Source organism: Cupriavidus sp. GW822-FHT03E04 (assembly GCF_058801495.1).
In genome coordinates this window covers 222,368-335,679 of sequence record NZ_JBXANI010000007.1, presented here as the reverse complement: position 1 = coordinate 335,679, position 113,312 = coordinate 222,368, and the positions used below count along the sequence as shown (strand labels likewise).

General features: G+C 65.7%; 100 protein-coding genes and 2 tRNA genes (2 of these 102 running past the window's edge). 50 read left to right on the top strand and 52 right to left on the bottom strand.

Annotation, left to right across the window (positions count from 1 at the left end; all coding sequences use genetic code 11):
* From AC1RQC_RS12500 to AC1RQC_RS12485, 4 genes are all read right to left on the bottom strand, one after another.
* A protein-coding gene (locus AC1RQC_RS12500; protein WP_492376014.1) for an MFS transporter crosses the window boundary here: on the bottom strand, nt 1-761 show its 5' portion. The gene continues 550 nt to the left of window position 1, outside the view; the window shows 761 of its 1,311 coding nt (coding positions 1-761); the start codon lies at nt 759-761; its stop codon lies beyond the left edge, outside the window.
* A 415-nt stretch (nt 762-1,176) separates the two neighbouring features.
* Nucleotides 1,177-4,200 (bottom strand): c-type cytochrome, encoded by a 3,024-nt coding sequence (locus AC1RQC_RS12495; protein WP_492883498.1) that lies wholly within the window; start codon nt 4,198-4,200, stop codon nt 1,177-1,179.
* Complete coding sequence (locus tag AC1RQC_RS12490; protein WP_492376017.1) at nt 4,197-4,703, bottom strand: (2Fe-2S)-binding protein; 507 nt, start codon at nt 4,701-4,703, stop codon at nt 4,197-4,199. The genes AC1RQC_RS12495 and AC1RQC_RS12490 overlap by 4 nt, the downstream gene beginning before the upstream one ends.
* A gap of 83 nt (nt 4,704-4,786) precedes the next feature.
* Nucleotides 4,787-5,941 carry an FAD-dependent monooxygenase gene (locus tag AC1RQC_RS12485; RefSeq protein ID WP_492808396.1) on the bottom strand — a complete coding sequence of 385 codons (1,155 nt, stop codon included), beginning with the start codon at nt 5,939-5,941 and terminating at the stop codon, nt 4,787-4,789.
* 381 nt (nt 5,942-6,322) lie between these two features.
* On the opposite strand from AC1RQC_RS12485, the gene AC1RQC_RS12480 reads away from it, so the two are divergent.
* From AC1RQC_RS12480 to AC1RQC_RS12465, 4 genes are read left to right on the top strand one after another with little or no spacing between them, the layout of a single operon-like run.
* Nucleotides 6,323-7,075: a maleate cis-trans isomerase family protein gene (locus AC1RQC_RS12480; RefSeq protein ID WP_043352885.1), complete on the top strand. Its 753-nt coding sequence runs from the start codon at nt 6,323-6,325 to the stop codon at nt 7,073-7,075.
* Nucleotides 7,076-7,103: 28 nt separating this feature from the next.
* Nucleotides 7,104-7,946, top strand: coding sequence for an alpha/beta fold hydrolase (locus AC1RQC_RS12475; RefSeq protein ID WP_492825970.1), 843 nt, complete (start codon nt 7,104-7,106; stop codon nt 7,944-7,946).
* Nucleotides 7,947-7,975: 29 nt separating this feature from the next.
* A complete protein-coding gene (locus AC1RQC_RS12470) occupies nt 7,976-9,034 on the top strand; it encodes a 2,5-dihydroxypyridine 5,6-dioxygenase NicX family protein (RefSeq protein WP_492374790.1) in 1,059 nt (352 codons plus the stop codon).
* Nucleotides 9,027-9,674: an N-carbamoylsarcosine amidohydrolase gene (locus AC1RQC_RS12465; RefSeq protein ID WP_492883496.1), complete on the top strand. Its 648-nt coding sequence runs from the start codon at nt 9,027-9,029 to the stop codon at nt 9,672-9,674. The genes AC1RQC_RS12470 and AC1RQC_RS12465 overlap by 8 nt, the downstream gene beginning before the upstream one ends.
* A gap of 44 nt (nt 9,675-9,718) precedes the next feature.
* On the opposite strand, the gene AC1RQC_RS12460 is transcribed toward AC1RQC_RS12465, so the two are convergent.
* Nucleotides 9,719-10,471 (bottom strand): TetR/AcrR family transcriptional regulator, encoded by a 753-nt coding sequence (locus AC1RQC_RS12460; protein ID WP_183033307.1) that lies wholly within the window; start codon nt 10,469-10,471, stop codon nt 9,719-9,721.
* Nucleotides 10,472-10,633: 162 nt separating this feature from the next.
* Here AC1RQC_RS12460 and AC1RQC_RS12455 point away from each other — a divergent pair, with 162 nt between their 5' ends.
* Entirely contained in the window at nt 10,634-12,898 is a 2,265-nt protein-coding gene (locus AC1RQC_RS12455) for a xanthine dehydrogenase family protein molybdopterin-binding subunit (protein WP_492883494.1), read from the top strand.
* Between the two features lie 7 nt (nt 12,899-12,905).
* Here the strand turns inward: AC1RQC_RS12455 and AC1RQC_RS12450 are convergent, their stop codons facing one another.
* The 7 genes from AC1RQC_RS12450 to AC1RQC_RS12420 form a co-directional block, all read right to left on the bottom strand.
* Nucleotides 12,906-13,418, bottom strand: a complete 513-nt coding sequence (locus tag AC1RQC_RS12450; protein WP_477109347.1) for a MarR family winged helix-turn-helix transcriptional regulator — start codon at nt 13,416-13,418, stop codon at nt 12,906-12,908.
* Nucleotides 13,419-13,567: 149 nt separating this feature from the next.
* A complete protein-coding gene (locus AC1RQC_RS12445; RefSeq protein ID WP_492374792.1) occupies nt 13,568-13,930 on the bottom strand; it encodes a hypothetical protein in 363 nt (120 codons plus the stop codon).
* A gap of 143 nt (nt 13,931-14,073) precedes the next feature.
* Nucleotides 14,074-15,363 carry a CDF family Co(II)/Ni(II) efflux transporter DmeF gene (gene dmeF / locus AC1RQC_RS12440; protein WP_492883528.1) on the bottom strand — a complete coding sequence of 430 codons (1,290 nt, stop codon included), beginning with the start codon at nt 15,361-15,363 and terminating at the stop codon, nt 14,074-14,076.
* A gap of 7 nt (nt 15,364-15,370) precedes the next feature.
* Nucleotides 15,371-15,649 carry a metal/formaldehyde-sensitive transcriptional repressor gene (locus AC1RQC_RS12435; protein WP_492374793.1) on the bottom strand — a complete coding sequence of 93 codons (279 nt, stop codon included), beginning with the start codon at nt 15,647-15,649 and terminating at the stop codon, nt 15,371-15,373.
* A gap of 111 nt (nt 15,650-15,760) precedes the next feature.
* Nucleotides 15,761-18,865: an efflux RND transporter permease subunit gene (locus AC1RQC_RS12430; RefSeq protein WP_492883492.1), complete on the bottom strand. Its 3,105-nt coding sequence runs from the start codon at nt 18,863-18,865 to the stop codon at nt 15,761-15,763.
* A gap of 6 nt (nt 18,866-18,871) precedes the next feature.
* Nucleotides 18,872-19,933, bottom strand: coding sequence for a metal transporter (locus AC1RQC_RS12425; protein ID WP_492883490.1), 1,062 nt, complete (start codon nt 19,931-19,933; stop codon nt 18,872-18,874).
* 2 nt (nt 19,934-19,935) lie between these two features.
* Nucleotides 19,936-21,393, bottom strand: coding sequence for a TolC family protein (locus AC1RQC_RS12420; RefSeq protein WP_492883488.1), 1,458 nt, complete (start codon nt 21,391-21,393; stop codon nt 19,936-19,938).
* A 243-nt stretch (nt 21,394-21,636) separates the two neighbouring features.
* Between AC1RQC_RS12420 and AC1RQC_RS12415 the strand changes: the two genes are divergently transcribed.
* From AC1RQC_RS12415 to AC1RQC_RS12395, 5 genes are all read left to right on the top strand, one after another.
* Entirely contained in the window at nt 21,637-22,299 is a 663-nt protein-coding gene (locus tag AC1RQC_RS12415) for a response regulator transcription factor (RefSeq protein ID WP_492374825.1), read from the top strand.
* Nucleotides 22,275-23,627 carry a sensor histidine kinase gene (locus AC1RQC_RS12410; protein WP_492374797.1) on the top strand — a complete coding sequence of 451 codons (1,353 nt, stop codon included), beginning with the start codon at nt 22,275-22,277 and terminating at the stop codon, nt 23,625-23,627. The genes AC1RQC_RS12415 and AC1RQC_RS12410 overlap by 25 nt, the downstream gene beginning before the upstream one ends.
* A 643-nt stretch (nt 23,628-24,270) precedes the next feature.
* On the top strand, nt 24,271-24,648 hold the full coding sequence (locus AC1RQC_RS12405; protein WP_492374798.1) for a copper resistance CopC family protein: 378 nt from the start codon (nt 24,271-24,273) through the stop codon (nt 24,646-24,648).
* Nucleotides 24,645-25,589, top strand: a complete 945-nt coding sequence (locus AC1RQC_RS12400; protein WP_492883486.1) for a CopD family protein — start codon at nt 24,645-24,647, stop codon at nt 25,587-25,589. Before AC1RQC_RS12405 ends, AC1RQC_RS12400 begins: the two co-directional genes overlap by 4 nt.
* Before the next feature lie 197 nt (nt 25,590-25,786).
* Nucleotides 25,787-26,230, top strand: coding sequence for a YbaN family protein (locus AC1RQC_RS12395; protein ID WP_492374800.1), 444 nt, complete (start codon nt 25,787-25,789; stop codon nt 26,228-26,230).
* Nucleotides 26,231-26,245: 15 nt separating this feature from the next.
* On the opposite strand, the gene AC1RQC_RS12390 is transcribed toward AC1RQC_RS12395, so the two are convergent.
* On the bottom strand, nt 26,246-26,905 hold the full coding sequence (locus AC1RQC_RS12390) for a TetR/AcrR family transcriptional regulator (protein ID WP_492808383.1): 660 nt from the start codon (nt 26,903-26,905) through the stop codon (nt 26,246-26,248).
* 81 nt (nt 26,906-26,986) lie between these two features.
* Here AC1RQC_RS12390 and AC1RQC_RS12385 point away from each other — a divergent pair, with 81 nt between their 5' ends.
* Nucleotides 26,987-28,003 (top strand): LLM class flavin-dependent oxidoreductase, encoded by a 1,017-nt coding sequence (locus AC1RQC_RS12385; protein ID WP_492374802.1) that lies wholly within the window; start codon nt 26,987-26,989, stop codon nt 28,001-28,003.
* A 31-nt stretch (nt 28,004-28,034) separates the two neighbouring features.
* Here the strand turns inward: AC1RQC_RS12385 and AC1RQC_RS12380 are convergent, their stop codons facing one another.
* The 3 genes from AC1RQC_RS12380 to AC1RQC_RS12370 all read right to left on the bottom strand — a co-directional run bounded on the left by AC1RQC_RS12380 (nt 28,035) and on the right by AC1RQC_RS12370 (nt 30,251).
* Nucleotides 28,035-28,571: a GNAT family N-acetyltransferase gene (locus AC1RQC_RS12380; RefSeq protein WP_492883526.1), complete on the bottom strand. Its 537-nt coding sequence runs from the start codon at nt 28,569-28,571 to the stop codon at nt 28,035-28,037.
* A 5-nt stretch (nt 28,572-28,576) separates the two neighbouring features.
* Complete coding sequence (locus AC1RQC_RS12375) at nt 28,577-29,164, bottom strand: helix-turn-helix domain-containing protein (RefSeq protein ID WP_492374803.1); 588 nt, start codon at nt 29,162-29,164, stop codon at nt 28,577-28,579.
* Between the two features lie 166 nt (nt 29,165-29,330).
* Nucleotides 29,331-30,251, bottom strand: a complete 921-nt coding sequence (locus AC1RQC_RS12370; protein ID WP_492883484.1) for an EamA family transporter — start codon at nt 30,249-30,251, stop codon at nt 29,331-29,333.
* A 115-nt stretch (nt 30,252-30,366) separates the two neighbouring features.
* On the opposite strand from AC1RQC_RS12370, the gene AC1RQC_RS12365 reads away from it, so the two are divergent.
* From AC1RQC_RS12365 to AC1RQC_RS12350, 4 genes are all read left to right on the top strand, one after another.
* Nucleotides 30,367-31,149, top strand: coding sequence for an AraC family transcriptional regulator (locus AC1RQC_RS12365; RefSeq protein ID WP_492883482.1), 783 nt, complete (start codon nt 30,367-30,369; stop codon nt 31,147-31,149).
* A gap of 319 nt (nt 31,150-31,468) precedes the next feature.
* Nucleotides 31,469-31,972: a helix-turn-helix transcriptional regulator gene (locus AC1RQC_RS12360; RefSeq protein ID WP_492374806.1), complete on the top strand. Its 504-nt coding sequence runs from the start codon at nt 31,469-31,471 to the stop codon at nt 31,970-31,972.
* A complete protein-coding gene (locus tag AC1RQC_RS12355; RefSeq protein ID WP_492374807.1) occupies nt 31,969-32,565 on the top strand; it encodes a nucleotidyl transferase AbiEii/AbiGii toxin family protein in 597 nt (198 codons plus the stop codon). Before AC1RQC_RS12360 ends, AC1RQC_RS12355 begins: the two co-directional genes overlap by 4 nt.
* A gap of 689 nt (nt 32,566-33,254) precedes the next feature.
* Nucleotides 33,255-34,088 (top strand): IclR family transcriptional regulator, encoded by an 834-nt coding sequence (locus tag AC1RQC_RS12350; protein ID WP_492883479.1) that lies wholly within the window; start codon nt 33,255-33,257, stop codon nt 34,086-34,088.
* 37 nt (nt 34,089-34,125) lie between these two features.
* Here AC1RQC_RS12350 and AC1RQC_RS12345 read toward each other — a convergent pair whose 3' ends face one another.
* Nucleotides 34,126-35,040 (bottom strand): 3-hydroxyacyl-CoA dehydrogenase family protein, encoded by a 915-nt coding sequence (locus tag AC1RQC_RS12345; protein ID WP_492883477.1) that lies wholly within the window; start codon nt 35,038-35,040, stop codon nt 34,126-34,128.
* A gap of 289 nt (nt 35,041-35,329) precedes the next feature.
* On the opposite strand from AC1RQC_RS12345, the gene kce reads away from it, so the two are divergent.
* The 11 genes from kce to AC1RQC_RS12290 all read left to right on the top strand — a co-directional run bounded on the left by kce (nt 35,330) and on the right by AC1RQC_RS12290 (nt 45,016).
* On the top strand, nt 35,330-36,262 hold the full coding sequence (kce, locus tag AC1RQC_RS12340; RefSeq protein ID WP_492374810.1) for a 3,5-dioxohexanoate:acetyl-CoA acetone transferase: 933 nt from the start codon (nt 35,330-35,332) through the stop codon (nt 36,260-36,262).
* A 41-nt stretch (nt 36,263-36,303) separates the two neighbouring features.
* Nucleotides 36,304-37,125 (top strand): cyclase family protein, encoded by an 822-nt coding sequence (locus AC1RQC_RS12335; protein WP_492374811.1) that lies wholly within the window; start codon nt 36,304-36,306, stop codon nt 37,123-37,125.
* A gap of 11 nt (nt 37,126-37,136) precedes the next feature.
* A complete protein-coding gene (locus AC1RQC_RS12330) occupies nt 37,137-37,511 on the top strand; it encodes a cupin domain-containing protein (protein ID WP_416051174.1) in 375 nt (124 codons plus the stop codon).
* Complete coding sequence (locus AC1RQC_RS12325) at nt 37,504-38,292, top strand: SDR family NAD(P)-dependent oxidoreductase (RefSeq protein ID WP_492808375.1); 789 nt, start codon at nt 37,504-37,506, stop codon at nt 38,290-38,292. The genes AC1RQC_RS12330 and AC1RQC_RS12325 overlap by 8 nt, the downstream gene beginning before the upstream one ends.
* Nucleotides 38,293-38,443: 151 nt before the next feature.
* Nucleotides 38,444-39,694, top strand: a complete 1,251-nt coding sequence (locus AC1RQC_RS12320) for an ABC transporter substrate-binding protein (RefSeq protein ID WP_492883475.1) — start codon at nt 38,444-38,446, stop codon at nt 39,692-39,694.
* An 8-nt stretch (nt 39,695-39,702) separates the two neighbouring features.
* Nucleotides 39,703-40,440 carry an ABC transporter ATP-binding protein gene (locus tag AC1RQC_RS12315; RefSeq protein ID WP_492808372.1) on the top strand — a complete coding sequence of 246 codons (738 nt, stop codon included), beginning with the start codon at nt 39,703-39,705 and terminating at the stop codon, nt 40,438-40,440.
* Nucleotides 40,433-41,131: an ABC transporter ATP-binding protein gene (locus tag AC1RQC_RS12310; RefSeq protein WP_492808370.1), complete on the top strand. Its 699-nt coding sequence runs from the start codon at nt 40,433-40,435 to the stop codon at nt 41,129-41,131. Before AC1RQC_RS12315 ends, AC1RQC_RS12310 begins: the two co-directional genes overlap by 8 nt.
* Nucleotides 41,128-42,000, top strand: a complete 873-nt coding sequence (locus AC1RQC_RS12305; RefSeq protein WP_492808368.1) for a branched-chain amino acid ABC transporter permease — start codon at nt 41,128-41,130, stop codon at nt 41,998-42,000. Before AC1RQC_RS12310 ends, AC1RQC_RS12305 begins: the two co-directional genes overlap by 4 nt.
* A complete protein-coding gene (locus AC1RQC_RS12300) occupies nt 41,997-43,079 on the top strand; it encodes a branched-chain amino acid ABC transporter permease (RefSeq protein ID WP_492374818.1) in 1,083 nt (360 codons plus the stop codon). Before AC1RQC_RS12305 ends, AC1RQC_RS12300 begins: the two co-directional genes overlap by 4 nt.
* 90 nt (nt 43,080-43,169) lie before the next feature.
* Nucleotides 43,170-44,288, top strand: a complete 1,119-nt coding sequence (locus AC1RQC_RS12295) for a porin (protein ID WP_492808366.1) — start codon at nt 43,170-43,172, stop codon at nt 44,286-44,288.
* A 41-nt stretch (nt 44,289-44,329) separates the two neighbouring features.
* Complete coding sequence (locus AC1RQC_RS12290; protein WP_458766764.1) at nt 44,330-45,016, top strand: DAPG hydrolase family protein; 687 nt, start codon at nt 44,330-44,332, stop codon at nt 45,014-45,016.
* Nucleotides 45,017-45,396: 380 nt separating this feature from the next.
* On the opposite strand, the gene AC1RQC_RS12285 is transcribed toward AC1RQC_RS12290, so the two are convergent.
* Nucleotides 45,397-46,968: a methyl-accepting chemotaxis protein gene (locus AC1RQC_RS12285; protein WP_492883473.1), complete on the bottom strand. Its 1,572-nt coding sequence runs from the start codon at nt 46,966-46,968 to the stop codon at nt 45,397-45,399.
* Nucleotides 46,969-47,252: 284 nt separating this feature from the next.
* Here AC1RQC_RS12285 and AC1RQC_RS12280 point away from each other — a divergent pair, with 284 nt between their 5' ends.
* The 10 genes from AC1RQC_RS12280 (at nt 47,253) to AC1RQC_RS12235 (ending at nt 58,911) form a co-directional block, all read left to right on the top strand.
* The gene (locus AC1RQC_RS12280; RefSeq protein ID WP_492883471.1) at nt 47,253-48,218 is read left to right on the top strand and encodes an aldo/keto reductase; all 966 of its coding nucleotides are present in this window, start codon (nt 47,253-47,255) and stop codon (nt 48,216-48,218) included.
* Between the two features lie 27 nt (nt 48,219-48,245).
* Nucleotides 48,246-49,007: a haloacid dehalogenase type II gene (locus AC1RQC_RS12275; RefSeq protein WP_492883469.1), complete on the top strand. Its 762-nt coding sequence runs from the start codon at nt 48,246-48,248 to the stop codon at nt 49,005-49,007.
* Nucleotides 49,008-49,270: 263 nt separating this feature from the next.
* Entirely contained in the window at nt 49,271-51,295 is a 2,025-nt protein-coding gene (locus tag AC1RQC_RS12270) for a sigma-54-dependent Fis family transcriptional regulator (protein WP_492374821.1), read from the top strand.
* 260 nt (nt 51,296-51,555) lie between these two features.
* A complete protein-coding gene (locus AC1RQC_RS12265) occupies nt 51,556-52,680 on the top strand; it encodes an ATP-NAD kinase family protein (protein ID WP_492826001.1) in 1,125 nt (374 codons plus the stop codon).
* A gap of 11 nt (nt 52,681-52,691) precedes the next feature.
* Nucleotides 52,692-53,696 (top strand): thiamine pyrophosphate-dependent dehydrogenase E1 component subunit alpha, encoded by a 1,005-nt coding sequence (locus tag AC1RQC_RS12260; RefSeq protein ID WP_492808355.1) that lies wholly within the window; start codon nt 52,692-52,694, stop codon nt 53,694-53,696.
* A 60-nt stretch (nt 53,697-53,756) separates the two neighbouring features.
* Nucleotides 53,757-54,773, top strand: a complete 1,017-nt coding sequence (locus AC1RQC_RS12255; RefSeq protein ID WP_006157630.1) for an alpha-ketoacid dehydrogenase subunit beta — start codon at nt 53,757-53,759, stop codon at nt 54,771-54,773.
* Nucleotides 54,773-55,885 carry an acetoin dehydrogenase dihydrolipoyllysine-residue acetyltransferase subunit gene (locus AC1RQC_RS12250; RefSeq protein WP_253932168.1) on the top strand — a complete coding sequence of 371 codons (1,113 nt, stop codon included), beginning with the start codon at nt 54,773-54,775 and terminating at the stop codon, nt 55,883-55,885. The genes AC1RQC_RS12255 and AC1RQC_RS12250 overlap by 1 nt, the downstream gene beginning before the upstream one ends.
* Before the next feature lie 133 nt (nt 55,886-56,018).
* Nucleotides 56,019-56,795, top strand: a complete 777-nt coding sequence (locus AC1RQC_RS12245; RefSeq protein WP_492376761.1) for an SDR family NAD(P)-dependent oxidoreductase — start codon at nt 56,019-56,021, stop codon at nt 56,793-56,795.
* 77 nt (nt 56,796-56,872) lie between these two features.
* Nucleotides 56,873-57,628 (top strand): lipoyl protein ligase domain-containing protein, encoded by a 756-nt coding sequence (locus AC1RQC_RS12240; RefSeq protein WP_492376762.1) that lies wholly within the window; start codon nt 56,873-56,875, stop codon nt 57,626-57,628.
* A 125-nt stretch (nt 57,629-57,753) separates the two neighbouring features.
* Nucleotides 57,754-58,911: a CaiB/BaiF CoA transferase family protein gene (locus tag AC1RQC_RS12235; RefSeq protein ID WP_492387146.1), complete on the top strand. Its 1,158-nt coding sequence runs from the start codon at nt 57,754-57,756 to the stop codon at nt 58,909-58,911.
* Nucleotides 58,912-59,304: 393 nt separating this feature from the next.
* Here the strand turns inward: AC1RQC_RS12235 and AC1RQC_RS12230 are convergent, their stop codons facing one another.
* The 13 genes from AC1RQC_RS12230 to AC1RQC_RS12170 form a co-directional block, all read right to left on the bottom strand.
* Nucleotides 59,305-60,141 carry a shikimate dehydrogenase family protein gene (locus AC1RQC_RS12230; RefSeq protein WP_492883467.1) on the bottom strand — a complete coding sequence of 279 codons (837 nt, stop codon included), beginning with the start codon at nt 60,139-60,141 and terminating at the stop codon, nt 59,305-59,307.
* A gap of 88 nt (nt 60,142-60,229) precedes the next feature.
* The gene (gene gabD / locus AC1RQC_RS12225) at nt 60,230-61,678 is read right to left on the bottom strand and encodes an NADP-dependent succinate-semialdehyde dehydrogenase (protein WP_492808349.1); all 1,449 of its coding nucleotides are present in this window, start codon (nt 61,676-61,678) and stop codon (nt 60,230-60,232) included.
* 127 nt (nt 61,679-61,805) lie between these two features.
* The gene (locus AC1RQC_RS12220; RefSeq protein WP_492370589.1) at nt 61,806-62,546 is read right to left on the bottom strand and encodes an SDR family NAD(P)-dependent oxidoreductase; all 741 of its coding nucleotides are present in this window, start codon (nt 62,544-62,546) and stop codon (nt 61,806-61,808) included.
* A gap of 14 nt (nt 62,547-62,560) precedes the next feature.
* Entirely contained in the window at nt 62,561-63,961 is a 1,401-nt protein-coding gene (lpdA, locus tag AC1RQC_RS12215) for a dihydrolipoyl dehydrogenase (RefSeq protein WP_492370588.1), read from the bottom strand.
* A gap of 10 nt (nt 63,962-63,971) precedes the next feature.
* Nucleotides 63,972-65,204 (bottom strand): pyruvate dehydrogenase complex dihydrolipoamide acetyltransferase, encoded by a 1,233-nt coding sequence (locus AC1RQC_RS12210; RefSeq protein WP_492370587.1) that lies wholly within the window; start codon nt 65,202-65,204, stop codon nt 63,972-63,974.
* Between the two features lies 1 nt (nt 65,205).
* Nucleotides 65,206-65,694: a VOC family protein gene (locus AC1RQC_RS12205; protein WP_492370586.1), complete on the bottom strand. Its 489-nt coding sequence runs from the start codon at nt 65,692-65,694 to the stop codon at nt 65,206-65,208.
* A gap of 45 nt (nt 65,695-65,739) precedes the next feature.
* Nucleotides 65,740-67,929 (bottom strand): alpha-ketoacid dehydrogenase subunit alpha/beta, encoded by a 2,190-nt coding sequence (locus tag AC1RQC_RS12200; RefSeq protein WP_492883465.1) that lies wholly within the window; start codon nt 67,927-67,929, stop codon nt 65,740-65,742.
* Nucleotides 67,930-67,987: 58 nt separating this feature from the next.
* Nucleotides 67,988-68,812 (bottom strand): SDR family NAD(P)-dependent oxidoreductase, encoded by an 825-nt coding sequence (locus tag AC1RQC_RS12195; protein WP_492826011.1) that lies wholly within the window; start codon nt 68,810-68,812, stop codon nt 67,988-67,990.
* A complete protein-coding gene (locus AC1RQC_RS12190) occupies nt 68,809-69,543 on the bottom strand; it encodes an ABC transporter ATP-binding protein (protein WP_492826013.1) in 735 nt (244 codons plus the stop codon). Before AC1RQC_RS12190 ends, AC1RQC_RS12195 begins: the two co-directional genes overlap by 4 nt.
* On the bottom strand, nt 69,540-70,298 hold the full coding sequence (locus tag AC1RQC_RS12185; protein WP_492370582.1) for an ABC transporter ATP-binding protein: 759 nt from the start codon (nt 70,296-70,298) through the stop codon (nt 69,540-69,542). The genes AC1RQC_RS12190 and AC1RQC_RS12185 overlap by 4 nt, the downstream gene beginning before the upstream one ends.
* Nucleotides 70,295-71,590, bottom strand: coding sequence for a branched-chain amino acid ABC transporter permease (locus tag AC1RQC_RS12180; RefSeq protein ID WP_492883463.1), 1,296 nt, complete (start codon nt 71,588-71,590; stop codon nt 70,295-70,297). The genes AC1RQC_RS12185 and AC1RQC_RS12180 overlap by 4 nt, the downstream gene beginning before the upstream one ends.
* Before the next feature lie 2 nt (nt 71,591-71,592).
* Entirely contained in the window at nt 71,593-72,534 is a 942-nt protein-coding gene (locus AC1RQC_RS12175; protein WP_150984437.1) for a branched-chain amino acid ABC transporter permease, read from the bottom strand.
* Between the two features lie 116 nt (nt 72,535-72,650).
* Nucleotides 72,651-73,898, bottom strand: a complete 1,248-nt coding sequence (locus AC1RQC_RS12170; protein ID WP_492370580.1) for a branched-chain amino acid ABC transporter substrate-binding protein — start codon at nt 73,896-73,898, stop codon at nt 72,651-72,653.
* A gap of 426 nt (nt 73,899-74,324) precedes the next feature.
* On the opposite strand from AC1RQC_RS12170, the gene AC1RQC_RS12165 reads away from it, so the two are divergent.
* Complete coding sequence (locus AC1RQC_RS12165; RefSeq protein WP_492808422.1) at nt 74,325-75,029, top strand: FadR/GntR family transcriptional regulator; 705 nt, start codon at nt 74,325-74,327, stop codon at nt 75,027-75,029.
* Nucleotides 75,030-75,105: 76 nt separating this feature from the next.
* On the opposite strand, the gene AC1RQC_RS12160 is transcribed toward AC1RQC_RS12165, so the two are convergent.
* Together AC1RQC_RS12160 and AC1RQC_RS12155 are read right to left on the bottom strand one after the other, a co-directional pair.
* Nucleotides 75,106-75,663: a hypothetical protein gene (locus AC1RQC_RS12160; RefSeq protein WP_492370579.1), complete on the bottom strand. Its 558-nt coding sequence runs from the start codon at nt 75,661-75,663 to the stop codon at nt 75,106-75,108.
* A gap of 106 nt (nt 75,664-75,769) precedes the next feature.
* Complete coding sequence (locus AC1RQC_RS12155) at nt 75,770-76,666, bottom strand: LysR family transcriptional regulator (protein WP_174423471.1); 897 nt, start codon at nt 76,664-76,666, stop codon at nt 75,770-75,772.
* Nucleotides 76,667-76,782: 116 nt separating this feature from the next.
* Between AC1RQC_RS12155 and AC1RQC_RS12150 the strand changes: the two genes are divergently transcribed.
* The 4 genes from AC1RQC_RS12150 (at nt 76,783) to pcaD (ending at nt 80,092) form a co-directional block, all read left to right on the top strand.
* A complete protein-coding gene (locus AC1RQC_RS12150) occupies nt 76,783-77,904 on the top strand; it encodes a muconate/chloromuconate family cycloisomerase (protein WP_043352961.1) in 1,122 nt (373 codons plus the stop codon).
* A gap of 36 nt (nt 77,905-77,940) precedes the next feature.
* A complete protein-coding gene (gene catC, locus AC1RQC_RS12145) occupies nt 77,941-78,219 on the top strand; it encodes a muconolactone Delta-isomerase (protein ID WP_150984433.1) in 279 nt (92 codons plus the stop codon).
* 90 nt (nt 78,220-78,309) lie between these two features.
* Nucleotides 78,310-79,296, top strand: coding sequence for a tripartite tricarboxylate transporter substrate binding protein (locus tag AC1RQC_RS12140; protein ID WP_492370577.1), 987 nt, complete (start codon nt 78,310-78,312; stop codon nt 79,294-79,296).
* A 7-nt stretch (nt 79,297-79,303) separates the two neighbouring features.
* Entirely contained in the window at nt 79,304-80,092 is a 789-nt protein-coding gene (pcaD, locus tag AC1RQC_RS12135; protein WP_309404841.1) for a 3-oxoadipate enol-lactonase, read from the top strand.
* Nucleotides 80,093-80,210: 118 nt separating this feature from the next.
* On the opposite strand, the gene AC1RQC_RS12130 is transcribed toward pcaD, so the two are convergent.
* On the bottom strand, nt 80,211-81,041 hold the full coding sequence (locus tag AC1RQC_RS12130; RefSeq protein WP_492883460.1) for a DUF3047 domain-containing protein: 831 nt from the start codon (nt 81,039-81,041) through the stop codon (nt 80,211-80,213).
* A 123-nt stretch (nt 81,042-81,164) separates the two neighbouring features.
* On the bottom strand, nt 81,165-81,908 hold the full coding sequence (locus AC1RQC_RS12125) for an SDR family oxidoreductase (protein ID WP_492883458.1): 744 nt from the start codon (nt 81,906-81,908) through the stop codon (nt 81,165-81,167).
* Nucleotides 81,909-82,065: 157 nt separating this feature from the next.
* Here AC1RQC_RS12125 and AC1RQC_RS12120 point away from each other — a divergent pair, with 157 nt between their 5' ends.
* Nucleotides 82,066-82,971: a LysR family transcriptional regulator gene (locus tag AC1RQC_RS12120; protein ID WP_492826021.1), complete on the top strand. Its 906-nt coding sequence runs from the start codon at nt 82,066-82,068 to the stop codon at nt 82,969-82,971.
* Nucleotides 82,972-83,002: 31 nt separating this feature from the next.
* Here the strand turns inward: AC1RQC_RS12120 and AC1RQC_RS12115 are convergent, their stop codons facing one another.
* The 6 genes from AC1RQC_RS12115 to AC1RQC_RS12090 all read right to left on the bottom strand — a co-directional run bounded on the left by AC1RQC_RS12115 (nt 83,003) and on the right by AC1RQC_RS12090 (nt 90,912).
* Nucleotides 83,003-83,185 (bottom strand): hypothetical protein, encoded by a 183-nt coding sequence (locus AC1RQC_RS12115; protein ID WP_174423480.1) that lies wholly within the window; start codon nt 83,183-83,185, stop codon nt 83,003-83,005.
* Nucleotides 83,186-83,264: 79 nt separating this feature from the next.
* Entirely contained in the window at nt 83,265-86,360 is a 3,096-nt protein-coding gene (locus AC1RQC_RS12110) for an efflux RND transporter permease subunit (protein WP_492370572.1), read from the bottom strand.
* Between the two features lies 1 nt (nt 86,361).
* Nucleotides 86,362-87,543 carry an efflux RND transporter periplasmic adaptor subunit gene (locus AC1RQC_RS12105; RefSeq protein ID WP_492370571.1) on the bottom strand — a complete coding sequence of 394 codons (1,182 nt, stop codon included), beginning with the start codon at nt 87,541-87,543 and terminating at the stop codon, nt 86,362-86,364.
* A 21-nt stretch (nt 87,544-87,564) separates the two neighbouring features.
* Nucleotides 87,565-88,815 (bottom strand): TolC family protein, encoded by a 1,251-nt coding sequence (locus tag AC1RQC_RS12100; protein ID WP_492370570.1) that lies wholly within the window; start codon nt 88,813-88,815, stop codon nt 87,565-87,567.
* A 625-nt stretch (nt 88,816-89,440) separates the two neighbouring features.
* Complete coding sequence (locus tag AC1RQC_RS12095; RefSeq protein WP_492370569.1) at nt 89,441-90,133, bottom strand: DUF746 domain-containing protein; 693 nt, start codon at nt 90,131-90,133, stop codon at nt 89,441-89,443.
* A gap of 173 nt (nt 90,134-90,306) precedes the next feature.
* Entirely contained in the window at nt 90,307-90,912 is a 606-nt protein-coding gene (locus AC1RQC_RS12090) for a response regulator transcription factor (protein WP_492370568.1), read from the bottom strand.
* 80 nt (nt 90,913-90,992) lie between these two features.
* On the opposite strand from AC1RQC_RS12090, the gene AC1RQC_RS12085 reads away from it, so the two are divergent.
* Complete coding sequence (locus tag AC1RQC_RS12085; RefSeq protein ID WP_492370567.1) at nt 90,993-92,630, top strand: sensor histidine kinase; 1,638 nt, start codon at nt 90,993-90,995, stop codon at nt 92,628-92,630.
* A 54-nt stretch (nt 92,631-92,684) separates the two neighbouring features.
* Here the strand turns inward: AC1RQC_RS12085 and AC1RQC_RS12080 are convergent, their stop codons facing one another.
* On the bottom strand, nt 92,685-94,025 hold the full coding sequence (locus AC1RQC_RS12080; protein WP_492808321.1) for an MFS transporter: 1,341 nt from the start codon (nt 94,023-94,025) through the stop codon (nt 92,685-92,687).
* Nucleotides 94,026-94,142: 117 nt separating this feature from the next.
* On the opposite strand from AC1RQC_RS12080, the gene AC1RQC_RS12075 reads away from it, so the two are divergent.
* Both AC1RQC_RS12075 and AC1RQC_RS12070 read left to right on the top strand, forming a co-directional pair.
* Complete coding sequence (locus AC1RQC_RS12075) at nt 94,143-95,171, top strand: asparaginase (RefSeq protein WP_492883455.1); 1,029 nt, start codon at nt 94,143-94,145, stop codon at nt 95,169-95,171.
* Nucleotides 95,168-95,875: a GntR family transcriptional regulator gene (locus AC1RQC_RS12070; protein WP_492370564.1), complete on the top strand. Its 708-nt coding sequence runs from the start codon at nt 95,168-95,170 to the stop codon at nt 95,873-95,875. Before AC1RQC_RS12075 ends, AC1RQC_RS12070 begins: the two co-directional genes overlap by 4 nt.
* Nucleotides 95,876-96,023: 148 nt before the next feature.
* Here the strand turns inward: AC1RQC_RS12070 and AC1RQC_RS12065 are convergent.
* Both AC1RQC_RS12065 and AC1RQC_RS12060 read right to left on the bottom strand, forming a co-directional pair.
* Nucleotides 96,024-96,100 (bottom strand) — tRNA-Asp (locus tag AC1RQC_RS12065).
* A gap of 78 nt (nt 96,101-96,178) precedes the next feature.
* Nucleotides 96,179-96,254, bottom strand: a tRNA-Glu gene (locus AC1RQC_RS12060).
* Between the two features lie 158 nt (nt 96,255-96,412).
* Between AC1RQC_RS12060 and AC1RQC_RS12055 the strand changes: the two genes are divergently transcribed.
* Complete coding sequence (locus tag AC1RQC_RS12055; RefSeq protein ID WP_492370563.1) at nt 96,413-97,423, top strand: DMT family transporter; 1,011 nt, start codon at nt 96,413-96,415, stop codon at nt 97,421-97,423.
* 12 nt (nt 97,424-97,435) lie between these two features.
* On the opposite strand, the gene AC1RQC_RS12050 is transcribed toward AC1RQC_RS12055, so the two are convergent.
* Nucleotides 97,436-97,837 carry a hypothetical protein gene (locus tag AC1RQC_RS12050; protein WP_183037134.1) on the bottom strand — a complete coding sequence of 134 codons (402 nt, stop codon included), beginning with the start codon at nt 97,835-97,837 and terminating at the stop codon, nt 97,436-97,438.
* 161 nt (nt 97,838-97,998) lie between these two features.
* On the opposite strand from AC1RQC_RS12050, the gene AC1RQC_RS12045 reads away from it, so the two are divergent.
* The gene (locus AC1RQC_RS12045) at nt 97,999-98,526 is read left to right on the top strand and encodes a metal-dependent hydrolase (RefSeq protein WP_492370562.1); all 528 of its coding nucleotides are present in this window, start codon (nt 97,999-98,001) and stop codon (nt 98,524-98,526) included.
* A gap of 176 nt (nt 98,527-98,702) precedes the next feature.
* Here AC1RQC_RS12045 and AC1RQC_RS12040 read toward each other — a convergent pair whose 3' ends face one another.
* The 4 genes from AC1RQC_RS12040 to AC1RQC_RS12025 all read right to left on the bottom strand — a co-directional run bounded on the left by AC1RQC_RS12040 (nt 98,703) and on the right by AC1RQC_RS12025 (nt 103,055).
* Nucleotides 98,703-99,533: a hypothetical protein gene (locus AC1RQC_RS12040; RefSeq protein ID WP_492370561.1), complete on the bottom strand. Its 831-nt coding sequence runs from the start codon at nt 99,531-99,533 to the stop codon at nt 98,703-98,705.
* Between the two features lie 265 nt (nt 99,534-99,798).
* The gene (locus AC1RQC_RS12035; RefSeq protein ID WP_492826029.1) at nt 99,799-101,205 is read right to left on the bottom strand and encodes an MFS transporter; all 1,407 of its coding nucleotides are present in this window, start codon (nt 101,203-101,205) and stop codon (nt 99,799-99,801) included.
* Between the two features lie 100 nt (nt 101,206-101,305).
* Nucleotides 101,306-102,475, bottom strand: coding sequence for a 4-hydroxybenzoate 3-monooxygenase (pobA, locus tag AC1RQC_RS12030; protein WP_492808316.1), 1,170 nt, complete (start codon nt 102,473-102,475; stop codon nt 101,306-101,308).
* 289 nt (nt 102,476-102,764) lie between these two features.
* Nucleotides 102,765-103,055, bottom strand: coding sequence for a hypothetical protein (locus AC1RQC_RS12025; RefSeq protein WP_492370558.1), 291 nt, complete (start codon nt 103,053-103,055; stop codon nt 102,765-102,767).
* Between the two features lie 616 nt (nt 103,056-103,671).
* On the opposite strand from AC1RQC_RS12025, the gene AC1RQC_RS12020 reads away from it, so the two are divergent.
* On the top strand, nt 103,672-105,405 hold the full coding sequence (locus tag AC1RQC_RS12020) for a M14 family metallopeptidase (RefSeq protein WP_492370557.1): 1,734 nt from the start codon (nt 103,672-103,674) through the stop codon (nt 105,403-105,405).
* A 19-nt stretch (nt 105,406-105,424) separates the two neighbouring features.
* Here the strand turns inward: AC1RQC_RS12020 and AC1RQC_RS12015 are convergent, their stop codons facing one another.
* From AC1RQC_RS12015 to AC1RQC_RS12005, 3 genes are all read right to left on the bottom strand, one after another.
* Nucleotides 105,425-105,625 (bottom strand): hypothetical protein, encoded by a 201-nt coding sequence (locus AC1RQC_RS12015; RefSeq protein WP_492370556.1) that lies wholly within the window; start codon nt 105,623-105,625, stop codon nt 105,425-105,427.
* A gap of 195 nt (nt 105,626-105,820) precedes the next feature.
* Entirely contained in the window at nt 105,821-106,738 is a 918-nt protein-coding gene (gene cysK, locus AC1RQC_RS12010) for a cysteine synthase A (RefSeq protein WP_441636112.1), read from the bottom strand.
* A 126-nt stretch (nt 106,739-106,864) separates the two neighbouring features.
* Complete coding sequence (locus AC1RQC_RS12005) at nt 106,865-108,082, bottom strand: GGDEF domain-containing protein (protein WP_492370555.1); 1,218 nt, start codon at nt 108,080-108,082, stop codon at nt 106,865-106,867.
* Between the two features lie 927 nt (nt 108,083-109,009).
* Here AC1RQC_RS12005 and AC1RQC_RS12000 point away from each other — a divergent pair.
* Together AC1RQC_RS12000 and AC1RQC_RS11995 are read left to right on the top strand one after the other, a co-directional pair.
* Nucleotides 109,010-111,877: a bifunctional glycoside hydrolase/polysaccharide deacetylase family protein gene (locus AC1RQC_RS12000; RefSeq protein WP_492370554.1), complete on the top strand. Its 2,868-nt coding sequence runs from the start codon at nt 109,010-109,012 to the stop codon at nt 111,875-111,877.
* Nucleotides 111,840-113,312: the 5' end (the start) of a tetratricopeptide repeat protein gene (locus AC1RQC_RS11995; protein ID WP_492883453.1), read on the top strand. 2,754 nt of this gene lie beyond the right edge of the window; only the first 1,473 of its 4,227 coding nucleotides appear in the window; the start codon lies at nt 111,840-111,842; its stop codon lies off the right edge, out of view. Before AC1RQC_RS12000 ends, AC1RQC_RS11995 begins: the two co-directional genes overlap by 38 nt.

The window sequence follows — 113,312 nt, the reverse complement described above, 5'->3', positions numbered from 1 at the left end:
CACACGCGGCGATCGGCGAAGGCGGCCATCAGCGAGTGGTTGTTTTCCACCAGCACGTCCGTATCCAGATTGCGCTGCAACGTGCGCTTTTCGTCAGCCTGCAGCCACTTGGCATCCTTGATGCCGTTGGGCAGGTAGAAGAACACCATCACGCCCAGCAGCACCGAGGGAATGGCCTCCAGGAAGAACAGCCACTGCCAGCCGGCCCAGCCGTGCATGCCGGCGAAAGCGGTCATGATCCAGCCGGACAGCGGGCTGCCGATCATGCTGGCAAGCGGCAGGCCCATCATGAACAGCGCGATGATCTTGCTGCGCTTGTGGGTGGGGAACCAGTAGGTCAGGTACAGCAGCACGCCGGGCAGGAAGCCGGCCTCGGCCGCGCCCAGCAGGAAGCGCAGCACGTAGAACTGCGTTGGCGTGTTGACGAACATGGTTGCGCCGGACAGCAGGCCCCACGTCACCATGATGCGGGCGATCCAGAGGCGCGCGCCCACCTTTTGCAGCACCAGGTTGCTGGGCACCTCGAACAGGATGTAGCCCACGAAGAACAGGCCCGCGCCCAGTCCGTAGATTGTCTCGCTGAAGTGCAGGTCGTCCAGCATCTGCAGCTTGGCCAGCCCGACGTTGATGCGGTCGAGATAGGCGGCGAGATAGCAGGCGCAGAAGAACGGGATCAGGCGCCAGGTCACCTTGCGGTAGATGTCTGGCTCGGCCGCCGCGGGTAGTACGCCCGCCGCGCCGTCTTGATACTGATACGACATGTTCACTCCTTTACTGTTTACCGTTGTCTACCGTGTGTGTGTCTTTGCCACCGCTGAGAGCGGCTGGCTTGTGCTGTTTGCTATGCAAGCAGCGGGCCAGGCCTGTTCAGTGATGGATGGGCTGTTTTTTTATGGTTTCCTGCGGGCTGGCCGGGGTGTTGCGCGCCGTCCTTGTGCAGGGGGGGCACCGCTTTCCTTCATCCGGCACTCATGTAGTGCCCGCTACATGATCGTTCAGCGTAAGCTACATAAAACAAGCTAGCAAGAGCGTGGTGGTGGTTTTCTCCTCGGGGTTTTCCCCCTGCCGCGCGGCGTATGCACCGGGTACGCGCGGCAGGGGGCGGCGGCAAGGCGGCTTGCCGGAAAAATGGCGGACTGATGGCTTCAGGCCGGCCTGGCGTTGTTCATTGCCTGCTTAATGAGTGAGTTGGTGGGTGGGCGTCGCGCGCAGCCGCGCGAGCGTATCGTCCACGTTGTCCCAGGCGGGTTTGTCGGGGGCGAAGCGCTTGCGCAGGTAGTGCACCAGTTGCGTCAGCTGACGGTCGTCCAGGCTCTCGCCAAAGGCTGGCATATAGCCCAGATCGCTTGTCCCCGGCGTGGGAATGCCATCCAGCAGCACGCGGATCAGGTTGTCCGGCTTGTCGCCGTGCAGGTTGGTATTGAGCGCGAGCGACGGCTTGATGCCGAATTGCCTGATGCCCTGGTCGCTCTGGTGGCAGACCGCGCAGGCATTCTGGTACAGGCGCGCGGCGGGTCCGCCAAGCGTGCGCGCGGCATCGGCGCTGCGTTGCTCAAGCTGCTGCGCCTGTGCGCTGGCCGCCGCCGCATCGGGCTGCGCGTCGCCGAACGATGCCACATAGTGCGCGATGGCGCGCACATCATCCTCGGGCAGCAGCGCCAGCTCTTCGATTACCGGCGCCATCGGCCCGGCCGCCGCGCCATGATGCGGGGCGTAGCCGGTGCGCAGGTAGGAGAACAACGATTGCTCCGTCCACGGCACCGGTGCGTGCGACAGCTTGCCCAGCGCGGGCGCTTCCCAGCCTTCGGCCTCGCCGCCGCCAAGATAGCGCCGCCCGCCTTGCTCGGCGCCCAGCGCGTTGCGCGGCGAATGGCAGGCGCTGCAGTGGCCCAGCCCTTCGGCCAGGTACGCGCCGCGGTTCCACTGTGCCGAGCGGGCCGGATTGGCCTCGAAGGGCTTGGGGCTGTGGAACAGCAGGTTCCATCCGGCCATCAGCGGGCGCAGGTTGTAGGGGAAGGCCAGCGCGGTCTCGGGCGCCTTGGCGCGCACCGGCTCGGCGGCCATCAGGTAAGCGTAGAGCGCCTGCAGATCGCCATCGCTGGTCTTGGCAAAGGCGGTGTAGGGGAACGCCGGGTATAGATGCCGGCCATCGCGATGAATGCCCTGGCGCATGGCGCGCTCGAACGCCGCGTAGGACCAGTTGCCGATGCCGGTCTCGACATCGGGTGTGATGTTGGTGCTGTAGATGGTGCCGAACGGCGTGTCCAGCGCCAGCCCGCCCGCATTGCGCGCGCCGTTGGGTGCCGTATGGCAGACCGCGCAATCCCCGGCCGCCGCTACCAGCCCGCCGCGCTCGATGGTGGCGGCCGAGTAGAAGCCGGGTTCGGGCGGGGCCACGGGCGCAATGGGCGCACGCCATGGCATTGCCGTGGCGAACAAGCCGGCCGCCGCGGTGGCGCCGGCCAGCAGCCAGTTGCGCCTGCGGGCGGCGCCGCGCTTGGGCGTGCCTTCGGGATTGGCCTGCGCGGCCAGCGCAAGCCGGATGCGTTCGCCGCTGAAGGGCGGCTCGCGCAGGCGTACCCCGGTGGCGTCGTAGATGGCGTTGGCCACGGCCGGCGCGGCGGGCAGGGTGGCGGCCGCGCTCGTGCCGAGCGTGGCGCTGGCGGGGGTCAGCGCGCCGGCAACGCGCACTTCCGGCAATTGCGGCAAGTGCGTGGTGGCAAGCGCCGGCAGGCTGGCATGGTGTACCGCGGGCAGGTTGGCGGCGGGCCAGCTATCGAAGCGGCTGCCGTCGACGGTGAGTTGCTGTGCGGCGCGCGCGGCTTCCTGCTGCAAGGCCACGGCATTGGCCCCGCCCTGTTCGCCCGCATCGCTGTCGTGTCCTAGCGTGACGCCGGTGACGCTGACCTCGCCGGTGGTGGCATCCACTTCGACTTCCGCCACCCAGGCCGACCAGCTGTGCACGGGCTGGCCGCCATCGGCCTGCCCGGCTTCGATGGTGCTGGCGTACGCGAAGCCGCGTCCGCGCCGTACGTTCTGTTGCGCTTGCGGGCGTTCGCCGCGTGGCTGCCAGTTGGCCTGCGCCGCGACCCGGCGCACGAGGCCAGCACCGCGCGCGTCGTCGAGATGGCGCAGCCGCAAGGCCACGGGATCCTGCGCACTAGCTGCCGCCACTTCGTCCAGGTGCGACTCATGCGCGAACACGTGGGCGCGCGCTGCCTGCGCCGGCGTGCTTGCCGCGCGGGGCTGTCCTGGCAGGTCGGCCTGCGCGACGCTCAGGCTGTCAAAGCGGTAGGGTGGCAGGATGGCATCGTCGCCCGCGTCGTGCGGGGCGGATGCTTGCGGCTCGATCTCGCTGACCGGCGCTGGCGTGCGCGTTAGCCACAGCGCCAACGGCGGCGCGTGCATGACCGCCGCGCTGCCGCGCGCATCCACGGCTGAGTTGACGGCATAGGCGGCAATTTCGCCATCGCGCGTCCAGGCGCTTTCGATATGGGTGTTGACCACTGCCTGCATGGCGCCAAGTTCATGGGCCTCCACGCGCACGCGCACCGCACGCCGGGCCGAATGCGCCAGCAGGGCGGCATCGGCGGCGGCGTGGTGGGCGTACAGGGGATCTTCGTCGTTGCCTGGAGCCTGCCAGCAGATCAAGGTAATGCGGTCTTCGCCGATGCCGAGCAGGGCGGCGAGTTCGGCCCGCAACGCGCCGGGGCGGCGGCTGGGCAGCCACACGCGCAGCGCGCTTTCGCGCCAGTCCGCAATCGCGGTGCAGCCAGCGGCTTGCAGGCCGGCGAGTGGCCATTGATAGTCCTGCGCGCTGCGGCCAGCGGCATCCGCCATGGCCTGCGCGGCGTCGCCGTGTTCGGCAACGATGCGGCGGGCGAGCGGCAAGCCCGAGGCTGCCGCTTTCGGCGGGGCTTGCCAGTGGGCGCGTAGCGCGTGGGCGGCTTGCAGCGCCTGTGGCGCGGTATCGGCAGCGATGCCGAGAAAGTCGCCCCGGCGCAGTACCGTGGCAACACCGGGCACCGCGCGCGCGGCCGCATCGTCGCAATCGATCAGGCGGGCGCTGAGCAGCGTGCCGGTTTGCCATGCCAGCACGGGCGGGCGGATGACGTGCCCGGCCAGCCACTCCCGCTCGGGCGGCGGCTGCCATGCGCCGGGGCCGGCCTGCGCCATGACGAGGTCGTCGCGCCCGCTCATGCCGCGCCATCCCGGCCTGCGGCCTGGCGCAGCAACACGGCAGCGCGTTGCACCGCGCGCAGGATCTCCACGTGCGTGCCGCAGCGGCACAGGTTGAAGCGCAGCGCCTCGCGGATCTGCGCCTCGCTGGGGTCGGGGTTTTCCGCCAGGAGTGCCTTGGCGGTCATGATCATGCCGTTCAGGCAATAGCCGCACTGCGCGGCTTGCTCATCGATAAAGGCTTGCTGCACCGGATCGGGCTGCCCGCCGGTGGCCAGCCCGTCGAGCGTGGTGATGGCGCGTTGCGCCACCGCTTTCACGGGAATTACGCAGGAGCGCGCCGCCATCCCGTCCACCAGCACCGTGCATGCGCCGCACTGGCCCAGCCCGCAGCCGTACTTTGGCCCGTTGCAGGCGAGGTCATTGCGCAGGACGTAGAGCAGCGGCGTGTCGGGATCGACCTCGGCATCGAGCTGGTACGTGGTCCGGTTGACCCGGAGGCACAGGGGGCGGGGCGTGTTCATCGGGGGGCTGGGGGCGTTTTAGAACATCACTCGCTCGGGGCCGGGGCCCGGGAAGGCACCCGGCGGTCTGGCTGGGGCGTGGCTCAGGCTGCGGCGGCCACGCGCCCGGCTTCCACCAGCGGCTCGTTGAACACATCGTAACCGAAGCACCAGTCCGGGTTCTCGTTGGTGCGCAGCCACGTGTTGTTGTGTGAAACCAGTTGCACCTTGCCGGCACGCTCGGCGCGGTTGGCTTCGTACAGCGAGAACGCGGCGCTGAAGTCCGACAGCCCGGTTTGCTGCAGGCAGCGGGTCAGCATGGCCGCGTCTTCGATGGCCATGGCCGCGCCCTGCGCCATATGCGGCTTCATCGGGTGGCAGGCGTCTCCCAGCAGCACCAGGCGGCCGCGGCTCCATACCGGCAGCGGATCGCGCTCCAGCAGCGGCCACTTGGTCACTTCCACGGTGCCTTCAATCAGCGATTGCACGCCTTCGTGCCAGCCGTCGAACGCAGCGCGCATTTCCTCGATGCTGCTGGGCAGCCAGCTCTTGGTCATGTCCCAGGTGGGCTCGGGCACACCGGTGACGTAGTAGATCTCGTCAAGCTTGCTGGTGTCGAAGTACACCATCATATGGCGATCGTCGGACCACCACTTGGTGCAGCGGTCATGGGTGAAGCCCTTGACACGCGCGATCGGGAACACGGCGCGGTGCGCCACGTAGCCGGTGTACTTGGGCGGCTCAGCGCCCAGCAGTGTCTCGCGGATGCGGGAGTTCACGCCGTCCGCGCCGATCACGATGTCGGCTTCGTCCACCGTGCCGTCGGCAAACGTCAGGCGCACCACATGGCCCAGGTCTTCCACACCGGCCAGTTTCTTGTCGAACAGCAGCGTGCCGGGGGCCACCGCCTCGGTCAGCAGGGCGTGGAAATCGCCACGGTGCACGGTCAGGTAGCTGGCGCCGTAATGCGACAGCGCGTAGCGCCCAAGCGGGATCTGGGCGATCACTTCGCCGCTTTGCCAGTCGCGGCTGTACCAGTAGTCCGGGTGGCAGCCCATGTCGTTGAGCGCATCTTCGAGGCCGATCCTGCGCATGACCTTCATCACATTGGGCCCGACGTGGATGCCGGCGCCCAGGCGCGAGAACGCCGGAGCCTGCTCATACAGCTTGACTTGGAATCCGGCGCGCTGCAGCAGGGCGGCCGCGACCGTCCCCCCCAGTCCGGCGCCAATCACTGCGATCCGTGGTTTGCCTTGCACGATATTTCTCCTGGCGGTGTGATGTGGGTCTGAAGTGGCCGTCTGGCCAATCGGTAAATCGAGTGTACACACGAGAAATTTGCTTGTAAAGAAATGACATGCCACCCCTATGGAAAACCCTTATGCCAAAGTGACTTCCCCGCGTTAATGCCCATATACCGTGAAATCAAGCACCATATGAGGGGTTGATTCATGAAGTGGGCACTGAAATCGTGCGCCGTGCCCGGTCTAACGTCTTGTTGTGAAAATATCGTGTGTACACTACAATCGTTCGCAGGACACGGAGACCGATGAAGGCTCCGGTCCGGCCGTGCAGGGCGCTTCTCCGCCAGGACGGGCGCCAGGGCGGGTGGACAGAACAAACAGATGACGGAGTCGACAGTGCAGAAAATTTTCCGTATCGGCCAGATCGTGCCGAGCTCGAACACCACCATGGAAACCGAGATCCCGGCGATGCTGACGTTGCGCCAGCAGGTGCGCCCCGAACGCTTCACCTTCCATTCCAGCCGCATGCGCATGAAGAAAGTGGTCAAGGAAGAGCTGGCGGCCATGGACGCCGAGTCCGACCGCTGCGCGCTGGAACTGAGCGACGCCCGCGTCGACGTGCTGGGCTACGCCTGCCTGGTGGCCATCATGGCGATGGGCCACGGCTACCATCGCGTCTCTGAAAAGCGCCTGCAGGCCCATACCGCCGCCAACGGCGCTGACGCGCCCGTGATCACCAGCGCCGGCGCGCTGATCGACGCGCTCAAGGTCATCGGCGCCAAGCGCATCGCCGTGGTTGCGCCGTACATGAAGCCGCTGACCGAGCTGGTGGTGGACTACATCCGCAACGAAGGCTATGAAGTGGTGGACTGGCGCGCGCTGGAAATCCCCGACAACCTCGAAGTGGGCCGCCACGACCCCGCCAGGCTGCCTGGCATCGTCGCGCAGATGAACACCAAGGATGTGGATGCCATCGTGCTGTCTGCCTGCGTGCAGATGCCGTCCCTGCCGGCGGTGGCCAAGGTGGAAGCCATGACCGGCAAGCCGGTCATCACCGCGGCCATTGCCACCACCTACGCCATCCTCAAGCAGCTCGACCTGGAGCCGGTCGTGCCCGGCGCGGGTGCGCTGCTGTCAGGTGCCTATTGATCACGTCTTCGGTAAAGGAAGCCCAGCAATGAGCGAGTTTCTCCACGGCGGCAACGTGTTCGCCAATGGCATCCGCCAGCATTACCTGCGCTACGGCGGCAGCACCGGCGCGCGCGCGCAACGCGATGCCATGGTGATCGTGCCCGGCATCACCAGCCCGGCGGTCACCTGGGGCTTTGTCGGCGAGCAGTTCGGCAAGCACTTCGATACCTATATCCTGGATGTGCGTGGACGTGGCCTGTCCGAGACCGGCGATGCGCTGGACTACGGCCTGGACGCGCAGGCGGCGGATGTGGTCGCCTTTGCGCACGCGCTCGGCCTGGCGCGCTATGCCATCGTTGGCCATTCCATGGGCGCGCGCATCGGCATTCGCGCCGCGCGCGGCAATCCGGCCGGGCTGACCCGGCTGGTGATGGTGGACCCGCCCGTCTCCGGCCCGGGACGGCGCGCCTATCCCTCGCAGCTGCCGTGGTACGTGGATTCCATCCGCCTGGCGCGCCAGGGCATCGATGCCGAAGGCATGCGCCGCTTCTGCCCGACCTGGACAGATGAGCAGTTGCGCCTGCGCGCCGAGTGGCTGCACACCTGCGACGAGCGCGCCATCGTCACGAGCTTCGAGGACTTCCACCGCGATGACGTGCATGCCGACATGCCGTCGGTACGGGTTCCCACGCTGCTGATGGTGGCCGGCCGCGGCGACGTGATCCGCGCCGAAGACATCGAGGAAATTCGCGGTTTGCTGCCTGCCGTGCAGCTTGCGCGCGTGGCGGATGCCGGCCACATGATCCCGTGGGACGACGAGGCGGGTTTCTACCGCGCCTTCGGCGATTTCCTCGGTGCGCCGCTGCTGCAGGACCAGGCTGCCGCCTGAGCTGCCTGCTTCACCAGAAAGGAGAACACATGCCAGTAAGCGATCACGACCTGACCCAGGCATGGCGCCAGGTGCTCATCCTGTCAAAACTGAAGCCGGGCCAGACGGTCACGGTGCTGACAGGCGCCGCCACGCATCCGCAAACGCTGCGCACGGCGCAGATGGCGGCCACCGCGATGGGCGCCATCGTCAACCGGCTGGACCTGCCGCCCGTCAACGCAGACAAGGCGCTCAGCCGCGACGCGCTGGCTTATCTCGGCACTACGCCGCTGACCGGCAACCCGGCCGCCATCGCCGCGCTCAAGGCCAGCGACCTGGTGCTGGACCTGATGACGCTGCTGTTCTCGCCCGAGCAGCACGAGATCCTCTCCGGCGGCACCAAGATCCTGCTGGCCGTGGAGCCGCCCGAGGTGCTGGTGCGGCTGGTGCCCACCGAAGGGGACCGCACCCGCGTGAAAGCCGCCACCGCGCGGCTGGCGCGCGCGCGGGAGATGCACATCACGTCGGATGCCGGCACCGACCTGCGCTGCGCGCTGGGCGAGTTTCCCGCCATCAGCGAGTACGGCTTTGTCGATGAGCCGGGCCGCTGGGACCACTGGCCAAGCGGCTTCGTGCTGACCTGGCCGGACGAGGGCGGCACCAATGGGCGCATCGTGCTCGATCGCGGCGATATCCTGCTGCCGATGAAATCCTATGTGCAGGAGCCGATCGACATCACGGTGGAGAAGGGCTACGTCACCCGCATCGAAGGCGGCCTGGATGCCGAACTGCTGAGCGATTACATGGCCTCGTTCAACGACCCCGAGGCCTACGCCATGTCGCATATCGGCTGGGGCCTGCAGCCGCGCGCGCGCTGGTCCACGCTCGCCATGTATGACCGCGAGGCCACCATCGGCATGGATGCGCGCGCATTCGAAGGCAATTTCCTGTGCTCCTTCGGCCCGAACAACGAAGCCGGCGGCAGCCGTACCACGGCCTGCCATATCGATATCCCCGTGCGCCATTGCACGGTGCGGCTTGACGGCGAGGCGGTGGTAGAACAAGGCAAGGTGCTGGATCACGAATCCAAGGGAGCCATCCATGCATGATGAAGTGAAGACCTACCAGCGTCAGGGCTTCGGCGCCGCGCTGGAACCCAAGGCACCCTACGGCCTGCTGATCATCGATTTCGTCAACGGCTTCGCCGACCCGGCTGTCTTTGGCGGCGGCAATATCCCCCAGGCCATCGCCAGCACCGTGCCGCTGCTGGCCACGGCGCGCGAGCAGGGCTGGCCGGTGGCGCACAGCCGCATCGTGTTTGCCGACGACGACAGCGACCACAACATCTTCACGCAGAAGGTGCCCGGCCTGCTGGCCCTGAAGGAAGACAGCCACAACAGCGCCATCGTCGGGCAACTGGCGCCGCGCCCGGGTGAACTGGTGGTGCGCAAGACCGTGCCATCCGCCTTTTTCGGCACCTCGCTGGCCGCGTGGCTGAACCAGCGCGGCGTGCAGACGCTGCTGGTGGCGGGCTGCGTGACCAGCGGCTGCGTGCGCGCCAGCGTGGTCGATGCCATGTCGTACGGCTTCCGCCCGCTGGTGCTGTCCGATTGCGTGGGCGACCGCGCCATCGGGCCGCACGACGCCAACCTGTTCGACATGGCGCAGAAGAACGCGACGGTGATGCCGCGCGACGAAGCGCTGGCGATGCTGGCGCGGGCTACGGCGGCGGCTACGGCTACGGCTTAAGGGGAAGGCATCCGGCGCTGCGCGATGACCGCCGGATGCGAGGCTCAGGCGCGCTTGGCGCGTGCCGGCTTCTTGCGGGCGGCGGGTGCCGCCGCTTCGGCTTCGGCAGGGGCCTGCCCAGCCGGGGCGATGCCAGTGCCCGGCACGCAAACCGTGCTCAGCACCGTACGCTGGATCACATCGCGCCAGTGCTCCAGCGCGGGCTTGCTCATCATGGGCTCGCCCAGGAATGCGCTGAGCGTATGATGATTCGAGTTGTAGAAGTAGCCCAGCGACGCGATCACCAGGTAGATGTCGCGGGCGAGCACATCGGGTTGGAACAGCCCGGCAGCCTTGCCGCGCGCCAGGATGCCGTCCAGCACTGACAAGGCGTAGCTGGAGATCTCCCTGAGCCGGCTCGACTTCTTGGCGTGCTTGCCCTGGCTCATGTTCTCGCTGGACAGGATGGCGACGAACTCGGGATGATCGAGGTAGTAGCCCCAGACGAAGTCGATCAACTGGGTCAGCGCGCGCACCGGATCCTCGGGGTCGAGCTTGAGCGCCTGCTCGGCCTCGTTGAGCTGGATGTAGATGGTTTCGAGCACTTCGACGAACAGCTTTTCCTTGCTGCCGAAGTAGTAATAGATCATCCGGTCGTAGGTCTTGGCCAGCGAGGAGATCTTCTCCACGCGCCCGCCTTCATAGCCGCGCAAGGCGAAGACCTTGATGGCGGCCTTGAGGATCTTGGCTCGGGTGTCCTGAGCTTGCCGGGCCCGGGTTCCGGCTGCCGCGCTTTTCTTAGCGGTCGGGGTGCTCATATGTTTGATACGTATTGCTTGTTCGAGGCTGGCAGTATAACGGCCAGGGCGGGCGGCGCCGGAATCCGGCAGTCCGCCAGCGTGCCTACCTGAGACATGGAACGAATGGAAACGACACCCGGCTCCGGACCCCGGTCCGCCTCTCTTCCCGCATCGGCGCCGATGTCCCCGGGCGCGCAGCGCGACGCCCTGCTGCAGGCGCGCGGTGTGCTGCTGGTGACGCGCGCGCCGCAAGCCGCGCCGCGGCCCGCGCCCGGCCAGCCCGGCGCGGCATCCGACTACATCGCCGCGCAGCCCGACATCTTCGTGGCGGTGCGCGACACCGGCGAGATCCTGGCCTTCAACGGGCACGTTGACCTGGGCACCGGCATCCGTACCTCGCTCGCGCAGATCGTGGCCGAGGAGCTGGAGGTGCCGGCGGCGCGCGTGGCGATGACGCTGGGCCATACCGAAGCAACGCCCAACCAGGGCCCTACCATTGCCAGCGCCACCATCCAGATCTCGGCGCTGCCGCTGCGCCGCGCGGCGGCGCAGGCCATGGCCTGGCTGCGCGAGCGCGCGGCGCAGCGTCTTGGCGTGGCGCCCGAAGCGCTGATCGCCGAAGATGGCCGCCTGCGCTTGCGCGGCGAAGGCAATGAGAACGCCGAAGGCCTGGCCTACGGCGACCTGCTGGCCGGCGAGCATATCGAGCTGCCGCTGGCCGACGCCATTGCCACCAAGCCGGTCAGCGCATACCGCGTGGTCGGGCGTGCCGCGCCGCGCGTGGACATTCCCGCCAAGGCCACGGCGCAGCTCACCTTCGTGCACGATGTGCGCGTGCCCGGCATGCTGCACGGCCGCGTGGTGCGCCCGCCCTACGCCGGGCGCGATAGCGGCGGCTTTGTCGGCACCAGCTTGCGCAGCGTCGATCGTGCGTCGATCCGCGATGTGCGCGGTGTCATTGACGTGGTGGTGCAGGGCGATTTCATCGGCGTGGTGGCGCAGCGCGAGGAGCAGGCCATGCAGGCGGCGCGCCGCCTGTGCGTGGACTGGAAGCCGGCGCCGCCGTTGCCCCCGCTCAGCGAGCCGGAAGACACCGAGGCCGCGCTGCGTGCCAATCCCGCGACACGCCGCACGCTGGTGGAAGAGGGCGATGCCCAAGGTGCCTTCGACTCCGCCGACCGGATACTGTCGCGCGGCTACACGTGGCCCTACCAGATGCACGGCTCCATCGGCCCGTCCTGCGCCGTGGCGGACTACCGCGAAGATGGCCTCACGGTCTGGTCCGGCACGCAAAACCCGCATGTGTTGCGCATCGACCTGGCGCGCCTGACCGGCCTGGACGAAGGCCGCATCGAGATCGTGCGGATGGAAGCCGCCGGCTGCTATGGCCGCAACTGCGCCGACGACGTTTGCGCCGATGCGGTGCTGCTGTCGCGCGCGGTGGGGCGCCCGGTGCGGGTGCAGCTCAGCCGCGAGCAAGAACATCTCTGGGAGCCAAAGGGGGCGGCGCAGCTGATGGACGTGCGCGGCGCCATCGGCCCCGGCGGCGAGTTGCTGGCCTACGATTTTGTCAGCCGCTATCCGTCCAACGACGCGCCCACGCTGGCGCTGTTGCTGACCGGCGTGGTCGACAACGCGCCGCGCATGCTGCAGATGGGCGACCGCACCGCGGTGCCGCCTTACCAGTACGCCGCCACGCGCATCGGTTGCGACGACACGCCAGCCATCTTGCGCGCCTCCTGGCTGCGCGGCGTGTCCGCGCTGCCAAACGTGTTCGCGCACGAGTCCTTTATCGACGAGCTCGCGCATGAGGCCGGCGCCGATCCGCTGGCGTACCGCCTGCGCCACCTGCCTGATGCGCGCGCCACCGACCTGCTGCGCGCGCTGGCGGCGCATGCCGGCTGGCGCGAAGGCGCGCGCGGCACGCGTGGCCAGCCGGACGCGGATGGGCTGCTGCGTGGGCGCGGCGTGGCCTATGCCCGCTATATCCACAGCAAATTCCCGGGCTTTGGCGCCGCCTGGGCTGCCTGGGTGGTGGACCTGGCGGTCGCGCCCGATACCGGCCAGATCGTGGTGGAGCGGCTGGTGGTGGCGCAGGACACCGGCATGATGGTCAACCCCGACGGCGTGCGCCACCAGGTGCAGGGCAATGTGGTGCAGGCGCTTGGCCGCGTGCTCAAGGAACAGGTGCGCTTTGACGCCAACGGCGTGGCCAGCCGCGAATGGGGCAGCTATCCGCTGCTGACCTTTCCCGAGCTGCCGCCCATCGAAGTGCTGCTGATGCCGCGCCAGGAGGAAGCGCCGATGGGCGCGGGCGAATCCGCGTCGCTGCCGGGCGCGCCGGCCATTGCCAATGCGCTGTTCGATGCCACGGGGGTGCGGCTGCGGCGCGCGCCCTTCACGCCGGAGGCGGTGCTCGCGGCGCTGGCCGGCCAGCCCGCCTGAGGCGGGCTTACTCCGGCTCGCCGTCCGGTGCGTTGCCGCGCTCGTCGCGGTCGTCGAACTCGCTCATCTTGCGCAACAGGTAGGTGATCGCCACCCGCTCGGCGGGATTGAGGTCGCCGAAAGTCTGCTCGGAGATCTTGTGCGCGAATGGCACGGTTTCCTCGATCAGTGCATGGCCGGCCGGGGTCACCGTGACCACCACCTTGCGGCGGTCGTTGGTGTCGTGCGAGACGGCCACCAGCTCGCGCGCCTTGAGGCGCTCGATGATGCCGCGCACGGTGGCCTGGTCGATGGCGGTGGCTCGCACGATTTCGCTGAGCGAGCACGAGCCGCGCTCGTTGACCGCGCACATCACCACGAACTGTGCCGCGGTCAGCTGCGAGTCGGCGATGGTCTGCTGGAAGATCGCCACATGGCGCTGGTAGGCGCGCCGCAGCAGGTGCCCGACTTGCTCGGTGAAATCGTAGTCTGCGGCGGCGGGTTTTTGCGCGGCGGTCTTGCGCGCGGAGGAGTTGGGCACGATGGGCGGTCTGCAGGCATGAGATAAATGTGCCTCAGAGTATACCGAGTGGGGCCGCGCGCGGCGGGTTTTTTGCGCGCGCGGCTTCGCTCGGGTTTTGCCTCCACGCAGTGTGCGTCCCTTGGCCTGTCGCCACGGGCCGCTCGTGCTCAGGTAGCTTCGGCGTCCTCAACCTGCCGTTCACCACCACAATATGGGGCGCAGTCCTTCGGCCGGGCCGCTGCCAGCGCCTTGGGGATGGTCGCGGCCACCTGGCCAGCAACCGCCGATGCGTCGTTGCTAGCCTCGGTAAGAGGGGATCGCCGGCTCGTGGCCATATGGGCCCCGTCGGCGCACCCGTCAGGCTTGTGCATGCCTGCACAGATGGAACCTGCATGTGCCTGGATTTGCCCAAGCCTGGCGCCATCCGTGTATGGGTCAACCGGCCGCACCCCCGCGTTTGCAATGCCTGCGGCGGCACCAAGCGCCGCAAACGATGCAACGGATACGAATGCCTTCTTCAACGGTTTCATATCGTTCTCCTGCATTCAACCCACGAGAACCCCCTCCTCAGCAGGAAGTATAGGGTGCGGATGCACGCATAAGAGCTGGCCCGTCATACGAAATTGTCATGCATGCTTTCGCGGTATCGAACGCAGCACGTGAGCGCGTTTCATCATGCAGTACGCGAAGCGTGCACTTCGACGGTTACGTGCGACAGGCTCTTGAATTGCCTTAGGCGTGAGTGGTAATACTGCGGCCCGCGTTGGGGCGCATTGGTGACCACGGAGACCACGGCACTCAGGTGGCCCGGGCCAACCCGCCAGACGTGCAGGTCGACCAGCTTGTCGCCATCGGCCTCGATTGCCGCCTTGAGCTTGCCCGCCATGCGCTGGTCGGGGTTGCGATCGACCAGGATGCCGCCGGTGTCACGGATAAGGCCATACGACCAGTTGGCAATCACCAACGCGCCCACGACACCGGCAAGCGGGTCCATCCAGAGCCAGCCAAACGTCTTGGCCAGCAGCAGACCGATGATAGCCAGAACGGAGACGGCTGCATCGGCGACAACGTGGATGTAGGCGGCCCGCATGTTGTGGTCACGGTGATGCGCGCCGTGCCCATCCGCGTGGCCGTGGTCGTGCTCTTCGAATTTCACGGTGTGCTTACCGCCGGCAAGGTCGACCACCGCAGTGAAGGCATGCGGCTCGGGAATCTCGATCGCGGACTCCAGGCAGTCGGCCTTGCGCAATAACGTGAATTCCTGCCGGCTGTCGTCTGGCCGAATGGTGGTCACGGTCACTGCGTCGACCGGCAATGCCGCGTTTGTCGTTTCTGCTGTGAGGCGAAAAACCGGTGGCACGCCATCTTCGAAGATGGATAGCGAGAAGTCGCCTGCTGGCGTGGAAATATGCTGGACCTCCTCGTCGTGGTCATGCTCGTCGCCGTTCGCGTGTCCATGACCAGGGCCATGGCCATGGCCATGGCTGTGCCCATGATGGTCGCCGCCGCTCAACAGCCAGGCACTCGCGATGTTCACCAGCAATCCGACCACTGCAATGGGAATGGCTTCGTCAAAGTGAATCGGAACGGGTGAGAAGAATCGTGCGACCGCTTCATAGGCAATCAGCAAGGCAATCATGGCCAGGATGATGGCGCTGGTGAAGCCGGCGAGGTCGCCCAGCTTGCCGGTGCCAAAGACGAAACGGGGGTCGCTGGCGTGCCGGCGCGCGTAGGTGTATGCAAGCGCGGCAATCAGCATGGCACCGGCATGCGTCGACATATGCAGCCCGTCCGCAACCAGGGCCAGTGAACCGAACACGCTGCCACCGACGATTTCGACAATCATCATCAGGGCGCAGAGGACAATCACGGCCCAGGTCTTGCGCTCGTTCTTCTCGTGCCCGGCGCCCAGGAACACGTGGTCATGGCCTGCCCCAAACGGGGCGTCATAGAAGTTGCTCATTGCTGGCTCACTTGAAGTAGCTATGCACGATTTCGATGAGTTGCTCCTTGGCGTCACCTTCGGATTCACCGTGGGCAGGTTCGGCTTCGACAAGGTGCGTGCGGATGTGGTCTTCCAGTACCACCGCCAAGAGGCCGTTCATGGCCCCGCGGCAACTCGTGATCTGCTGCAGCACGTCCACGCAACCTTGCTCCTCCTCGAGCGCGCGTTCGATGGCATCGATCTGACCCCGGATGCGGCGCACCCGGTTCAGCAACTTCTGTTTCTCGCGGATTGTGTGGCTCACGGCTTCACCTCGAATATAGTATGGGGGAGTATATATTCTTTGCCAGGCAAGATGCCAAGACCTTGCAAGCGGCCGGGTCTTGCCGGCATCGGTGAAGTGATTTCGGAATCATCAGCCGGCCACCTCGCTTGCGCCGCGGTCAAATCTGCCGAAGCGAAGCGCGAGGGTTGGTAGTACCAGCAGGTTCAGCACGGTCGAGGTGACGAGGCCGCCCAGAATGACGATCGCCATGGGCCCCTCGACCTCGTTGCCCGGCTCGCCGGACTGGAGCGCCAGTGGTAACAGGCCAAGCCCGGTGACGAGCGCTGTCATCACAATGGGTGTCAGCCGCTCAGTCGCTCCCAGCGTTGCCGTTTCCAAATTCCACGCGTGGCCCTCGACCTGCACCAGGTGCTGGTAGTGGGAGATGAGCATGATTGCGTTGCGCAGCGTAATGCCGAACAGCGTGACGAAGCCGACCATCGACCCTAGCGACAGCAGTCCGCCCGTGGCAAATACCATCAGCGCACCACCCACCAGCGCGAATGGCAGATTTACCATGACCAGGGCCAGGCTGCGCCAGCTGCGCAGTGCCAGATAGACAAGGAGGCCGATACCCGCGGCGGCAATGGAGAAATAGACCAGCAAGTCCCGCTGTGCTTGCGCCCGGGCCTTCGCCTCGCCCGATAGGGCGAAGTAATAGCCCTTCGGAAACTTCACGTCGGCGGCAATGCGTCGCTGGGCCTCACTGACAAACTGGCCGAGCGACGGACCATTGAGATGCGCGGTCACGGTCTGCAACCGTTGGCCCCCATCGTGCAGGATGAGGTAGCGGCCTGTCGTCTGCGCGATGTCCGCAAGGCGGCTTAGCGGCACCATGACGCCGTCGCCATTCCGCAGCGGCAACTCACCAACCTGAGCCGGACTGCGACGCGATGCGCTGCCGAGCACCACCGTCACATTGAACACAGCGTTCGCCTCATAGACCTGGGCGACTTCGGCGCTCTGGTAGGCGGTCTGGATGGCCTCCATGACGTCCAGGGGTGCGAAGCCCCAGCGGGTCAACTGGTCCTGCCGCAGACGGATGGTTAGCTGGGGGATTGCAGGTGGCGACTGCACCGTCACTCCAGTTGCGCCCGGAACGGCGCCGAGCGTGCGGGACACCTGCCGCGCCAGGCCGTCCAGGATATCGAGGTCGCTGCCGAACACGTTGACGATGACCGGTGCCGTGTACCCGGAAATGGTTTCCTGGACCCGTTCGGTCAGGAAGGTTTCGGTGGCGAAGGTTACGCCGGGAAAGCCCGCCATTTTGGCCCGCAAATCGCCCAGCGTCTGTTCCTGCGCCTCCGCATCCAGGCCAGGCTTGAGGTCAATTTCGAACTCGCTATATTGCGGGCCGAAGACATCGATGCCGCGCGCGGTCCGGCCAACCCGTTGCGCCACGCTCCGTATGTTCGGCACCTCCAGTAGCGCGTGGCTGACGCGCTCCCCAATACGCAGAGATTCTTGCAACGATGTGCCCGGTGCCGCCTGCATGTGGGCGATGAAATGCCCTTCGCGCAGCTCCGGCAGGAACGCCGTGCTAAAGAAGGGCAGCGTTGCCAGGGTCGCCAGCACCAGGCCGCAAAATGCCACGATGACGGCAATCCAGTGCTGCTCAACATGGGTGAGGATGGCTGCGTAACGGCTCTTGAGCCACTGGTAGACGCGGGGCTCCTCTGCGTCGCTGGTACGGTTGGCCAGCAGTGCGTAGCACAGCGCCGGGGTCAGCGTGAGTGCGACCACCAGCGACGACATAATGGCCAGGATATAGGCTATCCCGAGTGGCGCGAATAGTTTGCCGGCAACGCCGGACAAGCTCAGCACCGGCAGAAAGATGGTGGCGACGGTAAATGTTGCGTATATCACCGCGCTTCGCACCTCGGTGGATGCGTTGACGACAACCGTGATGGCGGGCAGCGGCGTCGCCAAGTGGCGGTTTTCGCGCAGGCGACGGTAAATGTTCTCGACGTCGATGATGGCATCGTCCACCACCTCGCCAAGCGCGATGGCCAGTCCTCCCAGCGTCATCGTATTCAGCGCGACGCCGAAGTGATGCAGTACCACGACGGCGGCGAGCAGCGAGAGCGGGATGGCAGTGGCTGAGATGAAGGCGGTGCGTACGTTGAAGAGGAAGAGGAATAGGACGATGACCACGAGCCCCGCCCCCACGACGAGCGCCGTGCGCAGGTGGTCGGTTGAAGCGACGATGAAGTTGGCGGGTCTGAATATGTCAGCGTGCAACTGGATGCCGTTGGCCGCCAGCACTGGTTGTAAGGCCGCGAGCGCCACTTCGACGTTCTTGGTCACCGACACGGTATCTGCCCCATACTGGTTGCTGACCATCAGCACAACGCCCGACTGGCCCTGGACGTTGGCGCCGCTGACCGGCAATTCCTGGCCAAGTACGACCTTGCCGACATCCGCGAGCCGGACCATGGCGCCGTTCTTCTGCAGCAGGACAACCTGGCCCAACTGCTCAGCGGTCGTGGTCTGACCGACGGTATTGAGCACGATGCGCTGGTTCGGGGTTTCAAGCACGCCTGCGCCACGGATGCCTGTCGCGCGTTGCGTCGCGCTGACCACGTCATGCAGGGATAGGCCAAGCCGAACCAGCTTTTGCGGGTCGACCTGTACCTGGTATTGCTTGATTTCGCCGCCATAGATGCTCACGTCCGAGACCCCGGCACGGCTCAGCAGCCGGGGTTTAAGCGTCCATTCGGCGAAAGTGCGCAGCGCCATCGGCGAACGCGTGTCCGACGTCAGCCCTATGCCAAGCACAACGCTGGTCGCCGAGCTCAGCGGGGTCATTTTCGGCGCACGTACTCCCGCCGGCAGCTCGCCCGCGAGGGTCGCCAACTGCTCTGCCACCAACTGCCGGGCGCGGCGAATATCGGTCTTGCCATTGAACGTCAGGGTAACGACCGATACGCCCTGTATCGATTGGGACCGCATGGATTCGAGCCCGATCGAGCCGCCCAAGGCATTCTCAACGCGCTGTGTGACCAGCAGTTCGACCTGTTCGGCGGAGAGCCCGGGGGCTTCCGTCTGGACGGTAACGAGCGGTGGCGTGAATTCCGGAAAGACGTCGAGCTTGCTCTGGAACAAGGCATAGGTGCCGTAGCCGAGGAGCAGGCAGGCGAGCGCAACGATGACGCCGCGAAGGCGGACGGACAAGTCGACAATGGAAGTCAGCATATCGGGTCAGCGTGCGTCGTTACCTTGCTGGCTGGCCAGCTGCGCTCGGGATTCTTCGGAGAGCAATAGCTGTGCGCCCCGCACCACGACCCGGTCGGCGGGCTTGAATCCTTCGGTGACGACAAAATCCCCATCTTGAGGCGAGCGCGGGTCGACCGGGCGGCGCTGGAAGTGCGTGTTGTCGGACTGGACGTAGGCCCAGGGTTGACCTCCATACCAGACGATGGCGCCGGCGGGCACCAGCAGGCCGCTATCTTGTCCCGACGGCACACCGAGGTGGGCGGTTACGCGCATGCCCGTAGCCAGGGGTACAGCGGCGCGATAGAAGTAGGCTTGTCCCTGGATGCCGGGGTCGACCTGGGGCGACGGTGAAATCAAGAGAGCGTCGAACGCGGGGATACCATCCGTCGTCACGTTCAAGACGGCGGGCGCTGTTGCGGATGGCCCGGTCGGCAACACGACCCGCAACAACACTTCGCGGCGTGCCACAAAGGGGACTAGCTCCGGAGATTCCGGCGTCGACGCCCAGGCCGATAGAGCCGGTCCGAACTGTTGCCTGGCCGCGCTGGCAATGGCGGCGACACCCACCCGTGCCGCATTGACTTTTGCCGTCGCCGAAGCAAACACTGCGCGCGCTGCTTGCACCGTCTTGAGCGACACATTGCCTGCATCCGCGTTGAGCGCCTGGAGCCGCTCATAGTCTGCGCGCGACGCGTCGAGCGAAGCTTGGGCGGCGTTCAGGTCCGCAGCGCCTGAGGCATGGCGGCTCGCCATTTCCACGAGGGGTTGCAAGTCGAGAACGATGCCATAGGCAGCGGGTCCGGTCATTGCGCTGGCGGGCGCCAGCGTATCCACCTGGAAGCCGCTGCGTGCTTGCATCGTGGCGTCGACCATCAGCGTAGTGAATCCATCCGCCACCGTGATGCGGACCGAGCTCGGGACCGGCGCCTCGCGTTCGGCTTCCTTGTCCTGCTCACCCTTGCTCAGCAAGAACCCGCCTAGCACAAGCGCGGCCAAAATCGCAGGCGACAAGAGCAGAATGCCCTTGAGTATCGTTTTTCTTGTCATGGTCATTCGACCCAGTTGTTCGGATTGGCGAGCGCATCGCGGTCCGAGAGTGGACGCTGGATGGCATCTTCCAGCCGGCCGATGGCCTGCTGCATCTGGAGTTCGGCATCTTGCAGCGCCAGTCGCGCCGCAAGCTCGGTCTGTTCGGCAAGCGTCAACGCCATCCGGTCGGTTTGCCCCATTTCGAAGGAACGTCGTGCCGCGCTGAATTGGAGGCCTTGCACACGGACCTGCTCTTCATTCCGTGTCACGATGCTCTGCGTGGCTTGATAGGCAGTGATGGCGCCATCGGCTTCACCCAGGGCCTGTGCTTCGAGCCGCTTGACCTGGGCTTGCGCTGCCAGCCGCCGAGCCCGCGCCTGCGCGATGGGCCCCTCGTTGCGATTGAATATGGGCAGCACGAGATTGGTGAAGTCGAAGCCAAGCTTGTGCAGGCCCTGGTCAAAGGTATAGCCCGGGCCGAGATGAATGTCCGGATATTGCTTGGCCACCTCCAGTTGCAACGCGGCCTGGCTGGCTTCATATTGCGCTAGTCCCGACAGCACATCGGCCCGGTTCAACAAGGCCTGCAGCTGGATTTCCGGGGCGGGAATCGCGGCATACGGTCGTCCGAAATCCTCCAGGTCGATATCCAGGCCATCGAGCGCGGCTGACCGCAGACCAAGCACGTTGGCCACCTGGACCCTGGCGGCGGCGGCCTGCCGCCGCGCATTGAGCAGATCCGCCTGGACCTGGATGAGAGCCACGCGCTGCTGGTTCAGCTGCCACGCCGAGGCGTCGCCAAGGCGGACCCGTTTCTCCAGCATCGCGTCCAGGCGCTGGTCCAGCTCCAGCTGCTGCTCGAGGAGCTTCGCCCGCGAATTCGCCGACCAGAGATTCAGGAGCTGAGTCCGTAGCTGGCTTCGCACGCTCCAGGCAGTAGCCGCGACCTCCAGGCGCGCCGCAGTGGCGAAGTGGGCAGCCTGGTCGATGCGGTAGCCGCGCTTGCCGGCAGTCTGGATCGGGATGTCCAGCGTAATGCCGAGCGTCCATGGCGTGTCTCCCCCCTTGGGATCCAGGGTGCGTTGAAACGGCAGCTGCAGGGACGGATTCGGCCGCTGCGCGGCGGTCTTGATGCTCGCTTCCGTGCTCGCTAGCCGGGCACGCGCGATGTCCAGGTCCGGGTTGTAGTACAGGGCAGCAAGGGTCAGGGTATCCAGGTTCCAGCGGGGTGGCGGCCAGCCTGTGCCCGCGCGCATGGCATGGCGCTGGACAAAGTCACGCAAGTCCACCGAAGCCAGCGATCGCGCGTTATAGGTTGTGGCAAGCGTGCCGGCGGAGATCGGCCTTGCGTCGTAATGGTCGAACGCACATGCCGACAAGGTCGCGCAGCAGGCGGGGAGCAGCCAGGCCCGGGACGAAGCAAGAATCCGGGACGCCAAGCCCGGTCTTGCCGTCAGCGTGGCACTTGCGCTTTCCATTTCTCTGCTCCTTTCGTTGATTCCGCCGTCCCATGCTGATCCCGTGAAGGCGAGCGGCGGCGGGTCAGGGGCTGTTGGCTGGCAACAAGCGGGGCGAGAATAGGCTGGGGAAATTAGTGGGGACTTAGCAATGCCAGTCCGGACATGTGATCTATGCGACGAGCCCTGCTAAGTCTTAGCTAAGTCTGCATTGGCATGTTGCGCACGGGCATGCATATGCAAGCAACCGAATCTGGGGGGCGGATGCGAACGCTACTGGTAGAAGACGATCCCCTTATCGGGGAGGCCATTTGCCAGACTCTCCGGGACGCGGGTTATGCGGTGGACTGGACGACGGATGGCCGTCAGGCCGCTACGGCGCTATGCACCCAGCGCTACGAGGTGGTTCTGCTGGACCTGGGGCTTCCCGGAAAGGATGGCTTCGCGGTACTACGCGAGGCACGCAGGAACGGGAATGCCGTGCCGATCCTCGTCATCACGGCACGCAGCGCAGTAGAAGACCGCATTGCTGGCCTTGACCTCGGCGCGGATGACTATCTGGTGAAGCCGTTTCATATCGGCGAATTGCTGGCCCGGCTGCGCGCACTCACGCGGCGCCAGGGCCAGGAGATCTCCTCCATCCTTCGCAACGGCACGCTCTCGCTGGACCAGGCCAGTCACGAGGTCTGGTACCAGGGCGTCCAACGTCAGCTGTCGGCTCGCGAATTTGCGCTCCTGCGCGAGTTCCTGCTCAGACCCGGCGTCATCCGCTCCCGCAGTGAACTCGAAGAGCGCCTCTACGGCTGGAACGAGGAAGTCGAAAGCAACGCCATTGAATTCCTCATCCATGGGATCAGGAAAAAGCTCGACGCGGGTGTCATTAAGAATATCAGGGGGGTGGGATGGATGGTGCCAAAGGCGGAGTGAACCGTTCACTCCTATGGATGTTATCCGCCTCCATATGCGGCACGATTCTGGTCATCGGGCTCGTGGCAGCGGCGGCGTCGTTCTGGTTCGCCTTTGAGGAGGCGCGCGACCTGCAGGACGACGAACTGAGGGAGATTGCCTGGCTGGTCTCGCCAGGCGATGCCAATGCGTTGTCCTCGCAAGGCGGATTCATGCAGGCCGATGAACCCGGGATGCGCATCTGGGTGCTGAAGGTATCCAAGCTAGCCACCCGCGTGGTCACGCCAGACCTGTCGCTGACTTTGCCGGGCGCGCTATCCGATGGTCTGCATACCATTGAATCCCACGGCGAATCATGGCGCATTTACGTCAGGCCATTGCACACGGAATATGGCCTGGCGGTCGCGCAGCGAACCTCGGCGCGAGACGAGATTGCACGCGACAGTGCGCTGCGCACGTTGATTCCGCTGTTGCTCGTGATTCCTGTCCTGATACTCCTGGCGGGAATTTTGATCCGAATTCTGCTAAGGAAAGTGCAGCAACTCGCCGCGGAGGTCGATAAGAAGGGCGACACAGACCTGGCGTCGCTCGCCGTGCAGGGCGCGCCATTGGAAATCCAGCCGTTTGTCAGTGCGACGAACAGGCTGCTTGGGCGGCTGCAGTCGGCCATCGCGCAGCAACGCCAGTTCGTAGCCGATGCGGCGCATGAACTGCGCTCGCCGGTGACCGCGATGACGTTGCAGCTAGAGAACGCCATGACCGTGGAGGACACCACCGAAGCCGTCCTGGCTCGCCTCGCGCCGCTGGGAAAAAGCATTTCGCGCATGCGCTCCCTGGTTGAGCAATTGCTGATGCTGGCCGAGCACGAGGCAGGTTCCCCAACGGTCAGCCACGACATCGACACCAAGGCCGTGGTCATCGATGCGCTTGGGGAGATATTCCCGTTCGCGGATTCCAAGGATATCGACCTCGGCCTGGAGGTTGGCGAGGCGCTGACGATTCGCGGCGACCAGGAGGATTTTCGCGCGCTGGTCCGCAATGCCATCGACAACGCGGTCCTCTACACGCCACCTGGCGGCAAGGTCGATGTACGGCTGTTCCGGATGGGCGACGCCGCCATCTTCGAAGTGGAAGACTCCGGCCCGGGCATCCCGGAAGGGGAGTTGCCCCGCGTGTTCGACGCGTTCTATCGGGTTGCCGGGTCGGGGCAGCCGGGAAGCGGGCTCGGGCTGGCTATTGTCCGGAGCGCGGCGGCACGACTCCGCGGCCAGGTCAGTTTGCATACCATCGCGCTGGACGGCAAGGCAGGCTTGCTCTTTGTGTACATGCAACCCCTCGCAAACAATTAAAGGCGAGCCGTACCGAAGCTGCGCATTTCACAACGTGAGCGTGCGGCGGCGTATTGGTTTCGGTTTCGGGCGAAGCACTTCCTGCCGGGGCGAGCAACGAGTCCCTTTAGCCATACACGTTCCCACTATGGGAGGGTCAGGAGGTATCTTGGTGGGCGATTGGAATCGGTGCGCTTGCGATCAACGTGGTGGATCTGGTCTTCATCCGCTAAACTAGGCGCCCAACCACACGGCTCGGATGCGCGATCAATGGTTCGACTCTTCGCTCCTCGGTCATCCCCTACGCCTCGGCGCTTCTTGTTCACCTCGACACTGCACCGGCTCAGGCTCCTTCCGGCCTGATGGAAGCATTCGTCAGCCATATCCATCCGCCCGCTTCGATCCTTTGAAGCCCTAGGTGCGTCTATTTTCGGGCGCATACCCTGGGCGTTGCCATAACATTGGTTAATGCGACACTCCAAGCTTGCCATTTGCAAGATTTGACATGTCTCTGCTCACATGCAGGGGCATGTTCTAGAGGCAACTGGCACCGACGGAGGGAGGGTGTCAAAGCCCGCTTGGTAGCCGGAAGTCGCGGTGGACGTGGCAGTGGGGCAGATGTGCGCATTTGCATTCACCGCCAGCAATCTGGAAGCAAATACACATGAAAGCAATGACTCAGAAAACGTGGTTAGGCATGATGACCGCCATCGCTATCGGACTTACGCCTGCACTCGCGTTCGCGCACGGCAAGCTCGAACGCGCAGAACCGGCGGCAGGCAGCATAGTCGATGCGCCGGCGAGTCCGCTTCGACTGACATTCAACGAGGACCTTGAGCCAGCGTTTAGCAATGTGAGCGTTGTGGACGCCAGTGGCACGGCGGTTAGCAAGGAGAAGGCCAAGGTCGACTCGTCGAATCCGCGCGTGCTGACGGTCGCCGTCCCGCAACTGCTGCCGGGTTCCTACGCCGTGCACTGGAGCGTGATGACGCGCGACGGCCACAAGGTCAAGGGCGACTACAAATTCGCGGTGAAGCGATGAGCGACGGTTTCCTTGGCATTGCGCGCCTTGCTTTGACTGCGCTGCAGAACCTCGGTTTCGCGGTGCTGGTCGGTGTCCTGCTGAGCGACCGCTGGCTGGCTCGGTCCCCGTCCCCGTGGCAAGCTCACATGAGCCTGCACCTGGCAAAGGGTTTCAGAGTCGGCGCTGTCGTTGCGCTCCTGGCCGGCGTGCTCGCTTTCTGGATACATTGCGCGCTGATGAGTGAATCTTCGCTGGTGCACGCAGGGCCGGCGGTGCGCTCGATGCTGATGGAAACCGGCTTCGGTCACGCTTGGGTCGTCGGCGCTGCCCTGATGCTTTACGTCACTATCGCTTCATTCTTTCGGTGGACCGGAATCGGCCTTGGCTTCAAGTTGTCTCTGTGGCTGGCGCTTGCAGGCTTTGCGCTGAGCCGAAGCCATGCCGGCCATCCGGTAGATGCCGGGGCGTTTAGCTTGCCCGTTTGGGCCGACTGGGTTCACCTTCTGGCCATTGGCGCTTGGGTTGGCATCGTGTGCGTCGCCGCATTCATGGTGGTGCCGGGGATGTCCGAGGCGCCCGAGGGTGACCACCGGAACGGCGCGTCGTTCATTCAATCTCTATCGGATACGGCCACGTGCGCGCTCGTCGCGCTCTTTGTCACCGGCGCCTACAGCGGGTGGCGCGGGGTCGGTTCGCCAGGCAACCTGCTCGACTCCACGTACGGTCGGCTGCTAGTGCTCAAGCTTGGCCTCGTGTTAGTTGCCGTGGCCCTCGGTGGGCACAACCGGTTCTTTGAAATGCCTCGCTTGCTAGCCTCATTGAAGAACCCGTCGTTAGTGCCTCCGGCTCGGTACATCAGGCGTTTTGCTACCGTTCTGCGTGTGGAGTCCTGGGTGCTCGCCGGGGTGTTGGCCGTTGCTGCAGTGCTGGCAGCTAGCCCGTTGCCCGGTATGTCCTGAGATGCGCGAACATAAACGGGTGCCAGCGCCCGTGGGTACCACGAGCGCGATGGAATCTGGCTGTGCATATGAGGCGTTGACCACCTGCGTCTCCCGCGTGGACAATGGGGCCAGCCTTGCCCTCCGCCAGAACCGAGAGAATTGCCACATGTCTTCTGCCGTTGCCGCAGCGCCACTTCCAATCGCGGTGACCGGTCTTGGATGACGCCGATACGGCTTCGCCGATGCCGCCTGGCGCCAACGCAAGCGATCCGCCGCTGCGGCTGGCGCGCACCCGCACGGCGCGCGTGCTGCTGACCGCGCTGGCGCTGCTAAGCCTCGGGGTGGCCATCCTCGGGCTGTTCGTGCCCGGCTTGCCCAGCACCGAATTCGTCCTGCTGTCCGCCTGGGCCGCGGCCAAGGGATCGCCGCGCCTGCATGCCTGGTTGCTTGGCCATCGCGTGTTCGGACCGATGCTCTACAACTGGCACAACGGCCGCATGGTGAGCCGACGCGCCAAGTGGAGCGCCACGGCGGCCATGAGCATCTGCAGCGCCGTGCTGCTGTTCGGCATGCATCGGCCCTGGCTGGCCTACGGGGCAATTGCCTGCATGGCGTGCGTGCTGGCGTGGCTGTGGCGCCGGCCCGAGCCGCCGGCCTGATGCCGCACCGGCAAGTTACGCTGTCTGGGTTTCCCGCGGCCTGGCCTTCTTTGCCGCCTTTGCCGGCCACGCCAGCATCGCGCTAGCCGCCAAGGCTTCCAGCGCGGCGCGCGACGCGCCATCGCGCGCCTGCATCGACATCCCCTGCATGACCGTGTTGAAGAACTTGGCCAGTGCTGCTGCATCAGTGCCGGCCGGCAGTTCGCCGCGCCGGATGCCCTGCTGGATGCAGGCCTGCAGGGCTTGCTCCTTTTCCTTGCGGCGCTGGCGCAGCGTGTCTTCGATATAGGCGCAGTCGGCCGAGCAGCTGGTGCCCGTCATCAGGAAGCAACCGGCGGGGTTGCCCTTGGCGCTGAACAAGGCGGCCGCGCCGGCGAGCAGGCCCTGCACGGCGTCATGCGCGCTGCCAGCGCCTTGCAGCGGCGCGTAGAGCAGCGCGCCGTGGGTATCCGCATAGCGGTCCACGGCTTCGTAGAACAATTGCTCCTTGCTGCCGAACGCGGCGTACAGGCTGGGCGCGGTGATGGCCATGGCCTCGGTGAGCGCGGAGATCGAAGTGGAGCTATAGCCATAGCGCCAGAACAGCGACAGGGCCTGGCCCAGCGCCTCGTCGCGATCGAACTGCCTGGGCCGCCCGCGGCCCGCACCGGAAACACTCTTTTTCATAGTGGTCATTATATTTTTCCGTTGCCAGTGACGCCAGTGGTGATTAGTATAGTGATCGTTCAATAAATTGCTGCGCCGCAGTCGCTCGCCATGATCCCCTATTCCCTGCTTGACCTGTCGCCCATCGTGGAAGGCGGTGACGCCGGCCAGGCCATGCGCAATTCGCTCGCGCTTGCCCAGCACGCCGAGCGGTTGGGCTACCAGCGCTTCTGGCTGGCAGAGCATCACAACATGCCTGGCATCGCCAGCGCCGCCACGGCGGTGCTGATCGGCTACGTTGCCAACGGCACGTCCACTATCCGCGTCGGTTCCGGCGGCATCATGCTGCCCAACCATTCGCCGCTGGTGGTGGCCGAGCAGTTCGGCACGCTGGCCTCGCTTTTTCCCGGCCGTATCGATCTCGGCCTGGGCCGCGCGCCTGGCACCGACCAATCCACCGCTCGCGCGCTGCGCCGCAGCGCCACGCAAGATGCCGCCGATGCCTTCCCGCAGGATGTGGAGGAGTTGCAGGCCTACTTCGACGACCCGCGTCCCGGCCAGCGCCTGCGGGCGGTGCCCGGCGCAGGCCTGAAGGTGCCGCTGTGGCTGCTCGGCTCCAGCTTGTTCAGCGCGCAGTTGTCGGCGGCGATGGGCCTGCCCTTCGCGTTTGCCTCGCACTTCGCGCCGGGCTTCATGCGCCAGGCGGTGGACCTGTACCGCACGACCTTCCAGCCGTCGGTGCAGCTTTCCAAGCCGCATGTGATGCTCGGGCTCAATGTGTTCGCGGCGGATTCGGACGCGCAGGCGCGCCGGCTGTTCAGCTCGCTGCAGCAGCAGTTCCTGGCGCTGGTGCGCGGCAACCCCGGCCCGATCCGGCCCCCGGTGGATAACATCGAGCTGATGTGGACGGAGACCGAGGCCACGCATATCCGGCGCTCGCTGGCGTGCTCGGTGGTGGGCGATCCGGACGGGGTGCGCAACGGCCTGCGCGCCTTCATCGAGGACCTGCAGCCGGACGAGCTGATGCTTACTGCGCAGATCCACGATCACGAGGCCCGCCTGCGCTCCTTCGAGATCGCGGCGCAGGCCATGCGGGCGGTGGCGCCGCCAGCCAAGGTCATGATCTGAAGCGCCGGTCGTGCGGATGGCGCCGACGCGCTCAGAGGTGCTTGTAGAAGAACGTCGTCCCGCAGAATGCGCCATCCGGCATCAGCGCGTACTTCGGCACCGCGCCGGCGCGCTGCCATCCCGCGCGCTGGTACAGGCGTTCGGCATCGCCGCCGGTCACCGTGTCGAGCACCAGCACCGATTTGCCCGCCTCGCGCGCGGCATCGTCCAGGGCCGCCAGCAGCCGCTGTGCTACGCCGCGGCGACGGGCCTTGCGGTGCACCAGCATCTTGGCCACGTCGCCGCGGTGGGGCTGGTTGTCGGGCATCGACAGGATGATCTGGACGGTGCCAAGGATCTGCCCTTCGCCGTCCTGCGCGATCAGCAGCACGCGCTCCGCGCGCGCGACACCATCGGTCACGTCGCGCCAGAACTGCAGGGCCTTCTCGCGCGGCAGCGGCAGCATGAAGCTCACCGACGCACCCCCCTCCACGCAATCGATCAGCACATCGGCCAGCGCCTCGATGCAAGCGGCGGCTTCGCCGGCGCCGACGCGCCGCACGGTGATAGGTTCGGTCATCCCGGGCATCTCGGTCATGCGTTTCTCCTGGTTGGCGTGAATGGCATTGTGGCCAGCGCCACAACGTAGCGCGCGGGCTTGCGGGTGGGATTCTTGTAGACGATGGGGCGGTCCAGCCGCATGGACAGGCAGTCGCCGGTTTCCAGGCGCCAGTGCTGGTCGCCCACTGTCATTTCCATGACGCCGTCGATCATCCAGACCTGCTGATGGATATCGGCTTCGCGCGCGCCGGTCTCATAAGCCACGCGCTTGCCTGCCGGGAAGACCACGTCGACCAGTTGGATCGGCGAGGGTGCCGCCGGGGAGAGGTTGCGGCGGATATAGCCGGAGGCGGGATCGGTCCACACCGGCTGCTCCGCCGCACGGGCCATGGGCGACGGCTCGGCCTGCGGAGCGCTGTCCTCGAACAGCGACGCCACGGTGACGCCCAGCGCAGCGGACAGCTTGTCGAGCACCGTGGCCGTGGCGCTGCTCTGGCCGCGCTCGATCAAGGAGATGTTGGAGCGGCTCACGCCGCTGCGCTCAGCCAGCGCGGCCAGCGAGAAGCCCTGGGCGTCGCGCAGCGTTCGCACGCGCCGGGCGATGAGATCGTTGATGTCCATTGGTGTCCAGTATTCTGGATGAAAGTATCCTGTAAACTGACACACATCGCAATGCAAAGCAACTGGAACTTGCCAATGCGCATAGCGCGTCTCAGACCTCAGGAGTCAGAAGACCGGAGCGCGTTTCGGGCCTGGGGCCTGGGGCCTGGGGCCGGGTCGGTGCCGCTCAAGGCTCCCTCATAGCGACTCGGCTTTCAAGGGGCCGGCGCTCAACGGGCTGCCTTGCCGCCAGGATGCGGCCCTTGTTCATGCCGACGGCGAGTGCCAGCAGGATCAGCGCGATGCAGACCCCATCCGAGGCGCTGGGACGTTGGCCGATGATGAACAGGGAACTGACGATGCCGAACACCGGAATCAGCAGCGACAGCGGCGCAACCCGCGACACCGGGTACTCGCGCAAAAGCAGGTTCCATCCCCAGTAGCAGAAGTGCGTCGCGCCGTAGGCCTGGAACGCCAGTGAAAACATGGCGCCCCCCCTCAAATGCAAGGGCAACGCGGCAAATGGCCCCGGCCCATGCAGCAGCCAGGTCAACAGAAACAGCGGAATCGGCGGGAACAGGCTGGCCCACACCACGAAGGCGAAGATCTCGCGCACCTTGGACACCTTGATGACGATGTTGCCGATGCTCCAGGCCACGGCGCTGACCATCACCAATATAAAACCGATTGTAGTGGCCTTGCCGGGACTGCCCAGCAGGATGCCCACCAGCCCGATGGCAGCCAGCACCATGCCGATCAACTGGGGCAATGCCAGGCGTTCACGGAACAACAGCACGCCCCAGCCCAGCGTGAAGAATGCGCTGAACTGGATCAACAAGGAAGCGCTGCCGGGCGGTACGCCCATCGCGATCCCCAGGTTGATCAACGCCCACATCGCCACGCCGAAGATCAAGCCATAGACCGCTAGCCAATGGAAGGCCACCTGCGGCCGCTTCACGAAGAACACCCACGGCAAAGCGGCCAGCGTAAAACGGACGGCCGTCAACAGCAGCGGATCGATCCCGGCAAGCCCGAGTTTGGTGATGGAGAAGTTGCATCCCCAGATGGCCGTCACGACGATGGCCAGCAACAGGTGTTTTCTCTGCATGGTCGGTGTGTCTCTTCCTGGCTGCAAGGCGTAAAGCGCTGGCATCGACGGAAATTTGCCGGAAATCCGTATGGCCTGCTTTCGATTGCAGGTCAAAAAACAATAAAATCAGGCCATGCGGAAAACCACGATCGATCCCTACGAGAACACGCTGCGCGATGCTGTCGTGACGGCGCGAGACTACGCAGACGGCGAGCTCTTCCCATCGCACCGCCATCAGCGCGGGCAATTCGCCTACGCCGCGCGTGGTGTCATCACGGTGCTCACCGACGAGGGCAACTGGGTGGTGCCGCCCCAGCGCGCCGTCTGGGTGCCGTCCCGGCTGCCACACGCCATGCAGATGCGCGGCCCGGTCACCATGCTCAACACCTACATCCGCGAGCAGGCCGTGCAACGGCTTGGCTTGCCTGCGCATTGCCAGGTCTGCGACGTGTCGCCGCTGTTGAGGCAATTGCTGGAGCAGGCGCTGGCGGTGCCCACGCACTATGCAGCTGGCGGGCGCGACGGCTATCTGATGGGTTTGCTGTTGCACGAGATCGCCGCCATGCCCACGCTATCTCTCAATGCGCCATTGCCCGCGGAGCCGCGTCTTGATCGCGCTTGCCGCGAGTTCCTGGCGTTCCCCTCGCTGGAAATCGGCATCGACGACATGGCGCAGCGCACCGGCATGAGCCGCCGCACCTTTACCCGTCAGTTTCGGCTGCATACCGGCGTCAGCTATATCGAGTGGCGGCAACAAGCCTGCCTGCTCGCAGCCGTGGTTCGGCTCGGCAATGGCGAACCTGTCACGCGCGTTGCCATGGAGCTGGGTTACAGCAGCGCAAGTGCATTCGCGACCGTCTTCAAGCATGTCCTGGGTGAGGTGCCCAGTCGATACTTCGCAGCGCATAGGGCTTAGAGTCCGTTTAAAAAAGATTCTGGCGTCGTGGCGCGGCATTGCCGTACCACTTGTACTGTCTGCGGCCGCGCGCGTTGCCGGGGCGGCCTTGAAGCCCGGATTGAAGCGCGCAAAGCGCTTGGCCTGGGCAAGACCATGGTCGCACGCGGCGAGCTCGCCAAGACGCTGCGGCACCTGGCGGACAAGGTCGCGCGTATCGACGTGGTCGACATCTCCGGCTCCGATGTAGCCGTGTGCGGCACATAGCACGCCAATTGCCGAAGGAACATTTGTCCGTTTATGTCGTCTATACTTGACAAATAGATTGGAGGTTGTCGCCATGAACCCTGCACTCCTGGGTAATACGATTCAACACAAGCGGATCGCCCTCGGCCTGACCCAGCAGCAACTGGCGGATATGGCCAAACTGTCACGCCAGTCCCTAAACGGCATCGAGCATGGAACCGTGAACGCCACGCTCGAAACGCTGGGCCGGCTGATGGACGTCCTCGGCCTGGCGCTTGATGTGTACGATCCCGAAGCCGACCGCCAGGCCAGAGGCATGCCGACCCGCGCGCTATGGATGGCCGTGAAGGGCGCAAACGTCAGTTACACCGGCGAGCTCACGCCTGACCAGCTTGAGTGGGCGCTGGCCACTGGCGAGGTGCCGGCGGAGTTTCGTCCGCAAGTAGCCCAGGTTCTGGATGAGGCGCCACTGCAACTCGTCACCAAGGTAGTGGCCGAGGTGGCGGCGAAGCAGCACCGGAAACCGGCCGACATCTGGAAGAACCTCAGACGGCTCGCGCAGTCATTGATGGCGACACGCGCAGGGCTGTGGGCATGAAGATTGGGCTCCAGGGTGACATCTGGGAAAGCCTGTTCCCTCACGCCTTCACGCTGATGGAGGAGGTCAGGAAGCACGGGGGTATCGAGCCGTTCTGGACCTTCGGAGGCGGGACGGTCCTGATGCTCCGGTACCGCCATCGCTTTTCACGCGATATCGATCTCTTTGTGCCGGACCCGCAATATCTAGGGTTCATGACGCCCCGTCTGAGCGAGGCTGCAGAGGGCATCACGAGCGACTATGTGGAGCAGGGGAACTTCGTGAAGCTAGTCCTCGATGCCGGCGAAGTCGACGTCGTGGCCTCGCCCAACCTGACCGACGAGCCATTCGAGGTCTGGGAGATCATGGGGCAGCCAGTCAAAGTGGAGACTGCAGCCGAAATCGTTGCCAAGAAGCTTTACCATCGGGGCGACCGCGCCACCGCACGGGATCTCTTCGACCTGGCCGTCGTGGTCGAGCGAGAACCAACTGCCCTCGCGCATGCCGCGCCGTTTCTGCTTAGGCATGCAGCAGCCTTCCTGGGCAAAATCGAGGCGGGCCCGCCGATCATGCGCGAGCAGTTCGCCAGGATCCAGCGGATCAGCTTCGACTGAAGCTTTGATGAGTGTGTCGCGCTGGCGCGGGATTTTCTCAATTCGCTGCCGAAAACCGATGACGCTCCGCGGAGGGCGCGGGAACGACAGCGCCCGTAGATCTCTCGAAGTGCGCGGCGCTCGGTAGCGCTAGCCCGCTCCTGCGCGGCCAAGTTGGCCTGGCCCTCGGGATCAAGTTCACCGCCTCACTGAAAGACGCGGCATCGGCCGCATCGTTCTTATCAGTTCTGGCGCCTGGTGGGCGATATGATCCGCGTGGACCTGCCGTCGCTGCCTTCCGGAAAGGATGATCAATCCGTCGATGGTTTCGGTGGACACTTCGGCCTCGGGTGACTGAGTAGAGAAAGCGTTCATGCCCCCCCTACCAATGCGATCGAAATAATAAGTCGCCGCAGGCTGCAAGGCTGCTGCATTCCAATGCGAGGTGGAGCCGCACGGTTCTTGCGCGACGGTCAAGTGAGGCGCGCAATCTACGCTGATCTATAATTCGCATCGGCTTTCCTGAACCCGTGTTTCGGGGCAGCAGGCGTCCTTGATGCATCCATAGGGCTCCATGCATAACGCTGCTGCAATAAGATTCTGCCCTGGGACCGGCGCACTGAGGACGAAGGATCTACCTCAGCATGGCAGTTGGCAGACTTTTTCTCTTCCGCCGTCCTACATCCGTGCAACCATTTGAGTATTGAAGAATGCGGAAGTCAGAATCATCGGTCGCCGCCGCGGCACCGTCCCCCACCCCACACTCCGAATACCCCGGAGAGGACCCCCGCGCCGCGAGGGCAGGCATCCAGGTCATTGCGCGGGCGGCGGAAATACTGCGCACGTTGAGCAGCCACCCAGGCGGCCTGAGTCTTGGCGCCATTGCAAAAGATGTGGATTTGCCGCGCTCGACCGTGCAGCGGATTGTCGATGCCCTGGGCGCGGAGGGTCTGACAATGTCCGCTTCGGGCGGCAGTGGCGTGCGGCTTGGTCCGGCTATCCTCTCGCTGGCCAACGTGACGAAGTTCGAGATCGCGGATCTGGTCCGCGACGCGCTTGTCGACTTGTCGAAAGCGACGGGAGAAACTGTGGACTTGTCGATACTGGATCAGAACAAGGCGGTGTTTATCGATCAGGTACAGGGCACGCATGTGCTGCGGGCCGTTTCCGCTGTCGGAGCCGCGTTCCCGTTGCATTGCTCGGCAAATGGCAAGGCCCTGCTCGCCATGCTGGACGACGCAGCCCTGGCCAAGGTAAAAGGCAAGCTGAAGTTCGAGCAGCTGACACCGCATACCCTTCGCAGCTGGGACGATCTCGCAAAGGATATTGAGTCGACGCGGGCCACCCATGTCGCCGTGGACCGCGAGGAGAACTCATTGGGGATTTGCGCCGTCGCAATCGGCTTGCTCGGGCCAATGGACCAGCGCATCGCTATCTCGGTGCCGACCCCGACCCACCGTTTCGTGCAAAGCGAAGCGCTTCTCACTGAGAAGCTTGTGGAATGCAGGGCGCGGCTCCTGGCTGGACCGCTGCGCAGGGCCTGACCCAGGTTCCAGCCCTGTTCCCCCCCAAGGTTACGCCTTACGCCTGGGCATCGCCGCGTTCCTTTAGCGCGGCGGCAAGATACGCCAGGAGCTGATCCCTGACGCCCTGCGCACTCGAATGCGTCCATTCGTAGAATCCCTTTCCGGACTTCATGCCGAGGTTGCCGTCGCGCACGCTGTTCGTCACGATACGGTTCGGCCACGAGGTGCTATCCAACGTCGGCAGGATGACGGCGTGAATGTCCTGCGTCAGGTCCAGCCCAACCAGGTCGGCATTCTCCAGCGGCCCCAATACCGGCAGCCGCAGGCCAAACGAGTTCTTGACGACCAGATCGACCGTCCGCGCATCGCAAATGCCTTGCGACACAAGGGCGATTGCCTCGCGCCAGAGCGCATGCTGCAAGCGATTGCCGACGAAGCCGGGAACATCCTTCTTGACGTGTACCGCCACCTTGCCGACCGATTCCAGCAGCGAGATCGTGCGTTCGACGACCTGCTGGTCCGTTGCCGTCGCCTGTACGACTTCAACCAGCGGGATGAGGAAGGGCGGATTCCACCAGTGCGTTCCCACGAGGCGATCTTTTTTGCCGACAGCTTCGCCGATATGGCCGATGGGTATGACGGAAGTGTTCGACGCGATGATGCACTCGCCAGATACGACCGCCTCGATCTGGCGCATGACGTGATGCTTGATCTCGAGCTTCTCAGGCACAGCTTCGAACACGATCTGACAGCCGGATAAGGCTTCACAGATGTCGTCGCTCAGCCTGAGCTTTGCAAAAGACACAGCAGGACGTCCCAGCGTCTTCAGATTGGAAACGATACGTTCCTGCACGGTTTCAATCAAGCCTGGCGCGGCATCGTAGACGCACACATCGAACCGGCCGTCCTCCAGGAATACCTGCGCGATGCCGTGGCCCATCAGCCCGGCACCGACGACACCGATACACATTGAATTCAATGTCCTCTCCCTCTTAATTTAACCGTTATGCGATACATCTGTACCGCAAAACGACACACAATAAGCAGCAAAACGGCATCGGTCAACCAAGGGTAAACGCTGCCGAACATCCGGATTCCCAGTCCTGGCATGGGCTGCGAGGGAATTGCATGTCTCCCGTTGGACGCGTCACAGGGAAAGCCGTTGCCGGCACCCTTGACAACCCTGACGTCGATCCATAAAGTAACCGCAAAGCGATACATAATAACCATATTGCGGTACACAAAAACAGGAGACAGCCATGGCAGCTGAGAAGGTCATCATTTCATGTGCGGTGACGGGGGCGATCCACACGCCGTCGATGTCGCCCTATCTGCCAATCACGCCCCAAGACATCGCGCAGCAGGCGGTCGACGCCGCGCGGGCGGGAGCGTCGATCCTGCATCTGCATGCGCGCGATCCGCTGGACGGCCGCCCGAGTGCCGATCCCGACGTCTTTATGCAGTTCCTTCCGGAGATCAAGCGGCAGACCGACGCCGTGATCAACATCACGAGCGGCGGCAGCACGAAGATGACGCTGGAGGAGCGGCTCGCGCCCCCATTGCGCGCGCGGCCCGAGATGGCCTCGCTCAACATGGGCTCGATGAACTTCTCGATCCACCCAGTCGCTTCGAAGATTGCCCAGTGGGAGCACGATTGGGAGAAGCCATACGTGGAGGGCACGGAAGATACGATCTTTCGCAATACCTTCAAGGACATCCGACGCATCCTCATGGAGCTTGGCGAAGGATGCGGGACCCGGTTCGAGTTCGAGTGCTATGACGTTGGGCACCTGTACAACCTGGCCCACTTCGTCGATGCCGGCTTGGTGAAGCCGCCGTTTTTCGTCCAGACGATCTTCGGGATCCTGGGCGGTATCGGGCCTGCAGCCGAGAACGTGACGTTCATGCGCGAGACGGCCAACCGGCTGTTCGGCCGCGACTACTACTGGTCCGTGCTGGGGGCCGGGCGCCACCAGATGCCGTTGCTGACCTACGCATCGATCATGGGGGCGAACGTGCGGGTCGGCCTCGAAGACAGCCTGTACCTCGGGCGCGGCAAGCTGGCGCAGTCCAATGCCGACCAGGTCAGGAAGATCCGCCACATCCTGGAAGAACTCGGTTTCGATATCGCATCGCCCGCCGAAGTGCGATCCATGCTGCAACTCAAAGGGCGCGACAACGTCGCGTTCTGAACCCATTGAAATTACGCCATCCTTTCCACAACGGAGACATCATGTCGATATCCGCATACCCCGCCACGCCCCCTTCCAATACCGACGGCGTCGAATTCGTCGAACTGAGCCACCCCTGGGGTCACGGCGTACCTAACTGGCCGTACTTCGAAGACGTGAAGATCGAGCGGATCCATTACATGGCGAAGTCCGGGGTGCTGACGCAACGCATTACCACCGTCATGCACAGCGGTACGCATATCGATGCGCCTGCGCACGTGATCGAAGGCACGCCGTTCCTGGACGAGATCCCGCTGGACCGTTTCTTCGGCACAGGCGTGGTGGTCAGCATTCCCAAGAAAAAGTGGGAGGTGATCACGGCCAAGGACCTGGAGAATGCCTATCCGAAGATCCAGAGGGGCGACATCGTCATGATCAACACCGGCTGGCACCATCACTATGGCGACAACAGCCAGTACTACGCCTACTCTCCTGGCCTGTACAAGGAAGCGGGCGAATGGCTGGCCGAAAAAGGCGTGAAGATGGTGGGCGTCGACCAGCAAGCCCTTGATCATCCGCTGGGCACTGCTATCGGGCGCCACGGTGTCGGCCCGCTCTTGCCGCGGGTATGCGAGGAGTATGAGCGTGAAATGGGCCGCTCCGTCGAGCAGGACTTTCCGTATTGGGAGCCGGCGCATCGTGCACTGCTCGAGGCGGGTATCCCTGGTATCGAGAATGTCGGGGGCGATCTCGACAAGGTGACCGGGAAGCGGGTGACCATAGCGGCGTTCCCCTGGCGCTGGGTAAAGGGCGACGGATGCATCGTGCGCGTGGTGGCGATGCAGGACAAGAGCCAGTCCTTCCGTATCGAAAGCGGTCTGTAACGGACGCGGCCATGGAAGTCAAACGACTGCATGCCGCCGCTCGCTATGACGCGGCCAGGCATTTCGACATGCGGTCCCTGCGCTTGCAGGGGCTCGATGCCACGCACGTGGAGCATTTTTGGGTAGGCCTGTCGCACTTTTTGCCCGAGGGCGGTGCGCAATGGGACGCAGGGCCGACAGAGAAGGTCTACGTGGTGCTGAGCGGTGAGATCACGCTCACCACCGCCGGCGGGGACGTCGTGCTCAAGGCGTTGGACTCGTGCGTGATTCCGGCCGGCGAAGGGCGAAGCATCAGGAACGATTCCAGGTTGCCGGCCTCGATGCTCGTGATCCTGGCTTCGGCCTTGCCCGGGAGCCAATCTACAGGAGAAGGAAACAATGGCTAGTACCAGTGCCACCTTTGGCTTGTCAGGCAAGGTAGGCGTGATCACCGGTGCCACCGGCGCGTTCGGACGGGCTGCGGCACATAGCCTGGCCGATGCCGGCGCGAGACTCGTGATCGCGGGGGCAAATGCGCAGGCGCTGCGCGAACTCGAAGTGCAATTGAATGCCGACGGCAACCGGGTCAAGGCCATGGCATGCAGGCCCGACACGGAAGCCAATGCCCGCAACCTGATCGACGAAGCGGTTGCGCAGTTCGGTGCCATCGATTTCGTCGTCGTCGGCTCGGGTACCAACGATCCCGCGCCGATCCAGGATATGACCACGGAACAGTGGGACCACGTAATGGCAGCCAACGTGCGCGGATCGTGGCTGGTCTGCAAGGCCTTCGCCACCCACTGTATCGAGATGGCGCAGCGCGGCAGGGTTGTCCTGCTGTCGTCCACGCGCGGCAAGCTCGGGCTTGCCGCCGGTTACTCGGCCTACTGTCCCTCAAAGGCTGCGATCGATGGCTTGACGCGGACACTGGCATGCGAGCTGGGCCGCTACGGCATCAACGTCAACGCCATCGCGCCGACGGTGTTCCGATCCGAGCTCACGGCATGGATGTTCGCCGATGACGATCGCGGCCGCGCGGCGCGCGAAGGGATGCTCGCGCGTATTCCGCTCGGGCGCCTGGGAGAGCCCGAGGATCTCGTCGGGGCGTTGCAGTTCCTGCTTTCCAGGGCGTCGGAGTTTTGCACCGGCCAGACGCTATACATCGACGGAGGCTATACAGCCGGATAGTGATTCGCCCTGCCCGGAGCGGCAGGTACGAAAGGCAAGCGGTTCCAAAGAAGAGCCGCGCTGACATAAGCATGACAGGAGACAAGACATGAAGAAGGAAATGGAAGGTGGCACTGCCCACCAAATGCACTCCGCCGGGCGCCGCGCCACCTTGCGCGGCCTGGTAGCACTGGGCGCGTCCACGGTCGGCGTGCAATCGATCCGGCCCGCTTCAGCGGCCGCGCGGCCGCTGAAGATTGGCTATGTGAGCCCTCGAACAGGGCCGCTCGCCCCGTTCGCAGAGACCGATGGATTCATCCTGCAGCGCGTGCGCGCAGCGATTGCGAACGGCATCTCTGTAGCGGGCAATGTGCATCCTGTACTGATCATCGAAAAGGATAGCCAGTCGAATCCGAATCGCGCTGCCGAAGTCACGGCAAGCCTGATCAAGGACGACAAGGTGGACATGATTGTGTCCGCGTGCACTGCGGACACCGTCAACCCCGTATCCGATCAATGCGAACTGGGCCGGATCCCCTGCATCACAACGAACTGCCCGTGGCAACCTTACTACTTCGGGCGAGGCGGTTCGCCGGCGAAGGGCTTCGAGTACACGTATCACTTTTGCTGGGGACTGGAAGACCTGATCGCGGTATATACGGCCATCTGGGACAGCGCCGGCGCCGCCACCAATCGCACCGTCGGAGCGCTCTGGCCGAACGATGCAGAAGGCAACGCGTTCAGTGACAAGGCATTTGGCTTTCCGGCGGCGCTTGCCGCGAAAGGCTACAAGCTCGTCGACCTTGGCCGGTTTCAGCCGACCGCCAATGACTTCTCAGCGCAGATCCGCGCGTTCAAGGCGGCGAACGTGGAGATCGTGACGGGCGTCCTGCCGCCCGCAGCGTTCGCTACATTCTGGAGCCAGGCAGCCCAGCAGGGTTTCAAGCCGAAGATCGTGACCTTTGCCAAGGCGCTGCTCTTTCCTTCCGCGGTTGCAGGACTCGGGCCACGAGGCGTCGGCTTGTCCACGGAGGTGGCGTGGTCGCCCGCCTATCCTTATCGCTCCACACTGACCGGCGAAACCAGCGCACAGTTTGCCGCTGCCTATGAAGCGGCTACCGGCCGGCAGTGGGTGCAACCCCTTGGCGCAACGCTGTCCTTGTTCGAGGTCGCACTTGACGTGCTCAAGCGGAGCGCCGCGCTGACGCCACAGGCGATTGTCACGTCGATCCGCGCTACCGACTACGCGTCGGCCGTCGGTCCCGTCAAGTGGACTGGGAGCCCGGTCAAGAACGTCACCAAGACGCCGCTGGTAGGCGCGCAATGGACCGCGGGCAACAGGCATCCACTGGATCTGCAGATCGTGAGCGCAACGCTTGCGAAGGATATCGGCGTGCAGAAGCGCCTGGCAATTCTCACCTGAGGGGTCGTATGGATCATTGTGTCCTTTCCGCCGAAATGCTGGTGAAGCGATTCGGCGCGGTGACGGTCGCCGACAATTTGTCCGTTGCGCTCGGTGAGGGCGAAGCGCTGGGCGTCATTGGCCCCAACGGTGCCGGAAAGAGCAGTTTCTTCAACCTGCTGAGCGGCAACATCCGCGCGGACAGCGGCCGTATCCTGCTGGAAGGGCGGGACGTCACCAATGCAACTCCAAACGAGCGGGCGATTGCCGGGATCGGGCGAACGTACCAGATCCCCCGGCCTTTTTCCCAGCTGACGGTATTCGAAAACCTGCTCGTGGGCGCATTCTTTGGCGCCAGGTTGGACGCGCGCCGAGCTCAGCAGCACTGCTACGAAACGCTGGCACTGACCGGGTTGCTCCGCCATGCCGACAAGCCGGCGGCTGCGCTGTCGCTGCTCGAACGCAAGCGACTGGAACTGGCGCGAGCGCTGGCGACCCGCCCGAAGGTCCTGTTGCTCGACGAAATTGCAGGCGGCCTGACGGAGGGCGAGGCGGCGGAACTGGTTGCAACCATTCAATGCATCCACGCCCAAGGCACCGCCATCATCTGGATCGAGCACGTCGTGCATGCGCTCCTGGCGGTTGTCTCCCGGCTGATGGTGCTGAGCTTCGGCAAGAAGCTCATGGAAGGCGAGCCGTCGGCTGTGATGCACAGCGCCGCGGTGCGGGATGTGTATTTGGGTATTGAGGTGGAAGCCCATGCTTAGCATTCATGAACTCGATGCGTACTACGGTGACTTTCAGGCGCTGTTCGCCTTGAGCTTGACGATCCGGCAAGGCGAGTCGGTGGCGATCATCGGTGCGAATGGGGCTGGGAAATCGACCTTGCTCAAGGCGATCTCTGGAGCGCTCCCTGTCAGGCACGACGCGATCCGCCTATGCGAACACAGTCTCGGACACGACAGTGCAGCGCAAGTGGTGCGCAAGGGCATTGCGCTCGTTCCCGAGGGGCGCCGCATGTTTCCGAGCCTGAGCGTGGAGGAAAACCTGCAGATCGGGGCATACGCCAGGCGGCCGGGCCCGTGGAATCTGGGACGCGTCTACACGATGTTTCCCCGGCTCGCAGAGCGGCGCCGGCAGAACGTGACGTCCCTGAGCGGTGGCGAGCAGCAGATGGTCGCCATCGGGCGTGCGCTCATGTCGAACCCCTCCATGCTGATGTGCGATGAGCTGTCGCTGGGCCTAGCGCCCAAGATCATTCGAGAGATGTATGGCCACCTCGCAACCCTCAAGGAGGAAGGCACGACTCTGCTGATCGTCGAGCAGGATATTCATCAGGCGCTTCGCTTCTCGGACCGCTACTACTGCATGCAGAAGGGGCGGGTCACGCTATCCGGCAAATCCGCATCGGCCAGCAAGGAAGAGATCGGACGCGCGTATTTTGGAGAAGAACAATGACGGGCTGGATCGATGTGGTTGTTCAGGGCATTCTTCTGGGCGGCCTCTACGCCTTGTATGCCAGCGGGCTGTCGCTCATTTTCGGTGTCATGCGGTTAGTCAACGTCGCGCACGGCGACCTGATCGTGCTGGCGGCATTCCTTGCTTTTGCCATTCGCATCCCAGGGGCGGAGACTTCATTTTCCTCGCTGCTGCTAACCGTCCCGGTCATGTTTGCGATCGGCTATGTCTTGCAGCGCGCCCTACTGAACGGCGCCATGGGCGCCAACGTGCTGCGTCCGATGCTGCTGACGTTCGGGCTGTCCATCGTCCTGCAGAATGGTCTCCTTGATATGTTCTCGGCGGACTCCAGGAAGCTTCCTGGCGGCTCGATCGAGACAATGAGCGTGCCCCTCGGCGGCGGCATCGCCGTCGGCATCCTCCCGGTGATCACGTTACTGGCGGCAATTGCCGTTCTTGGCGCGCTCCAGTTCATGCTGCGACGCACCGCCATCGGGCGGGCATTCAGGGCAACTTCCGATGACGCGGAGGCGGCTGGCTGGATGGGTATCAATCACCGCAACCTCTTCGCGCTGGCGACCGGCATATCGATGGCCGTCGTTGGCATCGCCGCCGTCTTCATGGGGACGCGGGCGAGTTTCGATCCGGCCAGTGGACCGGACCGGTTGATCTTTGCGTTTGAAGCGGTGGTCATCGGCGGCCTGGGTTCGCTGTGGGGCACCCTTGCCGGCGGCATCGCGCTCGGCGTCGCTCAGAGCATCGGCGCATCACTTGACCCCGACTGGCAACTCCTTGCCGGCCATCTGCTGTTTCTCGTGGTGCTGTTGATCGCGCCCAACGGACTATTTCCCCAACGAGGCAACCAATGAGCGCACACCTGACATCCCCCTCGGCGCTGCCTGCCAGCGCGCCGAGGCTTTCGCGCACCGACGGCGCCTTTGCGGCCACGGCCGTTGCGCTGGCCGCACTGGCTTTCGTCCTCGATGCGGGACAGCAGTCCATGCTCGTCGAGTTCTTCTATTTCGTCGCGCTCGCACAGCTCTGGAACATCCTGGCTGGCTATGGCGGATTCATGTCGCTCGGACAGCAGGCCTACCTTGGCAGCGGGGGGTATGTTCTTTTTGCCTTGGCGATCTTCTTCAAGATGCCGCCACTGGCGTCGATCGTCCTGGCCGGGTTATTCGCTGCCGGCATGGCGTGCATCGTCGCATTTGCGGTCTTTCGCCTGGCCGGACCATACCTGGCGATCGGGACCTGGGTAATCGCCGAGGTGTTCCGGTTGGCATTTTCGCAAGCGAGCGCGCTTGGTGCCGGGTCGGGAATCAGCATTCCCCTGGATGCGGTGCGCTCCCTCGACCTCGGCTGGATGAGCCGCGACATGCTGCTCTATCTCATCGCCCTGCTGCTTGCCGTCGCGGTGAACTATGGCGCCTACCGCATGCTCAGGTCGAAGTATGGTCTCGCCCTCTGCGCGATTCGAGACAATGAGAGCGCGGCGTCCACCATGGGGATTCATCAGCGGCACCTCAAGTTCGCTGTCTATGTCGTGGTCAGCGCTGCCTACGGCATGCTGGGCGCGTTTATCTTCCTGACCAAGCTGCGTATTTCGCCGGCTTCCGCGTTCGACATCAACTGGACCGGCTACATCATCTTCATCGTGGTGATTGGCGGAATCGGCACGCTTGAGGGCCCGATCATTGGCTGCATCGTCTATTTCGTGATGCGGCAGTACCTTGCCGATACCGGTAGCACCTACCTGATTCTTCTGGGATTGATCGGCATCGTCGTGATGCGTTTCTATCCCAAGGGAATCTGGGGGGAACTCGCCGCGCGCCATGGCATTGCATTTCTGCCCACACGCTGGCACCTTCCGGCCGCCGCCAACCCAGGTGCCCGGCCTGCGCGGGAGGGTGAACGGCGGGCAGCGGACGTTGCTGGCAACCGGTGATGACTGATGCGTGATGGCGCCACGTTCCTTAGGGCGCTCCGCAGTTCGCGCCCGCAGCGCAGCGTACAAGAATATAACGAGGAGACGACAATGAAAACAACGAAGACCGTAAAGGCAACATGGCTGTTGGCGCTGCCGTGTCTTGGATTCGGTGCCGGCGCTTGCGCCCAGAGCAGCGTAGCCCTGTTCGGCATGCTCGATGCCGGTGTGACGTATGTAAGCAATCAAGCCGGCAAACGGGGCGTATTGCTCGATACCGGGGTGTATGTGCCAAGCATTTTCGGGCTGCGCGGAAACGAGGACATTGGCGGAGGCAGCAAGGTATTCTTTGAACTGGCCAGCCAGTTCAGCAATGACAATGGAGCAACGATTCCGTCGAACGGTTCGCTCTTCGCCAGGCAGGCATTAGTCGGTCTTGGCAATATATCCTGGGGGAGAATTTCCCTGGGGAACCAGTACGACTTCATGACTGAATCCCTATTGTTCTCCGGTCTTGACGGTGGCCTGCTATATGGCGGCTTCTACAATTTCCGGAATGGTCCGTTCACTGGCCTCGGTATTCCGAATAATCCAACCGGAGCGACCGACTTCGATCGCGTCGGCGCCTCCACACGCGTAGCAAATTCCGTCAAGTATGTGACACCGTCAACTGGAGGCTTCACTCTTGGCGCCTTGTATGGTTTCGGTGAGATCGCAGGCTCTACAACCTCTGGGCGGACCGCCAGCGCCGGAGTGAACTATGAGCGCGGCCCGCTGGCGCTTGGCGCTGCCGTCACGGACGCGCGCTATAGCGCGATCAACAATGGCCGGGACGGCATACGCAACATCGGCGTGGGCGCGCACTATGGATTCCCTTCGGTGCTGGCCCACATTCTTTACACGAACACGCGCAACACATTCTCCGGTGCAATGGTGAACGTCGTGCAGGCGGGCGCAAACTGGACCCTCTCAGGCGGCCTGACACTTGGCGCCAACTACCAGTGGATGAAGGGAAATGCACAGCTCAGCCACAACAAAGCGCAACAGGTCACGTCGACCTTGATGTATGCGCTGTCGAAACGTACCTCGGTCTACCTGGAAGGCGTCTACCAGCATGCTGTCGGCGACCACGGCGCACAGGCATGGATCAACGGACTCTTCGGGCCAGACGCGGCGTCGTCCGGATCCAGTCAGGCCATCGGGCGTATAGGGATGGCCACGCGGTTCTAAGGTGACAGTCAGTTGGTGTTCTTTTTTTGAAGGAGATTGGGATGGATTTGTCTGAAGCGCACGCCTTGCTCGATCCGGCTCCGCTTGCCCTGGAGACCGGCTATGAACGTCTCGCAAGCGGCGTCTTGCACGTGGCCTGCCGCACGGAACTACACGGCTGTACGGGGGAAATGTTTGAATGGTGGTTCCGCTTTCGCCCAAATACGCAGCAGTACATCTGGTGGCATCCGGCCGACCATGTCTCCAGCGAGTGGGCAGAGGCTCAAGACGGGACACATATCGGGTCCATTCATCTGGTCGAGGAGCATTTCTCCGGATCGCCAGCGGAAAAGCTCGCCATTCAGTTTCGTCATCCCCATGAGTATTTCGATGCTGCGGCGTACGACGATGCCAGGGACCGGGGCGCCATCAGCGCGGCGGTTTGCGGCCGGGTAGGCATGGGGGATGCGCCTGAACGCACCGGTAGCGGTGAAATACTTGGCGGCCGGCTGTTGCACATGGGACGCGATACGCCATCGGGAATGACGCTGAGGAGTCATTTCTACCTTGGCGAGGATATGCCCGCGCAAGGGCATAGCGCCGAGGAGATCAAGGCGGCTTTTCCCGATGCGTTCGGACAGGCACTGCTTATGCATTGCTACAACGAATTCACCTTCCTTTCTCGCTTCCTGCCCTCGCTCTATATCGCCGAGCATCGGGATAGCGTCAAGGTTCGGCTTCCGTGGTGAGGGACAGGGGACCTCTCTCGGCCAAACCATTTCCTTCATTTTGCTGTGTCGTAAGCTAAGGGCGCGAGTTGATCAAGATGGCGACACACGTTGATTCCCGCGCGATGCGCAAGCATACGCGGGGACCGAAAGCGCCGAAGAAGAAAGGCTATGTGGCCGGATGCGTAGCACGGCGGCATGTTTCTACCGCTCGTGTCATCAAGGCTGGACGTGTCGTTTAATCACCTTGAAAGGGGTGCCTCTTAGGCTTCCAATCCCGGACGGACGTTGGACGCCAGCAGGAAATGAAATGAGCCCGCTGCCGGTGTGGCGCGGGCTCATTTTTGCTGTCTGGCTTGCTCCCTTCTCCCTCTTCCCGGTCGCGGTCCCGGCCCCGCTCCCTAAGCCGCCAGCCGGAACGACGCCACCGAGCGCATCATCGATTGCGCCTGCTCGGCCAGCGCTTGGGCCGCGGCGGCGGCCTGTTCCACCAGCGCCGCGTTCTGCTGGGTCACGGTGTCCATCTGGTTCACCGCTTGCCCGACCTGCTCGATGCCGGCGCTCTGCTCGTTCGATGCCGCGCTGATCTCGCCCATGATGTCGGTCACGCGCTTGACCGCGCCAACGATGTCCTCCATGGTCTGGCCGGCCTTGGCAACCAGCGCCGAGCCGTTGTCCACCTGGGCCACCGAGTTGTCGATCAGGCCCTTGATCTCCTTGGCGGCGGTGGCCGAGCGCTGGGCCAGGCTGCGCACCTCGCCCGCCACCACGGCAAAGCCGCGGCCTTGTTCGCCGGCGCGCGCCGCTTCCACGGCGGCGTTCAGCGCCAGGATGTTGGTCTGGAAGGCGATGCCTTCGATCACGCCGATGATGTCGACGATCTGGCGCGAGGCGCCGTTGATCTCGCCCATGGTGGTCACCACCTGGTTGACCACCTGCCCGCCGCGTTGCGCGATATCGGAAGCGTTGACCGCCAGCGAGCTGGCCTGGCGCGCATTGTCCGCGTTCTGGCGCACGATGCCCGTCAGCTCTTCCATGCTCGAAGCGGTTTGCTCCAGCGCCGAGGCTTGTTCCTCGGTGCGTTGCGACAGGTCGGTATTGCCCGCGGAAATCTGCTGCGTGGCCGAGGCGATCGAATCCGCGGCGCCGCGGATCTCGCCGAGCGTGCCGGACAGGCGTTGCTGCATGCGCTGCATGGCCGCCAGCAGGCTGTGCGCATCGCCCGCGCGAATGCGCACCGGCACCGTGAAGTCGCCGTCGGCAATGCGCGTGACCACTTCGGTGGCGTAGGCCGGCTCGCCGCCCAGGCTCTTGCGCACGGTACGCATGATGGCCAGCATGAATGCCGATACCAGCGCGCCGATCAGCAAGGTGCTGATTGCGGCGGAGATCAGGTTGTCGCGGAAGCTGCTTTCGATGTCCTTGAGGAACACGCCGGTGGCCACGTGCCAGTCCCATGCTGGCACATAGCGCACATAGGTCAGCTTGCGCGCGGGCGTCTCGGTGCCCGGGAGGCGGCCACGGTAGGTGACGAAGCTGTCATCGGGGCTGGCGCCGGCGCGCGCGCTCGCCTTGCCCGCATCGACGATGCTCTGGTAGACCAGCTTGCCGTCGGGGTCCTTGAAGTCGCCCACGATCTTGCCTTCCGTATCCGGCAGGCCGGGGTTGAGCACCACCTGCGGCTTGGAGTTGAGCAGGAACAGGTAGCCCTTGTCGCCGAAACGCATCACGCGCAGTGCATCCTTGGCCGCGGCCTGGGCGTCCTCGATGCTCACGGTGCCCTTGGCGGCGCGGTCCACGTAGAGCTTGACGATGCCTTCGGCGGTCGCCACCAGGGACTGCAGGCTCTCGCGGCGCTCGGCCATCATGGTGGCGCGGGTGTGCACGGCGCTCCAGGTGCCCAGCGCCAGCAGGGCCAGCCACATCGCCACCAGCGCGGCCCAGAGTTTGGCGTTCAACGAGATTCGATTCATGATCATGCTTACCGTGTATGGGCAGCCGGTTTGCGCCGGCGGCGCGGCATCGGCCTGACCTAGGTGTTGACAGAGAGGCACAGGCGAGACGAACCCGCGCGCCGCGCCTAGCCTGGACACAGCCGGTTAACGACCCATCACCGTTGGGACTTGAATGGGGGAAAGAGAAGTGAACAAAGGGATGCTTTTGCCTGGGCCGGCAAGCTTTCCGATCCCTGCCTACAATGTGACTTTCGCCGCGCCTGGATGACGGGCGGCTCGACGCAACCCGCGGAGCAAAACGCATGACCTCAAGCATCACCACACGCAAATTGGGCAGGTCCGGGCTCGAAGTCTCGCCCCTGGCATTTGGTGGCAACGTGTTCGGCTGGAGCGCCGACGAGGCCACCTCCTTCAAGCTGCTCGATGCCTTTGTCGGCGCCGGGCTCAACTTCATCGATACCGCCGACGTGTACTCGCGCTGGGCGCCGGGCAACCAGGGCGGCGAGTCCGAGGCCATCATCGGCAAGTGGTTCAAGCGCAGCGGCAAACGTGCCGAGGTGGTGCTGGCCACCAAGGTGGGCAAGGACATGGGCGAGGGCCGCAAGGGTTTGTCGCGCGCCTATATTGAACGCGCCGTCGACGCGTCGCTGCAGCGCCTGCAAACTGACTACATCGATCTCTACCAGTCGCATGACGACGAAGACCGGGACACGCCGCTCGAGGAAACCCTGGACGCCTACGCCCGCCTGATCAAGGCCGGCAAGGTGCGAGCCATCGGCGCCTCCAACTACAGCGCCGCGCGTCTGGCCGAGGCGCTGGAAACCAGCCGCCGCCACAACCTGCCGCGCTACGAGAGCCTGCAGCCGCACTACAACCTCTATACCCGCAGCGAGTATGAGGCCGAGCTTGAGCCGCTGGTGCTGCGCGAAGGCCTGGGCGTGTTCAACTACTATGCACTGGCCAGCGGCTTTCTCAGCGGCAAATACCGCTCCGAGGCTGATCTTGCCAAGAGCGGCGCGCGCGGCCAGCGCGTCAAGGCCTATCTCGATGCGCGCGGCCTGCGCATTCTGGCGGCGCTGGACGACGTCGCGGCGCGCACCGCCACCAGCCCGACGCAGGTAGCGCTGGCCTGGCAGATCGCGCGCCCCAGCATTACCGCGCCGATTGCCAGCGCCACCTCGCTGGCGCAGCTGGACGACCTGATTGCCGCCACGCGCCTGCCACTGAGCGCCGGCGATATCGCGCTGCTGGACCAAGCCAGCGCGTGAGCTGGCCTACCCCGGAGGAGATAAGGGATGCATGAAAACAGATTGAGCCACGGCAACAGCGCCGGTAGCAAGGCGGCGAACCTGAGCGCGGTCAAGGCGCTGGTGTTCGACGTCTTCGGTACCGTGGTGGACTGGCGTACCAGCGTGATCGCGGACCTGTCCGCATTCGGGCGGAACAAGGGCATCGAGGCCGACTGGACCGCCTTTGCCGACGCCTGGCGCGCCGGCTACGTGCCCGGCATGGAGCGCGTGCGCAAGGGCGAGCGGCCATGGGCCAATATCGACGTGCTGCACCGCGAACGGCTCGACGCGCTGCTTGACCAGTTCGGCATCGAGGACCTGAGCGAAGCGGAGAAGGACTACCTCAACCGTGCCTGGCACCGCCTCCGAGGCTGGCCGGATACCGTGCCCGGCCTCACGCGGCTAAAGCAGCGCTACATCATCTCCACCTTTTCCAACGGCAGCGTGCAGTGCCTGGTCGACACGGCCAAGCATGCCGGCCTGCCGTGGGACGCGGTGTTCAGCGCGGACATCGTGCGCCACTTCAAGCCGGAGGCGGAGATCTATCAAGGCGTGATTGCCTTCTTCGACCTGCAGCCGCAGGAGGTGATGCTGGTTGCGGCGCACAACAATGACCTGCGGCATGGCCGCTCGCATGGCATGCGGACCGCTTATGTGAATCGGCCTACGGAGTACGGGCCGAACCAGGCGAAGGACCTGGCGGCCGAGTCGGACTGGGATGTGGTGGTGGATAGCTTGACGGAACTGGCGCAACGGCTCGGCGCTTGAGCGAGCGCGTGCGCCAACCAGCGCACATCGGCTTGGGAAAGCCTGCCATTGCGGCCTCCCGCCGTGAAACGCCGGCTGCACTTGGCGCGCGTCTCGCGCGCCCGGCCAGCGCGATCGGGTTTGCCCAAGCCGCTCCCTGTCGGATACATTAGGACTCCCGGCCGCCCACGCTGCAACCCTGCGGCGCAACAGAGGCCATGCGAGAGCCGGGAGTTGGCACGCGCCGGCTCGGCAGCGCGCCAGGAGACGACAAGGAGACCACGATGGACCTGCGGCAACGCGAGCACATCGACACGGTAGTCCAGCTCACCACCCGCGCCGGCGCGCCGATGGTGCGTGCGCCGGAAACCATCATCCAGAACTCGTGGCGGCGCTGCGTGCATCAGTACGGGCTGGATCCGGCGCGCATGCAAGAGGCGCGCATCCTGCCGCAGACCCGGCTGCGCGAGCACCAGCAGCGCATCGACGATTTTGCGCGGATTGCCCGCCACGGGTTGCAGACGCTCTATAGCCAGGTGGCGGGCATGGGCTACGTGGTGCTGCTGACCGACGCGCAGGGCGTGACGGTGGATTACCTGGGCGACGCCAACGCCGATGCCCGCCTGCGCCACGCCGGCCTGTACCTGGGCGCGCAATGGAGCGAATCCGGCGCCGGCACCTGCGCGGTGGGCACCGCGCTGGCCACCGGCCAGGCGCTGACCGTGCACCAGGCGGATCATTTCGACGCCACCCATATTCCGCTCACCTGCACGGCCGCGCCGCTGTTCGACTCGCACGGCAGCCTCTGCGCCATCCTCGACATATCCGCGCTGACCTCGCCGCAGGCCAAGGACAGCCAGGGCCTGGCGCTGCAGATGGTGCGCATCTACGCCAGCCGGATCGAGAACGCCAGCTTCGTGCGCAGCCACCGCGAGGACTGGATCCTCAAGCTCAATGCCGCGCCGGAGTTTGTCGACGTCAACCCGGAATACCTGCTCGCGCTCGATGCGTCGGGCCGCATCGTTGGCCATAACCGCCGCGCGCAGCAGATGCTGGAGGCCGAGCTGGGCGTGGCCCCGGGTGGCGCGCCGCTGCTTGGCATGCCGTTCGAGTCGCTGTTCGAGGCACGGCTCGATGAGCTGGGCCGCTTCATGCATTCGCGCCCCAGCGAGCAGCGCGCGCTGGCGCTGGCCCGCACCGGCGCGCGGCTTTACCTGAGCGTGATGCCACCGGCGCTGCGCTGGCAGCGCGCGCGTGATACCGCCGAGCGGGCCACGCCGCTGCAGGCGCCGCTGGCCGCGCTGTGCGGTGGCGATGCCGCATTGCAGCAGCAATTGCTGCGGGCCGCAAAGCTGGTGGATTCGCCCATCAACCTGCTGATCAACGGCGAGACTGGCAGCGGCAAGGAGTACCTGGCCAAGGCCCTGCACCAGGCCAGCGCGCGCCGCGACGGCCCCTTTGTGGCGGTGAACTGCGCGGCGATTCCCGAATCCCTGATCGAGAGCGAACTGTTTGGCCACCTGCCCAACAGCTTTTCGGGCGCGGGCTCGCGGCCCAAGCGCGGGCTGATCCAGGAGGCTGACGGCGGCACGCTGTTTCTCGACGAGATCGGCGACATGCCGCGCGAGCTGCAATCGCGCCTGCTGCGTGTGCTGGCCGAGGGCGAGGTGCTTGCCATCGGTGCGGCGCGCCCGGTGCCGGTCAACCTGCGCGTGATTTCCGCCACGCACCATCCGCTGGACCAGCTGGTGAGCAGCGGGCGCTTTCGCGAGGACTTGTACTACCGGCTCAACGGCGCGCGGCTGATGCTGCCGCCGCTGCGTGAGCGCACGGACCTGGACTGGCTGATCGCCAAGATGCTGGACGCGGGCGGCAAGCCAGCTACCGTGAGCCTGTCGCCCGCGGCGCGCGCGCGGCTGCACGCGCACCGCTGGCCCGGCAACCTGCGGGAGCTGCGCAATGCGCTGGAGTACGCGCGGGCGGTCTGCGACGACGGCCACATCGAGGTGGAGGATCTCCCGGAAGGGATTGGCGAGGGGATGCCGCAGCAGGGCTTGCTTCCGGTTTCCGCCAGCGTCCCGCCGGGCAGCGCGGCCACCGAAGCCGCCAGCGCGCCGGCCTTGCCGGCCCCCGGCTTCGACCCGCATCAGTTGCCGCCGGAAGGCATGCTGCTGATGCAATACCTGCGCGCGGCTGGCTGGAACCTGAGCGCGGTGGCGCGCCAGATTGGCGTGAGCAGGATGACGCTGTACCGCCGCATGGCGCGCTACGGCATCGCATCGCCCAACCAGCGCGACGCGGCGCATTAGCCAGCCAGCGAGCATGGCGGCGCGGCTCGCCCGCGCCGCCCTCCCTGCCCGGCGCAAGATCCCCGCTACACCTGTTCACCCCCTTTACACATGATGCTGTGACACCTGTCACGCTGCGGCGTGCGCATGGCCCGCAAAGTCCCTGCGCGCCCCGCATTTACCTGGGGTAATCCCGAGTTTTTGCCGTCTCCGGCGTGCCGATGCGGGGTGGCACGGCCGTTGCGATATGCCTGTCATAACCAGAAAGACAGGAGACAGGCATGGGTGAGCAAGCGCTGGCCGGCCGGCCACTGGTCGGCATCATCGCCAACCCGATTTCCGCACGCGATATCCGCCGCGTAATCGCCAACGCCAACACGCTGCAACTGGCCGATCGCGTCAATATCGTGCTGCGTTTGCTGGCCGCGCTGGCTGCCTGCGGGGTTGGGCGCGTGCTGATGATGCCGGACCGCGAGGGCATGCGCGTGCTGCTGGCGCGCCACCTGTCGCGCCGCCAGGGGCCGGACGCCGCGCTGCCGGAGGTGGAATACCTTGACATGCCGGTCACCGCGCGCGTCGACGACACCTTCCTGGCCGCACGCATGCTGCGCGAGGCGGGCGTTGCCGCCATTATCGTGCTCGGTGGCGATGGCACCCACCGCGCGGTGGTGCGCGAATGCGGCAACGTGCCGATTGCCGGCATCTCCACCGGCACCAACAACGCCTACCCCGAAATGCGCGAGCCCACCATCACCGGGCTGGCCACGGGGCTGTTTGCCAGCGGCCGCATTCCCGCCGCGCATGCGCTGGCCGGCAACAAGCGGCTCGATATCACGATTGCCGGCGAGGGCGAGGTGCGCCACGACATCGCGCTGGTCGACGCCGTGATTTCCCACGAGCATTTCATCGGCGCGCGCGCCTTGTGGAAGACCGAAACGCTGGGCGCGGTCTACGTGTCCTTCGCCGATCCGCAGGCGATTGGGCTGTCCGCCATCGGCGGCTTGCTGGAACCCGTGGGCAGGCATGAGCCCGGCGGCCTGGCGATCGAGCTGGCCGCGCGCGGCGAAGGCCGCTTCGATCTGCGCGCGCCGATTGCGCCCGGCCTGCTGCGCGCGGTGCCTATCGCGGGCTGGGAACGCCTGACCGACGGCGTTGCGCACCGCGTGCGCCAGCGCGCCGGCATCGTCGCGCTCGACGGCGAGCGCGAGCTGGTGTTCGGCCCGCAGGACGAAGTCACGGTGACGCTGCGTGAGCGCGCCTTCCTGAGCATCGACGTGGCGGCCTGCATGCGCTATGCCGCCGCCGCCGGATTGATGCGCAGCGGGCGCGCGCCGCCACCCCCGCCACCACAGCATTCCCCACCCCAGCCACTCACCGAGCTTTCTACCGCCACCACAAAACCATGAAGGAGACAGACATGACAGCCAACGCATCCGGTACCACCGGGAACACGCTGCCCCTCGACAAGCAGGAACTGCTCGCCGTTTATCGCAGGATGCGCACCATCCGCGATTTCGAAGAGCGCCTGCACGTGGACTTCGGGCGCGGCGACATCCCGGGCTTCGTCCACCTCTACGCCGGCGAGGAAGCCGCCGGGGTCGGCATCCTGCACCATCTGGGCGACGGCGACCGCATCGCCAGCACCCACCGCGGCCACGGCCACTGCATCGCCAAGGGCGTCGACCCGGTGGCGATGATGAAGGAGATCTACGGGCGCAAGGGTGGCTCCTGCAATGGCAAGGGCGGCTCCATGCATATCGCCGATCTGTCCAAGGGCATGATGGGCGCCAATGGCATCCTGGGCGCGGGCGCGCCGCTGGTCTGCGGCGCCGCGCTGGCCGCCAAGTTTCGCGGCAAGGGCGAGATCGGCATCACCTTTGCCGGTGATGGCGCGTCCAACCAGGGCACGTTCCTGGAAAGCCTGAACCTGGCCGCGGTGTGGAACCTGCCGGTAATTTTCGTGATCGAGAACAACGGCTACGCCGAATCCACCGCGCGCGACTACGGCACCGCGGTGGACAGCTACGTGGACCGCGCCGCCGGCTTCGGCATCCCCGGCGTGACGGTGGATGGCACGGATTTCTTCGCGGTCCATGAGGCGGCGGGCGAAGTCATCAAGCGGGCCCGCGAAGGTGGTGGCCCGGCCCTGCTGGAATGCAAGATGGTCCGCTTCTACGGCCACTTCGAAGGCGACGCGCAAACCTATCGCGCCTCCGGCGAGCTCGACGACATCCGCGCCAACAAGGACTGCCTGAAGAAGTTCACCGCCACCGTGACCCAGGCAGGGGTGATCGCGCCGGACGAACTCAAGGCCATCGACGAGCAGGTTGCCGCGCTGATCGAGGACGCCGTGCAGCAGGCCAAGGCGGCGCCGTTCCCCACGCCCGCCGACCTGCTGACCGATGTGTACGTCAGCTACTAAGCGCGCGCCCTCAGCCATTCCGAGACATAACGACAGCAAGCACGATCAGGAGACCACACCATGTCCCGCAAATTAAGCATGAAGCTGGCGATCAACGAAGCGATCGACCAGGAAATGACCCGTGACCCGAGCGTGATCATGCTCGGCGAAGACATCGTCGGCGGCGCCGGCGCGGACGGCGAGAAGGACGCCTGGGGCGGCGTGCTCGGCGTGACCAAGGGCCTGTACGCCAAGCACGGCGACCGCCTGCTGGACACGCCGCTGTCCGAATCCGCCTATGTGGGCGCGGCCATCGGCGCCGCGGCTTGCGGCATGCGCCCGATTGCCGAGCTGATGTTCATCGACTTCATGGGCGTGTGCTTCGACCAGATCTTCAACCAGGCGGCCAAGTTCCGCTACATGTTCGGCGGCAAGGCCGAGACGCCGGTGGTGATCCGCGCCATGGTGGGCGCGGGCTTTCGCGCAGCCGCCCAGCACAGCCAGATGCTCACGCCGCTGTTCACGCATATCCCCGGCCTCAAGGTGGTGTGCCCCAGCACGCCATATGACACCAAAGGCCTGCTGATCCAGGCGATCCGCGACAACGACCCCGTCATCTTCTGCGAGCACAAGAATCTCTATGGCTTCGAAGGCGAGGTGCCGGAGAACTCGTACGCGATCCCCTTTGGCGAGGCCAACATCGTGCGCGACGGCAAGGACGTTTCCATCGTCACCTATGGCCTGATGGTGCACCGCGCGCTGGAGGCGGCGGCGACACTGGCCAAGGAGGGCATCGAAGCGGAGATCGTGGACCTGCGCACGCTCTCGCCGCTGGATATCGACACGGTACTGGAGTCGGTGGAACACACCGGCCGCCTGGTGGTGGTGGATGAAGCCAGCCCGCGCTGCAACATCGCCACCGACATCTCGGCACAGGTGGCGCAGCGCGCGTTCGGCGCGCTCAAGGCCGGCATCGAGATGGTCTGCCCGCCGCATACGCCGGTGCCGTTCTCGCCCGCGCTGGAAGATCTCTACATCCCCAGCGCGGCGCACATCGCCGATGCCGCGCGCAAGACCGTGAAAGGAGGGAAACACTGATGGCCGAGATCACCCCGATCGTCATGCCCAAATGGGGCTTGTCGATGAAAGAAGGCACGATCAACGACTGGCTGGTCGAGGAGGGCGCGCAGATCACGGTCGGCATGCCGATCCTCGACGTGGAGACCGACAAGATCGCCAACGCGGTGGAAGCGCCGGACGCCGGCACCCTGCGCCGCAAGGTGGCGGCCGTGGGCGACATCCTGCCGGTCAAGGCACTGCTGGGCGTGCTGGCGCCGCCCGAGGTCAGCGACGCGGACATCGACGCTTTTGTCGCCGCCTATGAAACGCCGGCGGCCGATGAGGAAGAGGAGGGCGCTGCCGCCTCGGCCTATCAGTTCATTGAAGTCGACGGCATCCGCACGCGCTACGCAAAGCGCGGCGAGGGTGCGGACACCGTGTTGTTCATCCATGGCTTCGGCGGGGACCTGGACAACTGGCTGTTCAACCTCGATGCGCTGGCCGATGCGCACACCGTCATCGCGCTGGACCTGCCGGCGCACGGACACGCCACCCCCAGGCTGCCCGGCACCACGCTCGCATCGCTGGCAGGGTTCGTCGCGCATTTCATGGATGCACTCGACATCGGCCAGGCCCACCTGGTGGGCCATTCGATGGGCGGCGGCGTAGCCGCGCAGCTGGCGGTGGACGCGCCGCAACGCGTGCGCTCGGTCGCGCTTGTATCGCCGGCGGGCCTTGGCGAGGAGGTCAACAGCCAGTACACCGAAGGCTTCGTCAACGCGCAATCCCGCCGCGACCTCAAGCCGGTGGTGGAACTGTTGTTCGCCGATGCCGGGCTGGTCAGCCGCCAGATGCTGGACGACCTGCTCAAGTACAAGCGGCTGGACGGCATTACGGAAGCGCTCGGCACACTAGGTGCCAGCCTGTTCGGTGGCGGCCGGCAAACCGAACTGCCCGGTCACAGGCTGGGCGATACCGGCAAGCCTGTGCTGGTGATCTGGGGCGCGCAGGATCAGATCATCCCCGCGTCGCATGCGGCCAACGCGCCAGCCGGCGCGACGGTGAAGGTGTTCGACGATGCCGGCCATATGAGCCAGATGGAGAAAGCCAACGAAGTCAACGCGCTGCTCAAGCGGCATATCGGCGGCTGACGAAGCGGAGTCCCGCTGGTTTGCTCCCCTCCCCCATGAAGCGGGAGAGGGGAGAAGGCCAGCGCGTCGCGCGACGCATTGCGTGGCTGCATGCACTGAAGAAAATCAACAAAACAAGGCTAGGAGACCACCCATGAACGAACCCCTGAAGGGACAAGTCGCCGTCATCACCGGCGGCGCGCGCGGCATCGGCCGCGGCATCGCCCTGACACTCGCCAAAGCCGGCGCTGATATCCTGATCGCCGACCTGCTCGAAGACGCCATGCGCGAAACCGCGCAAGACGTGCGCGCGCTCGGCCGCCGGGTGAGCACCCTCAAGGTCGATGTGACAAAACCCGAGATGCACCGCGCCATGGTCAGGCAAGCACTCGACCAGCTCGGCGGCCTGGATATCCTGGTCAACTGCGCAGGCGTCATCAGTATCCACCCTGTCGACGCACTCAGCGAGCGCGACTGGGACTTTGTCATGGACGTCAACGCCAAAGGCACCTTCCTCGGTTGCCAGGCCGCGCTGGAACACATGAAAGCCCAGCACAAGGGCCGGATCATCAACGTCGCCTCGATCGCCGGCAAGGAAGGCTTCCCCAACCTTGCCCACTACAGCGCCTCCAAGTTCGCGGTGGTTGGCTTCACCAACGCCCTGGCCAAGGAAGTGGCGCGCGACGGCATTACCGTCAACGCGATCTGCCCCGGCATCGTGCGCACCTATATGTGGGATCGCCTCTCCGACGAATGGAAGGCGCAAGGCGAATCGGTGGAGGATTCCTGGGCCCGCCACCAGCTCACGCTGATCCCGCAGGGGCGGGCGCAGACGCCGGAAGACATGGGCCGGATGGCGCTGTTCTTCGCGACCATGGACAATGTGACCGGGCAGTCGGTCAACGTCGACGGTGGCTTCACCTTCCATTGACCGGCACCGGGCCGCGGTGCGGCCCGGCGTGTGCGCGTGCCGTTGCGCGTTCCGCCCCGGCGCTTACCGGTCATGCCATGCGATTTGAATTCCTCGATCCCGATCCCACCGACCTCGATCCCTTGCACGCCGAGCAGGCGCTGCTGGAGCAGGCATCCGCCGGCCGCTGGCTGGCGCACCTGTGGCAGGCGCCGGTTTCGCTGGTGGTGCCGCGCAGCTACCTGCGGCATGCGCAACTGGAGGCCGCGCGCGCCGACTTTGCCGCGCGTGGCTGCCCGGTCTGGCTGCGCCTGTCAGGTGGCGGGCTGGTGCCGCAGGGCCCGGGCATCGTCAACCTGAGCCTGGCGTATCCGGTGCGCGGCGGCGCCGGGACCCATGCCGAGCCGGCCTATCTGCATCTGTGCGAGGTGCTGGCCGCCGCATTGAGCCGCCTTGGGTTGCAGACGCACTGGCAAGCGGTGGATGGGTCGTTTTGCGACGGCCGCTTCAACCTGGCCTGGGGCCCGCCGGAGCGGGCCCGCAAGATTGCCGGCACGGCGCAATACTGGCGCCGCGTGGCGGGCGCGGATGACGCCAGCCTGCACGTGGTGCTGGCGCACGCCGTGCTGCTGGTCAGCGCCGATCCTCAGGAGATCAATGGCCGCGCCAACGATTTCGAGGCCGCCATTGGTAGCGGGCGCCACTACCGTGCCGACAAGGTGGTCAGCGTGGCCCAGGCACTGGCCGACAGCGGGCAGCCGGTACCCGGCGACCTCGGCGAGCGCACGTCCCAAGCGCTCGCCGAGGCGCTTGCAGCGACGCCGCCGGCTTTCGCGGCAACGGTCCCGGCCTAGGCCCGGGCCGTTGTTGCGCGCGTGTTCGCGTATTCGTCGTTATTGACGATTCCACATCCCGGCGAGCGTGGCAAACTGACCGGCAAGACGCTTCCCTTGCGGGAGCACACAACCGGAGACAGGACATGGCGGGACCGTTGGCTGGACTGAAAGTGGTGGAAATGGTTGGGATCGGCCCGGCGCCGTTCTGCGCGATGATGCTGGCCGACCAGGGCGCCGAAGTGATTCGCATCGACCGCCCTCGCCCGGCCAATCCCGGCGAGGCGCCGGCCACCGGCGCAGGCCGCGCGCGCTGCGACGTGACCGCGCGCGGCCGGCGCTCCCTGGCCATCGACCTGCGCAAGCCCGGCGCGGCCGAGGTCGTGCTGGACCTGATCGCCAAGGCCGACGTGCTGATCGAAGGCTTCCGCCCCGGCGTGATGGAACGCCTGGGCCTGGGGCCGCAGCCTTGCCTGGCGCGCAATCCGGCGCTGGTGTACGGCCGTATGACCGGCTGGGGCCAGCACGGCCCGCTGGCCCAGGCCGCCGGCCACGATATCAACTACATCGCCATCGGCGGTGCCCTGCACGCCATTGGCCGGGCGGGGGAGCCGCCCGTGGTGCCGCTCAATTACGTTGGCGACTTTGGCGGCGGCGGCATGCTGCTGGCGTTTGGCGTGATGTGCGCCATCAACGAAGCCCGCAACTCCGGCAAGGGGCAGGTGGTGGACGCCGCCATGACCGACGGCACGGCCTTGCTGTCGGCCATGATGTACGGCTTCAAGGCCGCCGGGCGCTGGACCAACCAGCGCGGCGACAACCTGCTCGATGGGGCGGCGCATTTCTACGACACCTATGCCTGCGCGGATGGCAAGTACGTCGCGGTGGGGGCCATCGAGCCACAGTTCTACGCGCTGTTGCGCGAGCGCTGCGGCCTGGACGATCCGCTCTTCGACAAGCAGCTCGACAAACGCCACTGGCCCGAGCTCAAGGCCCGCATGACCACGCTGTTCCTCACCCGCACGCGCGCGCAGTGGTGCGAGCTGCTGGAAGGCAGCGACGCCTGCTTTGCCCCGATCCTGGACTGGGACGAGGCGCCGCAACATCCGCATAACCGGGCGCGCGAGACATTTATCGAGATCGACGGGGTGATGCAGCCGGCGCCGGCGCCGCGTTTCAGCCGCACGCCGGCGGGGGTGCCTCAGGCGCCTGCGGAGCCTGGTGCGGATAGCGAGGCGGTGTTGCGGGATTGGGGGGTGACGGGGGAGGTGATTGGGGGATTGCGCAGGGATGGGGTGATTTGAATTTGATATTGCTGTTGGGACTGCTTGCCGTTCAACGTCAAAGGCCTAAAGTCAAAGGCAGTTTCACCACCCCTGCGGGGCGGCTACTTTCTTGTCTTGCCAAGAAAGTAGGCAAAGAAGGCGCCCCATACGGCCTGGTACACCTTGACGGCTCGCTTCGCATCGCGGGTTGGTGCGGCCCGCCCGTGGGGGCGCTCCGCACGGCTACACCGAATCGGCGTCTGGCGGCAGCGCTCTTGCTTTCGTCCTCGGATATCGCGCGTTTGGGCTTTCGCGCGGGGCGGCATCGGCCGGCGCGCTACCGTTTGCCATCCACCGGTTTGCTCCCCTCTCCCGCTTGCGGGAGAGGGGTGGGGGAGAGGGCGGGCGTTCGCTGCACCGCCGTGCTCGCGCTCAGTCCGCCGGCCCCAGGATCCGTTCGACAAACTCCGGCGCCAGCGCAACGCCCAGGAAGCGCGAGATCTCCACGATCTGTCCATACAGCATCCATTGGCCGTGATGCACCGCGCAGCCGCGTTCGCGCGCGGCTTTCAGCAGCGGGGTGTCGCCATCGCGGATCACGGCCTCGCAGACCAGCGTGCCTGCGCCTAGTTGCGCAGTGGGGAGCGGCGTGGCGTCGGTATCGCGCAAGCCGAGCGCGGTGGCGTTGACAACCACGTCGAAGCCGGTGGGATTGTGGTCGCCGGCACGAATCGAGACGGTCGGCAGCACCGCTTTCAGGCTTGCCGCCAGCTCTTGCGCCTTGTCGGCGGAGCGGTTGTAGATGACCAGTTCGGCCGGGTTCTCACGAGCCATGGCGTAGGCCATCGACTTGCCGGCGCCGCCGGCGCCAAGCTGCAGCACGCGCTTGCCAGACAGGCTGTGGCCGCGTTCGCGCAGGCCGGCGACGAAGCCGTCGCCATCAAAATTGCCGCCGACCCAAAAGCCCTTCTGGCGGTCAAAGCGCATCGCATTGACGGAGCCGAGCAGGCGCGCGGCATCGGTCAGTTCGCCACAGATGGCCACCACCGCCTCCTTGTGCGGCATGGTGACGACGAGACCTTGCAGGTTTTGCGCGGCCGGCGCGCCGGCGAGGAATGCCTGCAATTGCGCCGCATCCACATGGAAGGGCACACAGACGGCGTTCAGGCCTTGGCGGCCGACCGAGGCATTGAAGAGTTGCGGCGTGCGCACGTGCGCGATGGGGGCGGCGATGATGCCGACAAGCTGGGTATTGCCATCGATCTGCATTGCGGGATTCTGGGTAACGTGGAAGAGGGAGAGGAAGAAGGGCGTGGGAGGCGGGACGGCAGCGCCGTCCCGCGGGCATGGCGATGGTTCAGATGCCGGCCATGCACGTGTACTTGATGACCAGGTAGTCCTCGATGCCGTAGTGCGAGCCTTCGCGGCCCACGCCCGATTGCTTGACGCCGCCGAAGGGCGCTACCTCGTTCGAGATCAGGCCGGTGTTGACGCCGACCATGCCGTACTCCAGCCGCTCGGAAACGCGCCACACGCGGCCGAGATCGCGGGCGTAGAAATAGCTCGCCAGGCCGAATTCCGTGTCGTTGGCCATGGCGACGACTTCGTCCTCGGTTTCGAAGCGGAACAGCGGCGCGAGCGGCCCGAAGGTTTCTTCACGCGCGACCAGCATGCCGGGCGTCACGTCGGCCAGCACGGTAGGCTCGAAGAACGATTGCCCGAGCGCGTGGCGCTTGCCGCCTTGCAGCACACGCGCGCCCTTGGAGATCGCGTCGGTGATATGTTCCTCGACCTTGATCACGGCCTTGCCGTCGATCAGCGGTCCGATGCGCACGCCGTCTTCCATGCCGTTGCCCACCTTCAGCGCACGTACCGCCGCGACCAGTTTTTCGGCGAACGCGTCATAGACCTTGCTGTGCACATAGAGGCGGTTGGCGCAGACGCAGGTCTGTCCCGCGTTGCGGTACTTGGACACGATGGCGCCTTCGACGGCGGCATCCAGGTCGGCATCCTCGAACACGATGAAGGGCGCGTTGCCGCCCAGCTCCATCGAGACCTTCTTGATGGTGGACGCCGTCTGCGCCATCAGCGTACGGCCGACTTCCGTCGAGCCGGTAAAGGTGAGCTTGCGCACCAGCGGGTTGCTGCTGAGTTCGCCGCCGATGGCGGCAGCCGAGCCGGTGACGACCGACAGCACGCCTGCGGGAATGCCGGCGCGTTCCGCCAGCACCACCATCGCCAGCGCGGTCAGCGGGGTTTGCGAGGCGGGCTTGACCACCATCGTGCAACCTGCCGCCAGCGCCGGGCCGGCCTTGCGCGTGATCATGGCCGCGGGGAAATTCCACGGCGTGATGGCCGCGCACACGCCTACCGGTTCCTTGGTGACGACGATGCGCTGGTTGCTGACCGGTGCGGGAATGGTCTCGCCGTAGACGCGCTTGCCTTCCTCGGCGAACCACTCGATGAACGAGGCCGCGTAGCCGATCTCGCCGCGGGCTTCGGCAAAGGGCTTGCCTTGCTCGGCGGTCATGATGCGGGCGAGGTCGTCCTGGTTCGCCAGCAGCAGTTCGAACCACTTGCGCAGCAGCGCGGAGCGTTCCTTGGCGGTACGCGCGCGCCAGGCCGGCAGGGCGCGGTTGGCGGCCTCGATGGCCTGGCGCGTCTCGTCGGCGCCCAGCAGCGGCACCTGGCCGACGCGCTCACCGGTGGCGGGATTGGTCACGTCGATATGACGCTGCGCATCGGTCCAGCGGCCATCGATATAGCACTGCTGGCGCAGCAGGGAGGGGTCTTGGAGTTGCAACATGGTCTGGTTCCGGTTCCGTAGCGATGTGGGGGGGATTCGGCGCAGCGCCGCTGACGGCAGGTTAGCAGGATCCGGCGATCTCGTTTGGCCGCCGGAGGGATGATCAAGCCGCGATTCAACCCGCGATTCAACCCGCGATGTATAGCCCGCCATTGACGTGCAGCACCTCGCCGGTGACAAAGCTGGCCGCGTCGCTGCACAGGAAGCCGATGGCGGTGGCGATCTCGCGCGGCTGGCCGAGGCGCTTGAGCGGTGTCTGCTCAACGGAATCGGCGCCGCGTTTCTGGATCAGCTCGGTGGTCATGGGGGTTTCGATCACGCCCGGCGATACAGCATTGACGCGGGTGCGCGGCCCGAGTTCCCGCGCCAGGCTGCGGGTGAGGCTGAGCAGGCCACCCTTGGAGGCCGAATAGTGCGCATTGTAGTAAGCGCCCCGGTGTGCCGCCACCGACGTCAGGTTGACGATGGCGCTGTTCTCGCGCAGCGCGGGAATGGCGCGGCGCACAAGATAGAACACGCCATCGAGATTGATCGACAGCGTCTGCCGCCATTGCGCGTCGCTCATCTCGGCCACTGGCTGGGCCTGGTACAAGCCTGCCGACGGCACCAGGAAATCGATGCCACCGAAGCGCGCCTGCGCGAGCGCCACGGCGCGCTCGCAATCGTCGGGGCTGGCGGCGTCCATGCGCAGCGTGGCGATGCGCTCGCCGCTCGGGTCCAGTTCGCGGGCAAATCCGGCGACACCGGCTTCGTCCAGATCCGTCAGTACCAGGTTGGCGCCGTGCGCCAGGAACAGTTTGGCCGTCTCACGGCCGATGCCGCCGTTGGCGCCGGTCAGCAGCAGCGTGCGTTGATCGAAGTTGTACATGTTGTCTCCCGTGTTCAGATATGCAGTGCGCGCCCGTAGGCCGCGAGCACGGCTTCGTGCATGGCCTCGGACATGGTCGGGTGCGGCAGGACGGCGGCCATCAGGTCGGCCTCGGTGGTCTCCAGCGTCTGCGCGATGGCGTAGCCCTGGATCATCTCGGTGACCTCGTCGCCCACCATATGGGCGCCGAGCAGTTCGCCGCTGCCAGCGTCGAATACCACTTTCACCAGGCCGGCGGTGCTGCCCATGGCAATGGCCTTGCCATTGCCGACGAAAGGAAACTTGCCGACCTTGACGGGATGGCCGCGCTCCCTGGCCTGTGCCTCGGTGAGCCCCACGCTCGCCACTTGCGGATGGCTGTAAGTGCAGGCCGGAATACGTGTGGCATCAAGCGCATGCGGATGCAGCCCGGCGATCCGCTCCACGCAGATCACGCCTTCGTGGCTGGCCTTGTGCGCCAGCCATGGCGGGCCCGCCACGTCGCCAATGGCGTACACGCCGGGCTCATCGGTGCGGCCGAAGCCGTCGGTCACGATATGCGTCTTCTCGACCTTGACGGCGGTCTGCTCCAGGCCGAGGCCTTCCACGTTGCCGACAATGCCTGCCGCCACCAGCACGACGTCGACGTCGACTCTCGCGCCGCCGGACTTGCCGCCTTGCAGCTCGACGGACCAGCCCTGCCCCTTGCGCTCAGCGCTCTTGATGCCGGTGCCCGTATGCAGCACGATGCCTTCCCGGGTCAGGCTGCTTGCCACCTGCGCGCAAATGTCGGCATCCTCCACCGGCAGGATGCGCTCCGCCATCTCCACTACCGTCACCTCGACACCCACCGCGTGATAGAAGCTGGCGAACTCGATGCCGATGGCACCGGCGCCGACGATCAGCATGCGCTTTGGCACCACGGGCGGCGCCAGCGCCTCGCGATAGGTCCAGACCGTCTTGCCGTCCGCCGGCAGCGCGGGCAGCTGGCGGGCGCGTGCGCCGGTGGCGAGCAGGATGTGGGCGGATGAAACGGTACTGATCGTGCCATCCGTTGCGGTGACTTCCAGCGTGCCCCTGCCCGCCAGCCGTCCGTGGCCGTTGAGCACGGTCACCCCGTTCTTCTTCATCAGGTGGGCCACGCCCTTGTTGAGTTGCGCGGCCACCGCGCGGGAGCGGGCCACCATGGCCGGCAGGTCGGCGGTAGGCGGCGCGGCATGCACACCGTAGGCCGCTGCGTCCTTGACCAGCCGCAGCACATCGGCGGAGCGCAACAGCGCCTTGGTGGGAATGCAGCCCCAGTTCAGGCAGATCCCGCCCAGGTGCGCTTTCTCGACCAGCGCGGTCTTCATGCCTAGCTGTGTGGCGCGGATGGCGGCCACGTAGCCGCCCGGGCCGCCGCCCACGACGATCAGGTCAAATGAGGAGTTCGCCACGTCATGGTCCTTAGATCAGCATCGACAAGGGGTTTTCAAGCAGGCGCTTGAACGCGGCCAGCCATTGCGCGGCCAGTGCGCCGTCGATGGCGCGGTGGTCTACCGAGAGCGTGCAGCGCATGACCTGCCCGGCCTTCAGCTCGCCGTCTTCCACCACCGGCACCGCTTGCGTGGCGCCCACGGCAAGGATGGCGGCCTGCGGCGGATTGATGATGGCGGAGAACTCGGACACGCCGAACATGCCCAGGTTGCTCACGCTGAAGCTGCCCCCCTGGTACTCCTCGGGGCGCAGTTGCGAAGCGCGCGCACGCGTGGCCAGGTCGGCGATTTCGGCGCTGATGACGGACAGCGGCTTGGTATCGGCAGCGCGCACGATGGGGGTGATCAGGCCGGCGTCCGTGGATACCGCTACCGCGATATCGGCCTGCCGATACTGGCGCATCGCCGTGTCGGTCCAGCCCACGTTGGCCGCCGGCACCTCGCGCAAGGCGACCGCCACGGCGCGCACGATGAAGTCGTTGACCGAGATCTTGCGCGGCGCATTGGCGTTGATCTGCGCGCGCAGCGCCAGCAACTGCTCCATGCGGCAATCCGCCGTGAGGTAGAAATGCGGGATGGTGGTCTTGCTCTCGCTCAGCCGGCGCGCGATGGTGCGGCGCATATTGCTGTGCGGGATTTCGGTGAACGCATCGCTGGCCCGGGCTTGCGGTGCGGCGGGGCGCGCAACGGCAGGTGCGCTGGCAACGGCGGGAGCCGCGGCGGCCTGCTCGATATCGCGCTTGACGATGCGGCCATTGGGGCCGCTGCCGCGCAATGCCGCGAGGTCCAGCCCGCGCTGCGCCGCCAGGCGGCGCGCCAGCGGGCTGGCGAAGATGCGCGCGGCCTGCGGCGTGGCAGTCGTGGCAGCAGCAACCGCTTCGCCGGCGGATGCCGCCTCGGCCCGCGGCGCTTGCGCGCTGCCACCGGCTGCGGCGATCAGCGCATCGACATCCACGCTGGTTTCGCCATTGACCAGCAGCACGCCGATGGGCGCGCCCACTTCCACGTCCTGGCCGGCCGCCACCAGGCGGCGGGCGAGCACGCCGGCCGAATCGGCATTGAGCTCGACCACGGCCTTGTCGGTTTCGATTTCGGCGATGCAGTCGCCCACGGCAATCGTATCGCCTTCGTTCTTGGTCCACGCTTGCAGCGTGGCCTGGGTGGCATTGGCCGCCACCTCGGGCATGCGTAGCAGGGTGGCCATGTCAGGCAGTCCTCGGCTGTTGCAGGTCGGGGCGATAAGCCGCGATATCCGCGTACTGCACGATCTCGAGCACGTTGCCTTCGGGGTCGCGGCAGAACGCGAGGTACGTGCCGGGGCGCACTTCGATGCGCTGCGGGCCGGTCAGGAATTCCACGTCTGCCGCGAGCAGCTTGTCGACGGCGGCCTGGATGTCGTCCACGATAAACGTGAGGTAGGTGGCGTTGGCCTTGTCGAGGATGTACTCGGGCGCTGCCGCAGGTGCGGGCGCTTGCACCGGGGCCAGCAGCTTGATGCGCTCTCCGTAGCTGGTTTGCAGGCGCACGGCGGTATAGCCGCCGGCGTGCATGGCAGCCTGCACGGCGCTTGCCGCAGGCACGGCCACTTCGCTGACAAAGGCGAAGCCCAGCACCTGCTCGTAGAAGCGGCGCATGCGCGGCAGGTCGCGCACGGCGATGCCGACCTCCAGGGGAACAATCATGTTCAGTGTCATTGGTATTCCTTGGGTTCGTTTAGTTGGCCAGGCGGGCATCCGGACTCACGCCGCGCCCTTGTCGCGCATCACCTGGCGCAGGCCCTCGGCCACTTCCTCGGTGCGGGCGGCGGCGGCGCGCTCCAGCACCTTGGAGATGCTCGGCGCGGCCTCCGCGCCGGTCACGCGCTGCACGGGCTGGTCCAGCCAGTCGAAGTAGCGGCGCTGGATCTCGTCGGCCAGCCATCCGCCGTAGGAGGTGCCCCGCGCGCCTTGTTCCACGATCAGTACGTTGTTGGTCTTCTTTACGCTCTGCGCGATGGTGTCCCAGTCAATGCTGGCGCGGTCCAGCCAGCGCAGGTCGATCACCTCGGCGTCGATACCGGTCTGCTCCACTGCTTCGAGCGAGTGGCCGACCATCGACAGGTACGTGATGACAGTGACGTCGCTGCCGCCGCGGCGTACCGCCGCCTTGCCCACCGGCAGGTGATAGTCGAAGTCATCCACGGGGCCCACGCCCGAGGCGTTGTACAGGTCCACGTGCTCGATCACCAGCACCGGGTCCTTGCACGCCAGCGCGGTGTTCATCAGGCCCACGTAGTCGAACGGCGTGGACGGCGCCACGATGCGCCAGCCCGGGTTGGTGGCGAAGATGCCGGCCGGGTCCATCGAGTGCTGCGAGCCATAGCCCGTGCCCATCGCCACCTTGGTGCGCAGCACCAGCGGCACGTCGCTCTCGCCGCCGAACATGTGGCGCGCCTTGCCGATCTGGTTGAAGACCTGGTCGGCCGCCACCCACATGAAGTCCGGGTACATGAATTCCACGACCGGCTTGTAGCGGCCATCCAGCGCCAGCCCGCCACCCAGGCCCACGAACGCGTTCTCGCTGATCGGCGTGCCCAGCACGCGGTCCGGGAAGTTGTCGCGCAGGCCGCGCGTGGCGCCGTTGGTGCCACCCTTGAGGCGGTGCACGTCCTCGCCCATCACCACCACCGACGGATCGGTCTCCATGCGCCGTTGCATGACGTCCGCCACCACGTCGATGAACTTGCGCTTGTCCAGCTTGCCGGAGAAGCCGGCCTCCTCCTCGCAGCGCAGGCCCGCCAGTTCGCTCAGGTCGCCACGGATGCCCACGTCGCGGAAGTCCGGGCTCGGCCACAGCTCGGGACGAATGCGGCGCTTGCCCGGCTTGCCGGACGGATCGGCTTCGGTCAGTGCGGCCATCGCGTCGCGCATGGCTTGCTTGATGCGCTCACGCAGCGCGGCGATCTCGTCGGCGCTGATCAGGCCGCGCGCCTGCATGCGGCGCGCCATCAGTTCGAGCGGGTCGCGCGCGCGCCATTGCTGCTCTTCTTCCTTGCTGCGGTAGCCGAAGGCGCTCCCGGGGAAGGGGCCGTTCTGGTGGAAGAAGCGGTACAGATCGGCTTCGATGATCGTGGGGCCCTTGCCGGCGCGCATATGCGCGAGCGCTTCCTGCGTGGCCAGGTACACCGCCAGCGGGTCCATGCCATCGACCTTCCAGCTCGGGATATTGAAGCCCATGCCGCGCGCGGACAGGCGCGGCTCGGCGGTGGACTCTTCCACCGTGGTGGAGACGGCGTAGCGGTTGTTCTCGATAAAGAAGCACAGCGGCAGCTTCCATGCGGCGGCCAGGTTCATGGTCTCCAGCACCGAGCCGATATTGACCGCGCCGTCGCCGAAGTAGGTGATGGCGACCGCATCCGTGCCGGCATGCCGGTGCGACCACGCCGCGCCCGCGGCCATCGGCACGCCGCCGCCCACGATGGCATTGGTGCCCAGCGCGCCGGCCTCGGCCCATTGCAGGTGCATGGAGCCGCCACGGCCTTTGCAATAGCCCTGCGCCAACCCCAGGATTTCCGCCAGCGTGCGTTGCAGCAGCGTTTGCACGTCCGCCGGCAGCGGCGCGCGCGGGTCGATGCCGTTGGGCGCGAGGTAGCCCAGCGCCTTGGAGACGAACTGGTGATGCCCGCGATGCGAGCCATTGATCTGGTCCGCGCCGGTCAGCGGCACGATGGAGCCGGCGGCGCCGCCTTCCTGCCCGATGCTGGAGTGCGCCGGGCCGTGGACCAGGCCTTCGGCGGCGAGTTCGAGCACAGCTTCCTCGAAGCCGCGGATCAGGTGCAGGTGGCTCAGCAGCGTGCCGAGCAGGGCCGGGTCGGCCTTGGCCCAGTCTTCATCGGTGGTGCGCAGTTCCACCCATTCGGCGGCGGGGCGCAGGGCGTTACGTTCAGACATTGGAGAATCCTTGATTACCGTTCGATGGTGCTTTCAATCGTGTTGGAGGACTACGTACTCAGAAGCCGTCGGCGGTCCAGCCGCCATCGGAGACCAGCGCATGGCCGGTGATGAACGCGGCCGAGTCCGAGGCCAGGAAGAGGGCGACTTCGGCCATCTCTTCCGGCGCGCCAAAGCGGCGCAGCGGCGTGCGCGCCAGCAGCGCCTCGCCGTCGATGGCCTTGCTGGCCAGCAGCGTTTCCATCAGCGCGGTGCTGGTGTAGCCCGGGCAGACCGCGTTCACGCGGATGTTGTACTCAGCCCATTCCGCCGCCAGCGACTTGGTCAGCGACACCACGCCAGCCTTGGCGGCGCAGTACGCCAGGCGCCGTGCGGACGAGGCCAGGCCCCACATCGACGCGGTGCTCAGGATGGCGCCGCCGCCCTGGCGCACCATGCGGCGCGCCGCCGCTTGCGTGCAGAAGAACACGCCAGAGAGGTCGATATCGATGGCGCGGCGCCAGTCGTCGGGCGTCAGTTCCAGCGACGGCTTGTTCATCGAGATGCCGGCGTTATTGAGCAGGATGTCGATGCGGCCAAAGCGGGCCTCGGTGGCGGCGCAAGCTTGCTCCACGGCCTCAGGGTCGGTGATCGAAGCCTTCACGATTTCGACCTGCACTTCCGGGTAAGCCGCTTCCAGTTCCGCCTTGGTGCTGGCGAGTCCTTGCGCATCCAGGTCCAGCAGCATCAGGCGTGCGCCATGCCGGGCAAAGCCATGCGCCATCGCGCGGCCGATGCCGCTGGCGCCGCCGGTGTTGAGCACGACCTTGCCGGTCAGGCCGGGGTAGCTGGCGCGCGCAAACGGCTGCGCGTTCGGGTATCCAATAGGCAAAGAGGTGCTCATACGGCTAACCAGTCCTTCAGAAGTTGGGTATTGGAGGTGAGTTGTTCGGGCGTGCCTTCAAAGACGATGCGGCCGTGGCCCATCACGCAGACGCGGCTCGATACCTTCAGCGCGATGGCGAGCTTTTGCTCCACCAGCACCACCGAGACGCCCCGGCGGTGAATGTCCTGGATGGCCTCGCCAACCACCGTCACGATCTTTGGCGCGAGGCCTTCGGTGGGCTCGTCGATCAGGATCACCAAGGGGTTGCCCAGCAGCGAGCGGCACATGGTCAGCATCTGCTGCTCGCCGCCGGAAAGGCTGCCGGCCTTGGTGTTGCGGCGCTCCTTCAGGCGCGGGAAGTAGTCGAACATCTGCTCGAACGTCCATTGCGGCGCGCCTTCGGTGGCGCGCTGCTCGCCCATGCGCAGGTTTTCGTCCACGGTCAGGTTGGCGAAGACCTCGCGCTCTTCCGGCACATAGGCAATGCCGCGCCGGCAGATCGCATACGATTGCGCGCCGGCCAGATCGCGCCCGCGCAGCCTGATGTGGCCAGCGCTTGGCGGCACCAGGCCCATGATGGCCTTGAGCGTGGTGGAGCGGCCCGAGCCGTTGCGGCCCAGCAGGCTTACCACTTCGGCCCGCCCAACGCGGAAATCCACGCCGTGCAGGATGTGGCTCTTGCCGTAGTGCGCGTGCAGTCCTTGCACGCTCAGCAGCGGATCGGCGCCTTGTACGGACTGCGCGCTCATACCGTGACCTCCTCGCCCAGATAGGCTTCCTTGACGCGTGCGTTGTTGCGGATCTCGTCGGGCGTGCCGGTGGCGACGATCTCGCCGTAGACCAGCACGCTGATGCGGTCGCTGAGCGAGAACACCACGTCCATGTCGTGCTCCACGATCAGCAGCGTGCGGCCCTGCGCGATCTCGCGGATCAGGCCGGCGGTGTAGTCGGTTTCCTCCTGCGACATGCCCGCCATCGGCTCGTCGAGCATGATGACCTTCGGGTCCGAGGCCAGCGTCATGGCGATCTCCAGCGAGCGCTGCTCCGAATACGACAGCTCGCCGGCGATGGCTTGTGCGCGCCCGGCCAGCCGCACCTGTTCGAGCAGGTGCTGGGTCTCGTCGCGCACGGCACGCACCTTGTGGGCGAACTTCCACAGCGTGTATTGCAGGCCGTGGCGCCGCATGACGGCGAGGCGCAGGTTCTCGAAAACGGTGAGGCCCGCGAAGATATTGGTGATCTGGAACGAGCGCGCCAGGCCGCGATGGTTGATGCTCTGCGGCGACAGGCCGTGGATCGGCTCGCCGTTGAGCATGATCTCGCCTTGGGTCAGGGGCAGGCGCCCGGAGATCAGGTGGAACAGCGTGGACTTGCCGGCGCCGTTCGGGCCGATCAGCGCGTGGCGTTCACCACTGACGAGATCGAGGTCCACGCCACGGATGATGTCGACGTCGCCGAAGGATTTGCGCAGTCCGCGCAGGGAGAGCATCGCTTGCGTGTTCATGCCGGGTTCCTCCGGACGTTGGTGGCCGCGGTGGCGGGCGCGTCGGTGGCGGGGGTGGTGTCCTTCAGGCGCAGCCAGCGGCCGTTGGCCAGGCGGGCCGTGGCGATGCCTGCCACCAGCAGCGCCGCGGGCACCAGCCAGGTCAGTGGCGAGATGGGATCCCATTCGCGGCCAAACAGTGCAATCGCGGGCCAGCCACCACCATTCAGGGCAGCCATGGAGCGGTAGTCTTGCGAGAAGAAGCGCTGCAGCATCTCCACCGTGAACACCGTGCCGCCTGCGAGCAGCAACGTGCCGACGACAAATGCCAGCGCCATGGGCAGCAGCGCACGCAGGCCATAGGTCTTGCTGTGCGTGGCGAAGGACTTGATCAGCCCGGCCAGGCCCGTCGGCATGAACATCATCACCAGCACGAACACGATGCCCTGGTACAGCAGCCACGAGCGCGTCAGGTCCGATACCGCATAGCCGAAGAAGGTCATCACCGCCGCGCCCAGCGCCGGGCCGAGGAAGAGCTTCACGCCGCCGATATAGCTGTTGAGCACCACCGCCGCGGAGGCGGATGACTCGAACACCACGTAGTTGGCCGCTTCCATGTTGAGTGCCTGCAGCGCGCCAGCGATGCCAGCGAACATGGCCGAGACGGCGAACACCAGCACGCCGAGGCGGTGCGTGTCATAGCCGAGAAAGCGCAGGCGGTTGGCGTTCTCCCGCAGGCCCAGGGTCAGGCGGCCCACCGGCGTCAGCGTGAACAGGTACAGCAGCGCCAGCGACAGCAGCACCCAGAACAGTGTCAGGTAGTAGACCTGGTTGCTGTCGCCGAAGGCGAGGCCCCACGCCGGCATGCGCATGGTGGACAGGCCCGCTTCGCCGCCGAACCAGCCCTTCAGGTGCGGCGCCAGCGAGTGCAGCAGTTCGGCCAGCGCCAGCGTGATCATGGCGAAGTAGACGCCGGTACGCTTGGTGGCGAACCAGCCGGCGGCCAGGCCGGCGACCAGGCCCATGGCGCCGCCGGCCAGCGGCAGCAGCGGCGTGGGCAGCAGGCCGTTGCCGCCAAAGGCGTTCATGGCGTGCACGGTGGCAAAGCTGCCAATGCCGAAGTACGCCGCATGGCCAAACGACAGCATGCCGCCCTGGCCGCTGAGCAGGTTGAACGAGGCCGCGAACAGCACCGCGATCAGCATCTGGATGGACGCGTTGATCAGCGATTGCGACAGCACCATCGGCAGCGCCAGCAGTGCGCCAGTGCCGAGCAGCAGCAAGGTCTTCTGCGTGTTGGAGAGGTGGGTCATGGTTACTCCTTCTCGCCCATCAAGCCTGACGGACGGACCAGCAAGATCAACAGCATCAGCGCGAACGGGATCGTCCCGGCCAGGCTGGAGAGTTTCAGGGTCATCAGCCCTCCGGCTTGCTCGGCCCAGGCGCCCGCTCCGGCCAAGGCCAGCAGGTCGGCTAGGCTGCGATCGATGCCGACCGAGAACGACGTGATCAGCCCGATCAGCAGCGAGGCGAGCATGGCGCCCTCCAGCGATCCCAGGCCGCCCACTACCACCACGACGAAGACCATCACGCCGAGTTCCAGCGCCATGTTCGGGTTGGTGGTGTAGAACGCGCCCGCCACCGCGCCGGCCAGGCCCGCCAGCGCCGCGCCGATGCCGAACACACCCATGAAGACCAGCGGCACGTTGTGGCCCAGCGCCTCGGCCATGCGCGGCTTGTAGATCGCCGAGCGCACCACGATGCCGACCCGGGTGCGCGTGAGCAGCAGGTAGATCACGGCGAACATGGCCACGGCGATGCCGCCCATGAACACGCGATAGAAGGGATAGGAGGACACGCCCAGGTGGAAGGCCGCGAAGTCCAGCGATGCCGGGATGCGGTAATCCACCGGGAAGTTGCCGAAGAACAGCTTGATCAGCTCGGCAATGATGAAAGACAGGCCAAAGGTCAGCAGCAGTTCGTGCGCGTGGCCGTGGTGATGGACTCGGCGCAGGAAGAAACGCTCCACCGCCACCCCGACCAGTCCCACCAGGATCGGCGAAACCACGATGGCCGGCCAGAAGCCGATCGTGCCTTGCAACGTATAGGCAAAGTAGGCGCCCAGCATGTAGAACGACGCATGGGCAAAGTTGAGCACGCCCATCATGCCGAAGATGAGGGTCAGGCCAGCGGAAACCATGAACAGCAGCAGGCCGTAGATGGTGCCGTTAAGCAATGAGACGACGAGGTATTCCATGAGGCTTCCTTGGAACGAGCCTGTGCGGCCAACTGGCGCATGGCCGTACTTGCCATCGCCTGCGCCGCAGCGGCGCAGGCGATGGCTGATGTTGCTAGGGTGGCTTGGACAGGGGATCAGCTGGGGCGCTGCATCTTGCAGCTGGCCTGGGCCGGCGTGGCGGCCTCGGCGGCGGAGAAGGTCTTGACCGGCTTGAAGCCCATGTCGGTGCCGTCGACCTTGAACTTCGCATCCTTGGCGACCACGGACACCACCATCGGCAGCAGCACCTGGTGATCGGCGGCGCGCATGCTCATCTCGCCCAGCGGCGATCTGACCTTGGCGGTTTCGAGCGCCTTGGCCAGTGCGCTGGTGTTGAGCTTGCCGCCTTCCGGCTTCACGGTCTTCAGCGCCTCGCCCAGCATCTCCACCGCGAACACCGTCTGTGGCTCGATGTAGGCGGGCATATGGCCCTGCCGGGCCTTGAAGTCGTTGGCGAAGCGCTCACTGTCGGCGCCACCCGCCTCGGCATTGAAGGGGTGGGCAACATAGTGGCCCAGCGCCACGTCGGCGGCGTTGCCGATATTGCCCGGCTGGTCGAGGAACACGGTGGCGAAGCGCGTCTTCAGGCCGGCCGCCTTGCTGGCCTTCATCAACAGCAGCAGGTCGTTGGACCAGTTGCCGGTGATCACGCTGTCCGCCTTGGCGGCAGCGATCTTGGCCACATAAGGCGAGAAGTCCTGCACCTTGTTCACGTCATGCAGCGTCTTTTCCACCACCGTGTAGCCGCCGGCGCTGGCGTAGTCGCCGATGGCCTTTTCCATGTCGACGCCCCAGGAGTAGTTCTGGTTGATCGAATACACGCGGGTGCCCAGCGCATGGAGCGGCTTCATCGCGCCGACCAGCGCCTTGACGCGGATCTGCGCATTGGTGGCGAACTTGAAATGGTAGAAGTGGCACTTCTCGCCGGTCAGCTCCATTGCCTCGCCGCCGACGTTCATGAACAGGATTTCCTTGCCCGGATTGCGCAGGTTGAACTTGCGCACGTCCTCGGTGATCTGGCCGGACACGGCCGACGACGAGCCTTGCATGACAATCTGGGCGCCATCGGCAACGGCCGCCTTCAGCTTGTCCGCAGCACCTGCCGGGCCGCCCTGGTTGTCGTACTCGACCAGCTGGAGCGGCTCGCCGTTCCAGCCACCGGTGGCGTTGATCTTGTCGATCGCATAGCGCGCCGCTGCGCGGAACATCAGGCCGGTGGATGCCTGCGGGCCGGACAGCGTCTCGACCAGCGCAATCTTCACCGGCGCCGCCGATGCCGTGCCCGCCAGCACGGAGAGTGCCGCGGCTGCGAACAAAGGACGGGTAATGCGGCTACCGCTCATGGGTGTCTCCTGGCTATTGTTTGGATTCATCTGGCGGGCGCCGAAACTGGCCCGTCATAGTGGTCTGACCTGTGGTTAAAGTGGTCTGACAGGTTTACTATAGGGAGATGGGAGGCGATCGTCAACGGCGACTTGCGCGCCATGCGGGTTTCTACTGAGAGTCCGATCGGACGTGTATCCGCGTAGCGGAACGAGGGGTGCGTGCCCTTGCAGGGATTGGCTTACGGGCGAATAACGGGAGCCGGCACCGCTTCGTGCTGGTACATTCCACACGTTTCATGCGCGCGAAGACGTGCTACATTGACCTGTAAGACCAATTTAAAATCGAGCGCCAACCAGAAGCTGTCTGGCGCCAGGGAGCCCGTATTGAACAAGACCGTGCCCGGTGCCGCGGCGCCGCCGCCCACCCAGCGCCCGGAGGGAACCATGTTCCATCCCGAGCCCAAACACTTGCCGGACGAGATCGCCAGGCGCCTGATCCAGGCGATCCAGGCGGGCGAGTTCGCCGTGGGCGACCGCCTGCCCAGCGAGCGCTTGCTGTGCGAGCAGTTCTCGGTCAGCCGCGCGGTCGTGCGCGAGGCCCTGTCGCAGCTCAAGTCAGAGGGGCTGGTTGCGCCCAAGGCGGGCAGCGGTGTGTTCGTGACCGAGCGCAGCCAGCGCCAGGCGTTTCGCATGCAGGATGTGGCCATCGACGAGAAAGATTCGCTGGCCATGGTGATGGAGCTGCTGGTGACGATCGAAGTGGCGGCCACCAGGTTCGCGGCCATGCGGCGCACGCCGGAAGACCTCAAGCGGATCCGGCGCGCGCTGATCGGCATGGAGTACGAGATCGCCAACGACAGGTTGGGCGATGAAGAGGACTTCGCCTTTCACCAGGCCATTGTCGAGGCGACGCACAACCCGCACTTCCAGGCCTTGAGCGAACACCTGGAGCACGGCGCGCGGCGCGTGATCCGGCAGGCGAGGAGCAATACCAAGAGCCATCACGCGGACATGGTCGAGGCCGTGCAGGAAGAGCACAAGACCATCTACGACGCGATCGTGGCGGGCGATCCCGAGCGGGCGGCGCAGGCGGCGGAAACCCACCTTCGCAACGCCGCCAAGCGGCTGAACATGTACCTCAAGGGGTGACTGGCGGCTGACCGGCGGGGTGGCCGGCAACCGCCGATGGGCTGTCCGCGTTCTTGTCCCGTCGGGCTTGCCTGGCTTATTCCAGCCCGGCTAGGCCCAGTTGGAAGCGTTGGCTCAACCGCTCGCCGCTGGCTAGCAAAACGCTCACTTCCACCCCCGATGCCATCGTCTGGCAGGCCGCGCGGCTGGTGCCGGAGACCGACACGCTGGCACCCTGCGGGCAAACGCACACGGCATGCCCCTGGCCCTCGGTATCGACCGTGACCGCGCCGTAGCCGGCCCGCATCGACAGGCCGGAAGCCTGGCGCCAGGTCCATGCGGACGGGGGCACAGAGGCGGTAATGTCGGTGCCGTCGCCCCGCAGCACCGCAGCGGTGGCGGTGACCCGGGGCACACCGGGCGTCAGCGGCGTGTCGGCGTAGGTGAGTTGCAGGCGCAAGGCGCAGTCCGGCGCCAGGGCGGAGGTGGCGTTGCGCGCCGTGGGCGGTTGGAGCAAGGTGAGTGCTACCTCACCTTGCTCGCCGCGCCAGACCTTGCGCAGCGTGTCCCCGCACGCTTTTAGCAGCGCAATGAGCAGGCCGCCTGGCCGTGGCGCGGCGTGGCCCGATAGTGACCCTGAGTGCATCGATGGCACGATTTCCCCGTATCCTTTTTATAAAGGCACTCTACAAACCGAGCGGCCTTCGCGCATCACCCATTCATGGGATGCCGCCGGGTTTTCTCACGGCCGGCGCGGGATTTCAGGCCGAAGGCGGTGTCCCGGCCAGTTCGCCGACGCGCCTGACCACCTCGGCCAGTAGCGCCGAGCTGTCGTCGCTGCGATAGCTCATCATCACCGGCGAGGTAAAGCCGGGTGCGTCAATCGGCACGTAGGCCACGTCGTCGCGGTGCAGGCGCTGCACCGATGCCGGCACCAGGCAGATGCCAAGCCCCGCAGCCACGAGGCCGATGGCGGTCTGCAGCTCATTGGCCTCCTGCGCCACGCGCAACTGCAGGCCCTGCGTGCGGAACAGCGCCAGCACGTGGTCGGCGTAGCTGGGGCGGGGCCGCGCCGGGTAGAGCACGAAGGGGTGGGCCGCCAGCTGCGCCGGCGTCATGGGCGGGCCTTTAAGCGCCGGGTGGCCGCTGGGCACGGCGGCCACCAGCGTTTCGGCCATTACCACCGTGCGGGTGATGGCCGGGTCGTCCAGCACGATGCGGCCGAAGCCGATATCGATGCGGCCGGCTTTCAGCGCTTCCATCTGCTGTACGGTGGTCAGCTCCGACAAGCCCACCTCCAGCGCCGCATCGGACCCCCGCACCAGCCGGATCAGTTCCGGCAGGAAGCCATAGAGCACTGATGGCACGAAGCCGATGCCGAACCAGCGCTTTTCGTTGCGGCCAATGCGCCGCGTGCCTTCCACGATCTCGTCGATGCGCTGGTTGAGCTGCAGCGATTGCTCCAGCAGGAAGCGGCCGGCCTCGGTCAGCCGCACCGCGCGCGAGGAACGGTCGAGCAGCACGGTGCCGATTTCGTCCTCCAGCTGGCGGATCTGGCGCGACAACGGCGGCTGGGCGATATGCAGGCGCTCAGCCGCGCGGGTGAAGTTGAGTTCGGCCGCAACGGCCTGGAAATAACGCAGGTGACGTAGCTCCATGATCCCGTCCTTTCATACTTAAAAGGTATTGATCGGGACATACTCGGTCTTGGACACCCTGGATGTCAAGCCACATACTGCTTCTCAACGTATTCCATACTTGGCAGACACCCAGCATGAAAGCAACCGTCACCTCCGTCGAAGCCATCCTGGTCGACCTGCCCACCATCCGGGCGCACCAGCTTGCCATGACCACCATGCAGCGCCAGACCCTGGTGATCGTGCGGCTGCGTTGCAGCGACGGCATCGAGGGGATTGGCGAAGCCACCACCATCGGCGGCCTGAGCTACGGCGACGAAAGCCCCGAGGGCATCAAGCTGACCATCGATACCTACCTGGCGCCTGCATTGGCCGGCATCGACGCGTGCAATATCCACGCCGCCATGCAGCGCCTGGCTTCGGTGGCGCGGGGGAATCGCTTCGCCAAGTCGGCGCTGGAGTCCGCGCTGCTCGATGCGCAGGGCAAGCGCCTGGGCCTGCCCCTGTCCGAGTTGCTGGGCGGCGCGGTGCGGCCGAACCTGGCCTGCCTGTGGACGCTCGCCAGCGGAGACACCGGCCGCGATATCGAAGAAGCCGAAACCCTGCTGGCCGAGCGCCGCCACAACACCTTCAAGCTCAAGATCGGCCGTCGCAGCGTGCGCGATGACGTGGCCCATGTGTCCGCCATCAAGCGCGCGCTGGGCGACCGTGCCCGCGTGACCGTGGACGTCAACCAGGCCTGGAACGAAGCCGATGCCGCCACCGGCATCGCCATGCTGGAAGCCGCCGGCATCGATCTCGTCGAGCAGCCCGTGCCGCGCGAGCAGCGTGGCGCGCTGGCCCGGCTGGCGGCGCGCTTCGTGGTGCCGGTAATGGCCGATGAGGCCGTGTGCGGTCCCGAGGATGCGATGGAACTGGCGCGCATTGCAGGCGCGGACGTGTTTGCGCTGAAGATCTCCAAGTCCGGCGGCATCTTCGAGATGCTGCGCACAGCGGCGGTAGGCGACGCGGCCGGCATCGCGCTGTACGGCGGCACCATGCTGGAAGGCAGCGTGGGCACCATTGCCGCTGCCCACGGCTTTGCCACGCTGCCGCGGCTGGCCTGGGGCACCGAGCTGTTCGGCCCGCTGCTTCTCAAGGATGATGTGGTGACGGCGCGCCCCGAGTACCGTGACTTTGCCTTGCACCTGCCGGTAGGCCCGGGGCTTGGCCTGACGCTGGACGAAGACAAGCTGGCCCATTACCGCCGCGCCGCCTGAGGCGCTGCCCAAGCAAACATAACCGAGGATTCAAGCATGTTGTTTCTGGTGAGAATGGACGTAAAGATGCCGGTGGACATGCCGGCCGCGCAGGCCGACGAGATCAAGGCGCGCGAGAAGGCGTACTCGCAGGACCTGCAGCGCCAGGGCAAGTGGCCGCATCTGTGGCGCGTGGTGGGCGAGTACGCCAACTACAGCGTGTTCGATGCCGAGTCCAACGACGAACTGCACACCATGCTCTCCAGCCTGCCGCTGTTCCCGTACATGGAAATCCATGTCACGCCGCTGGCCAAGCACCCGTCGTCGATCAAGTAAGCCGGCCGGCTCGCCGTTACCCTGAATACCGCCGCGGCCCCGATGGCCGCGTTCCAACACCAACTCCGAATCCATTTGGAGGAGACTCTGATGCGCTTGCCATTCCTGCGCGCGTGGGCTGCCTGCGCCTGCGCGCTGGCCACCCTGGCCGTGCTGCCGTCCGCCGCCCACGCCGACAGCTATCCCGATCACCCGATCCGCTGGGTCGTGCCATTCCCCGCGGGCGGCGCGATGGACAATATCGCCCGCACGCTGGGCGAGGAAATGTCGAGGAGCCTGGGGCAGTCCATCGTGGTGGAAAACCGCCCCGGCGCCGGCGGCAATATCGGCGCCGAGATGGTGGCGCGCTCGCCCGCGGATGGCTACACGCTGATCATCGTCGCCAACGGCATGGCGGTGAACCCCGCGCTGTACGGCCGCCTCAGCTACGACCCGGTGAAGGATTTCGCGCCGGTCTCGCTCCTGGCGGTGGTACCTAACGTGCTGGTCACCAGCAAGGCCAAGAAGCTGCCCGCCACGGTGCCCGACCTGATCGCCGCGGCGCGCGCCACGCCGGACAAGTACACCTATGCCTCCGCCGGCAACGGCACCTCGATTCACCTGGCCGGCGAGCTGTTTACCTCGCTCACCGGCGTCAAGATGCTCCACGTGCCCTACAAGGGCAGCGGCCCGGCCATGACGGACCTGCTGGGCGGCCAGGTCGACTATATGTTCGACAGCATCACCTCGGCCAAGCCGCATATCGACTCCGGCAAGCTCACGCCCATCGCGGTGACCACCGCCAAGCGCTCGTCGACGCTGCCGAATGTGCCGACCCTGGCCGAAGCCGGCGTCAAGGGCTATGACCTGTCGCCGTGGTTCGCCGCCTTCGTCCCGGCCAAGACGCCGCCCGCCGTGGTCGCACGCCTGAACCAGGCCATGGTGGACGCGCTGGCCAAGCCGTCGGTGCGTACCCGCCTGGCCGCCATCGGCGCCGAGCCGATCGGCAGCACGCCCGCGCAGCTGGGCAAGCACCTTGCTGCTGAAACCGATAAATGGGGCAAGCTGATCCGCGAACGCGGCATCCGCGCGGACTGAGAACGCCATGACCACTGCATTGCACCAAGGCATCGCGCTGCATTACGAGATCGAGGGGGCGCCCAATGCGCCCGTGCTGGTCATGTCCAACTCGCTGGGCACCGACATGCAGATGTGGGCGCCGCAGATGGATAGCCTGCTGCCGCGCTTTCGCGTGCTGCGCTACGACACCCGCGGCCACGGGGGCTCCGGCTTGCCGTCCCCGGCTGCGGCGCCGTTCGGGTTTGCCGAACTCGGCCAGGACGTGCTGGCCATCATGGATCACGCCGGCATCGGGCGCGCGCATTTTTGCGGGCTGTCGATGGGCGGCATGACTGGCATGTGGCTGGCCGCCAATCACCCCGAGCGTTTCGACCGCTTCGTGCTGGCCAATACCGCCGCCCTCATCGGCCCGGCCAGCGGCTGGGACACGCGCATCCAGACGGTACGCAGCCAGGGCATGGCCGCCATCGTCGATGCGGTGCTGGCGCGCTGGTTCAGCGCCGCCTGGCTGGCCGGCAACGCCGCGCGCATCGCGCCGGTGCGCCAGATGCTGCTGGACGCATCGCCCGAAGGCTACACGGCCAACTGCGCCGCCGTGCGCGACGCCGACCTGCGCGCGCAGCTGCAGCGCATCTCCTGCCCGGTGCTGGTGATTGCCGGCACGCACGACCTGGCCACCACGCCGGCGCAAGGCCGCGAAGTGGCGCAAGGGATTGCCGGGGCGCGCTACGTGGAGCTGGACGGAGCCCACTTGTCGAACTGGGAGCAGCCGGAGGGGTTTGCGCAGGCGGTTTGCGGGTTTTTGGCAGGCTGAGGCGGATTGCTCACCCGTCCTGCGCAGGCATCATTGCGATGCGATCCCGCGTGTTCTGAACCCCTTTGAATGATTGGCAAGCGACGACCGCAATCCGCGTTTGCCGTGGCACGCGACGCTACTTCGCCGCCCCGAAGCGGATATCCCCATACCAGGCACGCGCGTTGCCGCCCGTGTTGTCGGTATCGGTGAGCAGGCCGTAGGCGCTCAGCTTGCCGGGCTTTTCCTTGAAGGCATGCTCGAAGTCCTGCTCCACGTTGCGGCTCAGCGTGAGCCACTTGCCGGCGGCGTCGGCTCCGCCTGACACCACGATCATCTTGACCCGCGAGGTGTGGGGGTTGTCGATGACCGTGCCGACCGGCGCGGTATTGGACCAGATGTACATCAGCGTGGCATAGGGCAGCTCCTCGCCCGCCAGCGTCTTGGCCAGCTTGATGGCGGTGCGCTCGCCCAGCGATAGCTTGTCCGTATCTCCATCGAACATGAACACCAGGCGCGCCGGCGCGTCTTCCTTGGCGGCGACGCTGTTGTCGGCTTCATCGATCGGGTGTTCCACCTTCCAGCGCCAGTTGACCTGCGGGGTGGCCTCCAGGTCCAGGTTGGTGCCCTTGTGCATCAGCGCGGAGGCGGAGGCGGCCGCGTCGGCTTCCAGCACCGTGGCGTGGTCCTGCGCCACCAGGCTGTAGTGGGTCGACGCCTTGCCGTGCGCCACCGGCAGGTTCTTCCACCCGGGCGGCAACGGCCCGCCGGGCGTGCCGGCGGAGAAGGCGGCGCCGGGGGGCGGCGCCGATGCTGCCGATGCCTGCGCTTGGGCCGGCGCAGCTTGCGCGAGCAGCAGGCCGCAGGCTAGCAGGGTGGCCAGCACGTGAGCGCGGGGCGCCACCGAGCGGGTGGAATGCGTCAAAGCCAGATGGGGGGTCATGATCGATTGCCCGATGGTCGCCGTCATTGTTTTTATTGTCTCCATTGTAGGCAGCGGCCCGGGCCTTTGTGCGTGCGCCGGCCGGCGCATTGCCGAAGATCTTGGCGTAGTAGCGGTAGCCGGCGTCCAGATGCCGTGCCGCGCAAGCGCTCAGGCCACGCCACCGTTGGCGCGCAGGATCTGGCCGTTGACCCAGCCGGCATCGGCGCCGGCGAGGAAGGCGACGACGCCGGCGATGTCTTCCGGCTGGCCCAGGCGTTGCAGCGGGGGCATCTTGGCGAAGGCCTGGATCTGCTCTTCGGTCTTGCCGTCGAGGAACAGCGAGGTAGCGATCGGGCCGGGGGCCACCGCATTGACCGTGATGTTGCGGCCGCGCAGTTCCTTGGCGAACACGTGCGTGAACGCCTCCACTGCTGCCTTGGTGGCGTTGTAGACGGCATAGCCGGACATGTTCAGCGCCAGCGTGGTGCTGGAGACATTGACGATGCGCCCGCCGTCGGCAAGCCGCGCGGCGGCTTCGCGCAGGGTGTTGAAGGTGCCGCGCACGTTGATGTCGAAAGTCTGGTCATAGAGCGCGTCGCTGGTGTCGGCCAGCGGCACCGTCTTGAGCATGCCAGCGTTGTTGACCAGCACGTTCACCTTGCCCAGTTGCTGCTCGGTGATCTCGAACAGGCGGCGCACATCGTCGGCCTTGGACACATCGGCCTGCACTGCGATGGCCGACGCGCCAGCGGCCTTCAGTTCGGCCACGAGGGCATCGGCCTGGGCCGCGCCGGCCGCGTAGTTGATGGCGACGGCAAAACCGTCCTGCGCCAGGCGCCTGGCAATGGCGGCACCGATGCCGCGGGATGCGCCCGTGACGATGGCGACTTGGGCGGGGTTGGTGTTGTTCATGATCCGTTTCCTTTCAGGTGGTGGGTTGGTGAAACAGATCATGGATCATTCCTGTGTAAAGATAATTGGTGGTATTTTGATATCATTGCTCCTTTTACATTAACAATAGGGCGCCCCAGGGTCTTTCATTGCCCACGCCGGCCCCGTTCAGCTACGCATGGACCGATTCCAGGAAATGCAGGCCTTCGTGCGCATCGCCGAGCGCCAGAGCTTTACCCAGGCCTCCGAGGATCTCCAGATCCCGCGTGCCACCATCACCAACCTGATCAAGCGCATGGAACAGCGGCTCGGCGCCCGGCTGCTGGAGCGCACCACCCGCACGGTGCGGCTGACGCACGATGGCGAAGCGCACTACCGGCGCTGCGTACGCCTGATAGCCGACCTGGAAGAAGCGGAGGGGTCATTCCGGGATACCGCGCCCAAGGGCCTGCTGCGCGTGAACCTGCAGGGGACGCTGGCCCGGCATTTCGTGGTGCCGGCGCTGCCGGATTTCCTGGCGCGCTATCCCGAGCTGGAAATCCATATCGGCGAGGACGACCGGCTGGTCGACCTGGTGCGCGAGGGAATCGATTGCGTGCTGCGCGCGGGCAACCTGCAAGATTCGTCGATGGTGGGGCGCCGGGTTGCGCTGCTGGAGCAGGTGACCGTGGCCAGCCCGGCCTACCTGGCTCGCTATGGCGAACCGGCGGATCTTGATGCATTGCCGGCGCATCGCGCGGTCAACTACATCTCCAGCGGCACCGGCAAGGCGGTGCCGCTGGAATTTACGGTAGCTGGCCGCGTGACGGCCGTGCAACTGGCGGCTGCCATTTCGGTCACTGGCGCCGATCTCTACACAGGCGCCTCGGTGGCCGGGCTGGGGCTGGTTCAGGTGCCGCGCTATCGGGTGGCAAGGGAGCTGCGGGAGGGCCGCTTGCAGGTCGTGCTGGCGGACCTGCCGCCGCCGCCGATGCCGGTGTCCGTGCTGTATTCGCAGAACCGCCAGCTATCAATGCGGGTGCGGGTGTTCGTGCAGTGGCTGCGTGATGTGTTCGAGGCAGGCGCCGAGGGAACCAAGGCTTGATTCCAATCGGCGCCTGAGGCTCGCCGGCCGGTTATTTCCGCACGTTGGACGGCAGCACCGAGTTCCGGCTGGACTGCTTGGCGGATTGCCCTGACTGCGCCGACTGCCCCTTGCCGCTGGCCGACGACTTCGGCGACGCGGCGCCGGCTACTCCGACGCCGGCACAAAGCAGGATGGCGAGCAGTGCCGCCGGTGCATTCTTTCGCATGCTCATGATGGACTCCCGTTGCGTGGCCGGTCCGCCCGGGGCGTGCCGGCCACTGGTTGGTTCAGGTTCAGGTTCAAATTCCGGCTCAAATGCCTTCGGCCGGCGTCAGCGAGGCCGCGTCCGGGCCGCCCTTGCGCCCGCGATGGCGGTTGACCCAGGAGAACACCACCGGCAGCACCAGCAGCGTCAGCAGCGTGGTGGTCACCATGCCGCCCACGATCACCAGCGCCAGCGGGCGTTGCGCTTCCGAGCCGATGCCGTGCGACAGCGCTGCGGGCAACAGCCCCAGGCCCGCCAGCATGGCCGTCATCACCACCGGGCGCAGGCGCAGCGCCGCGCCCTCGACCACGGCTGCATGCAGATCGTCGGACTGCGCCAGCCGGTTGACGTAGGAGATCAGGATCACCCCGTCCTGGATCGCGATGCCGAACAGCGACAAGAAGCCGATGCCCGCCGAGATCGATAAGGTCTCTCCTGCGATATGCAGCGCCAGCAAGCCACCGATGGCCGCGAACGGCACGTTCAGCACCACCATCAGCGCATCCTTGAAGTTGCCGAAGGTGCTGTACAGCAGCAGGAAGATCACCAGGATGGTCAGCGGCACGATCACCGCCAGCTTCTTCTGCGCGATCTTCATCTGGTTGAACTGGCCATCCCAGAAGATGCTGTAGCCTGCCGGCAGCGTCACCGCCTTGCCTACCTTGTCCTGCGCCTCGGCCACCGCGCTGCCAAGATCTCGTCCGCGCACGCCGAACTTGATGGCGATATAGCGCTTGCCGGTCTCGCGATAGACGAAGAACGGCCCATCGGTCGCCTCCACCTTGGCCACCATCGACAGCGGAATGCGCTGGCCGTCCGGCGTATCCACCAGCAAGCGGTTGATGACATCCGGGTTGTTGCGCGCCTGGTCGTTGAGCCGCACCGACAGCCCGAAGGTCTTCTCGCCCTCCAGGATGTTGGTGACCGCATCGCCGCCAATCGCAAACTGCACGGCGGACTGGATGTCGCTCACGTTCATGCCGAAGCGCGCGCTCTTCTCGCGGTCCACCGTGATGTTCAGCGTGGGCTGGCCGAGTTCCTTGAAGATGCCGACGTCAGCCAGGCCCGGCACCTTCTTCAGGATGGACTCGACCTCCTTGGCCTTGTCCTGCAGCGTCACCAGGTCGGAGCCGTAGATCTTCACCGAGTTCTCGCCCTTGACCCCGGACAGCGCCTCGTTCACGTTGTCCTGGATGTACTGCGAGAAGTTGTACTCGATGCCCGGGATACGATCCAGGTGCTTGGACAGGCGTTCCACCACCTGCTGCTTGGTCGCACCCTTGGGCCAGTCGGCCGGGGGCTTGAAGTACAGCGCGTATTCCTGGTTGAACACGCCGGTGGAGTCGGTGCCGTCATCCGGGCGGCCAATCTGCACCGACACGGTTTTCACCTCGGGCTGCTGGCGGAAGAAGCCGCGCAGGTCGCGCGCGACGGAGGCCGAGTAGTCGAGGTCCACGGTGTTGGGCAACGTGATGCGCAGCCACAGGTTGTTCTCCTCCAGCGTGGGCAGGAACTCGGTGCCGAGGTAGCGCGAGCTGTACAGCGTGCCGGCCAGGCCGATGAACGCAGCCAGGAACACCAGGCCGGGCTTCTTCAGCAGCTTGCGCAGCAGGGGCTTGTAGGCGCGCAGGATCACCGCGATGAATTTCGGCGAGTGCGGCCGCAGCGAGCCACGGAACACAAAGGACGTCACCGCCGGCACGAAGGTCAGCGCCAGCACGATCGAGGCCAGCAGCGCGAAGCCCATGGTGAAGGCCATCGGCTTGAAGATGATGCCTTCCACCCCGCCCATGAAGAACAGCGGCGAGTAGGCCACGATGATGATGCCGGTGGAGAAGATCATGGCGCGCTGGACCTCGCTGGTGGCCTTGACGATGCCATCCTCCACGTTGGTCTCGCCCTCCTCCAGGTGGCGCATGATGTTCTCCATCACGATCACCGCCGCATCCACGATCAGCCCGAAGTCGATCGCCCCTAGCGAGATCAGGTTGGCCGGCACCTTGAAGTGGGCCATGTTGATGAACGACACGCACAGCGCCAGCGGGATCACCGCCGCCACCACCGCCGCGGCGCGGAAGCTGCCGAGGAAGATGAACAGCACGATCAGCACCAGCGAGATGCCGACGAACAGCGCATGCTCGACGGTACCCATGGTGATGTCGAGCAGGTTCTGGCGGTCATAGAACGTCTTGACCTGGATACCCTTGGGCAGCACGTTCTGGTTGATGTCGGCGATCTTGTCGCGCACCCGCGCCAGCACCTCGGTGGCGTTCTCGTCGCGCTTCATCAGCACGATGCCTTCGACGATATCGTCGTGCTGGTCGAACTGCACCATGCCCAGGCGCGGCGTGTTGCCCACCCGCACCTCGGCGATATCGCGCACCCGCACCGGCACGCCGCTGGACACCGACACGGTGACGTTGCGGATGTCATCGAGCGTTTGCAGCAGGCCCACGCCGCGTACCACGAACTGCTGCTCGCCGGCCTTCATCAGGCCGCCGCCAGTATTGGCGTTGGCATTCGACACCGCATCCACCACCTGCTTGAGCGAGAGCCCATAGGCCTGCAGCTTCTCGGGCGTCGGCACGATCTGGTATTGCTTGACCTTGCCGCCAAAGGCCGTGATATCGGCCACGCCCGGGACGTGCTTGATCTCCTTGTAGACGTTGTAGTCCTGGTAGGTCTTCAGCGTGGTCACGTCGATGCCGTCGGCCTCGATCCGGTAGCGCAGGATTTCGCCGGTGGCGTCGCCGTCCGGCGACAGGTTGGGCTGCACGCCCGGCGGCAGGTTGGCTTGCGACAGGTAGGTGACGAAGTTCTGGCGGGCCTTGAAGTTATCCACGCCCTCCTTGAACTTGACGGTCACAACAGACAGCCCGAACAGCGAGACCGAGCGGAAGGACTGCACGTCCGGCACGCTGGCCAGCGCGTTCTCCACCGGAATCGTGATCTGCTGCTCGACCTCCACCGTGCTGCGGCCAGGCCACTGCGTAATGGCCTGCACCGTGACCGGCGCCACGCCTGGGTACGCCTGCAGCGGCAGCTGCAGGAAGCTCAGCACGCCGGCCGCCAGCAGGCCAACGGCCAGGAAGACGATCACCAGGCGCCGCTTGAGGATGCTCTTGATTGGCGAGAAGACCATCTCAGGCCTCCTGCTTGAGCAGCATTTCGTTGAGCAGCATGCCGCCCTGCGTCACCACCCGCACCGACGCGCCGGCCGGCACGCCTTCGGTGACCTGGAAGGTACCGTCGCTGCGCGGCGTGCCCTGCACGGTCACGCGCTCGATGTGCTTGTCGTCCGGCTGCGTCATCAGGTAGAGCTTGCCCTGGTCCTTGACGATGGCCGATTGCGGCACCACCAGCGCCTGCGCGCTGCCGGTGACGATGCGCGCGGTGGCGTACATCTCCGGCTTGAGCGTGCCATCCGGGTTGGGCACATCGCAGCGTACCTGCAGGGTGTGCGTATCGGCGTCGACATTGGGCGCGATAAAGCTGACGCGCCCGCGGTAGTGCCGGCCCGGGTAGGCCGGGGTCTCGATCTCGATGACCTGGCCCAGGCGCACGTTCTTGATGTCGTTCTCGTACAGGTTGCCGGTGAACCAGATCGAGCGGGTGTCGATGATGCTCATCAGCGAGTCGCCGACATTGAGGTAGGAGCCGGGGTCCATGTCGCGCTTGACGATGGTGCCGCCGATCGGCGCGCGGATGGTCAGCGTGTCGGAGGCCACGCCGCGCTCGCGGATGCGGGCGATGTCCTCGGTGGTCGCGCCCAGCACGCGCAGCTTGTTCTCGGACGATTGCATGGTCAGGCGGGCATCGTCCACCAGTTCCTTCAGGTCGCTGTTGTTGAGCGTCTTGAAGGCGTTATGCGAGAGCAGGAATTCGTTCTGCGCGGAGATGTACTCGGGCGAGTACAGCTCGGCCAGCGGCTGCCCGGCATGCACCACGGCCCCCTCGAACACCAGGATGCGCTCGACGCGGCCGGCCACACGGGCCGAGGCCAGCTTGGCCTGCTGCACGTTGTAGGCCAGCTTGCCGGGCGTGGGCGTGTCGACCGTCACGGCTTGCGTGCTGAACACCGCGGACTTGACCGCGTTCGGGTCGAAGCCGCCTTCGGGCAGCGTCAGCAGCGACGGCACGTTGCGCGGTTTCGCCGCCTCGGGCTTGGCGTAGGGCGCGGCCATGCCGGCCTTGCCGGCTTGCTCCGCCTGTTGTGCCTGTTGTGCCTGTTCAGGCTGTTGGGACTGGGCCCAGTATTTCCCGCCCCAGATACCGCCGGCCAGGACCACCACAAAGCCAGCGCCGATCATCAGATTCTTGTTCATAGGTTCAAGGCCTTGCGGCCATCAGAATTTGTCCCGGCCCACCGCGGCGGCGAGCGTGTAGTAAGCCTGGCGCGCCTCGGACTCGGCCTGCGTCACCGCCAGTTCCGCGTTCTTGAGCGCGGAGCTGGCGGTCAGCAGGTCGGTGAAGTCGGCATTGTTGTTGGCGTAGTTGGTGAAGGCCATCTTGTAGGCGGTCATGGCCTCCGGCAGTTGCCGCTGGCGCAGGAACTCGGCCTGGTTCACCGACTGGCGCAGGTTGTTGTGCGCGGTATCCACCGCCAGCAGCGTCTGCTGGCGCACCGACTGGTCATTGGCATCGGACGCCACCTTGTTGGCCACGGCTTCATCCACGCCGTACTTCTCCTTGGTGAAGAAGAACAGCGGGATGATCACGTCGAACTCGATGCCGTAGCTGGCCGGCTTGAAGCCCAGGGGCGGGTTGCTACCGTTGAAGGTGCCGATGATCTGGAAGTCCGGCAGGTAGGCCTTGCGGGCCAGGCGCACGCCCTTCTCGGCCGCTTCCACCAGGAAGCGCGATGTCCGCACATTAGGATGATCGCGCAGCGCCATGTCCTCCAGCTCGGGCAACGGCGTGGGCGGCAGGCGCGCCGCGCTGGCGTCCGGGCGCAGCTCCAGCGGGAACTCGGGATTCTTGCCGATCAGCGTGTTGATGGTCTTGAGCGCGTTGTCATGCTGGCGCTCCAGGCCAAACATATCGTTCTGCGCGCTGCTCTGCGCCACCTGGGCGTTGAGGTAGTCCACATAGCCCGCCGCGTTGTTGGCGTAGCGGATGCGCGCGACCTGCTTGACCTGCTCCAGCCGCTTGAGGTTCAGGCGCAGCACATCGAGCTGCGCCTTCTGCGCCAGCGCCTGGAAGTAGGTCGTGCTCAATTGCGCGTAGAGCTGCAGGTACAGCGCGTCGCGCTGCGCGTCGATCGATTCGGCTTGCGTGTTGGCGATATCGGCGGCCAGCGCCTTCTTGCCCGGAAACGGGATCGACTGCGTGAGCGTATAGCTGAAGCTCTCGGCGCGCGCCAGCGCCAGCGGGCTGTTCTTGGGCAGGTTGCCCCAGATAAAGCCCACCTGCGGGTTGTTTGGCGCGGCGATCTGCGGCACGGTGGCCTTGGCCGCCATATAGAGCGAGCGCGCCTGGATCAGTTGCGGGTTGTTGGCGCGCAGCTCCTCCGACAGCTCCCACAATGAGAACCCGGGGCCAACGAGGCCCTTTGTCTTTTCTTCGGCACTGAGCGTGGCCGCTGGCGTGGCGCTCACCCCGGCGCCGCGCGGCGCTGCCTGATCCCACCCGCTGGCTGGCGCTTTGCCGGCAGCAGGCGCTTTCTGCACAGGCGGAACAAGCGGGACCGGATCGGTATCTCCGCTTAGTTGAACACCCCATGCGACCCGAGCCGAAAAGACCAGGATGACGGCTGCTCCAACTTTTCTGTTAGTTGGTTTTTTAATCATAAACACTCCCATCGCTACTTGTAACAGTTATGACAGGGCAAGCTTTCAATTGCCCTTCCAGAACATTGCAAATGGCTTTCGGAAATTTAGGGGATTACCCGCATGGGGAATTGAAAATTGGAATCCAGCATCGACTATTCCGCAGAGCGATAGCAGAATCGCTATTGAAACCCTTAGGATTGCCATGTCACGCCGCAAGCCGGTTGGCACGCGCTGTCCCATGAAATGGGGGAAATGCAGGAAGTGGCCAGGACTATCTATTCCGCGGGACGCTCTGTATCCGGCGTGCGAAAGAAATAGGTTGCCGTATTTAAAGGCAATAGGATATTTACATCGAAATCAATATGGATTGATCGATGGTATTGCTGATTAAATCAGGTCTAGGGCCGTGAAAAAAAGGATCCTGCCTTTCCTTTATCTGGTTTATTCCATGCTAGTGCGTCGTCCGTTCGCATAGCGGGCACACCCGGATCAACAGGGGCGCGTTTTCCATTTCGGCGAGCGCATCGCTATCGTCGGAGGCGACGGTGCACTTGCACTCGCGCGCCGCGCTTGCGGGCTCGCCGCGGGAGTTCGCCGGCAGTACCGCGTAACGAACGCCGAGCTGCATGCGCCGCTCCCAATCGCCTTGCGGATCCAGCGTCAGCAGCCACAAGCGGGTCTGGATCGACCAATGCCTGACGGTTTCGCTTTTGATCCCCAGGCGGCGTGCCGCTTCGGCGACCGATACTTGCTGGGAGGCCAGGTTGAAGAAGGCTTCCGCCTTGTCCTCCAGCCTGAGCCGCGCCATGGGCGTGCCGGTCAGCCGGCTGAAGCGCTGGCGGCAGCCGGCGCAATGAAAGAGCGGCAGGCTACTGCCATCGGTACCGTCATAGGTCGACTTGCGGGCCCGGCAACGCGGGCATTGCGGCGGCCGGTGGCTGGCGCTGTGCAACTTGCGCCATGCGGACAGCAGGAAGGCGGTCAGGTCGGCATCGGAGACGTCCGCCGCCCCGCTCGCACGCACATGGATCAGCGTCGTGGCACGGCGCAGGTCATCCGCATGGAGATGCACGTTCGCGCTCGCGCGGCTGGCGGTGGGATCGACCTCGGCTCGCGTGGGTCGTTGCTGCTGAAATCTGCTCATATCGTCGGCGCGGGTGGATCCGGCCATGACGCCGTGGACCCCGGGGCTGGCGCCCTGGTCGTAAAATCCCGCTAACCCGTGCTCCGGGAGCGATGAAATTGCGCCGATTCTATGTGGATTGGCCGCCGCCGAGTACTGTGATTGATCACAGTAAGCCGGGCGGCGCCGCGCCGCTAGGGCTTGATGATGCCGGCGGACGCGGCCTTGACGACCGCTTCGATGCGGGTGGCCACGCCGAGTTTCTGGCGTGCGTTGTCAATGTGGAAGTCGACCGTGCGCTTGGACAGGCCCAGGATGGTGGCGATCTCGCCCGAGGTCTTGCCCCGTGCCGACCAAACCAGTGCTTCCACCTCGCGCTCGCTGAGCTGCACGGCTGGCAGGCCCGGCCGCGTGCGCGCAATCCGCGCAAGGCGAGCCTCGACAATGCTGGACAATATGTCGAAATCGACCGGCTTGGTCACGTAGTCGTCGGCCCCGAGCCTGCGCCCCCTGAGCTCCGCCTCGCGCTGCGCCAGTGCCGTGAGGAACACGAAGGGCATGTCGGCAAAGCGCGGCGCCAGCGAAGTGATCTTCTCCAGCAGTTCGAAGCCGGTCATCACTGGCATACTCACGTCGCAAAGGACGAGGTCCGGCGTGTCGCGCAGAATGGCGGCAAAACCTTGCTGGCCGTCGTGCGCGATGCTCACGGCAAAGCCCCGCTCGATCAACTCTTCGGCGATCAGTGCGGCCGTTTCGGCATCGTCCTCGATGCAGAGGATTTTCCGGCGGGCATCGGTCATGCTGGTCCTTGGTGGCGGCGGCGAGCCGCGTCTTGCGGCCCGCCAACGTACAGCGTAGCGAAATTCTGGATAAAAGTCTTATGAATCACTCGATTCGTCCGGCGCCCGCCAGCCGGCGAGTGCGTCGCGGCCTGGGGCGGCGCCTGGTCGGGCTGCCCGATTCAGTGCCCATGCTCAGGCCGATTCGTGTCCGGCTGTCGCTTGTGTTCGTGCTGTTCCTGCTGCTGGTGGTGGGCGTGGGCCTGTTTGGCATCAACCGGCTCAGCAACTTTCACAGCGTGTCGGCGCAGATCAGCGGCCGCTGGCTGCTGAGCAACCGTATCCTGGGTGACCTCAACAATTATATTTCGGACTACCGCGCGTTCGAGGGCGACGCGCTGATCGCGACGACGCGCGCCGACCTGCGCGCGGCCGAGGGGCAGATCAGCCGGCTAGACGATGTGATCAAGGAGGTCGAGGCCCGCTATGGCAAGATCGAGCACGATCCCGCCGAGCTGGCGCTCTACGAGCAGTTCATGACGCAATGGTCGGCTTACCGGCAACTGGTCGATCGCGTGGTCTCGCTGGCCCACCAGAAAGACACCACACAGGCCGTGGCGCTCTATCGCGGCGAGTCGCGCAGCGCCTTCGAGCAGGCCAACGGCACGCTGGGCGTGCTGACCGAGCGCAACGTGGTTGGCGCCGCGCAGGCAACCGAGCGCGAGGCGGACGCCTATCACGAGGCCCGGCAACTGATTGCCGGCGTCATCCTGGTGTCGGGCTTGCTCGTGATCGCGGCGGTGATCTATCTGGTCAGGGCGGTATCGAACCCCATTGCGGGGCTGGTCGAGCGCATGCACCGCATCATGGACAACGATCCTCACGTGGAGATCCCCGGGGCCGGGCGCAAGGATGAGATCGGTGAAATCGCCCGCGCCGTGGTGCGCTTTCGCGACAATACGATCGAACTGGAGCGCAGCAAGGCGGCGTTGGCCGCCCAGACGACGATGCTGCTGGATACGCTGGAAAACGAGCGGCGCCTTGCGGTGCTCCAGCGCAATTTCGTCTCGATGGCCTCGCACGAGTTTCGCACGCCGCTCAATGTGATCGACGGCCACGCGCAGCGGCTCATGCGCATGAAGGAGGCGCCGAGCGCCGAAGTCCTCGGCGAGCGCTGCGGGCGGATCCGGGTTGCCGTGCGGCGCATGACCAACCTGATCGACCACCTGCTCGATTCCTCGCAACTGCTGGACGGCGGGCGCCTTGCCACGCTGCAAGGCGTCGACTTCTCGCTGACCCTGCTGGTGCACGAAGTCTGCGAGATGCACCGCGAGAGTTCTCCCACGGCCGTCATCGAGGAGATCATCGACCCTGGCTTGAATGAGATCTTCCATGGCGACGCCAAGCTGCTGTTCCAGGCCTTCAGCAACCTGGTTGGCAACGCGATCAAGTATTCGCCCGCAGGCACCCCGGTCACTGTGCATATTTCCGGCGGCGCCGACATGATCCGCGTGTCCGTGTCCGATCGCGGCCTGGGCATCCCGGACAAGGACCGCGAGCATATCTTCGAGCGCTTTGTGCGCGGCGGCAATGTCGCCGGCACGGCAGGCGCAGGCGTTGGCCTCTACCTGGTCAGGCTGGCGGTCGATCTGCACCAGGGCGAGGTCGTGGTCACCAGCAAGGAAGGGCAGGGGTCGAGCTTCGTGGTCAGCCTGCCGCGCGCGGCGGCATCGGGCTGAAGGCTTGGGCTGGATTTGAGACAGACGCCCGGGCCAGGGCATCGACCTCTTGGATCATTCTGCCGAGGCAACGATTCCCGCATCGCGCTCGAGGCGGGGACCCACGCCCGGACGGACCTGGAGCATGGCGAACACGCCCAGCGCCGTCGCAACCGAAGTGGCGATGAACATGGACGAATAGCCGTAGCGTGCCGACAGGATGCCGGCCAGCGTGGGCGCCAGGACCGCAGCGATGTTGGCGATGAAATGCATGATGCCGCTGAACGTGCCGACGCGCGAGGGCGCGGTATCGATCACCACCGCCCAGTAGACGGAGTTCGGCAAGGCGTTCAAGGCGTTGCCCAAAGTCATCAGGGCGATGACGGTCCACACGCTGTGCGCCTGCGACACCATCAGGAAGCACAGGGTTGTCAGCAACAGCGAGGCGGCGGCAAACCAGCTTCTTGCAATGACCAGCTTGCCCGTGCGCTTTAGCAGCCAGTCGGAGATGCGCCCGCCCAGCAATACCGTAAAGCACGCGCCAACCCAGGGAATCATCCCGATGTACCAGAGGGAGGAAAGGGTGAAGTTGAACTCGTCGTGCAGGTACTTCGGTGTCCACGTCAGCAGCATGAAGTTGACGTAGATAAAGGAGAAATAGCCGATGGAGTTGAAAACCAGCGTGCGGCTCTTGAAGAACGCCCACCAAGGCAAGGCGGCGCTTGCGCTTGCGGCGCCTTTGGGGGCTTCACCCCGTCCGGCCTGAATCTGGGCGAGTTCTGCCGCATTCACCTTCGGGTGATCCTCGGGCCGGTTGGTGTAGACGCGCGAGAATAGGGCGATCAGCACCAGGCCCAGGACGCCGAGCACCACATACATGGCCCGCCAGCTGTCGGTGAGCAGCAGCAGGCCGACCGCTACCGGCGCGGTAAGCAGCGCGCCCAGCGGCGTGCTCAGCAGGCCGATGGATACCGCGAAGCCGCGCTCGGCCGGCGATGCCCAGGCGGACATGGTCTTGTTGATGATCGAGTAGGCGGGCCCCTCCGAGAAGCCGAAGAGGATGCGCACCATGGCAAATCCGCTCAGGGCCGAGCCGCCGAACACCGCGAGGCCGATGTCGCCCGCCCAGACCATGCAGATCGCGAACAGTGACCAGGCCACGCCTGCGATCACCCAGACCCGCTTCGCGCCGAGGCGGTCTGCCAGCGCACCGCCGATCAGCGCGCCAAACATATAACCGTAGCCGAAGTAGCCCAGCACCGCGCCCCAGCCGGCGCGGTCGAAGCCGTACTCCCCGATGATCTGCCCGGCCGAATAGGCGATGGCGCCCCGGTCAATGTAGTTGACCAGCGCAATCACGACGATCAGCAAGAAGATGGTGAAGCGATACCGGGTGGGCGGCGGGTGTTGGTGCATCGTGCGTCTCCGTAACGGGTTGGGAGTTGGCTTAGGAGCCTCAGGTTGTCTTGCGGATTGTATAGTATATATAATGCATAATGCATAATGCATACCTTAACGCTACGGGAAAACCATATGTCTCGCCCATCAGTTGCCATCGCCTCGCTAGGGGGCACCATCAGCATGACGCCGTCGGATGCTGCCGGCGGGGTTGTCCCCAAGCTGGACGCCGCCCAGCTGGTCGCGGCCGTGCCGGGCCTGGGAGAACTGGCCGATATCTCCGCCGAGCCGCTCTTCCAGTTGCCGAGCGCTTCGCTGGGCCCCGAACAGTTGCTGGCCTGCCTGGCATGGGCCGAGGGCAAGGTTGCCGGCGGGGCGCGCGGCGTCGTCCTGACCCAGGGCACGGACACGATCGAGGAGACCGCCTTTTTCCTCGATCTGTATTGGCGCCACCCCGAGCCCTTGATCATTACCGGTGCGATGCGCACGCCGCTGGCCGCGGGAGCGGATGGCCCCGCCAACCTGCTGGCCGCCGTGCAGGTCGCCATGGACGACCAGAGCCGCGGGCGCGGCGTGCTGGTTGTCATGAACGACACCATTCACAGGGCGCGCTGGGTCTGCAAGTCGGATTCCCTGTCGGTCCAGACCTTCGTCTCGCCTGACGGCGGGCCCGCGGGGCGGGTGGTCGAGGGGCAGCCCGAGTACTTTCATCCGCCGGTCGACAGGCCGCTGGCAAGCCCGCCCACGCGGCGCTTTCCAAAGGTGGCGGTGGTGCCGGCGCTCCTGGGCGACGATGGCGATCTGGCCGTGGCTGCGCTTGATCTCGGCTACGAGGCAATCGTGGTTGCCGCGTTCGGCGCCGGGCACGTCTCCTTCGGCTTCGCCGAGCATGTCGCTCGCCTGTCCAAGGTGGTGCCGGTGGTGATCGCTAGCCGCACCGGGGCTGGGGCAACGGCCTCCCGAACCTATGGTTTCGTCGGCTCCGAAGTCGATCTGGCACGGCGCGGCGCCTTGCTTTCGAAGTGGCTCCATCCGTTGAAGGCGCGGCTGTTGCTAGGTGCGTTGCTGGCTGCCGGCACGCCGCGCGAGCAGATCCCGGACGCGTTTGCGAAGTGGGGTACACTGCCACGCCATTCGCCCATCCAACAGCAGCCCGTTCCTTGAAGACTTCGCCGAATCCCCCGTCCAGAGTGCAAGCCGCGCCTTCGCGCCGGCTGACTGCCTACCAGTATGCGGTGCAGACGTTGCGCGCCGACATCCTGCAAGGCCGCATGACCGCGGGCGAGCGCTTGCGCCAGGATGACCTCGCCAAGCGGCTGGAGATGAGCACTACGCCCGTTCGGGAAGCATTGCGCACGCTGATCTCCGAAGGGCTGGTGTTCTTCGACGCGCATCGTGGCGCGGTCGTGCGCGGCCTGACGCTGGATGATGTGCAGGAAATCTACCGGCTGCGCAAGGTGCTGGAGCCGATGATGGTCGAAGAGGCGGTCCGGGGCATCACGCCGGAAGATATCGCCCGGGCCGAGGCGTTCCATGCGGAGATGCTGCAGACGCAGGATGTCACGCGCTGGACCGAGCTGAACCTGGAGTTCCACGCGGCACTCTGGGCATCCCAGGAACACAGCAGGCTGGCCCACCTGGTCAAGACGCTGCGCGATTCGGCTGCGCCGTATATCTCGCTGTCGCTCTACATGAGCCCGGAACATATTGCGCAGAGCAATGCCGAGCATGCCGAAATCCTGTCCCAGTACAGGCAGCGCGATGCCGAGACCGCCAAGCGCCAGACCATCCATCACCTGGACGACACGCTGAAGATCATCGTGCGGGCGATCGATAGTTCCGATGCTGTGGACAACGGCGGGGCATAGCGCAGGCGCACCAGCGGGCGTTCGCTGCGAGCCCGCCGGGTGGTGGCAGGCAGGTGGCAGGCAGGTGGCAGGCAAAAAAATAGCCCACCTGATGGCGGGCTATATTTTTTCCTGGATATGCGGCATTCGAGCAGTATCCAGGCAATGCTGGCGGAGTGGACGGGACTCGAACCCGCGACCCCCGGCGTGACAGGCCGGTATTCTAACCAACTGAACTACCACTCCGCAGTGGCTGTGGAACCCGCTTGTTGCGGTTTCCGACGCTCGTGTTGAGGCTGCGCTTGGTGGCGTTGCTCTCGAAACTGGCGTCCCCAAGGGGATTCGAACCCCTGTACTCACCGTGAAAGGGTGATGTCCTAGGCCTCTAGACGATGGGGACTGAGACTTGCTCGCTACGTCATGTACATTTCGTGTCGCGAGGGGCGCGATTATAGCGCCCTTTTTTCGCGATGGGAAGCCCCTGTTTATTCTCCCCCGCAAATCGTCAAACGGCGCGCGCATCGCATAGCCGTATTTGCCAAGACAGGCGGCAGGGGCATGGCCACGATGCTGTCCATGCGGGATTGCCTGCGTCTCACGTTGACTCTCGCACTGACTCTCGACGCCATTGCCATGCCGACCCAATCCCATCCTGCCGGCCGCCTGATCGGCCCCACCGCCATCGGCGCCTTCGCGCTGCTGCTGTGGGCCACGCTTCCCCTGTTGACCGCCCAGGCCCGCCGCTTGCCGCCATTCGAATTGCTGGCGCTGAGCTTCGGCGTGGCATTCCTGTTGGGGCTGCCGTGGCTGGCGCTGCATCGGCGCACCGCTGCGCCATGCGAACCGCCAGGCAGCCGGGCCCGGGCATGGCTCTTCGCCTTCGGCGCCATCTTTCTCTATCACGCCCTGTATTTCTACGCGTTCGCGGTGATCCCGCCGGCCGAGGCCAGCTTGCTGGCCTATCTCTGGCCCTTGCTGATGGTGCTGTTCTGCGCGCTGGCGCCGGGTGGCGCCTTGGGCAGGCGGCAGGTCGCTGCCGCGATGCTGGGGTTCCTCGGCACCTTGCTGATCGTCAAGGGCACGCCGCAAGCCGCGCCGGCAGCCTTGCCGGCAGGCGCGCAGGCCGGCGCGGCGACGGGCTACCTGGCCGCGCTCGCATGCGCCCTGATCTGGTCGGGCTACTCGGTTGCCAACCGGCGCTACGGCGAGGTGCCAAGCACCACCATGGTCAGCGTGTGCGGGGCAGTGGCCCTGTGCGGTGTGTTGTGCCACCTTGCGCTGGAATCCACCGTGATGCCGAGCGCCGGCGAATGGCTCGCGGCGCTGCTGCTGGGCGTGGGGCCGACCGGCGTGGCCTTCGCAGCGTGGGACCACGGCACCAAGCACGGTCGCCTGGCGTTGCTGGGGGTGTTGTCATATGGCACGCCGCTGATGGCTACGCTGCTGCTGGTGTGGTTCGGCTTTGCCACGCTGACGTGGACGCTGGCAGGCGCGGCCGCACTCATCATCGGCGGCGCGGCGCTCGCGATGACTGGCCGGCGCACGTCCGCGCGCCGGCAATCGGCCTGATCGACAGGCACGTCATTGGCGCCGCCGCTCGCGCATGGGGCCGTCGGCGTCGATGCTGCCTCCCGCGCTAAGCGGCCCATCGACGTTGACCGGCCCGTTGACCAGCATGTTGCCTTCCACCACCAAGGGCCCGTGCACGGTGAGCGGGCCGTGAAACACCTTCTGCCGCCCTGCGCCAGGCGGCTGTCCATAGACCGGTGGGCGATTGGCAAACCAGGCTGCGGTCAGCGGGCCGTGCGCAAGGACGCTGCCGTCCACGGTCAGCGTGCCATGGACGGTGAGGGGGCCTTCCACCACCAGCGAGCCGCCGATGGTGAGCGGCCCGGATTCCACCGGCTGGCCATGTGCCGCCGCGGCTAGCCACAGGGATGCCGCCAGGATTGCGCGGGCCTGCCGGGCAATTTGCGATCTCATGACACCTCCCAAGGTGCGCGGCGCATTTGCCGCAAGCAGCTTCCAAGTTAGCGCGCGCGGCGGATAGGTGCAAGCCGCGCTCCGAGCCCTGTTCTTTTGCGGTGCGATCTGCCACCATTGCGCCCCTTCATTTCACGGCTCCCGATGAGCGCATCTACGTCATGGCTTCCAGCAAAGCACACCATGCCACCGGATGGGCGGCAGGCCTCGCCGCCGCCGCGGTGGTCGCCCAGTCCGGTGCCGGCGGCCCGTATCACATGGCCGCGGTGCTTGCCTTTTTTGCGGGCGCGGCCGGCGGCGGCGCGCCCGACTGGCTGGAGGTCGCCTGGTGGTCCAGATCCCGCCGGCTGTGGATCACTCACCGTACCTGGACGCACTGGGGCATCGCCTGGCTGGCGCTGCTGGTGTTTGCGCACCGCGCCCTGGGCGCGCATGCGCTGGCCGCGCCGGCATTCGGGTTTGCCTGTGGCGGGCTGATGCACTTGCTGGCCGATTGGCCCAACCCACTCGGCGTGCCCTGGATTCTCGGGCGGCATTCGCTGAACTGGTGGAAGAGCGGACGATGCGACCTGCTGGTGGTCGCGGCCTCGTGGATGGGCGCACTGGCGTTGTCACGCCACGTATGGTTCCACGGCGCGCACGGGCTGGACCTGTTCCAATACTTGCGGGCCTGGCACTTGCGGGTTTGAATGCCTGGGCGCGAGCGCCCGCACAAAAAAAGAGGCGGCCACAAGGGGCCGCCGATCGGGAATGTCGAGGGAGGCAATTCCCTCAGAGAAGGCTAACGGCGCGCCCAAGTGCCACATGAACCCCACCGACGTGGGGTGATGGCCTCGGCATATCGGGAAGTGGCCGGCGGCCAGCTTCAAGCCTCCAGGCAGGTCGCCGCCGTGCCGGGCTGGCTCGCGTCCGCGTCACGCCTTTGCCGGCGCACTGCCGCCACCAGTTCGTCATGCGCGGCGTCGAGCCATGTGGTGCGATGGCGCACAGGGTCTCGCGGGGAGAGTGCATCGACGCTGACCTCGCGCAGGAAGTACTTCACCATGCTGCCCGCGCGCGCGGGCACGGGCATCATGCCCAGCAGTTGCCGGCGCTGCAGCAGGCCGCGGTCGACGGCATGGCCCAGCGCGGCCCACGGAGTGCGCCCCAGCGCCAGGTAGAGCGCCTGGTCATCCATCTGCCTGAGCGCGCCGAGGAACAGGTTCTCGAACACCCTGCGCAGCATCGGCACCGCCATCAGCTCTTCCAGGTCGCCATCGAAAGCCAGGCCGCGCCGCGTGGTGGCATAGGGCAGCAAGGCCATCGGCTGCAGCCGCTCGAAACCATCATCCCAGAGCGATGCGGCATCGGACAGCCCGACCAGTTGCGCGATGCCGAAATGATCCAGCATGCGAATCAGGTTGGGCCGCACGAGCGGGCCGCCGAGTTCCACGCGCCGTTTGTTCTCGCGCTGGATGGTGCGCCCGGGCGCATGCCGCTGCAGCAGGCTCTCGGTCAGCTCCGCCGCTAGCTGCACGTGGGTGTGCCCGGGCGTGGTGCTCACCAATACCAGCCGAGCGCGCTCATGGCTGTGCTCGAACGGCACGTAGCACATCGCGTAGATGCCATCGCGATCCACCAGCACCGGCTTGTCGATCACGGCTGTCGCCGCTGCGCGCCGGATGCGCGCGCAGTACTCTTCCAGGTAATTCGCCAAAATGTCCCCGCCTCACCACGATTTCTCTCTGGTACAGCCGCCCTGTAGCCGGGCTTACCTTTGCTAGCATGGTAGGCGGCGGCCGGACGGCAGGCAAAGCGGGCGGTGCCGCTTCCTGCCTGTGGCAACACAGGGTGTGTGGGCCAGCGAACCAATCGCGCGGGTACACCATCCCAATGAAGGATGGACGCGACCGGGTTACCCGGGCATCGGTGGCGAACTCATGGCGAACGCTGGATCGATGGTTTGAAGGCTGGCGCGGGGATCAGTGCGCGGCATCGTGCTGGCCAACGGCATGCCGCGCCGCGGTGCGCGGCCGCGCCGAAGCGATCAGCAGCGCGGCGGTGGCGACAAAGGCGGGCAGCGAGAGCAGGCCGAAGATCTTGCCGAAGCTCCATCCCAAGCCCAGGATCTGCGCGCCCAGCAGCGCGCCGACGATGCCGCCAAAGCGTCCAATGCCCAGCATCCAGGCCACGCCGGTGGCCCGGCATTGCGTGGGATAGAAGCCGGCGGCCAGCGTGGGCATGGAGGATTGCGCGCCGTTCATGCAGGTGCCGGCGGCAAACACCAGCACGCCGAGCAGGAACACGTCCCCGGCGCCGTGGCCCACCGCATAGACCAGCGCGCCAGTCAGCGCGTAGGTGCCGGCCACGATGCGCCACGGATGGCCACGGTCCATCAGCCAGCCCACGGTCAGCGTACCGATGCCACCGCCCAGCGGGAACAGCGCGGTGATGAGCGCGGCCTTCTCGATCGGGTAGCCCGCGTCGGCGAACAGCGTCGGCAGCCAGCTCGTCAGCAGGTAGAAGATCAGCAGTCCCATGAAATATGTGGTCCACAGCAACACGGTGCCGGTGCGGAACTGGGGCATCAGGATGGTGCGCAGCGAGGAAGCGCCGGTGGGCGCGGCCTCTTGCACATGAAAGCGTTCGTCGGCGCGCAGCACACCCGGGTGGACCTTGGACAACGCGGCAGCGATGCGCGCGTCCGGGGCCTTGCGTGCCACCAGGAAACGCACGGACTCTGGCAGGAAGAGGATCAGCAGCACGGCCAGCAGCAGCGGCGCTACGCCGCCCACCAGCAGCACCGAATGCCAGCCATAGTGCGGAATCAGCCAGGCCGCGGCAAAACCCCCGGCCGAGGAGCCCAGCGTAAAACCGCAGAACATGGCGTTGACCGCCAGCGAGCGCCGCCGCGTGGGCGCGTACTCCGACATCAGCGTGACCGCGTTCGGCATGGCCGCGCCCAGGCCAAGGCCGGTCAGGAAACGCAGGACCGTGAGCGCTTCGAGCGAGGTCGAAAAAGCCGATGCCACGCTCCAGCCGCCGAAGCACAGGACCGAGCCGACCAGCACGCCCTTGCGGCCAAAGCGGTCGGCCAGCGGCCCCGCCACCAGCGCGCCGGCAGCCAGGCCGAACAAGGCCGCGCTCATCACCGGCCCGAGATGGGCGCGGCTGACGCCCCATTCCTTGGCCAGCATCGGCGCGATAAAGCCGATCGCCGCGGTGTCGAAGCCATCGGCCGCGACAATCAGGAAGCACAGGATCAGGATGATCCACTGGAAGCGCGAGAACGGCTGGCTGTCGATGAACTGCTGGACGTCGATGCCGGCGCCGGGATGGCGCGCACGGTCAGGGGAGGCGGCCGGCTGGCCGCTGGTTGGGGGCGTCATGGTGCGGGTCTCCTGCTATGCCGCTCGTTGGCGGCGAATGCACTGGTTTTCTTGGTATCTCAAGGCGTGCCGCGCGGCATCGCGCGCGTATTCGGCGTATTCAATACGGCAGGCCGACGTAGTTCTCCGCCAGCGACATCTGGGCGGCACGCGAGCCTGTGAGGTAGTCCAGTTCGGCTTGCTGGATGCGCAGCGCGAAGTCATCGGCATCGGGGAAGCGATGCAGGAGCGATGTCATCCACCACGAGAAGCGCTCTGCCTTCCAGACCCGGCGCAGGCATTTCTGCGAGTACGCGTCCAGCTCGCTGGCATCGTCGTGCAGGTAGCGCGCGATCAGGCCGTCGGCCAGGTAGAGGACATCGCTGGCGGCCAGGTTCAGGCCCTTGGCGCCGGTTGGTGGCACGATATGCGCGGCGTCGCCCGCCAGGAACAGGTTGCCGAAGCGCATCGGCTCGCACACAAAGCTGCGTAACGGCGCGATGCTCTTTTCGATGCTTGCGCCCGTCACCAGCGCCTCGGCGGCGCTGGCGTCCAGCCGGCTGCGCAGTTCGTCCCAGAAGCGTCGATCGGACCAGTCCTCGACCCGTTCGTCGGCGCTTACCTGCACGTAATAGCGGCTACGCGTGAGCGAGCGCATGCTGCACAGCGCGAAGCCGCGCTCGTGGCTGGCATAGATCAGCTCATCGGCCACCGGCGGCGTGTCGGCGAGCACGCCGAGCCAGCCGAAGGGATAGACCCGCTCGAAGATGCGCTTGGATGGCTCGGGCACGCTGCGCCGCGTGACGCCATGAAAGCCGTCGCAGCCAGCGATGAAGTCGCAACGCAACGCATGCTGCTGGCCGTCCTTGAAATACCGCACCACGGGCGAGGCTGTATCGAAATCGTGCACGCTGACGTCTTGCGCGTCGTACACCGTGACGGCATTTACGGCCGCGCGGGCGACCATCAGATCGCGCGTGACTTCAGTCTGACCGTAGACCGTGACCGAGCGGCCAATCAACGCGTGGAAGTCGATGTGGTGGCGCTCGCCGCCATAGGACAGTTCGATGCCATGGTGAACCAGGCCGTCGTGCTGCAGGCGCTGCGCCACGCCAGCGCGCTCCAGCGCATCGGCGGTCACGCTTTCAAGGATGCCGGCGCGGATACGGCCGAGGATGTAGTCGGGGCTGCGTTGCTCGATGATAACTGCATCGATGCCGGCCTTGGCGAGCAGCTGCCCGAGCAGCAAGCCGGCGGGGCCGGCGCCGATGATGGCGACTTGTGTGCGCATCGCGTGTCTCCTGGTGCGGGATGGGGATTGTTATTGCACGTAACTATTGAACGTAACAATAGCGGCGCCAGGGACGGGAGGGAATAGACGGAACGAACCATCAACAGGACAAAACGAACATCCACATCTGGCGCGGAATGTGCCGAAATGTCCTGTCGATGCTGGGGAAAACCCTAGATTATGGGTTGAATTTAGCCGGAATTGTGATATTCGCCGGTGTGCGCGGCGACGCGTCCGAGCGCGCCGGCCGCGCGCGACAGCCTTCACATTTCATACATGTCGCCGCGCTTCAACGGCCCGAGCGCTGTTCCTTGCGGCAAGCCTTGCAAATGTGTTCAAGGCCGTCCTGGCGGCGCGTGTCCCGCGCGAAGAACTCGCCGTCAGCCGGCCAGTGCTCTGCGCAGTGACGGCACAGCTTGAGCAGGCCGATATCGGACATCAGGACGTCGCCGCAGGCAACGTTCGCTCGCACGGCGCGAGCACGGCGCGTGGGGCTCGTGCGCGGTGGGGGCGTGTCTTGCATGGCGCCTGTGGTGAGGGCGCCGTGGCTCTCGCGCGGCATGGCGGCGTGATCGTACATGGTCTCTCCTTGCCTTGGAAATGGCGGAAATGGGCCAGTGATGATTGGGGTGCGCAGCCGGATCCGGCCGCGCCGCTGAAATACCCCGTTACGAAATGGCGTGTGGTTGATGGTCCGATAGCTGTCCGATAGCTCGGTGAATCGATGACGGAGCGATGAGATGCCCGCCTGCGTGCTGTTGTGGCTTACTGGGACAACATGCCCGCGCAGGCCATCAGCAGCCATCCGATGGCGGTACATCCGCCCAGCCAGCCGAGCAGCACCAACACGATGGTGGACCACTTCATCGGGGCCGCCGCGCTTGCGCGGCAGGAAGTCGGGTTGCGTGAGAAAGGGAGCGGCTCATGCGTACTTTCCTTGGAATGGCAAGACCAGGCTTGCTCAAGGGGGGCAGCTTAGCGATCCTGCGGTGTCAATGTATGTCCGGGTTGTAAGGAAATGTGCACGCGCAAATGTGCCGCGCCCCGGCATTGCCTACGAACACCTTTGCCGCCTGGACCCACTACGGGAACGCGCGAGGCCAGCGCCTGGGAAGGCGCCTTCCCGGGCAATCGGGAGCCTGCCTATAATGCCGGATCCGACACCCAGCCCACCGCGCACGGCGCCAAGGCCAGCCATGACGATCCTGCTCGATACCTCCATTTCGCACACACTGGATACCCTGGTTGAGCGCGTCGCGGCGATGCCCGGCGTACGCGTGCAAGCCTGGGTCTTCGACGACATCGCCACGCGCCGCGCGGCCGAGCAGCGGCTTGCCGCCGCTGGCGTGCAGGCGGCGATCCACAGCGCTTACAAGCCGCTGCTGCATTTCTTCCTCGAGGCGTTGGCGCTGGAACACGACGGCGGCCGCCTCGCCGCCGCGGGCGAGATCTCCGTGCGCCTGCCCGCGGCTACAACGGCGGGACAGTCGCAGCGCTTCCGGCTCGAAACCTATCCGCTCGCCGGCATGCTGCCGCAAGGCAGCCTTCGCCTGAGCGACGGAGACGACGAAGGCCACTATGTCGTCGAACTGGACGGCATCGCCCACCGTGTGTTCGTGCCGCTCGCGGAGTCTGGCGCGCCGTGCGGGTGGCTGCGTCTGTCGCGTGATGGCGCCGTGCTGGAGGACGGCCCGCTCGCCACCGAGTACGAACTGGCATTCGCCGCAGCCATGGATGCGATCCGCGGCCATGCCTGGGGCCGGCAGGGGCCCTATTTCGATGTGCTTCGCATTGCCATCGACACGGGCGGCATCGAATGCCGGCTGTCCTACCAGGACGAGTGCATCAGTACGCGCGAGGCCCTGCACGAGGACCTGTATTTCTCCGTTCTGGAGTTCTTCCAGGATCGCGCCGGCTTGCCGCGCGGCGATCGCACCTTGCAACCCGGCCAGATCGTGCCCGAGATCCGCCACGCGCAGGGTGCCACGCGGGTGCGGGTGGCATTGTTGCCGCACCCGCGCGTCGCGGCCGCGACGCCGGCCGACGCGGCTGCGGCCCCTCTGTCCCCGAGTGCGCTCGCCGCGCTCTCGCAGCCCCTGACGCCGGAGGAGGCCGCCGTCGAGATGCATGCCCTGGGCGGAAAGCGCTTCAGCGTGCTTTCCACGCAGGGGCGCGTGGTCCACGGCACCCACATCCAAGGCGCGCTGCCCGGGCTGGTGATTTCCGGTGGCCAGCATGCCAACGAAACGTCCGGCGTGGTCGGGGCGCTGCGCGCGGCACAGGCGCTCAAGCAGCGCCCGCATGCGCACTTTGCCCTGATCGCTTTGGAGAACCCGGATGGCGCAGCCTTGCATGTGCAGTTGCGCGAGGACAATCCGCGCCATATGTCGCATGCCGCGCGCTACACCGCGCTGGGCGACGACCTGGAGGCACGCACAGCGCCGCCCTTCGTGGAGAAAGCGGCCCGGCTGGAAGCCATCGAGCGCACCGGTGCCGGGTTGCACATGAGCCTGCACGGCTACCCCGCCCACGAATGGACGCGGCCGCTCACCGGCTACGTGCCGCCGGGCTTCGAGACCTGGACCATTCCCAAGGGCTTTTTCCTGATCTTGCGCCACCACGCCGGGCGCGATGGCATGGCGTTCATGCAGGCGCTGACTGCGCAACTGGCGGCTTCGCCGGATCTGGCTGCGTTCAATGCCCGCCAGCTGGCGACGTGGGGCAACCACGCCGGTGAGGTGCCGTTCCCGGTGCTAAACGGCATTCCCTGCATGATCTTCGAGGATTCCCGGTCAACGGTGCCGTTCACGCTGGTCACCGAATTCCCCGACCAGACGGTCTATGGCGATGCGTTTCGCCTGGCGCACACCACCCAGATGCGGGCGGTGCTGGCGGCGGCGGAGCTGTATTGGGCGGGTTTGCTGGGTTGACGGGGCGCGTTGCGCGCCGTTAGTGGATCGTGCGTGTCACCTTGGCGTGCGGCACCTCTGCCGCCGCCGTGCTTTCAGGCGTTGCGCCTTCGTCCTGCTCGATCATGGTGGCCGCGAGGCTGAGCGCAGCCTGCATCTCTTCGTGCGACAGGCCGGAAGATAGCGCAAGCCGCACCGCCAGGGACGCCAGTCGGGCAACTTCATAACTCGGGATGCTCATCTCAGCTCCTTGTCCTTGTGTCAATGCTTGTGTCAACGCCATGGCAAGCCCTGCCGCGCCGGGCGGCAGGGGCGCCGGCGCGCCATATCGGCATATTCGGCCGCCCGCGCATGCTCGCGCCGGCGCCTGTCAATCTCCAGTATGGTTCACGGCGAGCTTCGCCGCCTGAAGAGAATCCAGCAATGCTGCGTCGCCTCAGGCGGGCAGGAAGCCTTCCACGGTGAGATAGCGCTCGCCGGTGTCGTAGTTGAAGCCCAGCACGGTGGCGCCGGCCGGCAGGTCCGGCAGCTTCTGCGCGATCGCGGCCAGGGTGGCGCCTGACGAAATGCCCACCAGCATGCCTTCCTCGCGCGCGGCGCGGCGCGCCATTTCGCGCGCCGGCTCGGCGTCGACCTGGATCACGCCATCAAGCAGGACGGTATCCAGGTTGCGGGGAATGAAGCCAGCGCCGATGCCCTGGATCGGGTGGGGCGCGGGCGCGCCGCCGGAAATGACCGGTGAGGCGACCGGCTCGACGGCATAGACCTTCAGCGCGGGCCATTTTTGCTTGAGCACGCGGGCGCAGCCGGTGATATGGCCGCCCGTGCCCACGCCAGTGATCAGGGCATCGATGCCCTGCGGGAAGTCCGCAAGGATCTCCAGCGCGGTGGTGTTGACGTGGACCTCGATATTGGCGGGGTTCTCGAACTGCTGCGGCATCCAGGCGCCCGGCGTGGCCGCCACCAGCTCCTCGGCACGGGCGATGGCGCCCTTCATGCCCTTTTCGCGCGGGGTCAGGTCGAAGGTGGCGCCGTAGGCCAGCATCAGGCGGCGGCGTTCCACCGACATGCTGTCCGGCATCACCAGCACCAGCTTGTAGCCCTTGACCGCCGCCACCATGGCCAGGCCGATCCCGGTATTGCCCGAGGTGGGCTCGATGATGGTGCCGCCCGGCTTGAGCACGCCGGATTGCTCGGCCGCCTCGACCATCGACAGCGCGATGCGGTCCTTGATGGAGCCTCCCGGGTTGGCGCGCTCGGACTTGATCCAGACCTGATGGGTATCGCCAAAGAGCCGCTGAACACGGATATGGGGCGTATTGCCAATGGTCTGCAGGATATTGTCGGCCTTCATTTAGGATCTCCAGGAATGGTTTCGAACCGGACTAGCAAACGGGTCCGGACAAGCATGCACTGGAGGATTCTAGCGGGCGGCGCGTCGGCAATGCGATTTCGCCGTCATATTGGCGCGCGCCAGCGCCTAGTGGCAGGCCTCGGTGCGCGTGGGCAGGCAGCGCTTAGGCGCCGGCAGCGCTTCCAGCTCGGAGGCGAGCACGACCCGGCTGCGGCCACGCCGCTTGGCTTCATACAAGGCGCGGTCCGCGCTGCCAAACAGCTTGTCCCAGGTGGCGGCCCCACCGTCCTCGCGCTCGCGGATCTGCGCAACGCCGATGCTGGCGCTGGCGAACCCGCCAAGCTCGTGGGGCAACGCGATGGCGCGGATGCCACGCAGGATGCGGTTGGCCAGCAGGAGGGCATCGGCTTCAGTGGTATGCGGGCAAAGCACGCAGAACTCCTCACCGCCGTAGCGGCCCGCGAGGTCCGCGCCGCGGTGCGTTTCCTTCAGGACGCGGCCGATCTGCTGCAGGATGCGGTCGCCGGCGCGGTGGCCGCTGCTGTCGTTGATGTACTTGAAGCGGTCGATGTCGATCACCAGGCAGCTCAGCGGATGGCCGTGGCGGTTGAATTCAGCGGCCAGCACCATCGCCGCGCCATCCACGGCACCGCGGTTCAGCAGCCCCGTCAATGCATCGAGGCGTGCCTGCTTCTCCTGCTCGGCCAGCATGGCTTCCATGGTCATCAGCGTGAAGCCCGCCAGGCCAGCGAGGATCGCGACAAAAGCGGGCAGCAGCCGCAGCAGGAGCAAGGCTTCGGCACTCAGGGCTGGCACGGGGGCACCGGCTTCCAGCATCGCATACAGCCCGCAGCATTGCGCCAGCAGTTGCAGGCCGCACGCGGCAAGCACCAGCGGGCGGCTGCGGCGGGTCAGCGCAAGCGGGCGCCGCAGCAGGCAGGCCAGGGTGAAGCAGGCGGTAATGGCGGCTACCACGTAGCCGGTGACTTCGGCCAGGCGGCTGCCGCTGTCCAGAGCGCCGGCAGCCAGCACCGCAAAGATGGCAAGCACGCCGGCAGCGAGCGGCACGGGGGCCGAAGGGCGGTCGCCGGTCAGCGATATGCCGCGATGGATCAGCAACTGGGCGGCCACGCCCAGGGCGGGCGCCACCAGCAGGAACCACGCGGGCCCGCCGCGCGCGTCGATCACCAACAGGCCCGCGGCGCAGGCCAGCACCTGGCCTGCGACCCATGCGCGGCCTACGGCGCTCTGGCGCAAAGCCAGCATCAGGGCCGCGAGGATGATTTGCGTGGCGGTGAACAGGACAAGCAGTGCCATCACGGCAGTGCCCTCATCTGACTGCATGAGATCCCCATCGAGTTCGGCGCAGCATCGCTGCGCAGGAGTTTGCCTTCGAAGGTGGGTTCGCGCGTATTGCGTATCGCGTACTGCGTGGAGCCCGTGCGTGAGCCAGCTCGTGACTTGCGACATTCCCGAATGCGGCGTCCGGCCGGTGCTTGTCCGGGTCCATTCCTGCCGATGTGAAGATGTTTTTTTGTTTGAGAAAATTCTACACAGCGCCGCGCTGGAAGTGCCCCGTATTCGCGGCGCGTGACAATTGTTGACATTGGCCTCAAAGCGCGTGATCTACCATTCGCTTCGCTTGCTGCGCTGGTCGCCACGGACCGTTGTATTCCGGCCCAAGCTATCGTGTGATTCCCTATTTTCGTCACCTCAGAGCACAACAGCGTCGAGTTTGCGCCACGTACTGTGATACTTTGTCGATCCGGAAAACTACAAAAATGCAGAAAGTACCGAGACAGCAATCAGCTTGCCAGGCACCAAAACCCCTTGCGCGACCGGATCCGGCGGCTTCCGTTTCAGCGCGCCTTCGCAGCGTTCGAAACCCGGGAATTGGCGCTAGCCAGCCTCTGTGACACTGGCATGCATTTGCACTAGTGCATATTCCCTAGTCCTAAATGCTTATATGCACAATTAAGCGCATGCCTCAGAATTCTCGCCCGTAGTGCTTGAATAAGCACTTTTAGTTTGGCCTGCAGGGGACTGCCTGAGAGATCGGGCAGCGCAGGTAGAAGTGGATGGGATCAGCCATACCCGGAATGCATCGTCTGGTGGCATCAAGCGCGACCAGCATGTTGGCAGCAAGCCAAGCGAGCTCTTTCGGGACTATAAAAATATGAAGAAAATAGGGGTCAGCAAGTGATTCTGTTGGGATTGGACGGTGTCACGCGCCGCGTGGCAGGCCTGCGTCAAGCAAGCCGGGGCGCGCCGATGACAAGAGCCTGGCTTGGCGCACTGCTGGCCGTGTTTGCATCCTGGCTGTGCCCGGCGCAGGCACAGGCACTGGCAACCACCGGCTCTCGCGCCCCGAACATCGTCTTCCACTACGGCAGCAAGCCGCCGGTGGACGCTCTGCAGGCGTTCGATGTCGCCGTGGTCGAGCCCGACAGCGGCTTCGATCCGCGCACCGCCACCACGCCCAATACGCAATGGTTCTCCTACGTCAGCATTGGCGAGGTCGCACCGTCGCGCGCCTACCTGAAAGACATTCCCAAGGCCTGGCTGATCGGCAATAACGACGCCTGGGGCGCTCGCGTGGTCGACCAGGCCGCCGAGGGCTGGCCCGCCTTCTACGTGGAAAAGGTCATCGCCCCACTGTGGCAGCGCGGCTATCGCGGCTTTTTCCTCGACACGCTCGACTCCTACCAGCTCAAAGCCAAGACGGATGCCGAGCGCGCCCGCCAGGAAGCTGGCATGGTGGCGGTGATCCGCGCCATCAAGGCACGCTATCCCGAGGCCAAGCTGATCTTCAACCGCGGCTTCGAGATCCTGCCGCAGGTCAACCAGCTGGCGTACGCGGTCGCGTTTGAATCGCTGTACCGCGGCTGGGACCAAGGCGGCAAGCGTTACACCGAAGTGAGCGAAGCGGATCGCAACTGGCTGCTCGGCCAGGCCCGAACGATCCGCGAGCAGTACCACCTGCCGGTGATCTCGATCGATTACTGCCCGCCCGCCGACCGCAAGTGCGCGCGCGACACCGCCGCGCAGATCCGCGCGCTCGGCATCATCCCTTACGTGGCTGACCCCGGTTTGCAGACGGTTGGGATCGGCAACATTGAGGTGATGCCGCGCCGGGTGCTGGTGGTGCAGGACCGCGAGCCGGGCGTATCGATCGACGACTCCGCGGGCGTGCGCTTCGTCTCCATGCCGCTGAACTACCTGGGCTATCGCGTGGACTTCGCCGAAGCCAGCCAGCCGCTGCCGGAGATCGGCCCGGACCGCTACGCTGGCGTGGTGATCTGGATGGCTGGCAACGTGCGCGACCAGCCCGGGCGTTTCTTCAGCTGGGTGCAGCGCAATATCGACCAGGGCGTGCCGGTGGTGTTCCTGAACGATTTCGGCGCGCGCATGAACGCAGCGCTGGCATCGAGCCTGCAGCTCAATTCGGTCAAGGGCAAGATCGGCGTCAAGGCGGACGTAGTGTCGAAGGACCCGATGATGGGCTTCGAGATGCCTGTGGCGCCGGACCGCACGCAGGCAGCGCCGGTTCAGGTGGGCAATGGCCCGGGCTTTCGCTCCCTGCTGCGCCTGAATTCAGGCACGCTGACCTACGACGCTGCCGCGATCACTCCCTGGGGCGGCTACGTGCTCGGGCCTTACGCGGTGCGGCAAAGCGCCAACGACCAGGACCGCTGGGTGGTGCAGCCGTTGTCCTTCCTGCGCGAAGCGCTGCGCCTGCCGGCCATGCCGGTGCCGGATGTCACGACCGAAAACGGACGTCGCCTGCTGACCGTGCACGTGGACGGCGACGGCTTTGCCTCCCGTGCCGAGATTCCCGGCGGCGGTTATTCCGGTGAAGTCCTGTTTCGCGAGATATGGGACCGCTATCGCCTGCCGATGACGATGTCGATCATCCAGGGCGAAGTGGCCAGCGACGGCATGTATCCCAAGCTGACCGCGCAGCTCGAGCCGATCGCCCGCAAGATTTTCGCGCAGCCCTATGTCGAGGTGGCGAGCCACACCTTCTCGCATCCCTTCGAGTGGGGCCGCACGGTGCCCGGCGGCACGCACTCGGAGAACGCCACCGAAGGCGACGACGACTTTCACCTGGCGATTCCCGGCTACACGATGGACCTCAAGCGCGAGATCGGCGGCTCGATCGACTATATCAACCGTACCCTGGCGCCCCCTGGCAAGCCGGTCAGCATGCTGCTGTGGTCGGGCGACTGCCAGCCGCCCGCCGAGGCCATCAAGCTGACCGACCAGGCCGGCGTGCTCAACATGAACGGCGGCGATACGCTGATCACGCGCAGCAACCCGACCTGGACCGCGATCTCGCCCATCGGCGTGAACAAGGCCGACGGCACGTTCCAGATCTTCGCGCCAAACCAGAACGAGAACGTCTACACGAATCTCTGGCATGGCCCGTACTACGGCTTCGAACGCGTGATCGAAACGTTTGAGCTAACCGACCGGCCGTACCGCTTCAAGTCGGTCAACATCTACTATCACAACTACTCCGGCACCAAGGCGGCTTCGCTCAAGGCGTTGCGCAAGGTCTATGACTACGTGCTGAGCCAGCCGCTGATGCCGGTGCATGCCACTGACTACGTGCGCAAGGTGATCGACTGGCAAGGCATGGCGGTGGCCCGCGAGCTGGGCGGCGACGCCACGCAGCCAGCCGCCTGGATCGTGCGCGGCGACGCCAACCTGCGCAACGTGCGCTGGACCGGCGCGGACGTGCCCGACGTGGCGAACTCGCAAGGCGTCACCGGCACCTCGCCGGCGCCCGGCGGCGGCGTCTACGTGCACCTGGCCGATGGTGCCTCGCGCATCGTGATGCGCGCCCCGAGCGCAGCCAATGCCGCGGCTCCCTCCGGCCCCGAGATCGCCGAGGCCAGTGGCTTCGTGCGCAACTGGCAGCGCACCGGCCAGGGCAGCGCGCAGCGCATCCGTTTTGACTTCAGCGGCTACTTCAAGCCATTCTTCCGCCTCGCAGGCGCGGACCGTTGCCGGATTGCCATCGATGGCAAGCCGGTGCAGGGCGTGCAGGAGCGCGGCACGCTGCGTTTCGATACCACTCCCGTTCCCAATCCCAACAATGCCAAGCAAAGCGTCGAAATCACCTGCGCCGCCTGAGCGCGAGCGGCTCCTGCCGCCAGCGTTCGTGCTGACCTTCACCGCCATGGTGGGGATCGGCCTGGCGTTGATGTTCCCGCGCGAAACCTTGCGCGAACGCCTGCTGGGCGATGGCCGGGCAGTGGACGGCCTCAGCATGGCCTACCTGGAAGCCTGGTGGCGGGCCACGCCCGGCGACAGCGGCTTCGCGGCGGTGCTGGCCGAGCAATATGCGCGCACGGGCCGGCTGGATGAGGCAGAGGCCATGCTGTCCCGGCTGGAGGCGCGCTATGCGGCCAGTTCCGCGGCCAGCCCGCAAGGGCCGGTGCGCAACGCTGAGGCCAATGCCGCCGACGCCGAGCTGCCCAGCCAGATCCTGCGTACCCGCATCGAGATCGCGCAGCAGCGCGCGTTCGCGGCGTTGCCGAACACCCCCGAGCGCGAGCACTACGTTGAAAAGCTCGGCGGCCTGCTCGACCAGGCGGTGACCATGAGGTGGGACCGCGCCGACCTGGAAGAGCTGGCCACCACCGCGCGCTCGATCAACGCGCTCAAGCCGGCACAGGTGTTCTACCAGGCGCTGGCCAAGAGCGACCCTGCCCGCGCGGCGCTGTGGAACGCGCAGGCTGCGTCGGCGGCGCTCGCGGGCGGCGACTACCAGCAGGCGGCCGACGCGCTGTTTGCCGCGCAGTCCCGTGCCACCGATCCGGCCGAGCAGCGCCGCCTCTACCTGGCCGCGCTCAAGACGCTGCAGTCCGGCAACGAGCTCGACAAGGCGCTGGCCCAGGCCGAGCAGCACGGCGGCAAGCTGCTGGAGAACGCCGAAGTCCTGCGTTACCTGACCAAGCTGGCGCTGGCCGCCAACCGCCCCGAGCAGGCCGCGCGCTATGTGCAGCGGCTGCTGCGCCTGCCGCCGAGCTTGCAGCCCGTGCCCGAAGGCGCCTCGCTGCAACGCGCCGAAGTGCGCCGCGTGGCGGCCACCCAGCCATGGGCCGCACGGGGTGTGATCTTCCTTGATGGCCTGCGTGGCCTGGCCTTGCGCCGCGCCATGGGCGACGCCGCGATGCCGCACCTGCGCCGCGTGGCGGATACCTCAGGCGCCGGCACGTCCGCTTCCGCGGCGGCGGGCCAAGCCCGCGCTGCCTCTGCAGCTTCGGCAGCACCAGCACCAGCAGCAGCCCCTGCCGGCGCCCCTACCGGCGCACCCACCGCGGCCGAGCGTGGCTTCAATGCCGACGACTACGAACTCGCGTTCCAGGTCTTCCTGGCCGCCGGCAAGCTCGACGACGCCCAGCGCGTTGCCGAGACCGCGGTGCGGCGCCAGCCCGGCGCGGCGCGCTGGCGCGAACGCCTGGCCCAGGTCGCCGAGTGGAATCGCCAGCCCACGGTAGCGCTCAAGAGCTGGCTGGAATATGCCCAGGCCAGCAATGACGAGACCGCCTGGAAGGCCGTGCTG

Excerpts from the sequence above, each read along its gene's own strand:
- pcaD (WP_309404841.1), top strand. The coding sequence starts at position 79,304 with ATGACCACTGCATTGCACCAAGGCATCGCGCTGCATTACGAGATCGAG.
- AC1RQC_RS12235 (WP_492387146.1), top strand. The coding sequence starts at position 57,754 with ATGGCGGGACCGTTGGCTGGACTGAAAGTGGTGGAAATGGTTGGGATC.
- AC1RQC_RS12380 (WP_492883526.1), bottom strand. The coding sequence starts at position 28,571 with ATGCCCGGGATGACCGAACCTATCACCGTGCGGCGCGTCGGCGCCGGC.
- AC1RQC_RS12205 (WP_492370586.1), bottom strand. The coding sequence starts at position 65,694 with ATGACACTGAACATGATTGTTCCCCTGGAGGTCGGCATCGCCGTGCGC.
- AC1RQC_RS12325 (WP_492808375.1), top strand. The coding sequence starts at position 37,504 with ATGGCTAGTACCAGTGCCACCTTTGGCTTGTCAGGCAAGGTAGGCGTG.
- AC1RQC_RS12300 (WP_492374818.1), top strand. The coding sequence starts at position 41,997 with ATGAGCGCACACCTGACATCCCCCTCGGCGCTGCCTGCCAGCGCGCCG.
- AC1RQC_RS12260 (WP_492808355.1), top strand. The coding sequence starts at position 52,692 with ATGACAGCCAACGCATCCGGTACCACCGGGAACACGCTGCCCCTCGAC.
- AC1RQC_RS12105 (WP_492370571.1), bottom strand. The coding sequence starts at position 87,543 with ATGAACAAGAATCTGATGATCGGCGCTGGCTTTGTGGTGGTCCTGGCC.
- AC1RQC_RS12265 (WP_492826001.1), top strand. The coding sequence starts at position 51,556 with ATGGGTGAGCAAGCGCTGGCCGGCCGGCCACTGGTCGGCATCATCGCC.
- AC1RQC_RS12475 (WP_492825970.1), top strand. The coding sequence starts at position 7,104 with ATGAGCGAGTTTCTCCACGGCGGCAACGTGTTCGCCAATGGCATCCGC.
- AC1RQC_RS12370 (WP_492883484.1), bottom strand. The coding sequence starts at position 30,251 with ATGCAGAGAAAACACCTGTTGCTGGCCATCGTCGTGACGGCCATCTGG.
- AC1RQC_RS12290 (WP_458766764.1), top strand. The coding sequence starts at position 44,330 with ATGGATTTGTCTGAAGCGCACGCCTTGCTCGATCCGGCTCCGCTTGCC.
- AC1RQC_RS12470 (WP_492374790.1), top strand. The coding sequence starts at position 7,976 with ATGCCAGTAAGCGATCACGACCTGACCCAGGCATGGCGCCAGGTGCTC.
- AC1RQC_RS12210 (WP_492370587.1), bottom strand. The coding sequence starts at position 65,204 with ATGGCCACCCTGCTACGCATGCCCGAGGTGGCGGCCAATGCCACCCAG.
- AC1RQC_RS12190 (WP_492826013.1), bottom strand. The coding sequence starts at position 69,543 with ATGAGCGCGCAGTCCGTACAAGGCGCCGATCCGCTGCTGAGCGTGCAA.
- catC (WP_150984433.1), top strand. The coding sequence starts at position 77,941 with ATGTTGTTTCTGGTGAGAATGGACGTAAAGATGCCGGTGGACATGCCG.
- AC1RQC_RS12090 (WP_492370568.1), bottom strand. The coding sequence starts at position 90,912 with ATGACCGATGCCCGCCGGAAAATCCTCTGCATCGAGGACGATGCCGAA.
- cysK (WP_441636112.1), bottom strand. The coding sequence starts at position 106,738 with ATGAAGGCCGACAATATCCTGCAGACCATTGGCAATACGCCCCATATC.
- AC1RQC_RS12110 (WP_492370572.1), bottom strand. The coding sequence starts at position 86,360 with ATGGTCTTCTCGCCAATCAAGAGCATCCTCAAGCGGCGCCTGGTGATC.
- AC1RQC_RS12150 (WP_043352961.1), top strand. The coding sequence starts at position 76,783 with ATGAAAGCAACCGTCACCTCCGTCGAAGCCATCCTGGTCGACCTGCCC.
- AC1RQC_RS12140 (WP_492370577.1), top strand. The coding sequence starts at position 78,310 with ATGCGCTTGCCATTCCTGCGCGCGTGGGCTGCCTGCGCCTGCGCGCTG.
- AC1RQC_RS12025 (WP_492370558.1), bottom strand. The coding sequence starts at position 103,055 with ATGTACGATCACGCCGCCATGCCGCGCGAGAGCCACGGCGCCCTCACC.
- AC1RQC_RS12405 (WP_492374798.1), top strand. The coding sequence starts at position 24,271 with ATGAAAGCAATGACTCAGAAAACGTGGTTAGGCATGATGACCGCCATC.
- AC1RQC_RS12055 (WP_492370563.1), top strand. The coding sequence starts at position 96,413 with ATGGCCACGATGCTGTCCATGCGGGATTGCCTGCGTCTCACGTTGACT.
- AC1RQC_RS12125 (WP_492883458.1), bottom strand. The coding sequence starts at position 81,908 with ATGAACAACACCAACCCCGCCCAAGTCGCCATCGTCACGGGCGCATCC.
- AC1RQC_RS12465 (WP_492883496.1), top strand. The coding sequence starts at position 9,027 with ATGCATGATGAAGTGAAGACCTACCAGCGTCAGGGCTTCGGCGCCGCG.
- AC1RQC_RS12495 (WP_492883498.1), bottom strand. The coding sequence starts at position 4,200 with ATGAGCGGGCGCGACGACCTCGTCATGGCGCAGGCCGGCCCCGGCGCA.
- AC1RQC_RS12000 (WP_492370554.1), top strand. The coding sequence starts at position 109,010 with ATGACAAGAGCCTGGCTTGGCGCACTGCTGGCCGTGTTTGCATCCTGG.
- AC1RQC_RS12185 (WP_492370582.1), bottom strand. The coding sequence starts at position 70,298 with ATGAACACGCAAGCGATGCTCTCCCTGCGCGGACTGCGCAAATCCTTC.
- AC1RQC_RS12385 (WP_492374802.1), top strand. The coding sequence starts at position 26,987 with ATGATCCCCTATTCCCTGCTTGACCTGTCGCCCATCGTGGAAGGCGGT.
- AC1RQC_RS12410 (WP_492374797.1), top strand. The coding sequence starts at position 22,275 with ATGGATGGTGCCAAAGGCGGAGTGAACCGTTCACTCCTATGGATGTTA.
- AC1RQC_RS12195 (WP_492826011.1), bottom strand. The coding sequence starts at position 68,812 with ATGAGCACCTCTTTGCCTATTGGATACCCGAACGCGCAGCCGTTTGCG.
- AC1RQC_RS12200 (WP_492883465.1), bottom strand. The coding sequence starts at position 67,929 with ATGTCTGAACGTAACGCCCTGCGCCCCGCCGCCGAATGGGTGGAACTG.
- AC1RQC_RS12280 (WP_492883471.1), top strand. The coding sequence starts at position 47,253 with ATGACCTCAAGCATCACCACACGCAAATTGGGCAGGTCCGGGCTCGAA.
- AC1RQC_RS12130 (WP_492883460.1), bottom strand. The coding sequence starts at position 81,041 with ATGACGGCGACCATCGGGCAATCGATCATGACCCCCCATCTGGCTTTG.
- AC1RQC_RS12120 (WP_492826021.1), top strand. The coding sequence starts at position 82,066 with ATGGACCGATTCCAGGAAATGCAGGCCTTCGTGCGCATCGCCGAGCGC.
- AC1RQC_RS12175 (WP_150984437.1), bottom strand. The coding sequence starts at position 72,534 with ATGGAATACCTCGTCGTCTCATTGCTTAACGGCACCATCTACGGCCTG.
- AC1RQC_RS12020 (WP_492370557.1), top strand. The coding sequence starts at position 103,672 with ATGACGATCCTGCTCGATACCTCCATTTCGCACACACTGGATACCCTG.
- AC1RQC_RS12305 (WP_492808368.1), top strand. The coding sequence starts at position 41,128 with ATGACGGGCTGGATCGATGTGGTTGTTCAGGGCATTCTTCTGGGCGGC.
- AC1RQC_RS12255 (WP_006157630.1), top strand. The coding sequence starts at position 53,757 with ATGTCCCGCAAATTAAGCATGAAGCTGGCGATCAACGAAGCGATCGAC.
- AC1RQC_RS12335 (WP_492374811.1), top strand. The coding sequence starts at position 36,304 with ATGTCGATATCCGCATACCCCGCCACGCCCCCTTCCAATACCGACGGC.
- AC1RQC_RS12295 (WP_492808366.1), top strand. The coding sequence starts at position 43,170 with ATGAAAACAACGAAGACCGTAAAGGCAACATGGCTGTTGGCGCTGCCG.
- AC1RQC_RS12045 (WP_492370562.1), top strand. The coding sequence starts at position 97,999 with ATGGCTTCCAGCAAAGCACACCATGCCACCGGATGGGCGGCAGGCCTC.
- AC1RQC_RS12270 (WP_492374821.1), top strand. The coding sequence starts at position 49,271 with ATGGACCTGCGGCAACGCGAGCACATCGACACGGTAGTCCAGCTCACC.
- AC1RQC_RS12285 (WP_492883473.1), bottom strand. The coding sequence starts at position 46,968 with ATGAATCGAATCTCGTTGAACGCCAAACTCTGGGCCGCGCTGGTGGCG.
- AC1RQC_RS12080 (WP_492808321.1), bottom strand. The coding sequence starts at position 94,025 with ATGCACCAACACCCGCCGCCCACCCGGTATCGCTTCACCATCTTCTTG.
- AC1RQC_RS12250 (WP_253932168.1), top strand. The coding sequence starts at position 54,773 with ATGGCCGAGATCACCCCGATCGTCATGCCCAAATGGGGCTTGTCGATG.
- pobA (WP_492808316.1), bottom strand. The coding sequence starts at position 102,475 with ATGCGCACACAAGTCGCCATCATCGGCGCCGGCCCCGCCGGCTTGCTG.
- AC1RQC_RS12015 (WP_492370556.1), bottom strand. The coding sequence starts at position 105,625 with ATGAGCATCCCGAGTTATGAAGTTGCCCGACTGGCGTCCCTGGCGGTG.
- AC1RQC_RS12445 (WP_492374792.1), bottom strand. The coding sequence starts at position 13,930 with ATGAAACCGTTGAAGAAGGCATTCGTATCCGTTGCATCGTTTGCGGCG.
- kce (WP_492374810.1), top strand. The coding sequence starts at position 35,330 with ATGGCAGCTGAGAAGGTCATCATTTCATGTGCGGTGACGGGGGCGATC.
- AC1RQC_RS12345 (WP_492883477.1), bottom strand. The coding sequence starts at position 35,040 with ATGTGTATCGGTGTCGTCGGTGCCGGGCTGATGGGCCACGGCATCGCG.
- dmeF (WP_492883528.1), bottom strand. The coding sequence starts at position 15,363 with ATGAGCAACTTCTATGACGCCCCGTTTGGGGCAGGCCATGACCACGTG.
- AC1RQC_RS12400 (WP_492883486.1), top strand. The coding sequence starts at position 24,645 with ATGAGCGACGGTTTCCTTGGCATTGCGCGCCTTGCTTTGACTGCGCTG.
- AC1RQC_RS12420 (WP_492883488.1), bottom strand. The coding sequence starts at position 21,393 with ATGGAAAGCGCAAGTGCCACGCTGACGGCAAGACCGGGCTTGGCGTCC.
- AC1RQC_RS12455 (WP_492883494.1), top strand. The coding sequence starts at position 10,634 with ATGTCCCCGGGCGCGCAGCGCGACGCCCTGCTGCAGGCGCGCGGTGTG.
- AC1RQC_RS12310 (WP_492808370.1), top strand. The coding sequence starts at position 40,433 with ATGCTTAGCATTCATGAACTCGATGCGTACTACGGTGACTTTCAGGCG.
- AC1RQC_RS12095 (WP_492370569.1), bottom strand. The coding sequence starts at position 90,133 with ATGAGCAGATTTCAGCAGCAACGACCCACGCGAGCCGAGGTCGATCCC.
- AC1RQC_RS12085 (WP_492370567.1), top strand. The coding sequence starts at position 90,993 with ATGAATCACTCGATTCGTCCGGCGCCCGCCAGCCGGCGAGTGCGTCGC.
- AC1RQC_RS12180 (WP_492883463.1), bottom strand. The coding sequence starts at position 71,590 with ATGACCCACCTCTCCAACACGCAGAAGACCTTGCTGCTGCTCGGCACT.
- AC1RQC_RS12050 (WP_183037134.1), bottom strand. The coding sequence starts at position 97,837 with ATGAGATCGCAAATTGCCCGGCAGGCCCGCGCAATCCTGGCGGCATCC.
- AC1RQC_RS12390 (WP_492808383.1), bottom strand. The coding sequence starts at position 26,905 with ATGACCACTATGAAAAAGAGTGTTTCCGGTGCGGGCCGCGGGCGGCCC.
- AC1RQC_RS12415 (WP_492374825.1), top strand. The coding sequence starts at position 21,637 with ATGCGAACGCTACTGGTAGAAGACGATCCCCTTATCGGGGAGGCCATT.
- AC1RQC_RS12460 (WP_183033307.1), bottom strand. The coding sequence starts at position 10,471 with ATGAGCACCCCGACCGCTAAGAAAAGCGCGGCAGCCGGAACCCGGGCC.
- AC1RQC_RS12425 (WP_492883490.1), bottom strand. The coding sequence starts at position 19,933 with ATGACAAGAAAAACGATACTCAAGGGCATTCTGCTCTTGTCGCCTGCG.
- AC1RQC_RS12075 (WP_492883455.1), top strand. The coding sequence starts at position 94,143 with ATGTCTCGCCCATCAGTTGCCATCGCCTCGCTAGGGGGCACCATCAGC.
- gabD (WP_492808349.1), bottom strand. The coding sequence starts at position 61,678 with ATGTTGCAACTCCAAGACCCCTCCCTGCTGCGCCAGCAGTGCTATATC.
- AC1RQC_RS12365 (WP_492883482.1), top strand. The coding sequence starts at position 30,367 with ATGCGGAAAACCACGATCGATCCCTACGAGAACACGCTGCGCGATGCT.
- AC1RQC_RS12245 (WP_492376761.1), top strand. The coding sequence starts at position 56,019 with ATGAACGAACCCCTGAAGGGACAAGTCGCCGTCATCACCGGCGGCGCG.
- AC1RQC_RS12275 (WP_492883469.1), top strand. The coding sequence starts at position 48,246 with ATGCATGAAAACAGATTGAGCCACGGCAACAGCGCCGGTAGCAAGGCG.
- AC1RQC_RS12375 (WP_492374803.1), bottom strand. The coding sequence starts at position 29,164 with ATGGACATCAACGATCTCATCGCCCGGCGCGTGCGAACGCTGCGCGAC.
- AC1RQC_RS12005 (WP_492370555.1), bottom strand. The coding sequence starts at position 108,082 with ATGCAGTCAGATGAGGGCACTGCCGTGATGGCACTGCTTGTCCTGTTC.
- AC1RQC_RS12315 (WP_492808372.1), top strand. The coding sequence starts at position 39,703 with ATGGATCATTGTGTCCTTTCCGCCGAAATGCTGGTGAAGCGATTCGGC.
- AC1RQC_RS12490 (WP_492376017.1), bottom strand. The coding sequence starts at position 4,703 with ATGAACACGCCCCGCCCCCTGTGCCTCCGGGTCAACCGGACCACGTAC.
- AC1RQC_RS12240 (WP_492376762.1), top strand. The coding sequence starts at position 56,873 with ATGCGATTTGAATTCCTCGATCCCGATCCCACCGACCTCGATCCCTTG.
- AC1RQC_RS12165 (WP_492808422.1), top strand. The coding sequence starts at position 74,325 with ATGTTCCATCCCGAGCCCAAACACTTGCCGGACGAGATCGCCAGGCGC.
- AC1RQC_RS12360 (WP_492374806.1), top strand. The coding sequence starts at position 31,469 with ATGAACCCTGCACTCCTGGGTAATACGATTCAACACAAGCGGATCGCC.
- AC1RQC_RS12230 (WP_492883467.1), bottom strand. The coding sequence starts at position 60,141 with ATGCAGATCGATGGCAATACCCAGCTTGTCGGCATCATCGCCGCCCCC.
- AC1RQC_RS12355 (WP_492374807.1), top strand. The coding sequence starts at position 31,969 with ATGAAGATTGGGCTCCAGGGTGACATCTGGGAAAGCCTGTTCCCTCAC.
- AC1RQC_RS12330 (WP_416051174.1), top strand. The coding sequence starts at position 37,137 with ATGGAAGTCAAACGACTGCATGCCGCCGCTCGCTATGACGCGGCCAGG.
- AC1RQC_RS12350 (WP_492883479.1), top strand. The coding sequence starts at position 33,255 with ATGCGGAAGTCAGAATCATCGGTCGCCGCCGCGGCACCGTCCCCCACC.
- AC1RQC_RS12220 (WP_492370589.1), bottom strand. The coding sequence starts at position 62,546 with ATGTACAACTTCGATCAACGCACGCTGCTGCTGACCGGCGCCAACGGC.
- AC1RQC_RS12430 (WP_492883492.1), bottom strand. The coding sequence starts at position 18,865 with ATGCTGACTTCCATTGTCGACTTGTCCGTCCGCCTTCGCGGCGTCATC.
- AC1RQC_RS12115 (WP_174423480.1), bottom strand. The coding sequence starts at position 83,185 with ATGAGCATGCGAAAGAATGCACCGGCGGCACTGCTCGCCATCCTGCTT.
- AC1RQC_RS12035 (WP_492826029.1), bottom strand. The coding sequence starts at position 101,205 with ATGACGCCCCCAACCAGCGGCCAGCCGGCCGCCTCCCCTGACCGTGCG.
- AC1RQC_RS12155 (WP_174423471.1), bottom strand. The coding sequence starts at position 76,666 with ATGGAGCTACGTCACCTGCGTTATTTCCAGGCCGTTGCGGCCGAACTC.
- AC1RQC_RS12170 (WP_492370580.1), bottom strand. The coding sequence starts at position 73,898 with ATGAGCGGTAGCCGCATTACCCGTCCTTTGTTCGCAGCCGCGGCACTC.